Source organism: Martinezella sp. CNPSo 3964 (assembly GCF_057784375.1).
The window spans coordinates 172,507-286,126 of sequence record NZ_JBXSOW010000005.1 but is presented as its reverse complement, the minus strand read 5'-3'; the positions used below and the strand labels follow the sequence as shown (position 1 = coordinate 286,126).

Here is a 113,620-nt window from a genome sequence, read left to right as displayed (position 1 = left end):
GCGGATATGGCTATCGCAGTTTGCCGGTGCTTGGCGCTGTCGCGCTTGCATTGGCCTGCGTGGTCGCCATCCTCTCCACGGTGCGCGAAGCTCGCAGCGGCGCAGTTCCCCCGCATGCGGCTCTCACGTAGTTTCCATATGACCGATCGGGAACTGGCTCTTAGGATCAATCATATCCTCCGCAGACCTGCGGGATTTGTTTTGATCAGACGCCACTCGTGTTTTCCTCTCCCCCACCAGAACCATAAAAGGCTATAGGCCGGCGTCGTAGCTCACTCGAGCGTCCTGAATGATATCCTGATTGGAATCGGCCCAGGTTACGAGCGCCATCACCGGGGCAAGCAACGTCCGTCCGACATCGGTCAGCTCATAGTCGACGCGAGGCGGAATGGTGGGAAACAGCGATCGCTTTACTAGCCCGTCACGCTCCAGCCCGCGCAAGGTCAATGTCAGCATCCGTTGCGAGATACCGTCAATACGGCGGCGCAACTCGTTGAAACGGACAGGACCGCCCTTGAGCGTAGCGATGATGTACAAGCTCCACTTGTCGCCGACCAGATCAAGGATTTCTCGTACCATCCGGCAGTCGTAACCGTCGCCGGGGGTAGGAAAATCAGTGTGACTGAGTGCCATGAATGTGCCTTCTTGCGGGAATTTCCACGGTTACCATAATAGCGTCAGTAACTATTATTTACTACCAGACCCCGCAGGGAGCAATCATGACCAGCATTCTACTCGTAACCTCAAGCCCACGTGGGACTGAGGGCTTGTCCACTCGCTTTGCAACGGAAATCGCGGAAGGGCTCAAAGCCCGCTCCGGCGGCACGATCACCGTCCGCGATCTGGCGACAAACCCGCTGCGGCACATTGCGCCGGCCTATATCAATGGCCGTGCGATACCATCGGAAAGCCGCACGCCAGAACAAGCAGAAGCCGTCAGGCTCGCCGAAGCACTGGTCGATGAACTGCGCCATGCCGACACCGTCGTCATTGGGTCCAGCATGATCAACTTCGGCCCATCCTCTCTGCTCAAGGCCTGGTTCGATCACATCATCTGGCCGGGTGTGACCTTCGGTTATGGAGAAGATGGCCCTAAAGGATTGCTGTCCAACAAGAAGATCTATCTCGTAACGGCGACCGGCGGTGTGTTCTCTGCCGGAGACTATGCGCCGTTTGATTTCCAGACGGGATATCTGCGCCATCTGCTCGGCTTCATCGGCCTGACCGACGTTGAGCTCATCCGTGTCGAAGGCACCGTCTTCGGCCCGGATACCGCAAATGCTGCCATTGCCACCACCGAAGCCCAGGTTCGCGAAGTGCTCGAACGCGCCGCATAAGGCGCAAGGACAAACTCGCGCACTGGAAGATGGCCCGACAACGACGTCTCCAGTGCGCGAAAAATCGCCAGCGGATCGGCTTTCGCTGGCTGAATGACAGGGAAAAACCATGAAAATCTCCCTCTTCGGAGGCACAGGGCCGACCGGGAAATACATCATCCGCGAGGCGCTTAGCCGAGGATACGAGCTGTCCGTCTACACTCGCGACGCCAGCAAGCTGTCTGAATTTACCGGAAAGATCGATGTCGTCGTCGGCGACCTGCAGGATGCGGCTGCCATTGCGAAGTGCGTGGAGAACGCCGATGCCATCATCAGTGCGCTCGGACCCAACAGCCTCAAGATGAAGGGGGACAAGCCGGTCATGCACGGCTTGTCCAACATCATCGCCGCGATGAAGCAATCCGGCGTGCGCCGGCTCATCCAGATTTCCACGGCCGCCTATCACGATCCCAGGGACCGGTTCGCCTTCAAAGCGCATGCCTTCGTGCTGTTGTTCAAGGTGATCGTGCGCGGAGCCTATGAGGATATCAAGGCTACCGCCGAACTGATCGTCGGCTCGGGCCTTGATTGGACCCTGGTACGCATTCCCAATCTTAAAGATGCGCCTGCGAACGGCCACGTCGATGTGGGATGGTATGGCAAAACGAAGCTGAGCATGACGCTATCCCGAGGCAACCTGGCGAAATTCCTGGTCGACCAGGTGAAAAACCAAGCCTTTGTACGTGCCGCGCCGGGCATCGCAAACGGGAGCTGAAACCATGAGCGGCTTCACCCAGGCGGATGTTCCCGATCAATCAAACAAGACTTTCGTCGTTACCGGCGCCAATACCGGCATGGGCTTCGAAGTGGCGAATGCACTTGCGACACCACGCAATCGGAGCCTGGCTCAGACAATCAGCCCTTTCATCGGCAGGACATGATCGGAGCCCGGGAAAACGTCGCGCGCCAAGACGGCCGGTGACGCACCGAGCAGATCGACTGCAATGCCCTTGACGACGGCGCGTAGATCCGTGGTGGCGGCCAGATCGCGGCCATCGCGCAATTGCGCTTGCTTGAGACCAGGCCAATCGGCAATCACCCGGCCACCCTTGATCGCGCCGCCGGCGAGGAAGGCGGCCGTGCCAGTGCCGTGATCCGTGCCCTGCGTACCGTTGACCTGCGCCGTGCGGCCGAATTCGGTCGCAACGAGGATCGCTGTATCCTTCCAGGCCGGGCCAAGTTCCTGCTGGAACGCAGCAAAGGAATTATCGAGACCGACAAGAAGCTTGTTGAGCCGATCCACCTCGCCGGCATGGGTATCCCATCCTTCGAAGGCCAATGCTGCGACGCGGGGGCCATCGTCCTGTGCCAACAGCCGGGCTGCGCCTCTCGCCATCTGTTCCATACCCGTTGGGTCACCTGGCCCGCCCCTTGCCTTGACATCAAGGCCGGCGGCGATCTTGCCGGTCGATATGCCCTCGGCGAGGATTTTCGCAAAAAGCGGATCGGTGTGATTATAGAGATCCATCAGGCGCGGCGGCAGGTCGTCGCTGACCGGCTGCAGGTTGGATGGCGACCAGCCGAGCACCGGCGCTTTGCCGCGAATGACGAGCGGTGCGTTGGCACCGACCGACAAGCCTCGGATCTCCGACGAACCGGGCGAAACCTTGTCGCCCTTCGGCAGGCCCTCCAGCATCCGGTTCAGCCAGCCGGAATCGACGCGGCCGGGCATTTCGTAGCCAGATTCCAGCACATCCTGCCCATCGAAATGCGACCGGTCGCGATAGGGCGTCGCGCTGGCATGCACGACGGCCGCCTGACCTGCACGATAGAGCCGATTGAAATTCGGCATCGAAGGGTGCAGCGCGAAGAAACTGTCGAGCGGAAGAGCCGCCTCCGGGCCGCTCGTCGTCATGGCGATCGACTGCCGCAGCGCTTGATAATCAGGGTCGCCAACGGGTGGGACAGCCGTCAATCCATCAAGCGCGCCACGCAGAATGATCGTGATGAAACGCGGGTCGCGTCCGCCGGCGGCATGGGCAAAGCGCGGGATGAAAGCCCAGGCAAACAAGGCGCCTGAAGCACCAAGGACAGCACGACGGGTGGGTGTCATGAGTTCGCAGGTCATGGTCAGCGCCTTTGAAATTCGGGGGAAAGATAAGCGATCGTCAAACCCTGGTTTCGGGTCTCCGCGCGCGATACCGCCTGCAGCGTTTCCTGCGAGAGAAGCGGCCCAAGGCTGTCGGAAACGAAGCGGCGAGGATCGGCTTGAGGCGCCGCCGCGTTGGCAATCATATTGGCGACATCCATGCGCATGCTGAGGCTCTCGCTGGAGGCCCAGACATCGACGGTGTCTGCAAAGCCATTGGGGCCGGCCGGCGCCCAGAAGGGCTGGCCCATGGCGGTCAAGGCGCCAAGAATGACGTTCGGCTTCGGCGTCTCGCCGCTTGCCCGCAGAAGCGCGGTCATGAATTCCAGGGGCGAGCGAACCTTTGAGAGTGTCGGGTTCCACGCATCGTCGGAGCCGACGAGCGCTCGATAGACGGCCGAAAGATCGCCATCCGTCTTGCTGAAGGTCGCAGCGACGGTCTGCACAAGCTCTGGCGGCGGCGTATCGGCGACGAAATGCCGAACAAGCTTGGTGGCAATATGCTGCGCCGTCGCCGGATGGCGGGCGAGATCGCGCAGCGCTTCGCGCCCCTGCCCCACACCATTATCGGCATAGGTAAGACCGAGCAACGTCTGGTCGCCAGGCTCATGGGCGCCGACGTTGAAGACGAAGGTGCCGGGCGTCCCGAGCTTGCCCTCGGCGCGCGCCACCGTCCAGCCTGTAATAATCTTGGCAAGCGTCGTCACGTCGGCCTGCGTGTAGCCGCCATTGACGCCGAGCGTGTGGAGCTCCAGCGTTTCGCGGGCAAGGTTCTCGTTGAGACCGCGCTTCTTGTTGGCGTTGGCCTTGGAGTTCGGCCCGATCGACTGCTGGTTGTCGAGATAGCCGAGCATGGCCGGATGAGTCTCGACAGCAAGCAGCATATCGGCGAAACGTCCGAAAACATGCGGCCGGATCGCTTCGCGCTCGAAGGCGCCGGCAACGATATGAACTTCCTCGCTCTTCGAGACGGCGACCGCGAAGTGGTTTGCCCAGAACATGGCAAGCCGCTCGCCAAAGCCGATCAATGGCTGCCGGATCGTGCCGTTGAAGCGGGCATCCACCTCAGCCAACAGGATCTGCTGCGGCAGATAGGGCATTGCCGGCTTTTCCAGCTTCTCGACTGCCTTGCCGATGACCGCCGCCATGGCCTGGTTATTCGGCTGGGCCTGATTGTTGGGCTGCCCTGCCATTGCGCCGGAAGGCTGTACCGGCGGCTTCTGCGGCTGCTGAGGGCCTTGCATCTGCTTGTCCTGCGGCACCGCGGCGACAGCGGCTGCGGCCTGCTGCCTCGCCTCCTTGCGCTGTTCCTGGAATGCGTACAGAGAAACGAGAAGATCGGCCGTCGATTGCAGCTGCGGCCCGACCGGAACCGGGACGAAACGCTCGGTGATTTCTTCCAGCAACGCACCCCGCGGATCAGCCGCGATCGAGGTGGTGCCGTTGTGGTCTGCCCCTAGCCCAAAGCGGGAAAGAGCGAGCGCGGCGTAAACATCATTGGACTGCTGAGCCATGGCCTTGCCAACTCCTGCATCAAACATGCTCCTTTAACGCAGGCTTGGTTTCGATCCGTCGCTCGGCAAGTGTGATCATTTTGTGGCAGCAGCCTTCGGCATGCTACGGCGGACCAGACTTTCGGCGAGCGCTCGACGCTCGTCATAGGAGAGCCCTGCTGCAAAATCGACTGCACGCTGCTCCAGCTTCGCCCTCAAGGCGATGTCGGCATCGCGCGCCCTTGCCAGCGCCGCCGAGAGTGCCTCCTTATCCAGCGTCGGCTGCCCAAGAATGGAGGCAGCGTCGACTTTGGCCTGCTGTGCCTCGAGAATGATCTGACGTTCGTCCTTGCGTGCCTCATTGAGCGCCGCGCGCAAAGCCTTCTTCTGCGCCGAAGGCAATTGCTCGCCGGCTAGCGGCATCATTCCGGCCCGCGCCTGGGTCTTGCGTATCCAGGTCAGCCCGCCGCCGGCCAACGCTCCGATCAGGAACGTGTTCAGTACCAAAAGAGAAATGACCACTATTCGAAAGCTGCGATCCGTCATTGGCTGTCCTGCTGCGCTATACCCGCGTCCGGCCCGATATCGCCGAACATGGTCGCGGTTCCATCGGAGACGACTGAGGTGTCGGACGTCAAGCTCGGAGCCAAGACGGCAATGGCAATGCTGCCGGCAAGCGCGCCGGCTATGCCGACCCCCACGAGGCCGATGCCGGCAGAGCCGAACCGGAACCAGTTTCGTATCGTCAGGCGGCGAACGAGCTTTGCGAGAATTCGCTCCTCCAGGCCGGCGTGGCGGGGCTTCACGACGTATGTGTCGAGCAATGCATCCAGATCGGCGGCGCGGGCAAGCGTTTCTGCGGCGGCGGGGTTCTTGGCAAAATCCCGCGCAGCCGCGCGCTCCGCCTGCGGCCATCGGCCGATATCGCCGCCATAGGCCGCAGTCAGCGCCTCAAACCGTTCGGCATTCATCGGACCCGCGATATTCTCAACCATCGCCCTGTTCCTTCAACAAAAGCACCTGCAAGGAGCGCCTTCCACGCGCAAGCAGGCTTTCCAGTGCGTCGACGCTGACATCCATGACTTCAGCTGCCTCCGCATTCGACAGCGCCTGATAATAAACCAGAATGATCGCCTCGCGCTGCCTGGGCGCGATCATCTGCATGGCCCGCTCCACACGCTTGGACGGATCGTCCTCGCTCATCAAACCCGCATCCGGCGCCGGCCCTTCATACTCGATATCGGGTGGATGCTCGGCAAGAACGTCCTTGCGACGCCGCAGGCGATCGTAACAGAGGTTGGTCGCCACGCGATGCACCCAGGTGCTGAAACGGGCATTGCCCTGTCGCCAGCCGCCGGCATTGCGCCAGACGCGCAGAAACGTCTCCTGCGCCACATCCTCGGCCTCGGCCGCATCGCCAAGCATGCGGGTTGCCACGGCAACGATGCGAGGCAACTGCCGCGTTATCATCATGCGCATCGCCGGAACGTCGCCCGCAGCGATGCGACCGAGCAGATCCTCATCCGGGTCGCCACTCTTGGGCGCGCGATCCCACTTCATCGACAATCGCCACCGCTCCAGTTTCCTGCGATACCGGCATGGCACGCGGGCTCCGGCCTGTTGGCCGGCAAATCCCGCCTTGCCGTCAACTCCGGCAAGCGGCGCCACTTGGATTGCAGCATCTCGGTCAGCGTATCATCCTTCGACGTCAAACACAGGTTCACAAGGATTGAACGCCGCACTAGCCGAATTCCGTCGCTTGCAGGTCAAGGCTTTTCGAATTTTCTTTCCAAGCCCAGAGGCCATCTGCCAAACAGGAAAAGAAGGGCCGGCTCACCCGGAGACAGAAGTTTCAATCTCTTCTGCCCGGGTTTGCCGGCACTTCGCATGATCAATTGCTAAAGTTCTCGTCCGATCAGAGCGTCAGCAGATCGCTCGTCGTCGTCAAATCCTGCTCATTGGTCGAGTAGAGGCTTCCGAAATCCGGCAACTGCGATTGCTGTGCCTTCATGGCCTGTTCGAACTGGGTCTGCGTCAACGACCCGGAACCGGACGTGTCGAGGCTCTTGAACAGCGACGTTGCCTGGTCTTCGCTTACGTCGGAAGGACGGGCGGCCACGAATTCGGATTCGCTGACGCTACCGTCGCCGTTCGTATCCATGGAGGAAAACGCGGCAGAGAGGTCATCGCCGCTCATCTGGCCACCCGGTGGTGGTGGGGGTTGCTGCTGGCCTGCCTGCATGGCTTTCGCAAGCTGCGCTTCGGTGAGTGAGCCGGTATTGCCGGTGTCGAAGCTCTGGAACAGCTGCTGTGCCTGGGTTTCGCTGACGTCCGACGGGCGCGCAGCCACGAATTCCGCTTCGCTGATATTTCCGTCGCCATTGCTGTCCATGGCGCTGATCATATCGCTTTGGCTGTTGTCCTGGCTGCCAGTTGCGGAAGTCTGCTGAGTACTTGACGTCGAACTGCTGGAATTGCTGTCTGATCCCGATGTCGAGCTATCGCTGCCCATGCCGGCTTGCAGATTGAGAATCATGTTCATCAGCTGCGCGACGAGCTGTTCAGCCGAGGCAATCTGCGACTGATCGTCCGAAGAGGACGAGGAAGAGGAACTCGTGCCGGAAGAACTACCCGACGAATTGCCGGAGGAGCTGTCGGACAGCAGAGATGCAATGGAATCGTCAGTCGTCGACGCTGTCGAGCGCGAGGTCTGGTATTGATAGTAATTGCTCGATGAGATCGAGTAGATGCTCGTCATTGGGGCCTCCAGATACGAGCGTTGAGAGGAACTCAGATGGCTTATGCGTACGCGACTTGAACACAATCGATGCCAGGCCCGGCCGCGTTGAGGCGGAGGCATGGCTTCGATAATCGATATGAGCGGATGGACTTGCGAATGCTCCGATCAAACGCGTCTTGCGCCCCAACTTGACCGATGCATCTTTTCCAGAGCAAGCATACCCGGGATCACCCCACCAATATGTATGTCGCCATCATGGCTATATTGGCATCTGCACATTTTCGATTTTCACTTCCCAACGTGGGGAAATTGCACAAGGAAACTTGCGCGTGGCTTATAGACGCTTGACGAACACATCCTATTGCGATTTCCTTCCTCAATTTTTAGGGAATATATAAATTCCGCCACTCTGTTGAGCATTGCTAGTATATGGGCTCCAGCACTGAGCGGCATTGATGGATAGAGAATATCAAAAAGAGGGGCACAGCTTGAACATCAGTTTCTGTGGAGAGGTGAATGAGGCGAACTAAGGAGGAGGCGGCGGAGACGAGGAACGAGATTTTGCAGTCTGCAAAGGCTCTGTTCCTTGACAAAGGCTACGAGAATGTCAGCCTCGAAGAGATAGCCGCAGCCGCCGGTGTCACGCGGGGGGCAGTGCACTGGCATTTCAAGAACAAGCAGGGGCTGATGTTCGCGATTCGCGACGAGGCCCAGCAGCCGTTTCAGGAATTGGCGGAGCGGATGTCCAAGGAGCTGCCGCCAAATCCGCTCGATCTGATCGCCGATACGATAGCTGCGATATTCGACGACGTTCACGGCGATCCGCGCAAGCGCAGCATGTTGAAGGTGATGATGCATCTCGACATGGCATTTTGCGACGGGACGACAAGCCGGGCGAGCTCGTTCAGGCATGACATGCACGAAAATTTCGAACGCATTTTCACCCTGATGGATGAAAAGACGAAACTTCCGGCTCCCTGGACGCCAGATACGGCCGCTTCCGCCTTGACAGCGGTCATCGGCGGCCTGATCACCGAATGGACGATCGATCGGGGCAGTTTCGAACTGGTCCCGTGCGGACAGATGTTCATAAAGATGGTGCTGAAGACGTGGTTCCCGCTGGCCCAGACGCAGGAGCTGGCGATTACCGCGATCTAACGATTCCGGGAAAGGCGCATAGCGGTTTTCCCTTTGGAAATTAAGAAAACCAGCGAGAGCGGTTCTAAGCGTCTGCGAGACCGAACCGATTCCTCAAAGCTTGCAAATAAAAAAGGATCCGGAGGGAAAGCCAGATCCTTTGCTTTGATCGGAGGTCAACCGATCGATGAAAGAAGCCTGACGGATTGGAACGTCAGGCTTCTCTTACCCGGCATTGAGCCGGATAATTCAATATTAGAAGGCGCGTTCGAAGCGCAGGATACCAGCCCACTGATCCTGGTTCACAGAATCGAAGTTGGTGTAGGAGACTTCCGGCTCGATGAGCAGGTTCTTAACCGGGTTCCACTTGACGTTCGTCGTAGCGGCGAAGATCTTGGAGTCGGTGTAGGCGAGCTGCAGGTTCCACTTCAGCTTTTCGTTGATCGGAACGCCAACGCCGCCCCAAACTGCCCAGTCACCCCAGCCGCACTTCGACGGATCGTTAACAGGGCAAGCCGAACGATCGAGGTTAGTGCCGGCGTACTTGTTGAGCTTGTCGCCGTTGGTGTTCCAGCCACCCATCAAGAAGGCCGAGAACGTGCCGAAGTCGGCATCGACGCGGGCCTTGACAGCGCCTTCTTCGACGATCGAGTCGTAACCGCCGACAACCTTGAAGCCCCATGCGCCAGACTTGAAGCCAGCACCGGCAACAACGTCAGGAGCGTAGTGGTTGCCCTTGTCGTCGGACCACCAGCTTGCGCCGTAGGAAGCGCCAGAACCACTGGAGTTCGAGTCTTCAACCGAGATCACAGCCGTGAAGCCGTTGCCGGCATCGTAGTTGTAGGTCAACTGGTTGAGTTCGTACGGGCCGTCATAGATCACGTCGTCGTTGATGACGTCGCCGGCATAACCGATGTAGGAGTTATACTGCGAGTCTGCCTTGCCGACGAGGAAACCACCGAGGCTGATGTTAGCGAACAGCAGCTTCGTGGAGGTGGAGTTGCCGTCGTTCCAGTCCCAACGGATGACCGTGTTGGTCTTCAGCGGGCCGTATTCGGTGTCGGTCGCGGTGTCGACGCTCAGCTCTGCACGGGTGTGCCACAGCGTACCGTTCTTGCTGTTCGGGTTGTAGGCATCGTACCACTCGCCTTCGGTACGGACGCGGCCGCCGATCTTGAGGCAGGTTTCCGTGCCCGGAATGAAGAAGTAGCCAGCACCGTATGCGTCGCAGATACGGACGTATTCCAGCGGCTCCGGCTCAGCTGCTACGATAGCATCAGCCGCGTGAGCACCGGATACTGCTGCAAGCGCAGCAGCGGAGCCGAGAAGAAGGCTCTTGATGTTCATAATTAAACTCCTGGTTGTAATATGCACTTCTATTTTACCGCGAGCGCAGAACTTGAACACTACCCAAGCGATCGGTTTGGTCAAAACACGACCGGGCAGTCCGGCAAATACGCACCTGATGTTGGCTTGAGTCCCCTCGAACCTTCATGATTACCCCCGCGGTAAAAGGTTTTGAAATGCCTCTACCGATCCGACCGATTGCTCGACCGTAAGACAACTTATGTCCTGCATTGGATTTACAAACAGCCCGTATGTTTGTCAATTATATGAAACGTGCCGAGACGTTAGTCTTGGGCGCTGTTGCTTAAATGCAACTCGCGACAGCAGGCCAAGGCGGCACCTCGCAACGATCGCAAAGAGACACCTGTTCGTGAAAGCCCCCGCCAAGCAGGATCGTCACCATATCTGGGGCCAACGCGATGTGGGCAATCGATGGCGGCACGGCTAGGACGCCTCCGCCAGTCGGCTTGAGCAAAGATCAGCAACAAATTTCAATAATTCGGTACACACAGAAATATTGAATTTCCCTAGATTCCGCCGAGTCGCGCCATCAGAGAGGGAAAATCGCGAATGAATGAGAATCGGCTGATCTTCATAGCGACCCCTTGCTTCGGTGGCCTCGTTACCAAGGACTATATGCAGTCCATTTTTTCCCTGATGCAGACCGGAGCACAGGCAGGCATACAACTAACCCTAGCTCTGCTCGGCAATGACGCCCTGATCACCCGCAGCCGCAACACGCTTGTTTCGTCCTTCCTGAACGACACGACAGCAACCCATATGCTCTTCATCGACGCCGACATCAGCTTCGAGCCCGATCAGGTCATGAGGCTGCTGGACGCCGACAAGGATGTCGTCGCCGCCATGTATCCGATCAAGGATTATGATTGGGAGACGGCGGCCCGCATCAATTCACCAAACGGCGAAACCCTTGCGGCCGCCGCACTTCATTATGTCGGAACCCCGCTTGTCGGCCAGATTGCCGAGCGTGAAGGCGATTTCGTCAGCGCCGTCTATGCAGGGACGGGCATGCTTCTAATCAAGCGCAACGTCATCGAGAGAATGATCGCCGCCTATCCCGAACTGCGCTACAACGCAATCCACGCCTATCCCAGCACAAAACGTTCGCCGAGCACGCAATATGCCCTATTCGAATGCATGGTCGAGGAAGGAACGGGAATTTATCTCAGCGAGGATTTTGCCTTCTGTCACCGCTGGCGAGCGCTTGGCGGCAAGATCTGGCTCGATACCGCCAGCAAGCTTTCCCATACCGGCCCTCATCGCTTCGTCGGCAATACCGCACCACGCTACTAAAAAGCACGCAAAGGTTGTGATCAACTAGAGGCGGCAGCGCTCAATCTCCCGAACGATGCGACCATCGCTGTGGGGTTGACAGAGGATAACAGTAAGGCATAGCCTTTTCGACATTCACCAGGGGGGTCCCGGCAAGGGGCTGAGATACTGCTGAACAATGCGGCTTTGCCGATTGTGGGCGCAGTGACCCGTTGAACCTGATCCAGTTCATACTGGCGTAGGGACGGTGCAAGCGCTCGAAGGCTACGGATTCCTGCGTGGATTCCATGCCGGCGTCTTTCCATCATTCCGGCTGATTGACTGGGTCTCCAACTGCAACTTGGAGCCTCAAACCATGAACATTGCCGCAAAGAATCTCACCCCGACCGTCACCACAGGCCCGCTGCCGGCGTCGCGCAAGATCTATGTCCCCGGGGACATTCACACAGACATCCGCGTGCCGATGCGCGAAATCAGCGTCCATCCGACATCGGGCGAGCCGCCCGTCATTGTCTACGATTCCTCCGGTCCCTATACGATCGACGGCGCCGATATCCGCATCGAACAGGGCCTGTCGCAGCTTCGCCGTGACTGGGTGCTCGCGCGCGGTGATGTCGAGGCCTATGGGGGCCGCCATGTGCGCCCCGAAGACAACGGCTTTGTGACTGGCGATCGACTGACGCCGGAATTTCCCGCCAAGCTCCAGCCGCTGCGGGCAAAGGACGGCAAAGCGGTCACACAGCTCGCCTATGCGCGGGCCGGCATCATCACGCCCGAGATGGAATTCATCGCCATCCGCGAGAATCTCGGCCGCAAGGCGAAAGCCGAAGCGCTGATTCGCGACGGCGAGAGTTTTGGCGCTCATATTCCCGACCATGTCACGCCGGAGTTCGTTCGCCAGGAGGTTGCCGCCGGACGTGCGATCATCCCGGCCAACATCAATCACCCCGAAAGCGAGCCGATGATCATCGGCCGGAACTTCCTGGTGAAGATCAACGCCAATATCGGCAATTCCGCCGTTACCTCCTCGATGGCGGAAGAGGTCGAGAAGATGGTCTGGGCCGCCCGCTGGGGTGCCGACACCGTCATGGATCTCTCGACCGGCCGCAATATCCACAACATCCGCGAATGGATCATCCGCAATTCCCCGCTGCCGATCGGTACGGTGCCGCTCTATCAGGCGCTGGAAAAGGTCGGCGGCATTGCCGAGGAACTGACCTGGGAGGTCTATCGCGACACGCTGATCGAGCAGGCCGAACAGGGCGTCGACTATTTCACCATCCATGCCGGCGTGCGGCTGCATTACATTCCGCTCACCGTCAATCGTGTCACCGGCATCGTCTCGCGCGGCGGCTCGATCATGGCCAAGTGGTGTCTTCATCACCATCGCGAGAGCTTCCTTTACGAGCATTTCGAGGAAATCTGCGATATCTGCCGCGCCTATGACGTCTCCTTCTCGCTCGGTGACGGTCTGCGCCCCGGCTCGATCGCCGACGCCAACGACGCCGCGCAATTTGCCGAACTCGAAACGCTTGGCGAGTTGACGAAGATCGCCTGGGCAAAAGATTGCCAGGTGATGATCGAGGGCCCCGGCCATGTGCCGATGCACAAGATCAAGGAAAACATGGACAAGCAGCTCGCCGTCTGCGGCGAAGCGCCCTTCTACACGCTGGGACCGCTGACGACGGATATCGCACCGGGCTACGACCACATTACCTCCGGCATCGGTGCCGCCATGATCGGCTGGTTCGGCACGGCGATGCTCTGCTACGTCACCCCGAAGGAGCATCTCGGCCTGCCCGACCGCAACGACGTCAAGACCGGCGTCATCACCTACAAGATCGCAGCCCATGCAGCCGATCTCGCCAAGGGTCATCCGGCCGCCCAGGTGCGTGACGACGCCCTGTCGCGCGCCCGGTTCGAGTTCCGCTGGGAGGATCAGTTCAACCTGTCGCTCGACCCGGACACCGCCCGCAGCTTCCATGACGAGACCCTGCCGAAGGAAGCCCACAAGGTGGCGCATTTCTGCTCGATGTGCGGTCCGAAATTCTGCTCGATGCGGATTTCACACGACATTCGCGCCGAAGCGCAGAAGGAAGGGCTGGAAGCCATGGCAGCCAAATATCGGGAGGGCGGAGACCTCTATATGCCGGTCGACACCACCACCCACCCGGCCGAGTGACATGCGCGTTCTCGTCAAAGGGGCCGGCGTTGCCGGCCTCACGGTTGCCCACGAACTGATGCGGCACGGGGCTGAAGTCACAATTTCGGACCCAAGCCGCAACTTCGGCCGTGCCGCCTCCTGGCTCGCCGGCGGGATGCTCGCGCCATGGTGCGAGCGCGAAAGCGCCGATGCAGCCGTGCTGGAGCGCGGCCGCGATGCTGCCGAGCGATGGGAGGCGATTCTACCCGGCAAGGTCGTCCGCAACGGAACCCTCGTCGTCGCGCCGAACCGCGACCAGAACGAGCTGAAGCGATTCGCCAGCCGCACGACTGGCTATCGCTGGGTGGACGAAGGAGAAATCGCCGCCCTTGAGCCGTCGCTTGCCGGCCGTTTTCGGCACGGCCTGTTCTTTCCGCAGGAGGCGCATCTCGATCCCCGCAAGGTTCTGCAATCGCTGAAGGACGATCTGTCTGCGAAAGGCGTCATCTTTATCGACGAGCTGGCGGACGACGGCGAATTCTTTGACGTCGTTGACTGCACGGGCGGCGCCCGCCTCGGCCGCAGCCCGGATCTGCGCGGCGTGCGCGGCGAAATGCTTTACCTGCAGAGCGAGGAGGTCTCGCTTTCGCGGCCCGTCCGCCTGCTGCATCCACGCTTTCCCGTCTATATCGTGCCACGCGGCAAGGGCCTGTTCATGGTCGGCGCGACGATGATCGAGACCGACTTCAAAGGGCCGATCACCGCCCGCTCGCTGATGGAGTTGCTGAACGCAGCCTATTCAGTGCATCCGGCCTTTGCCGATGCCGCCGTTGCCGAAACCGGCGTCGGTATCCGCCCTGCCTTTCCGGACAATCTTCCCCGCGTGACACGGGAGGGAAGAACCGTATTCGTCAACGGCCTCTATCGCCACGGCTTCCTGCTCGCGCCAGCGATGGCCGAAGAAGCCGCCGATCTCATCTTTTCCGGACACAACACCAGGAGCCGCCAATGCGCCTGATCATCAATGGCGAAGCCCAGATTGTCGAAGCAACCACGCTTTCGCAGCTTCTCACCGCGCTCGAATATGAGGGTGAGTGGCTGGCAACCGCCGTCAACGGCGAGCTCGTCCATAACGACGAGCGCAACGGCCATACTCTGGCCGATAATGACCGGATCGAAATCCTCACGCCAATGCAGGGAGGCTGACCCATGCTCGAACTTTACGGAACCCAAATCGCATCGCGCCTTCTTCTCGGCACGGCACGCTACCCCTCTCCGGCGGTGCTGGCGGAAGCTGTCAAGCGTTCGCAAACCGGCATCGTGACCGTGTCGCTACGACGGGAAACGGCCGGCGGGCGCAATGGCGGGGCATTCTTCGAGATGATTCGCGGGCTCGGCGTTCGCGTCCTTCCCAATACCGCCGGCTGCCACGGCGTTTCCGAGGCAGTGCTAACGGCGAAAATGGCGCGCGAAGTCTTCCGGACCAACTGGATCAAGCTAGAGGTGATCGGCAACCACGATACGCTGCAGCCCGATGTCTTCGCGCTGGTGGAATCAGCAAAAATCCTCACCGATGAAGGATTCGAGGTCTTCCCTTACACGACGGACGATCTCGTCGTCGCCGAACGACTGCTGGAAGCCGGATGCAAGGTGCTGATGCCCTGGTGCGCGCCGATCGGAACGGCAGCGGGACCGCTCAATCTCTCAGCTCTACGCTCGATGCGGGCACATTTTCCCGAGGTGCCGCTGATTGTGGATGCCGGCATCGGCAGGCCGTCGCACGCGACCACCGTCATGGAACTAGGTTTCGATGCCGTACTCTTGAACACAGCCGTTGCCGGCGCCGGCGATCCGGCGGCGATGGCGGAAGCTTTCGCCAGGGCGATTGATGCCGGCAGGCAGGCATTTGGCGCTGGCATGCTGGAACCGCGCGACATGGCCGTGCCATCGACACCCGTCATTGGAAAGGCAGTTTTCTCATGATGTTGGACCCATTCTATCTGATCATCGATAGCGCCGCTTGGATAAGGCGGCTCGTGCCGCTCGGCGTCAAACTGGTGCAGTTGCGTATCAAAGATCGCTCAACGCCTGAGATCCGAGCGGAAATTCGCGAATCGAAGGCAATTTGCGCCGCGCATGAGTGCCAATTGATCGTCAATGACTATTGGCAGCTGGCGATCGAGGAAGGCTGCGATTTCATCCATCTCGGCCAGGAGGATCTCGCTACCGCCGACCTCACTGCTATTCGTGCAGCCGGATTGAAGCTTGGGCTGTCGACGCACGACCAGGCGGAATTGGCAACGGCGCTTGCTGCCGAACCCGATTACATAGCGCTTGGACCGATCTATCCGACCATTCTCAAGGCCATGCCCTGGGCACCACAGGGGCTGGAGCGCATCGGCCAGTGGAAGGCCCGCATCGGCAATATGCCGCTCGTGGCGATCGGCGGCCTGAGCGTCGAACGCCTTGCCGGTGTATTCGGGCACGGCGCCGACATTGCCGCCGTCGTGACCGACATCACGCGTAATCCTGACCCCGAATCGCGAACACGCGAATGGATCGAAGCGACGCGACGAGTGCCTTCAAATTGACAAGATCACCCCATCAGAGGCCATTGAGACGCGCGATTTTGCCGTCTATCGCATGATGAACGGCGCATTCATAAAATATTCAGCTGAACATAATCATGCTTAATACGTTGATTAGATGACTCGCGCATTTCGCTGAGCACAAAGGCTGCTTTGGAGGTAGTCATGATAAAGAAGACGGTTCTTACGGTTATGCTGGCCGCTGCAGTGGTAGGCGGCGCATTGGCGCCAGTCACCAACGCACAGGCGCAGTATTACGACGGCCGCGGTCCCTATCGCGGCGACTGGCGTGGCCATGACGATTGGCGTCGCCATCATCACCATGGCAATGGCGGCGCGATCGCCGGCGGTGTTGCCGCGGGTCTCCTCGGCGGCCTGATCGTTGGCGGCGCCCTTGCCAACAGGGGTCCGGTGTACGAAGTAGCGCCGCCGCCACCGAGATGCTGGTTCGAAAGCCGCCAGGTCGAGAACCAGTATGACGACGGTTGGCATTACGAGCGCGTTCGCGTTTGTAACTAACAAATCAGTCGAGCCTCGCCCTCGTGCGCTTGGCTTGATGGATGCTTTTTGCATTGCCGGCGGAGAACACCGCCGGCAATGTTTTTTTGAAAGCCGCCGATGACCGAGCTTACAGGCCGTGCGTCCTCGGATAGGCATTGCGTTCCGGGAATATTCGCCCAACAAGGCTTTCAGGCTCGGGCCGCCAGATTTCGACCAGCAACGGATAACAGGGCACCGTATCGCTCGAGTGCTCGCTGCCACAATCACCACCTGGGCAGGCTGAAAGCGCGCCGAGAAGATCGATCTCAGCAAAGAACTCAATGAAATCGCCCGGCCGCACCGGGCTTGCCTTCATGAAATATTGGTGGGTATCGCGGGTAAAGCCGGTGCACATGAAGACGTTCAGCACATCGTGAACATGGAATTCCGCCTCCTGAACGGAGATATCCATTTCCTTGGCAAGCGCGCGCGACAGGTTCGAATGGCAGCAATGATGATAATCATCGCCCTTCAGGAGTCGATTCGTGTAGGGATCGCAGCGCGTACCGATGACGTCGTGAACGCCGGCCCCATCCGCGTCCCAGCCATACCAGCCGAGCGTATCATGGGTTATCGTTGCCATTGACCGCAGATAAGGCAACGTGCTCCACAGCCGATCGCCGACACCGACATGGGTTGCGTGCAGCGCGCGCGTCTTGCCGCTGAAGAATCGCTCCGAGAGATCAGCCGCATTCCACAGATTGAGATCGCCTACCTGTGATCCCTCCACGCTGACAATGCGGAAGAAATGTCCCTTCGGCACGCGAAAACTACCGCCTTCGCGCGGGGCCACGATGATTTCGGCCGTTTTCGTCATGGTTTGCCTTGCCGCTTGCAGCACATCCATGTCGGCCGGCGGTAGCGTCCCGTTCGGATAGACGACAACGGGTGGCTTGCCGCGCCGCTCCTCGGCATCAGCGGGAACGGGCATATCGAAACTACTGCTCATGATGACTTTTCATTCCTCACCGATTTAGGGCCGAGACATTCATTATGGCAGCACTGTAAGGATATCAGGCCCCTGCGCAACGGTGATCGGGCTTGCGCTTTGGCTAAGTCTTACTTAGCCTTATGGACATGCAACATGTCCCGCTTGCCTCCCTTCGAGCCTTCGAGGCCGCCATTCGTCATGAGAGTTTCGCCAAGGCGGCTGCTGAACTCAATCTCACCGCCGCGGGCGTGAGCCAGCATGTGCGTGCGCTGGAGGAATGGCTCGGTATCAAGCTCTTTACGCGTCATGCCCGCGGTGTCACGGCGACGATAGCCGGTCGCGAATTAGGAGCGGTGGTTGCAAGCGGTCTCGGACAAATCGACATCGCCGCCCGGCAGTTGCGGCTTGCCGGCACCAACCGGCCTGTCAGCGTGGCGTGTATTGCTTCCGTCGCCACCCGTTGGCTGATACCGCGGCTGCAGGCGTTCAAGAAGCAATACCCCGAAATTCAGATCAATATCGTCTATGCACTCGATGCGAGGACGCCGGAGGCGGCAAGCGTCGATCTGTTGATCCGCCATGGACCAAGGCCGGCGGTCAATGCGGTTTCCCTATTGCCCGCCGAAACGCGGCCAACCTGCTCTGCGGAGTACGAGCGTCGTCACGGACCGATCAGAAGGCCGGCCGATCTTCTCGATCTCGACCTCCTGCATGATGAAACGACGGCCGCCTGGACACAATGGTTTGCGCTTGAGAATATCCGCCGGCCTCTGAAACCCGGTCCGATCTTTGCCGATTTCGGATTGATGATCGGATCCGTGATCGGCGGGCAGGGCATCGGGCTCTGCCCGACGGCCTTGATCTCAGACGAACTCACCAATGGCACATTGGTTACCCTGTCCGACACGTCATTGGATACCGACAAAAGCTACTGGCTGCTGTCGGCCGACCGCCTTTCCAGCGAAGCGGAGATATTTCGCGACTGGCTGATTTCCGTTAGCAAATAGGCTGCGAAGGGCGCGAAATCCGGGGCTGTGGCAAACCTGTGTCAAAGGTTTTCGGCGGTAACCGTCAGAAAACGGACTGGCTCAGGGTCGATATCGGTATCGATCAGACCCAGTCGCTTCAGCGTCAGATCGATGGCACGGCGCGCCTGAACCTCCGGAGCCTGGTCAAGAACGATGGTCATCAGGCCTTCTTTGAGATAGGCGCGCGTCACATCGGACAATTCATGTCCAACCCAGAAGACCGGCCGCCGACGATACCGGCGCAAAACGGTCGCGATCGCTGCATTGTCGCCGCCGGCGCTATAGAGGCCGGCAATGTCGGGATATCTGGCGAAGGCGCTCGTCAGCAGCTCGATCGTCTTCATTTCATCGTCCTCGTCGAACATGACTTCGACGAAACGATGCAAGGGGTTCGCATGATCGCGCAGATAGTTGGAAAAGCCGCGGATGCGTGCCTTGTGGTTCTCATAAGCGCCGCTGTGGCAGAGCGCGACGAACGTGCCTGAGATATCCGCCTGCATGCGCGCCATGTAGAAGGCAGCAGTGCGACCGGCCGCTTCATTGTCGATACCGACATAAGGCAGTTCCAGCGCTGGCCGCGTCATGATCTGGACGACAGGTGTGCCGCCGCTGGCAGCCTTGCGGACGCTGCCGACCACATCGGGGTGATCGGGCGCGACGACGATCAAGGCGGAGCGCCGTGCCTGTGGATTGGCGATGTGGCGCGAGAAGTCGGCGGGATCGTCTTCCCTGGCGAAGGTCCGCTGGATCTGGATATCTTTGTCGAGCAGGGCAGCGATACGCTCGAAAGCGCGATTGAGCCTCGAGTAGAAATAGGTCTCAGGTCGAAGCAACACGACTTCGATCCGCACCAGACCATGCCTTGCTCCGGCAATCGGCGTACGATAGCCGAGCCGCTTGGCCGCGATGAATATCTTTTCCGCCGTCTCCGGCAAAACATTGCCGCGGCCGTTGAGCGCACGCTCGACGGTGGCTGCTCCCACACCTGCCGCAGCCGCCACATCCTTCAACGTGACCTTGACCATGTTCTCCTCACCCAAGCCAATGATCAGTTTTGATCATGGATTCGCATCCGATGAAAGAGGAGAGATGTCAGCCAAAGCGAGCAACGAGAAAATCGATGGCGCTACGCAACATGGCTGTCGGGCGCCGATCCGGCGCATAGACCAGATGCATCGGTGTCGGCTTGTATGACCAGAGAGGCAATACCGCCTCAAGCCGGCCGGCATCGAGATCGGCAGCCAAAAGCAGTTCCGGCTGCAACGCGATACCTGCTCCGTGCAGGGCGGCAACGCGCAGAGCTCCCCCCTGGTTGGTGGTAAACCTGCCCTTGATGGCGACCTCGCGGGTTTCTCCTTCCGGGCCGACCAGATGCCAGCGGCCTTGCAGACGCCAATAGGAATGGCCGAGACACATGTGATTGACGAGATCCTCGGGGATCTGCGGCCTGCCACAGCGGTCCAGATAATCCGGCGATGCCGCGAGCACGCGCCGATAAGGCTTCAGCGGACGAGCCACGAGGTTGGTGTCCGTCAGATCGCCGATGTGGATACCGAGTTCGTAGCCTTCGCCGATCAGATCATGCGGATTATTGTCGAGCGCCAGGTCGACGCTCACGTCAAGATTCTGATGCAGATAGTCGACGAGCGCCGGCACGAGGCTTTGCGTCCCGAAACTGACGGGGGCGACGAGCCGCAGGCGCCCGCGCGGCGCTGATTGCAGTTCGGATGCCGATTGCTCGGCAAGCTCCACTTCCGCCAGTACCGTCTTGCAGCGCTCGTAATAAAGTTTGCCGACCTCGGTCAGTTGATGACGGCGTGTGGTGCGGTGAAGCAGGCGTGCGCCGAGCCGTTGTTCGATCGTCCTGATATGTTTGGCGACCATAGCTGACGACACCAGGCTGATGTCGGCAGCGGCGGCAAAACTGCCCTGCTCGACCACTCTGACGAACATGGCCATCCCTGCCAACTTGTCCATGATTGCATACCTATAGGTTCGGAATGAAGCAAATAGGAGCGTATTTATCGCCAGTTGGTTTTGCAAGATAGTCCGGGACGCCTGATGTCAGGCGATAGTCTCTCAAGGAGTTACCATGCCCATCCTGCGCTTGGAAATGCATCCTGGCCGTACACAGGACCAGAAGCGCGCTTTCGTTCGCGAAGCAACGAAGGCCGCTGTCGAAACACTCGCTTGCCCGCCGGAATCGGTCGAAATCATCATCACCGAGATTTCGAAGGAGTTCTGGGCAACAGCAGGAAAGCTGAAATCGGATAGCTGAAACGACCCGATTTCAAGCTCGTGACCTGGCGGTTGTCATTCGACCGCCAGGTCACGTACGGGGTGAGATTCTACCGCCTCCAGCCTCGAGACCCAATTCATCATGCGCGCCATCTCCTGCATGAGAACACGCGACGAATGATATCAGCAGCATGATTCAGATTGGGGCGTGGATTGCAGAATGCGCCGACGCCTCACTGATGGAAGTTTCGCCTGCTTTCGGGCGAAAGTCACACGTCAGACGATTCCTCCAGGAAAGCATCCAGCGGTATTGGCCCATATCGCAGCTGGACCCCTTTTGTATTGCGTACCGCGTGCATGTAGCAACCATCGTTGGCATTGTGCGTCTTGCATATGGGAAAAATGAAAACCCTTGCACCATTTGGTTCGTCTAGTGCCTCCCTTCCCGGAATCACATGCCCGCCAACAAGACTACCGTGGCAGTCACGGCGCTGGTTGCTGAACCAATTATGAGATGTGCAACGTTCGGGTCTTTCTCCCCTGTTGCATTTTTCTTTCCACAAACGGATCCACGAGGACCTCCCCACCTTTGGGTCGCGCGTACTGCCGATGACGTTGGCGAAGTTACGACGCGCTCGCCAGGTGACGACACCGACGTAGGTGGAGGATATGATGGCCTGCATCTCGGCAATCTCCGCAACCTTATCGGTGATGGCCTCCGTCGTGACCGGCCTGCCATACATGCGCTCGTAGTCGGCGAGATTGTCGAGAGTAACGATCGGGGCTGTCCCGAGTTCGGAGACGCTGTCCACACCACACTCGATAGCGGCATCGACCAACAGGTCATTGCAGCGATGGGCCGTCTCCCGCAGCATCTGATCGAGCAGTGGCGTTTTCGCGACATGATCTGCCCAGATGTTGGTGATGGGATGGTTGATGCCGACATCGTTCGGGGTCGTGTGAAACTCCGGTCGCTGTGTGCCGCTGGAGAGCTGCTTGGCGTCGCTGTGCAGAAATGTCGTGATCTGGAGCTGATCGCGCGTGCGATCATCATTTCCATGAATGGTGAGTTCATTCTCGCTGCGGTTATAGTCATAGCTAAAGCGAACTTGCGCCATCACCGGCAAACCATTGAATGTACCGATCGGTTCCGGTTCACTCACAGCGGTTTTGGGGCCGCCGCCAAGATCGAGGGTCAACGCGACGCTGCAATCCTGTAGTTGCATGCTAGTATCATGGAATGAACTCGCGAGCGGCATTCTGACGACAAGCGACAGAGGCGCATAATTCTGCTCGGCCATCTCAATAACCTCCGCAAGGATTGTCCGTTTCGCGGGAATGATTGATAGGGCTGAACCTGGTGTCTTCAGGCATCGTCATGAATATGAGCTCCCAGTGTGTTTGAGACCTTTGGCCATCGCCAACACTGGAATTCTATCGATTGTCGTCTAGGCTTGCCTTTGCGCGAATACCTGAATTCTTTGCGACCAACATTTTGTCGGGCCACTTGCGGCGTTGTCCGGTCGGGACGAGAGCTGCCACCGAAACGCTCGTCCGCCCACCGGAATCGGCGGGAATCGTCATCAACGAGATTTCGAAGAAGTCCTTGGCGACGGCCGGAAAGCTGAAATCGGATAACTGAAACGACCCGATCTCATGATCGTGGCCTGGCGGTTCTTGTTCGACCGTCAGGCCTCGCCTGGCGCTAGGCTCTGCCGCCCCCAGGCCTCGGCCCACTCCATCAGACGCGCCATCTCCTGCTTGAGAGCGTGGGAACGGATGATATCGGCAGCGTGGTTCTGGTTGGTGCGCGGATTATAGAATGCGCCGATCTCTTCGCCGCTCTCCCGCCTTGCCGCCTCCAGGCGGTTTCTGACATCCTCGACTTCGGCCTTCACCGCAAAGTACCGCTTCATGACCTCGACAAGATCGCGGTCGTTGGCATTGGTCTCCATGCGTACTCCATCTTACTTATTTTAGCGTCTCGCAATGATCCGATTCGAATGGCGAAATCTAGGTCATTGTTTAGCCGGCAAGATGAACTGGCGGACGGGAGCCTCGTCACATATGCAGCGAAGCGCATGAAAATGAATGCAAATTCACGACCAGTTTTCCTTGACTGACTGCATCACCACATTGGTCGATGTGCTGGCCACAAAGGGCAGACTGGAGATCTTTTCACCGAGAACGATGCGGTAGCGGCGAATATCAGAGGTCCGCACCTTGAGGAGATAGTCGAAGCGGCCGGCGATCATGTGGCACTCTTCGATTTCCTTGATTTTCTTGATGGCATTGTTGAAGCTGAGGAGAGCCTCTTCACGCGTATCCGTCAGCTTCACTTCGGCAAAGGCGACGTGATCGAGGCCGAGCTTGATCGGATTGAGGATTGCCTTGAAACCATCGATATAGCCGGAATCAATCAGTTTCTTCAGGCGCGCCTGGCATGGAGTCTTGGAAAGGCCGACCCGCTCGGAGAGTTCCGTGATCGACATGCGGCCGTCTTCGACCAGCGCGTCGAGGATCTTTTGATCGAACTGGTCAATTTCACTGGATTTGGTCATTTTTGCAGGCATTCCTATTTGAAAATGCGTCTATTGAAGTTCAATATGGCTGGAAAGCCGCAGTTTCAAGGCGGAACGCTTTCCTGGAATGAAGTATGTTCTCGTCGAAGCAACGGGAGGGCTGCGTGGGGCGATATCGCTGACGCCCACATGAGCCATCGGGACCCTTGCACCTTGAGGTTATCATGACTGTCTCTGCCAAGCTCGCTACCGAAGAACCAGCCCCAGACGTTGCCCCGTTTTCAAACTTCGCGCCGCCTATTCGTGAGCAGAGCCCGCTCCGGCAGGCGATCACCGCCGCTTATAGACTTCCCGAAACCGAGTGCCTGCCGGTCCTGATCGAAGCGGCCACCTTGCCGGAGGCTACCCGCGAGGCGGCAAGAAAGACCGCCAAGAAGCTGATCGAAGCGTTGCGCGCCAAGCACAAGGGCGACGGCGTCGAGGGACTTGTGCAGGAGTATTCTCTTTCCAGCCAGGAAGGCGTTGCGCTGATGTGTCTTGCCGAAGCGCTGCTGCGCATTCCCGACACGGCAACACGCGATGCGCTGATCCGCGACAAGATCGCCGGCGGCGATTGGAAGTCGCATATCGGTGGCGGCCGCTCGATGTTCGTCAATGCTGCCACCTGGGGGCTGGTGGTAACAGGCAAACTGACCTCGACCGTCAACGAAAGCGGGCTTTCCGCGGCGCTGACAAAGCTGATCGCCCGTGCCGGCGAGCCGGTCATCCGCCGTGGCGTCGATATGGCCATGCGCATGATGGGCGAGCAGTTTGTCACCGGCGAAACAATCGATGAAGCGTTGAAGCGCGCACGCACCCTCGAAGCCAAGGGGTTCCGCTATTCCTACGACATGCTTGGCGAAGCCGCGACCACCCATGCCGATGCCGAGCGCTACTACCGAGACTATGAAAACGCCATTCATGCGATCGGCAAGGCATCTGCCGGCCGCGGCATCTATGAAGGCCCCGGCATCTCCATCAAGCTTTCCGCGCTGCATCCGCGCTATTCGCGCTCGCAGGCCGACAGGGTCATGGGCGAGCTTCTGCCGAAGGTAAAGGCGCTGGCGCTGCTCTCCAAGGGCTACAATATCGGCCTGAACATCGACGCCGAAGAGGCCGATCGTCTCGAACTCTCGCTCGATCTGCTGGAAGAACTTTGCCTCGATCCGGATCTGTCCGGCTGGGACGGCATCGGCTTCGTCGTGCAGGCCTATGGCAAGCGCTGCCCCTTCGTCCTCGATTTCATCATCGATCTTGCCCGCCGTTCCAAGCACCGCCTGATGGTTCGCCTCGTCAAGGGCGCCTATTGGGATGCCGAGATCAAGCGCGCGCAGCTGGAAGGCCTGGAAGGCTTTCCCGTCTATACCCGCAAGATCTACACCGACGTTTCCTACGTCGCCTGTGCCAAGAAGCTGCTTGAAGCAACCGATGTGGTCTTCCCGCAATTTGCCACCCACAACGCACAGAGCCTCGCCACGATCTACCATATGGCGGGAAGCGAGTTTTCCGTCGGGAAGTACGAGTTCCAGTGCCTGCACGGCATGGGCGAACCGCTCTATGAAGAAGTCGTCGGCGCGCAGAATCTTAACCGACCCTGCCGCATTTACGCACCGGTCGGCACCCATGAGACGCTGCTTGCCTATCTCGTCCGGCGCCTGCTTGAGAACGGCGCCAACTCTTCCTTCGTCAACAAGATCGCCGATCCCGCCGTTCCCGTATCCGAGCTGATCGCCGATCCAGTCGAGCGCGTGCGCGCGATGACGGTTGTCGGCGCTCAGCACGACAAGATCTCGCTGCCGGCTGACCTGTTCGGCGGCGCGCGGCGCAATTCCGCTGGCGTCGACCTTTCGAACGAGACGGCACTCACTGATCTCTCCGGGCAACTGCAGGCCTCGGCGGCGAAGGACTGGATTGCAAAGCCGCTCCTTGCCGATGGCTCCGAACGCGGCATCACCCGAGCCGTTCTCAATCCCGCCGACCATGCCGACGTCGTCGGCCATGTCACCGAACTGGAGCCGGAGGATGCGCCCGACGTCATGCGGCTTGCATCAGCGGCCGCCGAGCGTTGGGCGACCGTAGTCCCCGACAAGCGCGCCACCATCCTGGAACGCGCCGCCGATCTCATGCAAAGCGAGATGCCAGCCCTCGTCGGTCTGACGATCCGCGAAGCCGGCAAATCGACCGCAAACGCCGTCGGCGAAATCCGGGAAGCGATCGATTTCCTTCGCTATTATGCCGCCCAGGCCCGCAAGGTGCTGACGCCGGAGAGCGTGCCGCTTGGCCCCGTCGTCTGCATCAGCCCGTGGAATTTCCCGCTGGCGATCTTCACCGGCCAGGTTGCCGCGGCATTGGTTGCCGGCAATCCCGTCGTCGCGAAACCAGCCGGCAATACGCCGCTGATTGCCGCCCAGGGTGTCCGCATCCTGCATGACGCCGGCATCCCGCGTGATGTCCTGCAATTTGCACCCGGCAGCGGCAGAATGGGTGCCGCCCTCGTCGGCGCCCCGGAAACCGCCGGCGTCATGTTCACTGGCTCCACGGAAGTCGCTCGCCTGATCCAGGCGCAGCTTGCAGAACGGCTCTCGAAATTCGGCAAGCCGATCCCGCTGATCGCCGAAACCGGTGGCCAGAACGGCATGATCGTCGATTCCTCGGCCCTTGCCGAACAGGTTGTCGGCGACGTCATCGCCTCGGCCTTCGACAGTGCCGGCCAGCGCTGCTCGGCACTGCGCGTTCTTTGCCTGCAGGAAGAAGTGGCGGATCGTACCCTGACCATGCTGCGCGGCGCGCTTCGCGAACTCTCGGTCGGCAAGACCGACCGGCTCGCCATCGATATCGGCCCGGTCATCGACGACAACGCCAAGCGCGGCATCGATGACCATATCGAGCGCATGCGCCAGCTCGGCTGCAATGTCGAACAGCTCGATCTTCCCTCGACCGCTGCCAAAGGCACCTTCGTTGCTCCCACCATCATCGAACTGAAGAAACTGAGCGATCTCAAGCGTGAGGTATTCGGCCCAGTCCTTCACATCATGCGCTACCAGCGCAAGGGGCTCGACAAGCTGATTGCCGATATCAATGCCTCCGGCTATGGCTTGACCTTCGGCTTGCATACCCGCCTTGACGATACGATCGCCCATGTCACTGAGCACGTTCGCGCCGGCAATCTCTATGTCAACCGCAACATCATCGGCGCAGTCGTCGGCGTCCAGCCCTTCGGTGGGCGCGGCCTTTCCGGCACAGGCCCGAAGGCAGGCGGCCCGATGTATCTGCGTCGTCTCGTCGCTTCCTCCACCGAAGCGCTACGCGATGCCTCGGTGCAAACTGATCCGGCTGCACAGCAGTTCATCGCCTGGCTCGAAGGCAAGGGTGCTGCGGACGCAGCCAAACAGGCCCGTGCTGTCGCGGCCCAATCGTCGCTCGGCTTCAATACCGAGCTGCAAGGTCCGGTCGGTGAACTGAACCTTTATGCGCTGCATCCGCGCGGCAGGATCCTGCTCGTTCCGCAAACGCCTCTCGGCCTCTATGTCCAGATCGCCGCCGGGCTTGCAACAGGCAATTCGATCGTCATCGATGCGGCCTCGGGCCTGCAGGACGAGCTTCGCAAACTGCCGGCACCGGTGGCAAACCGCATTTCCTGGACGAAGGATTGGGCAGTGGATGGACCTTTTGCCGGCGCTCTCATCGAGGGTGATGCCGAACGGATCCAGCAGGCGATCAAGGTGATTTCGGCAATTCCCGGCCCGCTGGTTCTCACGCAGGCGGCCTCGAGCGAAGAGATCGCCAAAAGTGCCAACGCCTATTGCCTCAACTGGCTGCTTGAAGAGGTGACGACGTCGATCAACACTGCCGCAGCCGGTGGCAATGCCAGCCTGATGACGATCGGCTAACACCACCGACAATCTGAAATTGACGCGGCGGCCGGACCGGCAAGGTCTCGGCCGCCGCTTTTCTATGAGAGACCCCGGGCCATCCTCGCCCTTCGAGGCTTCGCTCCTCAGGGTGAGGATGGAGCGCACATCTTCGCATAAAACCGGTTCCCGTCGCAGCAAGCCAGCTCTGTGTGCGGTATTGCGCGGAAGGTTAGCCCTCATGGTGAGGTGCGCAGGCTCCTGAGCTTGTCGAAGGTGCCGAAGCCTCGAACCACGAGGGCGGGTGATGAAAGACCACGCCCTGCTCAAGTCTCCGACCTGACATCGATCTAGTGCTCAACACGCGTTTCAACGTGGTCCATGCACCGTGCTTCCTGCGGCCTCTTTCTCTTCCGCGCAGAAATTTTTGAGAAAAGCTTTTCTCTAGTTGACTCTTCGGTTGAGAAAAGCTTTTCTCAAAGAAACTCGATTGGGAGAAGACATCTGGAAAATCAGCGTGCGAAAAGCGGACGCGCAACGATTCACGACGTTGCGGCGGCAGCAGGCGTGAGCATTTCAACGGCATCCAAGGCCTTGAACAATACCGGCCGCATGGGCGACGAGACCCGCGAAAGGGTCAAGCGTGCTGCTGCCGAGATCGGCTTCCGTCCGAATGCGCTCGCCAAGGGATTGCTCAGCAATCGCACGTTTACGATCGGTCTTCTCACCAACGATACATATGGCCGCTTTACGCTGCCGGTCATGGCCGGCATCACGGAAGCGCTCGTCGATCACGGTGTCTCGGTCTTTCTATGCACGATCGAGGACGATCCGGCACTTGGAAAGGTTCATGTGGACGCCATGTTGGACAAGCATGTGGACGGCATCATCGCCTCCGGAAAGCGGATCGATCGTCGCCTGCCGGTGGATCTGTCCAATCTGCCGGTCCCGGTCATCTATGCATTCACCGAGGGCGCGCCGGGAAGCGTCACCTTTTGCGCGGACGACTATCAGGGGGCGGCGCTTGCTGTTGAATGGCTGCAGGGCCTTGGCCGACGCCGGATTGCCCATGTGACCGGTCCCGAAAGCTTCGTTTCGGTGCGTGAGCGCGCCAGGGCCTATAGCGATCTCGCCGGGGACGAACTGCCGGTCCTGTACGGCATGTGGTCCGAGGCCTGGGGTCATGAAGCTGTGGCACGGCTATGGAGCATGGACGGAGCGAAGCCGGACGCGATCTTCTGCGGCAACGACCAGATTGCCCGCGCGATCGTCGATGCGCTTCGCGAGCGCGGCGTACGTGTGCCGGAGGATGTCTCGGTGGTCGGCTTCGACAATTGGGAGATCGTCGCCGCCCAGACCCGGCCGCCGCTGACGACGGTCGACATGAATCTCAAGGCGCTTGGCCGCGAGGCCGGGCTGACGGTTCTCGCGCTTGCTGAGGGACGCGACGTCGAACCTGGTATCAGAACTTTGCCGTGCGAGCTTATCGTCCGGCAATCATGCGGGGGAAGCCCCGATCGTTGATTAAAGGAAAAGGGGCTGATGGGAGTGGCCCCATGGGAGGAGAAGATGATGAAACGATTTCTGGCCGCAACTGGCCTCATATCCTTAATGCTTGCTTCCGGCGCCTCTGCCGAGAACATCTCCATGTGGGTTCGAAGCGGCATCGGTGATTCCTTCAAGAAAGTCGTCGAGGCCTATAATGCCGGCCATGACGACAAGGTCACGCTGACCGAGGTGCCATTCGGGGAGCTCGTGCAGAAATACGCGACCGCCATTGCCGGCGGGCAGGCGCCCGATGCGCTCTCGATGGACCTCATCTATACACCAGCCTTTGCCGCCGCCGGCCAGCTCGCGGACCTCACAGATTGGGCCAAAAGCCTGCCCTATTTCAATTCGCTGTCGCCCTCACATGTGAAGCTCGGCACCTATGACGGCCACATCTACGGCCTGCCATTGTCCGTCGAAACCTCGGTCTTTGCCTGGAACAAGGATCTCTACAAGCAGGCAGGCCTTGATCCGGAAAAGGCTCCGACGACCTGGGAAGAGATCGAGCAGAATGCCGAAAAGATCCGCGCGATCGGCGGCGATACCTATGGCTTCTATTTCTCCGGTGGCGGCTGCGGTGGCTGCATGATCTTCACCTTTACGCCACTCGTCTGGGGCGCAGGTGCCGACATTCTTTCGGCCGACGGCAAGACTGCGACCCTCGATACGCCGCAGATGCGCAAGGCCGTTGGCTTCTATCGCGATATGGTCAAGAAGGATCTGGTGCCGGCAGGAGCTGCAAGCGACACAGGCGCCAATTTCCTCAGCATCAGCAACGGCAAGATCGGCCAGCAGAGTATCGGCGCTTTTTCGATCGGCACGCTGATCACGCAATATCCCAACATCCACTTCGGCGTGACGTTGATCCCCGGCGTCGATGGCAAGCCATCATCCTTTGCCGGCGGTGACAATTTCGTCATCTCCAAGGGCACGAAGAAGCTCGATGCAGTGAAGAAGTTCCTCGAATACACCTATTCGCTCGAAGGGCAGAAGATCATGGCGAAATACGGCAGCCTGCCAACGCGCGGCGATATCGCCGACCAGGTGCTGCAAGGTCTTGATCCCCGCATGCAGATCGGGCTGAAGGCAATCTCGATCGCCAAGACGCCCTATACGCTGCAGTTCAACGACCTGATCAACAGCGCCAACGGTCCATGGGCCGGCTTCACCAACGCAGCCATCTTCGGCAGCGATGTCGATGGCGCTTTCTCCAACGCCCAATCGGAGATGCAGTCGATCATCGACAACGCCCAACAGCAGTAAACTCATCCACGCCGGGGAGCTTTTTAAACTCCCCGGTTCCTCCATCACAATATCGGGAGCATTCCATGGCTGGCCCTGGAGCTATCGTAGCCGCGCGTCCGCTAAAACGGCGAAGACGTGCCAGTTGGCACGGGTTTCTCTATATCGCGCCGGCCATGGCGCTCGTCATCGTCTTCTTCGTTCTGCCCGTAGTCTTTACATTCTGGATGAGTTTCCACAATTGGCCATTGCTCGGCAATCCCCGCTGGATCGGCTTCGGCAACTACACGCGCATGTTCTCCGATATGCGCTTCATGGCAGCGTTGCGCTTCACCGCCTACTACACCGTCGTCGTCACCATAGCGATCTTCGCCGTCGCCTTCCCGCTTGCCTTCTTCGTCGAGAAACATCGGCCGTTCGTCGGCTTCTACCGCACGATCATCTTCCTTCCGGTCGTGGTCGGACTTGCGACCGCCTCGCTGCTCTGGGTCTGGCTCGCCAATGTCGATAGCGGCTTCTTCGCTCCTGTCGCGCTGGCGCTCGGTCTCGTCGACAAGAGACCGAACCTGCTTGCCGATTTCGACATGGCATTCGCAACGATCATCGTCATGGTCGTCTGGAAGATCGCCGGCTTCACCATGATCATTCTTTTGACCGGCCTGCAGGCGATCCCCTCCGAACTGACCGAGGCCGCCCGCATCGATGGCGCCAAGCGCTGGCAGCGCTTCCGGCATTTGACCCTGCCGCTGATGCGCCGCACGATCGCACTCGCGTTGATAATTTCCATCACCGGCTCGGTGCTCGCCTTCGACCAGTTCTACATCATGACATCAGGCGGCCCGCAGAACCGGATGATTTCGGTGGTCTATTACATCTTCAACCAGTCCTTCGTGTCCTTCAACCTCGGCTATGGTGCAGCGCTCTCCATCGCGCTCCTCGTCATCCTGGTGCTGATCAGCATCGTCCAGCTCTGGCTGCTTCGTGTCGGGGAGGACAAGCCATGACCACCGCAAGAGAGCGCCGCGCTAGGCGCAAGCTCTGGGGCGGCATCGGCTATCACGGCATCGGCGTCGTCATCATCATCTTTTTCTTTGCACCGTTCGCGATCGCGCTGCTGTCGTCGTTCCGGCATGGAACCGAGGCGAGCCTTCCGCCGCTGCCGCCATGGCCGACGACCGGCTTCAGCTTCGATGCCTATCGCTCGCTTGATGGCTTTGGGGCGGGCGTCGTGCAGCATACGCTGAACTCGCTTTTCGTCTCGGTCGCGACCGTCCTTTTGACCGTCATCGTCAGCCTGCTTGCGGGCTACGGCTTTTCCCGCTATCGCTTCCCTTTCAAGGGCGCGCTCTTCATCCTGATCATCGCGACGCTGATGATCCCCTTCCAGTCGATCCTGACGCCGCTCTTCATCATCCTGGCAAGGCTCGGCCTCAACAACTCGCTGATCGGACTGACGCTCGTCTATGTGACGCTGCAGCTACCCTTCTCGGTCTTCATGATGCGCAACGCCTTCGATGCCGTGCCGAAGGAAATCGAGGAGGCGGCGCGCATCGATGGCGCCCGCGATCTGAAACTGCTGTTCCGCGTCCTCTTCCCCCTGGTGCTGCCGGGTGTCGCAACCGTAGCGATCTTCGCCTTCCTCAATGCCTGGAACGAATTCCTCGCGGCATTGGTGCTCCTGTCGAGCAACGAGAAATTCACCCTGCCGGTGCTGATGATCGCCGTCAGGACCGGCCGCCTCGGCGCCGTCAACTGGGGGGCGGTCCAGGCCGGCATCGCCGTCATGACCATCCCCTGCGTCATCGTCTTCCTGCTTCTGCAACGCTACTACATGCGCGGGCTGATGGCCGGCGCGGTGAAATAACCCTTTCAACAACGGATCAAAACCATGTCTGACAGAGAAAACCGCCAGTTTCGCCCCTTGCCCGTTCCGAATGTCGAGCTCGCTGGCCTCTTCGGCTCTCGCCAGGATGCCATCTGCAATTCGACCGCGGCGACGCTGCTCGACCGCTGTGTCGAAGCCGGCATGATCAAAGCAATCGACGTCGACCAACCAAGCCCCGGCATCGTCATTCCCTTGCAGACCTGGTCGGGCTCGACGCAGATGTTCTGGGACAGCGACCTCGGCAAGTCGATCGAGACCATCGCCTATTCGCTTTATCGCCGCCCCAATGCCGAACTGGAAGCTCGCGCGGACGCCATCATCGACATGTATGAAAAGCTGCAGCAGGAGGACGGATACCTGAACGCCTGGTTCCAGCGCGTCCAACCCGGCCGCCGCTGGACGAACCTGCGCGATCATCATGAACTGTATTGCGCCGGCCATCTGATCGAGGCAGCGGTCGCCTATTACCAGGCGACGGGCAAGCGCAAGCTGCTCGACATCATGAGCCGCTTTGCCGACTATATGATCACCGTCTTCGGGCATGGCGAAGGCCAGCTGCGCGGCTATTGCGGCCACGAGGAGGTGGAGCTTGCACTTGTCAAGCTCGCCCGCGTCACCGGCGAGAAGAAATACCTCGATCTCGCCAAATACTTCATCGACGAGCGCGGCCGGGAACCGCATTTCTTCACCGATGAGGCGCTTCGCGACGGCCGTGACCCCAAGAAATTCGTGCAGAAGACCTATGAATACAGCCAATCGCATCTGCCGGTGCGTGACCAGACGAAGGTCGTGGGCCATGCGGTGCGCGCCATGTATCTCTATTCCGGCATGGCCGATATCGCCACGGAATATAACGACGATACGCTGACCGCGGCACTCGAGACGCTCTGGGACGATCTGACGACCAAGCAGATGTATGTGACCGGCGGCATCGGGCCGGCTGCCTCCAACGAGGGCTTTACCGACTATTACGACCTGCCGAACGAAAGCGCCTATGCCGAGACCTGCGCCTCCGTCGGGCTGGTCTTCTGGGCAAACCGCATGCTCGGCCGCGGTCCGAACCGCCGCTATGCGGACATCATGGAAGTGGCTCTCTACAACGGTGCGATGGCGGGCCTGTCGCAGGACGGCAAGACCTTCTTCTACGAAAACCCGCTGGAGAGCGCCGGTAAGCATCACCGCTGGACCTGGCATCATTGCCCCTGCTGCCCGCCGAACATCGCGCGGCTGCTCGCCTCGGTCGGCTCCTATATGTATGCCGCCGCCGACAACGAGATCGCCGTCCATCTCTACGGCGAAAGCAAGGCTCGCGTACCGCTCGCCGGCGGCGTGACCGTGCAGCTTTCACAGGAAACACGATACCCTTGGGACGGCGCAATTCGCTTCAAGGTCAATCCCGATCGCAATGCCAAATTTGCGCTGTCGCTGCGCATTCCCGAATGGGCTGATGGCGCGACGCTGGCAATCAACAGCGCATCGGTCGATCTCGCAACGGTCACGGTCGATGGCTATGTCCGCATCGAGCGGGAATGGCAGGCAGGCGATCGTGTCGATCTCACCCTTCCCCTTATCCCGCGCGCGCTGTTTGCCAATCCGAAAGTCCGTCAGGATGCCGGGCGTGCTGCCCTGATGCGTGGGCCGCTCGTCTATTGCGTCGAGACAACGGACAATGGTCACGACCTCAACGGCATTTCTCTTTCCAGCAATCCGGCAATCGCGAAAACGGCGGAAATCGCCGAGCTGGAGGGAGCAGTGGCACTCGATGTGCCCGTAACGCGCGAGGCGGCCGACTGGGGCGCCGATCTCTATCGGACCGCGCCACCAAAAGGCACGCCTTCCACCGCGCGTTTCGTGCCCTATCATCTTTGGGACAATCGCGAACCCGGCGAGATGCTTGTCTGGATCCGCGCCGATCAGCTGCAGCGCGGAGCCTGACATGACGAAGAACGGCATGCGCCTGACCGGTGTCCGCAAAAGCTTCGGCGGGCTCGAGGTCATCCATGGCATTGATCTCGATATACCGGAGGGCGCGTTCGTCGTCTTCGTCGGCCCTTCCGGCTGTGGCAAGTCTACGCTGCTGCGCATGATTGCCGGACTGGAGGAAGTCACCGACGGCGAGATTGCCATCAAGGGCCGGGACGTTACCGATCTCGACCCATCGGAGCGCGGCATCGCCATGGTCTTCCAATCGTATGCGCTCTATCCCCATATGAGCGTTCGCGACAATCTCGGTTTCGGGCTGAAAATGGCCCGGACTGACGCATCCGAGATCGAAAGACGCGTGCGCTCCGCCGCCGCGATCCTCAAGATCGATCACCTATTGGACCGCCGGCCGGGACAGCTTTCCGGCGGCCAGCGCCAGCGTGTCGCCATCGGACGCGCCATCGTTCGCGAGCCGGATGTCTTTCTCTTCGACGAGCCGCTCTCCAATCTCGATGCGGAGCTGCGCGTCTCGATGCGCATCGAAATTGCTCGGCTGCATCGCGAGCTCGGCAATACGATGATCTATGTCACCCATGACCAGACCGAGGCGATGACGCTTGCCGACAAGATCGTCGTGCTGAGAGACGGCCGGATCGAACAGGTGGGCAGTCCGCGCGAGGTCTATGAAGATCCGGCCAACAGCTTTGTTGCCGGCTTCATCGGCTCGCCCAGGATGAACATGATCGAAGCCACATGGTCCGGTGATGAGACAGCGAGCGTCGGCAACGGCAGCATCAAGGTCGACCTCTCACAGACTAAGCCATCAACGGGCGAAAAGATCCTGCTTGGCATGCGCCCCGAACATCTCATCGTCACGTCTGGCGCGGACGACGCCTTGCGGGTGACGGTCGACGTCACCGAATATCTGGGCGGCACCCGCTATCTCTACTGCCAGACAGAGGACGGCCAGGCGATCATCGCCGAATATCGCGACGGACCGGAGATCGAGCGCGGCGACACGCTCCATCTGCATTGCCCACCCGAACGCCGGCGCTATTTCGACAAGCACGGAGGACGGCTGCGGTAGGCACTCTACCTGATCATCCCACATGCTCGTTGCGCGATAGCCGACGAGCTGCCTAGGAATTCGCCAATGTACGCGTCATCCAGCCAACGAGGTAACAATCCTTGGCTGGATGATTGCGTGAACATCATGCCGCCTTGCTGATGCGCACCGGAATGGACTTGTACGACGGCGTGCCGCTTTCCTTGTCCTGATAGTCGATCGGGATCAGGCAATTTGCCTCCGGGTAATAGGCGGCGACGGAGCCCTCGGAAATATCGTAGGATATAGCCGTCAGCTTCAAGAGCCGCCTGCCGCCTGATGGAAGTGCCGTCTCGATCTCGACGAGATCACCGTGCTCCAGCCCTTTCGCCTTCAGATCTTTGTCGTTCATGAACAGGACGTCGCGGCGGCCGAATACGCCGCGATAGCGGTCGTCGAGGCCATAGATCGTCGTATTGTACTGGTCATGGCTGCGAATCGTGGCGAGCTTGAGCACGGTCCCGTCCGACAATGAAATATCCTCGTTGAGGCCGGAAAACAGCTTGAACTCGGCCTTGCCTGACGGTGTCTTCCAGACGCGCTCGGTCGGCCCGATCGGCAGACGGAAGCCGCCCGGCACGCGGATGCGCTCGTTGTAGCGGGCGAAATCGGGATAGACGATTTCGATCTTGTCGCGGATCAGGTCGTAGTCGTTGATGAGCTCCATCCAGGCGACCTTGCTCGTCGGCAGGGTCGCCTGCGCCATCGCGGCAACGATCGCCGGCTCCGAACGCAGCTGATCGGAGGCCGGTTTCAGCCGACCGCGCGAGGCATGCACCATCGACATGGAATCCTCGATTGTCACCGACTGCGCGCCGGTCGCCTGAATGTCCTGCTCGGTGCGGCCGAGCACGGGAAACAGGAAGGACTCCTTGCCGATCAGGAGATTGGAGCGATTGAGCTTGGTGTTCATATGGACGGCGAGATCGAGCTTGCGCATCGCCTCGGCACAGAGTTCCGGATCGGGAAGCGCGATCGAGAAATTGCCGCCGAGGCACAGCAGCACCTTGGAGCGCCCCTCCGCCATCGCCTGCATGGCGGCAACGGCATCGTGGCCATGATGAGCTGGGGACGTGAAGCCAAAAGCTCGTTCAATGCCTTCGATGAGAGCCGGAGTCGGCTTCTCGGTGATCCCGACAGTCCGATTGCCCTGCACGTTGGAGTGTCCGCGCAGCGGGCAGATGCCGGCGCCCGGCTTGCCGAAATTGCCGCGCAACAGCAGCAGATTGGCAATCTGCTGCACATTGGCGGTGCCCCTGGCGTGCTGGGTGATGCCCATGCCATAGGCAACTATGGTCGCCTTCGATTTGGCATAGATCGCGGCAACCCGCTCCAGATCGGCGCGGGTGAGCCCCGAGACACGCTCGATATCGGCCCATTCCGTCTGGTTAAGATCGGCGACGAGATCGTCGAAGCCGGCGGTATGCTCGGCGATGAAGGCACGATCGAGGACATCGTCCGAGGTTTCTGCCAGCGCCAGAACGGCCTTCATGATGCCCTTCAGCGCTGCGGCATCGCCGCCGATCTTGACCTGGTAATAGGAAGAGGCGATCCGCGTCGAACTGAAAGTCGCCATTTCAATCGGGCTCTGCGGGTCGGCGAAACGCTCGAGTGCCCGCTCCTTCAGCGGATTGAAGACGATGATCGGCACGCCGCGGCGCGAGCATTCATGCAGCGTCCCCATCATGCGCGGATGATTGGTGCCGGGATTGTGACCCATGGAGATGATCAGATCGCATTCGTCGAAATCGTCGAGCGAGACCGTGCCCTTGCCGATGCCGATCGATTGCGGCAGGCCGACGCTGGTTGCCTCGTGGCACATGTTCGAGCAATCGGGGAAATTGTTGGTGCCGTATTCGCGGGCAAAGATCTGGAAAAGAAACGCCGCTTCGTTGGAAGCGCGGCCCGACGTATAGAATTCAACCATGTCAGGATCGGGCTGGCTTCGCATGACCTCGCCGATACGGGCAAAGGCGTCTTCCCAGGCAATTGGCTGGTAGGTATCGGATGCCGGGTCGTAGACCATCGGATGCGTCAATCGGCCGGAACTTTCCAGCTCATAATCGCTCCAGGTCAAAAGCTCGCTGACCGTGTGCTCGGCAAAGAACTCGGGCGTCACGCGCTTGTTGGTTGCTTCCCAGGTGACGGCCTTGGCGCCGTTTTCACAGAACTGGAAGGTGGAGGTATGCTCCTTGTCGGGCCAGGCGCAGCCGGGGCAATCGAAGCCAGTGGGCTTGTTGGTACGCAGGAGAAGCCCGGGCGCTTCGGTAACATCCATCTGCTCGCGCACCGCATTGGCCGTGGCCTTCAGCGCGCCCCAACCGCCGGCGGGGCTGTTGTAGGGGCGGATACCCGGGACTTCACGCTTTTGTGCCATGATACACTCCTTTGGCTACCCAAACGGCTTCCTCCCAAAGGCCGGGCTTACAAGAAATAAGCTTGTGACATCAGGGAGTAAAGCACAATCGAGCGACAGAAAGTCAAACGGCCGCCAAGCGTGATGGAGCTATGCGCAACGCTAGTTCTTGAAGACGAGGCAGGAGCCACCCTGCTGCCGGACCTGCGTGCAAACGGCATCCGCTTCCTCCCGCGTTTGTCGCGGAATGCGCGCCGCATAACGGACACGGCGGCCGAAGTCGGCATTGCGCTGACGCACGATCAACGGCTTTTCCGTATTCAACGGTGACGGCAGTTTTCTTATATTTGCGGTAAACAGACGGCGGGCGGCATCCAGCTGAAAATGCTCGGCCAGTTGCGCCCCCCAGGGCGCCCAGGGCCGCTCCTGCTCCAAGGGAATGGGTTTCAGGCGGCGGCTCTGCGCAAGGGCCACGCAGGAATCGACAAACGGCTTGCTCTTATCGAGCACGGGAGCTGCAATATCGGGGGGATCATCACGCCACTCCTCGACGCTATGGGCAGTGATCGCGCTCACATAGTTGCGCGTCTCATAGGGAAGTCCGCCGGAATTCAGGAAATTGGCAAGGCCGGCTTCGCCGGCATTATAGGCAGCCGCAGCCAATCCCAAATTGCCGAAGCGGTCGCGCAATTCATCAAGATAGGTCGCCGCCTTGCCGAGCGCCTCAAGCGCATCGTAGCTGTCGCGCACGCCACGCAGCTTCGCTGTTCCCGGCATGAACTGCGCGATACCGCGCGCGCCCTTGGGGCTGACGGCATCTGAGCGAAAAAGGCTCTCGCGCCAGACAAGCCGCGCCAGATAGTCCGGCGGTAGATGATTGGCATGCGCGAAATATTCGATCGCCGTGCAGAGATCACGATTGTAGCTGTCCTTGCGCAGGCAAAGCGTTTCGCCAGTCTCTGTGGTCAACGGGCCGGAGACGCAGACCGGCGGCGCCGCGCTCCATTCCGGCTGGGCGACTGCTGGACCGAAGGCTGAAACAGCAATGATACATGCAATCGCAGAGGCAACGATGGTGCCGACGAAGCCTGCCCTATGCTGCCTGCCTGTCATCTAAGCGATATCCGTCCGAGACCAACCGATCGCAAATTCGCGGCCTCTTCATAGCATCGATGGGCTGTGGCGCAAACCGTCGACGCAACGGCGATCTTCTGACAAGCCTCTATTCCGCGAGGCGGCCGCCACGCATCGGCGCCGGCACGCCTGTCGTGCCGGGAAAGCTGATCGGCAGGCCGCGCAGAACACGCACGGCGAGAAACGCAAAGCACTCCGCCTCCACCGCATCGCCGCGCCAGCCGAGATCTTCGGCAAAGATCGGTTCGACGCCGGCCCGGCTCCTGAGCATCGACATGATCGTCGGATTGTGCCGGCCGCCGCCGCTGACGACGACCTTACTCGGTCTGCGCGGCAGAAGGTCCAAAGCCTTGCCGACCGCACTTGCGGTAAAGGCCGAAAGGGTGGCGGCGCCATCTTCGGGACTCAAGCCATCCGCCATGGAGGCGCCGAAGTCAAATCGATCGAGTGACTTCGGATAGGGTGCGGTCAGATAAGGATGTTGCAGCAGCTTTTCGAGCCGCGCCTCATCGACTTTGCCGGCACGCCCAAGCGCACCGCCCCTATCCATCTCGCCCAACCCGTGCGACTTGATGAAGTCGTTGAGCGGCGCATTGGCCGGGCCGGTGTCAAAGGCAACGAAATTACCTTCGCCATCCCACCAGGTGACATTGGCAACGCCGCCAAGATTGAGAATGGCGGCCTCGCCCGCAGCACCCGCGCCACGCAACAACGCCGTATGGTACGCTGCGGCAAGCGGCGCGCCCTGACCGCCGGCCCGCATGTCGGCGGAGCGGAAATCATAGGCGACCTTGGTGCCGAGAATGGAGCGCATCAGCTCGCCATCCCCCAGCTGGCGCGTCTGTCCTAGCCGATCCTTCTGCGGAGCGCGATGCAGCACGGTCTGGCCATGAAAGCCGACGACGCCGATGTCGGCCATCGTCATGCCGTTCTCTTCGACCAATTCCCTGACCGCTTCCGACTGCGCGCGCGTCAGCGCTTCTTCCGCCGCCTTGAAGATCGCAGGCTCCGGGCCTTCGAAATTCCAGGCCCGAGCCTGGCGTAGCGTCTCTTCCAGCAATTCGCGAATCCAGCTGGGATAGGGCGCCAGAACATAAGGGCCGAATTCCTCAATCCGCTCGCCATCCGTCTTCAGCATCGCGACATCGATATTGCCGTCGAGGACGGTCCCGGTCATCAGACCGACTGCCCAGATTGGTTCCATGGTCAGGCTCCTAAGCTGCGTTGACGAGATCGCTCACCGTTTGACGAAGCGCCAGGATGCCGCTGTCGAAGTGGCGTGTCGGATGAATGCGGTTGGTGAGCAAGGTCCAGGCCCTGCCCTTGTCGAAATCGACCCAGAGGGCCGTGCCGGTGAAGCCTGTATGACCGATGGTGGCTGAGGAGCAGAGGCTGCCGCCATGCCAGCCGTCATGCGGCCGCTCCCAGCCATGGGTGCGTGTAGCCGAAAGCGGCGTCCGCATCAGCGCTATCGAACCTGCCGCCGCGCCGCTGCCGTCAAGCAATCCTCTGGCAAAATCAAGAATCGCGTCTGCCGTTCCGAAGAGGCCGGCATGGCCGGCTCCCTGCAGTGCGGAGCAATTGTCGTCATGGACCTCACCCGACAGGACACGGTTACGCCAGGTGCAGTCCTCCGTCGCGGCGGCCAGCTCAGGCGGCGCAGAGAAGGCAAAACCCGGGCCTGCGTCCATGGCTCGAATGGTTTGCCCGGCCAGTCGTTCCAGCACAAAACCGAGCAGAATGAAATTGATATCGGAATAGACGGGCGGTCCGGCGCGCCATTCACGCTGCAGAATGAAGGCGCGCAGAAGCTCCGGGTCACGGCCATAGGTGTAGATCGGCTCGACCGCCGGAAACGGCGTTTGATGTCCTAGGCATTGGCGAAATGTCACCTTCCGCTCCCAGGCCTCGGCACTGTATTGGCGCAGATCGGGCAGAAGCGTCGTCAAGGGTGCATCGAGATCGATGGTACCGGCCTCGGCCAAGGCGAGGATCCGCGGCGTGGTGAAAATGACTTTGGTGAGCGACGCGAGATCGAACCAGGTATCGGGAAGCATCGGCCTGACACTCGGGACCTTCTGTGCCGAGCCAATCGCGCGGATCTGCCGGCTCCCATCCAGATCGACGATGCCAAGCACGCCGCCTGGAATGCGGGCCGATGCCACCGATTGTTCGAGCGGCGCAAAAGCCCGGTCGAAACGCTCCTGAAACTCCATGCTCCCCCCTCTCGCCATCTTGGCTCTCAAGCTTCCGCCAGAGCCATGTGATCGGCTGCGAAACGGTGCCATTCAGGTGCGGCCGGTTCGAAGCCCGGCGGGCGTACCAATGATGGAACCTGGCGCGTGTCGAGCGTGAAGGTTTCCTTGCGCCGCGCAACCGTCGGAACCGCCGCGATCAGCCGTCTGGTATAGGAATGCCTGGGCTCGGACAAGACGGATGCGGCATCGCCGATCTCGACGATCTGGCCGGCATAGATCACGGCAATGCGATGGGCGATACGTTCGACAACCGCCATGTCGTGCGAGATGAAGAGATAGGCGAGCCCGTATTCGCGCTGAAGCTCGATCAGCAACTCCAAAACCTGCGCCTGAACGGAAACGTCGAGAGCGGACACCGCTTCGTCGAGTACCAGCACGGAAGGGTTCAGCATGAGCGCGCGGGCGATGCAAAGTCTCTGACGCTGGCCGCCTGAAAACTCATGCGGATAGCGCTCAAGAGCATTTTCCGGCAAGCCCACCCGCTTCAAGAGCTCGGTCATCCGTTTACGTGTGTCGACCGAAATCCGTCCACCGGCAGCAATCACCGGTTCGGCAAGAATGTTGTCGATGCGCAGTCTCGGATTGAGCGAGGCATAGGGGTTCTGGAAGACCATCTGCACCGCGCTGGTGCGATCAGCAGCCTTGCCGGCATTGGTCGTGGACGTGCCGCGGGTCGACTTGACCAACCCCAGGATCGCCCGCGCCGTGGTGGATTTACCCGACCCGCTCTCGCCGACGATTGCCAAAGTTTCGCCCGGCATGAGGTCGAAGCCGACGCCTTCGACGGCGTGAACCGCACCGGTCGAACGACGCATGAAGCTGCCCTTAACCGGAAAGCGTACCGTCAAGCCATCCACCTTCAAGGCCGGTTTGGCTTGCGTCTCGTCACGCTGAAAATCTGTGCGCGCGGCCTGCCCCGCGGCGAAATGCGGGACGGAATGCAGGAGATGCTGGGTATAGGCATGCTTGGGATGATCAAGAATCTGATCGAGCTCGCCCTGTTCCACCGCCTGCCCGGCCTGCATCACCATCACCTTGTCGGCGATTCCCGCGACAAGGCCGATATCATGCGTGATGAAGATCATCGACATGCCCGTCTCACGCTTCAGTTCGGCAAGCAACGCCATGATTTGTGCCTGGACAGTGACATCGAGCGCCGTCGTCGGCTCGTCGGCGATGAGAAGGCGCGGATTGCAGGCAAGCGCGGTCGCGATCATCACACGCTGGAGCATGCCGCCGGAAAGCTGGTTCGGGCAATAGGTCAGCCGGCGCGCAGCATCTGGAATGCGCACGCGATCCAGCGCATCCTTGGCGGCCGCCTTTGCCTGGCTTCCCGTCAGGCCGCGATGCAGCCGGAACGATTCCTCGATCTGGGTGCCGATGGTCAGAACCGGATTGAGGGAGGTCATCGGCTCCTGGAAGATCATGCCGATCTCGCCACCACGGATCTTCGTCAGCTCCGCTTCGCCCGCTCTGGTTACATCCAGAATACTATTGTCGGCGCGCTTGAGGCGAATAGACCCGCCAATGATACGGCCGCCGCCGAAATCGACGAGGCGGTTGATCGACAGCGCCGTGACGGATTTGCCCGAACCGCTTTCGCCGACGATCGCCAGCGTTTCGCCGGCATCAAGATCGAAGCTGACGCCCCGCACGATAGGATTGGCTTCGGGATCACGCCCGAAGCCGACGCGAAGATCGGAGACGGAGAGAAGCGGCGTCATACCGTCGACCTCCGCATCTTCGGATCAAGGATGTCGCGCAGTGCATCGCCGAGCAGGTTGAAGCCAAGAATGGAGATCATGATGGTCACGCCGGGGAAGATCAGCAGCCAGGGCGCCGTTTCCATAAGATTGCGACTGTCGCTCAGCATCAAGCCCAGAGAGGATGCCGGCGGCTGTGTTCCCAGGCCGAGGAAGCTCAAGCCCGCTTCCGTCAGCAGCGACCAGGCGAGCGCCAGCGTTACTTGAACGGTCAAGGGCGCCACGAGATTGAGCAGAAGATGCCGCGTCAAAATGTACGACCGGCTGCTGCCGAAGGTGCGGGCGGCATCGACGAAATCACGTCCTTTCAAGGAAAGGGCCGGGCCACGCACGACACGGGTGAAGATCGGCGTGTAGACGATCGCGATTGCGGCTACGCTGGTCCAGGTGCCGGGACCGACGATGGCGATGATCAAAAGCGCCAGCAGTATCGCCGGAAAGGCGAGCAGCACATCCATGGTGCGCATGATGACGCCATCCCAGCGCTTGCCAGACCAGGCGGCGGTCAAGCCGAGCACGGTGCCGAGCAGAGTTGCGGCAGCCACGGAAAAGAAGGCGACGGTGAAGGATTCGCCAATGCCATTCATCAGGCGGCTGGCTACATCACGCCCCAGCAGGTCGGTGCCCATCCAGTAGGCAAGATTGGGCGATTGCAGGCGAGCCAATGGATTGCGCGCGACGGGATCATGCGGCGTCAAGCCAAACACGCCAAGGATGGCAATGACGATGTAGACGAGCACAATCACGCCGCCGATCCGGCCGCTCATATGGGAAAAGATGGCCTTGGCGATCCGCATCAGCCTTCTCCCAGACGGACGCGCGGATCAAGCGCGACATAGGCGAGATCAACGAGCAGGTTCACGACCATGAAGTTGAAAGCAATGAACAGAACACAACCCTGGACCAGCGCATAATCGCGCTGCTGGATCGCATCCAGCACCAGGCGCCCCAGCCCCGGCAAAGCATAGATCTGCTCGACCAGCACCGCGCCGCCGAGCAGATAGCCGAATTCGACGCCGCTCAGCGTCACCACGGGGATCAGCGCATTCGGCAGGGCGTGCCGCCAGATGACGCCGCGCGCCGGGACACCGCGGCTGCGGGCCGTGCGCACATAATCATCACTCAAGACGTCGAGCATGGCGGAGCGTACGACACGCGTCACCGAGGCGGCGAAGGCAAAGCCGAGGGTTAGCGCGGGCAGGATCATCTGGCCGAGATTCTCGAGCGGGTTCTCCCAAAGAGGCGTGAAGGCGCCCATGGTCGGCAATACCCCGAAACCGGCAGACAGAGCATAGATCAGCAGCAGGCCGAGAACGAAATTCGGTGTGGACTGCCCGATCATGGCAACAATACGCACGGCAAGATCGGACAGCTTCTCGTTTCGCGTTGCGGCAAAGACGCCCGCCGGCAGACCGATGGCAAGCGCGATCACCATGGAGAGCAAGGCAAGCTCGAGCGTCAGTGGAAAGCGCTCCAGGATGATATCGAGGACAGGCTTGCCGTAAGTGACTGAAATGCCGAGATTGCCTTGAAATACGCCGAGCAGCCAATGCCAGTACTGGACAGGCCAGGGCTGGTCGATACCGAAATAGGCGGCAAGGGCCTGCCGCTGCTCCGGCGTTAGCAGGCCTGCATTGGTTCCGAGCATCGCCGTGATCGCATCGCCCGGCACCAGCCGGATGGCGACGAAGACGAAGATGGACACGCCCAGCATGATCAGCGGGAATGTCATCAGCCGGCGCGTCAGGTATGCCATTGCAATTCCTCTAGGGCAATTTCAGCTAAACCAAAATGTGAGCTTGCAGCCGAAATTGCGTAAAAACAAAGAGATAGAGCGCTTCCATGATATGATTCAAAAGGGAAGCGCTCTAGGTCCCGCTCATCGTTACTTGATCGAAACCTTGCTCAGACCGAACAGCGAGCCAGTCGGCGTCGGCACGAAGCCTTCCACGTTCTTCTGCTCGGCCGTATAGCCGTAGGCCGTGTAGAGCCAGATCCACGGCGAGACTTCGGCGAGATGCTTTTCGAACTCGGCGAAGATCTCCTTGCGCTTGGCCGGATCGGTCTCGGCGCGGCCCTTCTGCATCAGGCTATCGAGCGTGTCGTCGATATAGTTGGCGACCTTCTGCAGGTTGCCCGATTTCGTCCAGTAACGGTTGTACATCGAATAGGGATCGGCACTGCCGCCATTGAGCGCAACCGCCATGTCGAAATTGCCCTTGAGCCACGTGTCGACATAGACATTGAGTTCCATCACCTTGATGTCGAGCTTGATGCCGATTTCGGCGAGCTGCGACTGGATGACCTGTGCTTCGGCCGTGGCCGTCGGCGGTTCACCGGTTGCGGCGATGACGGTTGCCGAAAAGCCGTTGGCAAAACCGGCATCGGCCATCAGCTTCTTCGCCTTGGCGACATCACGCGTGTAGCAGAAGAGCTTGCTGGGATCGGTTGCATAGAGCGGCATCGTCAACGGCCCGGTCACCTTGCCCTCGCCGAGAGCCGCCGTATCCATCACATCCTTGCGGTCGATGGCGCAGGAAATCGCCTGGCGCACAGCGAGCTGATCCATCGGCTTGCGCGATGGGTTGAGCTGCAGGACGTTGTAGGAGAGGATCGGCGTGCGGGTAAGCTGCAGCTTCGGCTCCTTCGGCACCAGCGTTGCCACGAGCGGATCGTTCAGCAGCGCAAAATCGATCTGGCCGGTGCGCAGCGAAGCAAGGATCGCCGTTTCATCCGGCAGCACGCTGATGTTGATACCGTCGACGCCGGTGGCGCCGCCTGCCCAGTCCTTGTTGGCGGTCAGCACTTCCTTGGAATTCGGAACCCAGCTATCGAGCTTGAAGGGGCCGGAGCCGATCGCCTTCGTGCCGATGGTGCCGGCGGTGATTTCGCTTGCTGGAACCACCGCCGCATTGAGGCTCGTCATGGCCGTCAGAAGCGGAACGTCGGGCTGCGAGAGGTTGAAGACAACAGTATTGGCATCGGGCGTGTCGATGCTCGCGATCGACAGGAAGTTTGCTCGGGCAACGGCGGCAGTCGCTTGATCAAGAATGCGCTGGAACGAGGCCTTGACGTCGGCCGAAGTTACCGACGCGCCATTCTGGAATTTTGCCTTGGCGTTGAGCTTGAAGGTCAGTTGCTTGCCATCGGGCGCGAACTGCCAGCTTTCGGCTACACCGGGCACGATCTGCAGATTGCCATCCAGGCGAACGAGCGGTTCGTAGATCAGTTCCAGCAGGCGAATGGAAGAGAAGGCCGTTTGCTTGTGCGGGTCGAGCCCGGTCGCGTCCTGCGACCATGCCATGCGCAATGTCGCTGCCTGCGCCGGAATCGCGACGGTCGCCAGACCGATCCCCACGGCCAGTGCTACTCCCGAAATCAGCGTCTTTCCAAAATTCGCTTTCACGTTCAGTCCTCCAAATTTTTTAAATGTCCCCGGCCGATTTTAGCCTATTGATTGTCTCAAGCAGTCCGAGCGTTGATGGCCTTGCGCAGGAATCCATCAGCGTTTTGCAATGCCGCGCGGGCTTCTTCAATGCCCATCCCGGTAATTTCGATCAGAATGGCAAGCTTGACGTCGTTGCCGGTCAGATCGAGCACGCGGCGCGCTTCCTGCTGCGTGCAGCCGGTCGCCTGCATGACGATGCGCGAGGCGCGCGCCACGAGCTTCTTGTTGCTGGCGCTGACATCGACCATCAGGTTCTGGTAGCTCTTGCCGATGCGGATCATGCTTGCCGTCGTCAGCATGTTGAGAATGAGTTTTTGCGCCGTGCCCGACTTGAGCCGGGTCGAGCCGGTCAGGATTTCCGGGCCGACGACAGGCGAAATGGCAAGATCGGCAATGCCGGCGATGATGGAGTTCGGATTGCAGGAGAGCGCCACCGTAAAGGCGCCGATATCCTTGGCGTAGTTCAGGCCGCCAATGACATAAGGGGTGCGGCCGCTAACGGCGATGCCGACCACGACATCGTCCTTGCTCAGCTTAACCTCTTCCAGCGCCTGACGCCCCTGCTCCGGATCGTCCTCGGCACCTTCGATCGAGCGCCGCAGCGCATCTGGGCCGCCAGCGATCAGGCCGACGACCATGTCGGGCGGCACGCTGAAGGTCGGCGGGCATTCGGAAGCATCGAGAACGCCAAGCCGGCCGCTGGTGCCGGCGCCCATATAGATCAGCCGGCCACCCTTCTGAAAAGCAGCCACGATCTGATTGACGGCGGCGGCGATTGCCGGGATGACCTTCTCAACGGCAACCGGCACCGTCTGATCCTCATAGTTGATCTCGCGCAGGATATCGAAGGTCGGCAAGAGATCGATATGCATCGTATTCGGATTGCGCCCTTCGGAAACCAACTGCTCCAGTTCGGAAATCAACTTCTGCTCTGTCATGGGCCTGCTCGCGAATAACGCTTCGATATCAATAGGTCAGAGTGGCAAGTTCGATCAGTTCAAGATCGGGCTTGCCGCAGCAAAGATCGGTTTTCAGTCAGACGGACGACCGAAGTCTGCCGGGACTGAGGATGGCCTTTTTGGCTTCGCTCCCCGTCCATTCCCTGTTTACCTAGGTTAACATTATGTCTGTTTATTCCTTTCGTCAATCTATTAAGGAATAAAATATTCCATCTTGGGCGAACAAAAATGGCCGCTCATAGTCGTGGCAAGGCAGCATCGGAAAGAGACGGACGCCTTCGTGCGGTCTCTGCATTTCGGATGGAATTTAGGCTTCGACCAAACCGTCAATAATCATCGGTGAGGTGCAAGCACGTAAATGAACGCCTGAGAGTCACCATCGTCGGTACGGACCGTTGCGATCACACGGCAGTAGCCCTCGCCCTCGAAGGCATCGAGCCGCTCCCAATGTGCCGGAAGATCTGTGGATTCGAAGAGGAAGACGTCGATCTCATCGCCATCATCGGTAAGTTCGAGCCCCGGATAGCCTAACGCCGCGCCCCAACCGGATTCCAGCAACCTTCCGCGAACCGTCCCTTGGGTCCATGTACCAGCAAGCCCTTCAAGCTGATGGTGGTTGACGCGGCCCGGCGCAAGCGTGCCGTAGGTGGCGAGGCGATTTTCTGGCGTCATGCAACAATCCTCTTCAGAAGGCCCTTGAGCAATTCGGTGGTTTCCTGCGGCTGCTCGATTGCGGGGAGATGCCCACAGTCACGCATCAGCACGAATTGCGAAGTCCTGATGCCGATATGGATATCGAGCGAGTCCGCCGGCGGCGTCAGCACGTCTCTGTCACCGACGGCAACCAGTGTCGGCACCGAGATCAAAGGCAGCAGCAGTCGGGAATCGGGCCGGTCGAGAATGGCTTGCTGCTGTCGCAGGAATGCTTCGCCACCCACTCGAGCCGCCATGGCCTGGAGTTCCGTTGCAACCGGGCCGTCCAGATGACGCTCATGCACAAGCTCCGGCAGGAGCTTTCGCGTGACACCGGCAAATCGCCCGACTTTCAAGGAATCCATGCCTGCCCGCCTGCGGGCTGCTCGCGCCGGCGTATCAGGCGCCGCGCTTGTGTCAAAAAGCGCCAATCCCAGAACGCGTTCGGGCGCCTGCCGCATGATTTCGAAAGCCACATAGCCGCCCATGGAAATACCGGCAAGCACGAAGCGATCTGGCGCGGAACTGAGCACCCGCACCGCTATGGCATCGACACTCTCGTCCAACGTAAGATCGGCGATGAATGGATCAGCGAGATCTGCAATCTCATCTGCCTGATCCCGCCAGATGCGGGCATCGCAGAGAAGGCCTGGAAGGAAAACGATGGCTGGCTTAGGCATGCTCTCTTCTAGCGGCTGCGGCTTCGCCAGTCCAATATATGGAAGGTGCCTTCTCTATCTGTAAAACCTATGGCGCTTACTCAGCGGATCGCCTGGCCAGAATGATCGCGCCGGAGACTGCATCGCCGTCGATCGGCTTCAAGCGGCGGCGCACATCGGGCGAAAGCCAGGGCTCGAGCGGACTTGCGAGACCGCCGAGTAGACATACACGCGGCGCTCCCTTATCGAACAGCGTGCGAACCAGCGTATCGATATGGCCGGCGGCGCTCTGCACGATCCGCCGCGCGACAGCATCGCCTTGATCGGCATGACGCAGGACCATCGGCGCAAGAGCCGCGTAGTCCGTCGCCGATGCCCGGTCCATCCAGGCGACCGCCTCCATCGGATCGTTCTGGAAACGCTGCATGATTTCGGCGAGCAACGCGGTCTTCTGCTCACGTCCATCGTGGGCACGCAGTGCCAGCTGCACCGCCTTCAGCCCGAGATAGGCGCCGCTGCCCTCATCCGATATCGGAAAACCATAGCCGCCGACCCGCAATTGCTGCCCTTCGACGAGACCGAGCCCGATCGAGCCCGTCCCGGCAATCACGATGGCGCCATCACGACCGGAATGGGCACCGAGGCAAGCCCCCTCGCCGTCGCTGATGAAAGCGATGCTGGCAAATGGATGTTCTATCGCCTTCAGGGCCGCAAGCGCGCCCTTGCGGCCGATCCCGGCCAGTCCGATACCGGCATGGATGCGGCAGAGGTCAGAAGCCGCTAGCCCAGCCTCCTCGATGGCGGCGTCAGAGGCTCGTGAAATGGACGCCCATGCTTCGGCAATCCCGAGCCGGGTCGTTGCTGGCCCGGACAGTCCCTGCCCCAAGACCGTGCCTTCAGCATCCTCGATGCGCGCCCGGCAGCCGGTTCCACCGCCATCGACGCCGAGAAAATAGGAGATGTTTTCCAATGCGGCTGTCATGACGTCAACCGTTCGATATCGGCGCCGCACAGCCGCAATTTGCGATCGAGCTGCTCATAGCCGCGGTCGAGATGATAGACGCGGTTGACGATGGTTTCGCCTTCCGAAACGAGGGCTGCGAGCACCAGCGATACGGAGGCGCGCAGATCCGTCGCCATCACCTGCGCGCCTTTCAGCGGCGCGCCGCCGCGCACCAGTGCCGTCGTCCCCTGTAGTGTGATGTTGGCGCCGAGGCGCATCAGCTCCGGCACATGCATGAAGCGATTTTCGAACACCGTCTCGCGGATCAGCGACGCACCTTCGGCGCAGCAGGAAAGCGCCATGAATTGCGCCTGCAAATCCGTCGGAAAGCCCGGATAGGGCTCCGTGGTGATGTCGGCTCCCCTGAGTGGACCATCTCTGGAAACGACCAGGCCGCGATCGCTCGGCCAGACGCTGACACCCATGGCCTCAAGCGCCTGAACGACGGAGGCCAGATTTTCCAGCCGCGCGTGGATAAGCTCGAGCTGCCCGCCTGTAATCGCCGCTGCCACGGCATAAGTGCCGGCTTCGATGCGGTCGGGGATGCCGTGATGCTTGGCAGGGCGCCAGCTGGTGTCGCCATCGATGAGGATGCGATGCGTCCCCGCCCCCTCTATCCGCGCGCCCATGGCGCTCAAGCAAGCCGCAAGATCGGCCACCTCCGGTTCGCGGGCGGCGTTCAAAATCTCGGTTTCGCCCTTGGCCGTGCAGGCGGCCATCATTGCCGTTTCCGTCGCACCGACGGACGGCGAGCTCAAGACGATCCGCGCGCCCTTCAGCCCGTTTGCGGCCGAAGCGACGATCAGACCGCTTTCGATCCCGATATCGGCACCCAGCGTCGAGAGCGCCTTTATGTGCATATCGACGGGCCGCGCGCCGATGGCGCAGCCGCCGGGAAGTGAAACACGCGCATGGCCGAAACGGGCAAGCAGCGGCGCCAGCACCAGCACGGTCGCCCGCATGCGCCTGACCGTATCATAGGAAGTTTCCTTTGAGACGATGTCGCTTGCATCGATCGTCGTGCCGTGCGGCCCACGGGCGATCTTGGCGCCGTGGAGGGTAATGACACCAAGCATATTCTCAACGTCGCTGACTGATGGCAGATTGGTCAGTTCGAGCGGATGCGAGCTCAAAAGTGCTGCGGCGATCTGCGGCAATGCGGCATTTTTAGCGCCAGCGATGGTCACCGCGCCCTGCAACCTCTTGCCGCCGGAGATGCGAAGTCTGTCCATGATGAAAATCCGTCGAAGAAAGGCGAGGACGCCACGAGTCCTTCACGCGTTTCCTCGAAAGACTAATCGACCATTCCATTGTGTCAATCGGAATTGGAATTTTTTATTCCAATTTGCTGTGATAATGTCCGATTGCAAGAAGCGAGATTGCCGAGCTTGAACCGGATGCTATTTTCGGTGTGCTCGTGTCGACGGGTAAAGCAGCCTCGATGGCGCGAAGGGACAAATGTCGATTTTAAAGAAAATCAGCGCGCAGCTCGAAACCATGGCTCCCGCCGATCGCCAGATCGGACAGTTCATCATCGACAATCCCGACCAGATGCTGCGCCTGTCCTCAGCGGCACTCGCAGTCGAAACCGGCCGCAGCCAGTCGAGCGTCGTCAAGTTCAGCCAAAAGCTCGGCTATGCTGGCTATCAGGAATTGAAGCTTGCCGTCAGCGAGGCCAAGGCGCAGGAATGGCAGGCGCCGGCTGGCATGATCCATGGCACGATCGAAGTGGGCGACGGCTATCTCACGATCCTGCAGAAGCTGCTCGGCAGCAAGATGCAGGCCATGCAGCAGACCATCTCCGTCAACAACGAAGCCGACATCGAAAAGGCGCTCGAAGCGCTTCATGATGCCCGGCGCATCCATCTCACCGGTGTCGGCGCCTCGTCGCTGGTGGCGCGCGATTTTTCATACAAGCTGATGAAACTTGGCCGCAATGTGCTGCATGACAGCGACAGTCATGTGCAGATGGCCAATGCGTCGACGCTCGGGCCGGACGACCTGCTCTTTGCTCTTTCCTATTCCGGCGCCAGCATCGAAACCTTGCGGATCGCGGAGCTGGCAAGCCAGCGCCAGGCAACTGTCATTGCCGTCACCGGCCTGCAGGACAACCCGCTTGCGCGCGTCGCCGATATCTGCCTTCACACCGTCGGCGACGAGGATCGTGTTCGCTCGTCATCGATCACCGCCCGCGACGCACAGCTGATGCTGACGGACCTGCTGTTCATTCTGCTGGTGCAGCGTCAGCCCGATGCCAATGACTATGTCCATAATAGCGAAACCGCAGTTTCCGTACTGAAGGCCAAGCGTCTTTCATAGGATCGCCGGTAACCAAGCTGTGACGACGGCGCCCCTGTACGATGGCGATGTCGGGACGTAGCTTAGCGCCCCAGCAAATCACACAGGAGAGATTCCATGGACCTCGGCCTCAAGGATAAGGTCGTTCTGATCACGGGCGGCTCGAAAGGCATTGGTTATGCCTGCGCCGAACTCTTCCGGCAGGAAGGCGCCCAGGTCGCGATCTGCTCGCGTTCGCAGTCCAATATCGATGCGGCTCTTTCGAAGCTTCCCGGCGTGCATGGCCATGCCGCCGACCTGATCTCCGACGCACAAGCACTTTCAGTCGTTGATAAAGTCGAAGCAGAGATCGGGCCGATCGATATCCTCGTCAACAGCGCCGGCGCCGCGGCCCGCACACCGGCGGAGGAACTAACGCCAGCCATCTGGCGGGCCGCGATGGACGCGAAGTATTTTTCATACATCAATGTCATCGACCCCGTGATCAAGCGCATGGGCGCTCGCGGATCGGGTGCTATGATCAATATCATCGGCAACGGCGGCAAGATCGCCTCGCCCGTCCATCTGGCCGGCGGATCGGCCAATGCCGCGCTCATGCTCGCAAGCGTCGGGCTTGCCAATGCCTATGCCGGCAAGGGCGTGCGCGTCATCGGCCTCAATCCTGGTCTTACAGAAACCGATCGCGTTGCCGAAGGCCTCAAGGCGGCGGCGAAGGCTTCCGGCTCGACCGAGGAGGAAGCGCTTGCCGATGCACTGAAGCGCATCCCGATCGGCCGCATGGCGACTCCGGCCGATATCGCCAATGTGGTCGCCTTCCTGAGTTCAGCGAAGGCGGGTTACGTCACCGGCGTCGTCATCAGCATGGATGGCGCGCAGGTGCCGGTCATCGTCTGAGCCGGCAATGCACAGTCTTGCGCTGCCTGCCTCAAGCCGCCGCCTTCCAGTCCAGCCCGATGTCGAGCGTTGGCGCGCTATGCGTCAGCCAGCCGACAGAGATGAGATCGACGCCGGAGGCGGCGATCGCCGCAGCGGTTGACGGCGTGATGCGGCCGGACGCTTCGGTAATGGCCCGACCGCCGACGATATCGACCGCCTCGCGAAGTTGATCCGGCGTCATATTGTCGAGCAGCACGGCATCGACGCCTTCCTGCATGGCTTCGCGAAGCTGCACCAGCGTATCCACCTCGACTTCGATCTTGACCATATGACCTACGCCCGCCTTGGCGCGATGGATGGCCTCGGCGATGCCGCCGGCAATGGCGACGTGATTGTCTTTGATCAGCACAGCATCATAAAGCGCGAAGCGATGGTTCATGCCACCGCCGGCGCGCACGGCGTATTTTTCCAGAGCACGGAGACCCGGTGTCGTCTTGCGCGTGCAGACGATCGACGCCTTCGTGCCGGCAATCGCCTCGACGATGCCGCCGGTCACAGAAGCAATGCCAGAGAGGTGGCCGAGGAAATTGAGCGCGGTGCGCTCCGCCGTCAGCAAACCGCGGGATGCTCCCTCAATCGTTGCGATCACATCGCCCGCTTTGACTTTCGTGCCGTCGGGCACATGACGGGTCATGACAATGGCTGGGTCCACCAGTTGAAAGGCGAGTTCGGAGGCATCAAGACCTGCGACGACGCCCGGCTGGCGGGTCACCATCGCGACACGGGAGCGATGTTCCGCGGGGATGACAGCGGTGGACGTCACGTCGCCGGCAAGACCGAGATCTTCGACCAGTGCATTGCGCACCAGCGGTTCGACAATCAGGCGTGGGAGGGGAGCAAGTGTCATGTCAGGCACTCCTTGCGACAGAATAGGGAATGACGGACCTGGCGATATCCAGGGCATCGGAGAGGCTCATCATGCGGCGCTGCGCATGATGCAGCTTCAGCGGAAAGTCCGTGCGGGCATGGGCGCCGCGCGACTCCGTCCTGAGACTTGCGAAGACGGCGATCAGCAAGGCCACTAGCGCCGGGTCAGTTGCCGGGCTCTCGGTCTCGCATAGCGGCAGGAGTGTCGCGATCGCGCCATGAATAGCACCGCCATTGCGCAGCACGCCGAGATGGCGCGACACGATCGGCCGGACAAACGTCAGGTCCGGCGCGAACGTCTCGGGAAGATGGCCCGACAATTTTCTGCGGCTCGTGTCCGAGCCGGCGACATCGCGGGCCGCCCTTATGCCCATGACGGCAGCTTCCAGTAGGGAGTTGCTGGCAAGGCGGTTGGCGCCGTGCAACCCCGTCGACGCCGCTTCACCCACGACCCAGAGGCCGGGTAACGAACTGCGGCCATTCTCGTCGGTCGCCACGCCGCCCATGTGATAGTGAACAGCCGGGCGCACCGGAATGAGATCGCTCGCGGGATCGACGCCTGCCTCGTGGCAAAGAGCCTCGATGACCGGAAAGCGTGTGGCGAAGCGGTTGCCGAGGGCATTTCGCGCATCGAGGAATACCTTGCCGCCGCGGGCAATCTCCGCGCTGATAGCACGCGCGACAACATCGCGCGGCGCAAGCTCGGCGCCGTCTACCCCTGCCATGAAACGCACACCGCTTTCGTTGACCAGAAGAGCGCCCTCGCCGCGCACTGCCTCGCTGACAAGCGCCAGGGGGCGTCTGCGGCTATCGAGAGCCGTCGGATGGAATTGCACGAATTCCATATCAGCGAGCTGCGCGCCCGCGCGCGCCGCAAGCGCAATCCCCTGTCCGAAATTGCCGATCGGGTTGGTCGTGGCATCGAACAGGCCGCCAATACCACCCGTGGCGAGAACGATGCGCGACGACGGCAGAACGACGCTGCCTTTCTCGGTCAGGCACAGAAGGCCGGTGACGCGATCGCCATCCAGCAACAGACGTTGCGCCTGATAACCTTCCAGCACGGTGATCGACGGTGTGCGGGCAACCGCCTCGGCAAGCGCGCGAACAATGGCGGCACCGGAGCCATCTCCCTTGGAATGCACGATGCGCCGCAGCGAATGAGCGGCTTCCAGGCCAAGGGATAATTCGCCGGCATCATTGCGATCGAATTCGACACCTGCCTGCGCCAAGGCAGCGATGGCAGCAGGCGCTTCGGCGACGATCCTTGCCGCCACCTTCGCGTCGCAAAGCCCATCCCCGGCAGCCAGCGTATCGGCAAGATGCAAGGCGGCGCTATCGCCCTCGCCGATGCTGGCGGCGATGCCGCCTTGTGCCCAGGCGCTCGATGTCTCCGCACCGATCAGGGCACGGGTGACGATCACGGTCGGTTCGGGCGCCAATGTCAGCGCCGTCATCAGCCCGGCCAGACCGCTGCCGACGATGACGATGCGGCCGCTCAATTCTTCGAGGATCTCGCTCATATCGCCAGCATCCTTTCCACTGCGCGACGGGCGTCGGCGGCAATTGCGGGATCGACGGTCACCTCGTGCTGCCCTTCTTCCAATGCCTTACGGATATTGCCGAGGGTAATGCGCTTCATGTGCGGGCAGAGATTGCAGGGTCGGATGAACTCCACATCCGGATGATGCACGGCGACATTGTCGCTCATCGAACATTCGGTGAGCAGTACGACACGCGCCGGATGCTTCTTGCCGACATAGTCGGACATGACGGCGGTCGAGCCGGCGAAATCCGCGGCCTCGACAACGTCAGGCGGGCATTCCGGATGGGCAAGCACCGTCACGCCCGGATAATTTTCGCGCAGCTGACGGATATCCTCTGCGGTGAAGAGCTCATGGACTTCGCAGTGCCCATGCCAGGCGATAAGCTCGACATTCGTTTCCCGTGCCACGTTGCGCGCCAGATATTCGTCGGGAAGCATCAACACCTTCGGCACGCCAAGCGATTCCACCACCTGCCGGGCATTGCCCGAGGTGCAGCAGATATCGGAGGCAGCCTTCACGGCCGCCGATGTATTGACATAGGTGACGACCGGCACGCCGGGATGGGCTTGGCGCAACAAGGCGATATCCTCGGGCGTGATCGATTCCGCCAGCGAGCAGCCGGCTTCCATATCCGGGATCAGTACTTTCTTTTCCGGGTTCAGCAACTTGGCGGTCTCGGCCATGAAATGCACGCCGGCCAGCACGATGATATCGGCATCGACCTCCACGGCCTTGCGGGCAAGCGCCAGGCTGTCGCCGACGATATCGGCAACGCCATGGAAGATTTCCGGCGTCTGGTAATTATGCGCGAGAATGACGGCGTTGTGTCGTCGCTTCAGTTCGAGGATTGCCTCGACATCATCCTGGAACGACAGCCATTCGGCTTTCGGGATGACGCGACTGACACGATCGTAGAGGGAGGATGCGGATACGGGAAGATTCATGGCCGGCTCCTTATTATACTCATTTTGAGTATATCATGCGCAAATAGATATTCTCGTGTTGAGCATATGTCAATTGCGGGAGAGCGGTAATTTCGTTCCGGCGAATTCGCGTTCTTCAAGCACGGCGCGGCGGAAGCGGAAGAGCTTTGCAGGGCGACCGCCTGTTTCGCTTTCGGTGCCGCCGGTTTCCTCGACCAGTTCCTGCTGTTCGATCAGCCGGCGGAAATTCTGCTTATGCAACGTCAAGCCGGCCAGCGCCTCGACGGCTTTCTGCAATTGCAGCAGCGTGAAATTTTCCGGCATGAGTTCGAAGACGACGGGGCGATATTTGATCTTGGCCCTGAGCCGCGCCATGCCAGTCGCAAGGATGCGGCGGTGATCGGCAAACATCGACTTGCCGAAATTGTGCCTGAGGTCACAGCCCGCCTCGGCGACGAGACGTGCTTCGTAAAGCAATTCATAGCGCTGCAGGACGAGATCCTCGTTCCATGCCGCCCCATTCAGCCCGAAATCGAAATCGGCGCGACGGCGGCGCTGGCCGCTGCGCATCGTATCCTCCTCGATCCATGGCGCGAGACGAGCGGCGATATCATCGAGAATCGGTGGGCGGCCATCGCGATGATCCTCCCAAGGAAGATATTCGTACCAGCCATGCCAGCCCGGCATGCCGCCGCCGGGTGCAGCCTGCTCGCGCACGAGCCCCAGATAGCTGATGGAAATCGTGCGGCCGCCGAGGATTTCGTTGTTTCGATCGCGATCGGCAAAGGTATAGAGCTGCTCCAGATAGCCGACAGGATGGGCGGTCTGATCCTGAACCCATTCGCGCAATCCGCTTTGCAGCGTGCGGTGCCCGAGCTCGAACGGGCCGGACGGCAGGGCATCACCCGACCGCACCGTCATCACCCTTGGATCGCTGCCCGTAACAGCCGTCAGAACCGCGATCAGCTCGGCATGCGCAAGCCCGATGGTCAAGCGAACTCCATGATCTGTTTGCTTACGAAGCTTGTCGCATGAAGCGAGGCGCAAGCCAATGCAGGCAAGTACTTGCTCCACATCTCAAGACTGCGCGAAGAGCTGAAATGCCCCTGTCCAATCAAGGCCGCAGCACGACGTTACCGAAGAAATGACGCCACACTCGGGCGAAGCCTATCTGGCTTGATCAATGGAAATTGCAATCTTTTACGATGGCAGCAGCTTCCTGCCCGCTTCGGTGAGGACGACCAAGCCTTGCTCTCGCTCAACAAGACCAAGATCCACCGCATCCTCCCAGATGGGCAATCGGGGACAACTGGTCCGCCATGCATCCATGACCTCGTGATAAGGTCGAGGACCAGCTTTCAGGAAAACCAGGAGATCAACGACAAGGCTATTGGGCGCTTCCAACATCACCTCCCTGAGTAGTACAGTGAGAATATACACCCGCAGACTATCGCTGTCATGATGTGTTCGATGCGTTTTGACGCCCAGCCAGGGCGTCTCTTGCTTAACGATTGACGGCGACATCGCCCCTTCGCCGGCACCACAGCCAATCCGATCACATTCGGGTCTAGCGGCTCACATAATCCGGATATTGTTCGCAAATGAGATCGACGATCGACAAGGTGCCTGACAGGTGCCGGCGCAAGGCAGCGACGGCGGCCTCCGCGTCGGCTGAGCGCACGGCATCGACCACGGCTTGATGGTCGACAATGATCTGCTCGAGCTTGCCCGGCATGGGCAGGTTGAGCATGCGCAGCCGGTCGAGATGCACGCTCTGGCGCCGGACCGTCGACCACAGGCCGAGAATGCCCGCCCGCTCATAAAGAACGCGATGGAAATCCTTGTCGAGCACGTCGAAGAGATCGTAGGTTTCCTGCGACACCACGTGCTTCTGACGAGCCAGGATGCCTTCGAGGATTGCTGCCGTTTCTGCAGGCGACTCGGCAGCCAGCCGGCGAACGGCCTCCAGCTCGATCGACAATCGCAGGAAATGCGCCTCCGTTGCGTTGCGGATATCGATCCTCGCAACAACCGTCGCATATTGCGGATAGACCTCCACCAATCCCTCCTCCTCAAGCCGGATCAGGGCATCGCGCACGGGGGTCTGGCTGACATTGAATTCGCTCTGCAGCGAGATCCGCGACAAGACCGTCGTCGGCGGCAGGCTCATCGAAAGAATGCGCGATCGCAGTATCTCCAGGATCTGAGGCCCAACTTGGCGGGAGCGATCGAGGGCGAATTCTTTCGGGTTGAGCTTCACTGGCGGCCTTTCTGATCGAGAGCATCTGCTCATTAAGCACAATTCGGGGCTTGATGCACTGATACATTAGTGCTTTAGTTAGCGTAAGCCAACTTCATTTCTCAAGGGTTGGATCAATCGGGAGGAGCAAATGAGAGGATTTATTCGCTGTCTGACCGCGGTCGGCATGGTGATCGCAGGCACCTTTTCAGCTGGCGCGGCCGAAAAGACGGAGATTTCGATCACGCGTCAGCCGGGCATTCTTTATCTCGCCAGCCATGTGATGGAGACGCAGAAGCTGATCGAGAAGCATGCGGCGGCGGATGGCCTGCAAGGCGTCAAGGTGGAATGGCGTACCTTCAGCGGCGGTGGCGCCCAGACCGATGCCCTGCTGTCGGGCAATGTCGACATCGTCAATACCGGCACCGGCAATCTCCTGCTGCTTTGGGACCGTACCAAGGGCAAGGTCAAGGGCATCGTCACCAATTCGGCTCAGCCGGTCATCATGGTCTCGCGCGATCCGCGCATCCAGTCGCTGAAGGACATTCAGCCGGGCGACAAGATCGCCGTGCCGACCGTCGGCGTCTCGACGCAAGCCATTCTGCTGCAGATGGCCGCCGCGCAAATGTATGGCGACGACCAGGTGCACAAGTTCGACGCCAATACGGTGCAGCTCGGGCACCCCGACGCGATGGCAGCGCTTGCCAACCAGACCCATGAGGTCAAGAACCACTTCTCCGCCCCGCCCTTCCAGTATCTCGAACTGAAACAGCAGGGCGTTCACAAGGTCGTCGATTCCCGCGACATCATTGGTGGCGAGTTGACTCAGGGCACCTTCTTCACCACGACGCAATTTGCAAGCGCCAACCCGACCATCATCAAGGCTGTGCGCGAGGCGACCGCCGAAGCCATCGACTTCATCAAGAAGGATCCGAAATCGGCCGTGGAAGCCTACAAGACCGTCAGCGGCGACAAGACCAGCGTCGAGGACCTGTTGGCCATCCTCAACGAGCCGCACATGATGGAATTCCGCATGGATCCGCAGGGAACCATGAAGTTTGCGACCCATCTCTACAAGATCGGCACGTTGAAGACGATGCCCAAGGCCTGGACCGACTATTACCTGCCGGAAGCAGCCGATCTTAATGGCAACTGACGCCTGCGGGCGGCGCGAATGCCGCCTTCAAGCCATTTCTCGGAGAAGGCTCATGCTTCAGGCAAAACTCGCGGCCGATACGCCGAACACGGAAACAATGACCACAAAGCCGCTCTTGAATGTCGACAAGGTAACGCTTCGCTACAAGACGCCGAACCTGCTGATCACCGCAACGGAAAACGTCAGCTTCTCCGTTGACCAGTCGGACCGCTTCGTCCTCCTCGGCCCCTCGGGCTGCGGAAAGTCGACCCTGCTGAAGGCCATCGGCGGATATATGACGCCGGTGACGGGCCGGATCGAGATCAAGGGGCAACCGGTCAGGAAACCCGGCGCCGACCGCATGATGGTCTTCCAGGAATTCGACCAGTTGTTGCCCTGGAAGACGGTGCTGGAAAACGTCATGTTTCCGCTGACGACCGCTCGCCGTCTGCCGCGCAGCGAAGCGGAGGCCATCGCCCGCGACTATATCGAGAAGGTGAAGCTCACCCGCGCGGTCGATACCTATCCGCACATGCTGTCGGGCGGTATGAAACAGCGCGTTGCCATTGCCCGCGGCATGGCGATGCAGCCCGATATCCTCTTGATGGACGAGCCCTTTGCCGCACTCGATGCCCTCACCCGCCGGCAAATGCAGGATGAACTCCTGCAGCTCTGGGAAGATACCCGCTTTACCGTCATCTTCGTGACGCATTCGATCGCCGAGGCGATCAAAATCTCCAACCGCATCCTGCTGCTGTCGCCTCATCCCGGCCGCGTCAAGGCCGAAGTGCGCGATGTGGAAACCGTTCGCGACGATCCCGCTGCCGCCGCCAAACTGGAGCAGGAGATCCATCACATGCTGTTTGCCGAGCAGGGTCACAGGGAGTAAGCCATGAGCGCACCGCAGATCATCCTTGCACCGCAGGCCACGGACACCGCCGGCCATATCGCAGCCGTCGAGCAGAAGCTCGGCGCGATGGAACTGCTCTGGCAGTCGGGCCTGTTCCGCAAGTCATTGCTGATCGTCGTCCTTGCCGTCATCTGGGAAGCCTATGCCCGGCATCTCGACAATCCGCTGCTGTTTCCGACGCTCAGCGACACGCTGACGGCGCTTTACGACCGTTTCGCCGACGGTGTGCTGCCGGCCCGCATCTGGACCACACTGAAGATATTGGTGACCGGCTACATCTCGGGAACGGTGCTCGCCGCCGTCCTGACAGTCGTTGCGATCAACACCCGCATCGGCACCGATTTTCTCGAAACCATGACGGCAATGTTCAATCCGCTGCCGGCGATCTCGCTGCTGCCGCTCGCCCTCATCTGGTTCGGGCTGGGACCTGCAAGCCTCGTCTTCGTGCTCATACATTCCGTCCTCTGGGCTGTTGCGCTCAACACACATGCGGGCTTTCTCGGCGTCTCGCGCACCTTGCGCATGGTCGGCGCCAACTATGGGCTGACGGGGCTGTCTTATGTCTTCCGCATCCTGATCCCCGCAGCCTTCCCGTCGATCCTCACGGGCCTGAAGATCGGCTGGGCCTTCTCCTGGCGCACGCTGATCGCCGCCGAGCTCGTCTTTGGCGTCTCCTCCGGCCAGGGCGGCCTCGGCTGGTTCATCTTCGAAAACCGCAATCTTCTCGACATCCCCTCGGTCTTTGCCGGCCTGCTGACTGTGATCGTCATCGGGCTTATTGTCGAAAACCTGGTTTTCCAGACGATCGAGCGCCGCACCCTGCTAAAATGGGGCATGAAGGAATGAGCAGGCGCACGGATTTATCCCTTCGACCAATATTCGAATACAAGGCGCAAATACAATGAACAGCAGGAAGAAGCCCCAGGACTTACGCAGTGCCAGATGGTTTGCCCCCGACGACCTTAGAAGCTCGGGGCATCGCTCGCGCACCATGCAGATGGGCTACGCGCCCGAAGAATGGACAGACAAGCCAGTCATCGCCATCTTGAACACCTGGTCGGACGCCAATCCTTGCCATGCCCATTTCAAGCATCGCGTCGAGGACGTGAAGCGCGGCATCGTACAGGCGGGTGGCTTTCCCCTGGAGCTGCCTGCGCTGTCGCTGTCGGAAAGCTATGTGAAGCCGACGACCATGCTCTATCGCAACATGCTGGCGATGGAAGCGGAGGAGCTGTTGCGTTCGCACCCGGTCGACGGCGCGGTCCTGATGGGCGGCTGCGACAAGACCACACCAGGCCTCGTCATGGGCGCGCTTTCCATGGGGCTGCCGATGATCTATCTGCCCGCCGGCCCGATGCTGCGCGGTAATTATCGTGGCGAATATCTAGGCTCCGGTTCCGATGCCTGGAAGTTCTGGGACGAACGCCGCGCCGGCACCATTTCGGAGAAGGAATGGGTCGATGTCGAGGCCGGCATCGCCCGCTCTTACGGTCACTGTATGACCATGGGCACGGCGAGCACGATGACGGCGATTGCGGAAGCACTGGGGCTAACGCTGCCCGGCGCGAGCTCGATCCCGGCGCCTGATGCCAATCATATTCGCATGTCCTCGGCCGTCGGCCGCCGGATCGTCGAGATGGTCTGGGAGGATCTCGTCCCCTCGAAGATCGTCACGCAGGCCGCTGTTAAAAATGCCGTCGCCGTCGCGATGGCAACCGGCTGTTCCACCAATGCCGTCGTGCATCTGATCGCGATGGCACGACGCGCCGGCACAAATCTCTCGCTCGATGATCTTGATCAGGCCGGGCGCACGACGCCGGTGCTCGCCAATATCAGGCCCACAGGCAAGACCTATCTGATGGAGGATTTCTATTACGCTGGCGGCCTGCGCGCCCTGATGGCGAAGCTGTCTTCCAAGCTCGATCTCTCGGCGCTTACGGTCTCCGGCTTCACCCTTGGCGAAACGTTGGAAGGTGCGAAATGCTACAATGACGATGTCATCCGCTCGCTCGACAATCCGGTGTATCACGAGGGGTCGCTTGCTGTACTGAAGGGCAACCTTGCGCCGACGGGTGCTGTCATCAAGCCGGCCGCCTGCGATCCGCGCTTTCACAAGCATCAGGGACCGGCGCTCGTCTTCGACAACTATCCGGAGATGAAGGCCGCCGTCGACGATCAGGATCTCGACATCACGCCCGACCACGTCATGGTCCTGCGCGGCGCCGGCCCACAGGGTGGTCCCGGCATGCCCGAATGGGGCATGCTGCCGATCCCGAAGGCGCTGCTGAAGAAGGGGCACAGGGATATGCTGCGTCTGTCCGATGCCCGCATGAGCGGTACGAGCTATGGCGCCTGCATTCTCCACGTCTCGCCGGAATCGCATGTCGGCGGCCCGCTGGCGCTCTTGCGCAACGGCGACATCATCCGCCTCGATCTCGAGGCACGGCGCATCGACATGCTTGTCGACGAGGATGAATTGCAGCGTCGGCGCGACGCCTGGGTCAAGCCGGCGGAAAAATTCGGTCGCGGCTACGGCTGGATGTTCTCGCGCCATGTCGCCCAGGCCGATACCGGCTGCGATTTCGACTTCCTGGAAAACAACTTCGGCCCGACGCCGGGCGAACCCGACATCTATTGATCATAGAGGATATATCGCATGAGCAATTATGTGCTGAGCAGCGAGACGCGCGACAAGCTGATGGGTGTGGCAACACCGACGATCGCCACCGCACTTTTCCGGCGGGGCCTGCGCAACCAGTTCATTCAGGATGTGCGGCCGCTTTCGCCGAAGAAGGCAAGCATGGTCGGCCAGGCCTTCACGCTTCGCTATATTCCGGCGCGAGAAGACCTGAACACGCTGGAAGTCTTCCGCAACCCCGAACATCCGCAGCGCGCCGCCGTCGAGCAATGCCCGCCCGGCTTCGTGCTCGTCATGGACAGCCGCAAGGATGCGCGTGCTGCATCGGCCGGCTCCATTCTTGTCTCGCGCCTGCAGGTACGCGGCGTGGCCGGTGTCGTCACTGACGGTGGTTTCCGCGACAGCCCCGAAATCGCCGCCCTCGACATCCCCTCCTACCATCACCGCCCGTCCGCCCCGACGAACCTGACCCTGCATCAGGCGATCGAAATCAATGGCCCGATCGGCTGCGGCGATGTGGCGGTTTTCCCCGGTGACGTGCTCGTCGGCGACAATGAAGGCGTCATCGTCATCCCTGCCCATCTCGCCGATGAGATTGCCACTGAGACCGTGGAAATGACGGCCTACGAGGACTTCGTCACCGAGGAAGTCATGAACGGCGCGACCATCATCGGCCTCTATCCCGCGACCAGCGATGCGCCGAAACTTAAATTCGCGGAATGGCGGAAGCAGAAGGGCCGCTAAGGCTTGATTAAATAGACGCAGCCGGTCACGCGCGGCCGGCTGCGTTCGTTGGCGCTATTCTTCCTTGACCAGCTTCAAAACGAGCTGCTGGAGATTGCCGCCATCGCTGAATTCGACCTTGTCGAAATCGCTGTTGCGACGCCGCTCTTTATTGGAAATCTCGCCGAGCCGCTTCGTCAGCTCGATACGGATCTTGCTGCATTTCGGGTCGTCGGGCACGGAGAAGCCAACGCTCATCGCCTCTATCTCCTTGACCATGTCCTTGATGAAACCACCATGCACCCGCTCATGCGCTTCGACGCCAGCGATGAATTTCTGCCAGCTTTTGCGGGTCGACGCCGGCAATTGGGCGGAGGGCTTCGGCAATGTGTAGGTGATGATCAGTTTCGGTATATTGATCGTGATCGCGCAGGCACCATCCGGCTGTAGCGCGTATTTGCGCGTCCATGTCAGCTTGAAATCGGTATGAGCAATCGCTCTCACCTTGGGTCCGAGCAACGGGCCGCGCTCACCGATGGAATCGTAAAGCTCGCGCCCCGATGTTCCGGTGATCGCGTAAGTCTTGGTCGTCTCGACCACCTGCCGGTCGGCATGGGCGGCCATCGGCAAAGAGGCAATACACGTCGCCGCTGCGAGTAATCGAATGTCTGCTTTCACGAATATCCCCATGACCACCACTTCAGGTGCGGCGAAGCTAGCCAGAGGTCGCGACTATTTCAATGAGCAGATGGCGTCAGAATACCGAACTCGAGACCAGCATGTCCTCTGCATCTTCTCTCTCCATCTCGAAGACCCTCTTGCCGATGGCGAAGCTGAAACCATTGCGGGCGAAGGCAGATAATTCTTTTGCCTTGCGCTTCTCGTCGAGATCGCCGCGCCGAAAAGGACCGAAGCCGCGTTTCCTGGCAAAAATCACGGCAGAATGGAGATCGTCGACCTCCTCCACTGCCGCAACGACAGTCTCGCCGCTAATGCCCTTGGATGCGAGCTTGAAGGCGATGGCTTTCTTCGATTTTCCGGAACGGACCGCCGAGCGCGTGCTGATTTCAGCGAAGGCGACATCGTCGAGCACTTTCAGCTCATAGGCGAATTTAACCGCGAAATCGGCAAGCGCCTTGATCTGCACCTCGCTGATATCTTCGAACTTCTGTTTCGCCTTCTTGGCGATCGCATCGGATAATTGCCTCTCGGTCATCATGCGACGTTCGAGACGATAAATCGTGGAGTTGCGTGCCCAGGAGAGCATGCGGCTTGTCGGCGTTTCATCCATGAAGGAAGACATTTGGCGAAGGAGGAATCATCACGGAGAATTTTACGCAAGCCAGGCCGCCCAGGCAATGAATACGCTTGGTAATCATGGGATGATTAGCTATGCTCTCTTTGCGGCCAAGGCGGTAAAACGCCGAGCGTCGAATCCCATCGACGGTGGAGGCCGTCTCAAGCACCACATTGCTATGGATCACGGAGCCTGCAGCTCTCCCGAGAGCTTTGCCGATCGGGAACCAGCGCTCCGTTCAGAGGAGGCAGGAATGGATTATCGCAAGCTCGGCCCAAGCGGGGCCGTTGTCACGGCCTATTGCCTTGGCACCATGACATTCGGCGCGGAAGCGAGTGAGGCCGCGTCGCACAAGCTTCTTGACGATTACTTCGCATGGGGCGGCAACTTCATCGACACCGCCGATGTCTACAGTGCCGGCAAGTCGGAAGAGATCATCGGCCGCTGGCTGAAGGCGCGTCCGACCGAGGCTCGCCAGGCCGTCGTCGCCACCAAGGGCCGCTTCCCGATGGGCAACGGTCCAAATGACATCGGCCTTTCGCGACGGCACCTGGGGCAGGCCCTGGACGACTCGCTGCGTCGTCTCAGCATCGATCATATCGATCTCTACCAGATGCACGCCTGGGACGCCCTGACGCCGATCGAGGAGACGCTGCGCTTCCTCGATGACGCCGTGCGCGCCGGCAAGATCGGCTACTACGGCTTTTCCAACTATGTCGGCTGGCACATCGCCAAGGCGGCCGAGATCGCCAAGGCGCGGGGCTATACGCGGCCGGTGACCCTGCAGCCGCAATATAATCTGCTCGTGCGCGATATCGAGCTCGAGATCGTCGATGCCTGCCTCGATGCCGGCATGGGCCTGCTGCCCTGGTCGCCGCTCGGCGGCGGCTGGCTGACCGGCAAATACAAGCGCGACGAGACGCCAACCGGCGCCACACGGCTCGGCGAAAACCCCAATCGCGGCAGCGAAGCCTATGCCGCGCGCAACGCCCAGGAGCGGACTTGGGCGATCATCGAAACCGTGGAGGAGATCGCCAAGGCACGCGGCGTCAGCATGGCGCAGGTGGCCCTTGCCTGGACGGCGGCGCGTCCGGCCGTAACATCGGTCATTCTCGGCGCCCGCACATCCGAGCAACTTGCCGACAATCTGGGTGCCGCCAAGCTGGCGCTGTCGGAGGCAGAGATGGGTAGGCTCAACGAGATCAGCGCGCCACAGCCTGCCGCCTATCCCTATGGCGAAAGCGGACGGAACCAGCGCCACCGCAAGATCGAAGGTGGCCGCTAAGAAGCATTCGGCGGCGGAGCCAAAATTGCTCCGCCGCCGCCATATCATCCATTCGTCAAATCAGCGGCGGATTAAGCCTCGCAAAACCCTCCTGTCGCCGATAGGGGAAATAGGGATAGGGGGCCGTCACCGCGCTCACCTTGTCCAGCCTTTCGATCTGCTCCCTGGAAAGCGTCCAACCGACCGCACCGAGATTTTGGCGCAACTGCTCTTCATTGCGCGCACCGATGATGACGCTTGAAACCGTCGGCCGGCTTAGCAACCAGTTGATGGCGATCTGTGGCACGCTTTTTCCGGTTTCACCGGCGATCTCGTCCAGGACATCGACAATATCGAACAGCTTCTCGTCATCGACGGGCGGGCCGAAGGATGCGGTTTCGTGCAGCCGGCTTGTCTCCGGCAAAGGCTGGCCGCGGCGGATCTTGCCTGTCAGCCTGCCCCAGGCCAGCGGGCTCCAGACCAGCGCACCGACATTCTGATCGCTGCCAAGGGGCATCAGCTCCCATTCATAGTCACGGCCTGCAAGCGAATAATAAACCTGATGGGCGACATGGCGCACATAGGAATGCTTCTCGGACACGGCAAGCGATTTCATCAACTCCCAACCGGAGAAGTTAGAGGCGCCGACATAGCGGATCTTTCCCGCTCGCACGAGGCTATCCAGCGTGGAGAGCGTTTCCTCGATCGGGGTCGAGGCGTCGAAGGCATGCAGCTGTAACAGATCGATGTAATCGGTGCCGAGGCGACGCAAGGCAGCATCGACCGACTTGATCAACCGTGAGCGCGAGCTCCCCCAATCGGCGGGTCCTTCGCCCATCGGAAGGGCGGTCTTTGTCGAGATCAGAACGGCATCGCGCCGGCCCCGGATCGCCTCGCCGAGCACCTCTTCCGACGCACCGGCCGAATAGACATCGGCAGTGTCGAAAAGATTGACGCCCGCTTCCAGGCAGATATCGACCAGACGCCGCGCTTCGGCCGCATCCGTCGAGCCCCACGCGCTGAATAGAGGGCCACTGCCGGCAAAGGTGCCAGCGCCGAAACTGAGAACGGGAACACGCAGGCCGGAAGCGCCAAGATTTCTGTAGTCCATCATCTGTCTCCTGATGTTTTCCCAAGAGATAGATCCTTCCATCAAGATGATATAGATTGCTAGAAAGAAACTGATTTATGATTTGAATTCATCATGAGCCGTCAAGAGATCAATCGTTCCGGTGAAATGGAAGTCTTCGTGCGCGCCGTGGAGCTCGGCGGCTTCACCGCCGCCGCCATCGCCTGCCGTATGACGCCGTCTGCCGTCAGCAAGCTCGTCACCAGGCTGGAAAAGCGCCTCGGCACGCGCCTCATCCATCGCTCGACAAGGCGGCTGCAGCTCACGCCCGAAGGCTGCTCCTTCTTCGAGCGCAGCGTTGCCATCCTTGCCGATATCGCCGAAGCCGAGCGCCATGCTTCTGCGGGAGAGCAGGTTGCCGGGCATATTCGCATCAATACCAGCGGCTCCTTCGGCAACCATGTGCTCGCTCCGCTTGTTCCCGGCTTCATGGCGCTGCATTCCAATGTTTCGCTGGAGATCTTCCACACCGATCGCGTCGTCGACTTGATGGAAGAGCGCGCCGATGTCGCGATCCGAGCCGGGCCACTGAAAAGTTCCAGCCTCACGGCCCGCAAGCTCGGGGTGACGCGAAATATCATCGTCGCATCGCCAGATTATCTACGCAGACATGGGACGCCGCGCTCCGCGGCCGAGCTGACAAAACATTGCCGCATCGGCTTTAGCTATTCCAGGGCGATCGAAGGCTGGCCGTTGCTCGTTGATGGCGAGGTTGCGACGATCCCCGCTGCACGTAGTCTGCAGGTGGGCGACGGCGAAGCCATGCGTCATCTTGCGATCGAAGGCGCAGGCATTGCCCGCCTTGCCGCCTTCACCGTCAGATCGGATATCGCGGCCGGCCGGCTGCAGCCGGTTCTGGAAGACCTCAATCCTGGCGATACCGAGGAGTTTCACGCCGTCTATATAGGCCAGGGCGGCCCCCTGCCTGCCCGCGTGCGCGCCTTGCTGGATTTTTTGCGCGAGAGTGTCAGCTTGTGAAAAAGCGATGCGGCCGTCTAGGCCGCATCGCATCCGTTGGAAATTTTAATCCTGACGCCGATCAGGCTGATGGCTGCCGGGTCTTGCGCAGATAGGGCAATACCGTATCGAACGAGCCGAAGCGGGTGATGGCGTCTTCGTTGGAAACGGCAGCGGTGATGATGACATCTTCGCCCTGCTGCCAGTTGGCCGGCGTTGCCACCTGATGCTTCGATGTCAGCTGGATCGAGTCAATCGCACGCAGGATTTCGCCGAAGTTGCGGCCCGTCGTCATCGGATAGGTGAGGATCAGCTTGATCTTCTTGTCCGGGCCGATGACGAAGACCGAGCGAACCGTGGCATTGTCGGCGGGCGTGCGACCCTCGGAGCTGTCACCGGCGCCGGCCGGCAGCATGTCATAAAGCTTGGCGACCTTCAGGTCCTTGTCGCCGATCAGCGGATAATCGACATCGAAGCCGGTTGCGGTCTTGATGTCGTTCTTCCAGCGGCCGTGACTTTCGACCGGATCGACGGAGATGCCGATGATCTTGACACCACGCTTGCGGAACTCACCTTCGAGGCCAGCCATCGCGCCAAGCTCGGTCGTGCAGACGGGCGTGAAATTCTTCGGATGCGAGAAAAGAACGGCCCAGCCGTCACCGATCCAATCGTGGAACTGAACCTCGCCCTGCGTCGTCTCTGCCGTGAAGTCCGGGGCGATATCGTTGATGCGCAAACTCATTGTCTTACCTCCAAACAACCTGCCCCGACGCACGCTTGAAATGGCGCCCAAGGGACGAGAAAAAATCCGCCGCACAATGGCGTCGAATGTCCGATATGAAAAGCCTTCTTTTAAATAGGCGCCGCAATTGCTGCTGAAAACCCTTGCGGCCTGCGATGCCTGCCGCGTGTCTTCAGCATTTCGAGAAAGCCGTAGCCGCTTGCCCAGCGCCCGAAACCGCTCGCTACGTTGATATGTCCGGCAAGACCGATATTGCGAACATCCGAATTCCAGAGCCGCCCGAACATGCCGAGCCTGTCGAGGCTCATATAAATGTCGTTCAAACTCCCGACCGTCATGCTGGGGAAAGGCAAGGCTTCCGTCGGCATGGTGCCGAAAGACAGATGCCCCGAATGCAGGGCTTCAGTCACCGGAATATCGCAGGGCGCAACAAGCAGCGCACCTTTGACCCTTCGCGCAGCCTCGCGGCCAGCCAACCTCGCCGTCAGCACGCAGCCCAGACTGTGGGCGACGATATAGGCCTCACCGGCCTCTTCCAGTGCGGCTTCCAATTTTTCCATCCAGCTGCTGAGATTGGGAAAGTCCCAGTCGTCCTGCTCGACGAGCCGAACGTCGTGATGATCCTGCAGCCAATAGCGCTGCCAATGTCCCTCGCCCGAGCCGAAAAGGCCAGGCACAATCAGTACTCTGGTCATGTAAGCCTCACGAGAAAAAGCGACCGAATGCAAAGCTTGCGACAGGAAACCAAAAGCGCATCCCCTCAATACCAGGGCGCGGGGGACGTGCACCAATAGTAGATCTCGTAGTCGCGCGCTGAAAGCTCTCGCTCGGCGGACCCGGGCCGATCAACGGGCTGGATGGGTCCGTTCGCATCTCGCAACGCACGCCCGGCGAAAATCGTCTTCAGGCGGCTAATGACATTCCATTTCATGTAACCCTCCATTTGGTTGATAAATCCGAGGCGGCGGGATGCAATTTGTCCATCAGCCTATCATTCGGCCGCGGCGAGCACCCTTACCGAATGCGGGAAGAAAGCTGAGAGCTCGCCGACGACTTCATTGATCCGATTGGCGAGCGGTTCCGAAGCGACCTTGTAATCGGTAAAATCACGATCCGATGCATAGACTGCGGTTGGCAGGGTATGAGCCATGAAGAAACCGAAGAGCGGCCGCAACTGATGTTCCACCATCAGCGCATGCCTGTCTCCGCCGCCGGTCGCGGTGATGATGATCGGCTTGGCACGCAGCTCGTGCGGATCGATGAGATCGATCAGATGCTTGAACAGCCCGGGATAGGATCCCTTGAAGGTTGGCGAACCGATAATCAGCGCATCCGCAGAGACGATATCGTCGATCACGCCTTTCGCCTGGTCATCGAGATCTTTGCGCCACTGGGTAGCGCCGAGGGACGGACCAACATCATGCAGATCATAAACCTTGCTTGCGAAGCCATATCGATCGCTTGCCAGATCCGCGACGGTCTGGACCAGCGAGTAGGTCTTCGACGGCCTGTTGAAGCTGCCGGCAATGCCGACGAGTTTGGGCGCACTCATTCTCTTCCCTTCCGGAGACCGCATGCGTTTTCGATAATGCGAATATTGTCCATAAAAATAGTAGATTAAAAGAAACAGCGATCTCTGAAGGCGCCGGAATTGGAAAATCTCTTTCTACATTCCTGGCGTGCGGGCGCGCCGCAACAAATGTCACAGGCGCCAAATGGCGGCTCGAATGGGATGCAGCATTGTCCTACCGGAGCTGGAACAGGGCATTGCAAGACGCACCGCCGCAAGGAGGCTGTTCATTGCTCTCGCAGATTGGTTGTCGAGAAAGCCCGCTTCTCCCGCTACCATCGATCGGACGGCCGCCCATCTTGCATTCAGTCACGCGGCCGAGACGCGCCTTGCGATCGATATCGATCTGCCGCCGCTCCAAAGAAGTTCAATCAAAAAACACATGATCTTCTTCTGTCAGATAGGGCCTCGCCTTTTCCGCATTCAGTGTCACCCCGAGGCCAGGAGCATCCCAAACCGTTATGTGACCGTCTACGACCAAGGGCTTCGGCAATCCATCCACGATATCGTACCACCAGAGCGGATCGCCGACGGTATATTCAAAGGCGACATAATTGTGCGGAAGTGCCGCGCAGACCTGGACCAGGGCGGCAAGTCCCAGCAAACCGTTGGCCGTCCCATGCGGGGCCATCAGAATACCGTGCAGATCGGCATACTCGGCGATCCATTTGAGTTCGGCGATACCGCCGACGTCGCAAGGGTCAGGCCCGATAATATTGACCGCCTTGCTTTCGATCAGCGGCTTGAAATTCTGCCTGAGATAGATCTGCTCGCCGGTGTGGATCGGGGTTGAGGTCGACAAGGTCAGATCGCGATAGACGTCCGCATTGACGAAGGGCGAATAATCGCCAGTCAACATGTCTTCGAGCCAGACGAGATTGAACGGCTCGACCGCTCTTGCGAACCGGATCGCATCGGGTACCGTCCAGCTGGGACCGCAATCGAGCGCCAGACCGATCTCGTCACCCAGCTCCTCCTTCATTGCAGCGACGCAGGCGACCATGTGCTTTAGCCCGCGCTCGGTGAGCAGGCCGCGGTCATGGGCGCCGTGCATCCCGCCGGCTTCCGGATCGCCATAGAAGAAATCCGGCACCTCGACACGCATGCGGCTGTGAAAGCCGATCGGCTGCTTGACGATGGTGAAGCCCTCGCCTGCCGCCCTCATTGCACGGCAGCTCCAGGCATAATCTTCGGGCGCAAAGCCAGTCATCGGCTCGCGGACCGCACCATTATAGACGCGAACCCGATCGCGCACCTTACCACCCAGAAGCTTGTAGACCGGCACGCCCGCCGCCTTGCCGGCAATGTCCCAGAGTGCCATCTCGATGATGCTGACGACCGCTCCCCAGGGCTTGAAGCCGCCTCGCTGCCGGATGCGCAGCATCACCCGCTCGACATCAGTGGGATCGAGACCAATGAGCGCATCCCGGAACGCGAGAATGTAGGGTTTGAGGAACGGCTTCCAGGTTTCCGCCTGGGCATAACCGTCGATGCCGGCATCGGTGACGATGCGGATAACGGGGCTCGAGCCGATAACGGCACATTTGACGTCGACGATCTTCACCTTGCCGCCCCTACAAGCCGAGTGAGCGGATGTGGTCGATCGATCGCTTGGCAAAGCGCCGCCAATCGGAGGGATTGTCGTGCTCCGTGACGATGTGATCCGCCCGGGTCTTACGGAAGTGCGGAACCAGCGCCGCCCAATCGATGATGCCGTCACCGGTTGCGACCCAGCCGTCATCGACCGTCGTTCCGAGAGGCGCCGTGTCCTTGGTCTGAATGGCGATAATGCGATCCGCGTAGCGCTCCAATTCCTTGGCGGGATCGGCACCGGCGCGCGTGATCCAGCCGCAATCGATCTCGAACAAGACCTTGTCACCGACACCGAGAATGTGATCGATCGGCCTTGAGCCGTCTGCGAGCGGGACATATTCGAAATCGTGATTATGCCAGGCGACCTTCAGGCCATGCCGCGCCGCGCGTTCGGCGCCCTGTGCAAGCCGCTCGCCGATCCTCTTCCAAAAATTGGCGGTATCCACCCGCTCCTCCTTCGGCACAAAGGGCGGGATCATGTAGGTCGCGCCGAGCGTCTGCGCGATCTCGATGAAGCGATCCGGCTCGGCAACCAGGCCCTTCAGCGGCATGTGAAATCCGAAGCAGGCAAGGCCGGCATCGTCGATCTGGCGCCGAAACAGCCCGGGATCGCTTTCATAGGCCGGCAACCACGGCTCGATCGCGTCATAACCCAGAGATTTCAGCAGGGGAAACTGCGCGTGAAGCGGCGGGAAATTCCTGGACGAATAAAGTTGATACGCAATCGGATAAGCCATGGATCTGCTCTCGGCGGGGGGAATATCGAAGATGACCGGCCCATCGTCGGGAAGGGCCGGCAGACATCAGCCTTGCGGCTCCTTGTCCTTGTCGAACTCAAGCAGCTCGACCATGACGCCGAGGTCCTTGACGGTGTCATAATAGGCATAGCGGCCGTGACCGCCGTCGAATTCACCGCGCTGCAGGAGCCGGTGGCCTTTGTCCTCGAGAAATGCGTTGCGCTTCGTCAGATTGCGGGTGCGGAACGCGATATGATGGCAGCCCGGCCCCTTTTCCTCCAGCAGGTCGCGCCAGGCGCTTTTCTCCGGTCCCGGCTGAAGGAATTCCACATCGATATTTCCGAACTTGAACATCATGATGCGGCAGCCGACGGCGGCAGGCTTGCCGTCGTAAATCGCCTGCGCCACATCAGGCTCCGCAGCCCTGCCCTCCTTGGGCACGGGTTTGCCTGTCAGATCGGAGAACCATTGCGCTGATTTCACCACATCGTCGGTGACGAAGCAGATCTGCATCACGGCATCTTCATCGAGAAGTCTTGTATCCATGTCTATCTCACCTTCCGTTCCAGTTTCGCTGCCCGTGGCAAGAAAGCTTGCCGCCATGCCAAACGTCATGCTTCCGGTCTCTATTTGAGAATGGCCTCGTACTGGTCCTTGAGCGCAGCGACTGCCTGGTCCACCGTCATGTTCGGATTGCTCCAGTAGTTGAAAGCCACTTCCCAGATCGCCGACTGCCAGTCCGCATCGACCATCGAGTGAGGGTTCTGCACCTGGTGTGCGGGATCCTTCAGCATGTCGAGGACATTCTTCGAGCAGGCGTCCAGCGTAGACGGGTCGACATCGGTGCGCACCGGCGTCGAGCCCTTTGCCGCCGCGAAGGCGGCGTTGATCTTCGGATCGACGATGAGCTTGGCAAACTCGACTTCCGCAGCGTCCTTTTCGGGCGACTGCTTGCCGAGAATGCCCCAGGCATCGACCGTCACAGACAGCGCCTTTGAGCCGGGGATCTGCAGGCAGCCGAAATCCTTGCCGGCTTCCTTGCCGGCAGCACGCCACTCGCCCTTCATCCAGTCGCCATGGATCTGCATGAGTGCCTGTCCCTCGATCACCATATTGGTGGTCATGTTCCAATCGCGATTGACCGAACCCGGATCGGAAGCCTGCTGGAACTTGCGCAGCCACTCGAACGCGGTTCGAAGCTCCGGCGCATCGAGCGCGGCCTCATCCGGCTTCGGTCCGTAGATCCTGGTAAAGAGATCGGGGCCGCCGACACTGGCGACCAAAGTATGGGTGAGATAGCCGACCTGCCATTGCTGGGCGCCGAGCGCCAGCGGCACAATACCGGCCTTCTTGATCTTGTCGAAGTCGGCGTACATTTCATCAAGCGACGTCCATTTCGAAGGATCGACACCTGCCTTCTTCGCCGCCTCGATATTGTAATAGAGCATGCCGTCGATATGGATGCCGAGGGGGATCTTCATGATCTGGTCGTCGACGGTGATCGACTTGATGACCGAAGGCGGAAACTTGTCCAGCGCCCTATCCGCCTTGAAGATGTCGGTCAGCGGACGACCGAGTCCCATATTCGTCAGATCGCGATAAACGGCGGGATTGTTTTCGGAAAACACGTTCGGTGGCTGGCCGCCCGTTACCAGGTTCATGAGGTTGACGTTGGAGCCGGTGTCATGCGGGATAGTGATGTCGATCCACTTGATCCCCTTCGCCTCCGCCGCTTTTTTCAGGACGTTGAGAGCAGCGACCTCGGCTGGCGACGACCATTTCTGGTAGATGACCAGGTCTTCGGCGTGAACGACCATCGGACAAATGACGATCGACGCTACCAGCCATGCCTTTTTCCAGTTTCTTAGCATGCGTTCCTCCCACTAAAGCCGCCGCCCGCTCTGGGCGTCGAAAAGATTCAATTTTGTTCTGGGATAGGTCACGGTAACGAGCTCGCCGGCCTTCAGCCTGGCGGCGCGATCCGGCTCGATACGCACCGCGATCAGCGAGGAGCCAAAGCTAAGCGACAGGATCGCGTCGGACCCCGTGCGCTCGACGATCCGCACCGGCAGCTCCAGCGAGCAGGCGGCCGAAGACGAGGACGCGCCGATGACAAAATGCTCGGGCCGCATGCCAATGATGATCGGCTGGTCATGGGACGGATGCTGAGTGCAACAGTCATAACCGGAGAGATCGAAGCGCCGGCCGTCAGCCGCGATCGCGCTCAATCGCTCCGCATCATGCACGACCCTGGCTTCGACAAGGTTCATCGCCGGCGAACCGATGAAGCCGGCAACGAAGAGATTTGCCGGCTGTTCGTAGACCTCGTCGGGCGTGCCGAACTGCTGGATCGCACCGCCATTCATGACGGCAATCTTCGTTGCCATGGTCATCGCTTCGATCTGGTCATGCGTGACATAGACAACAGTCGGCTTGAGCTCCTCGTGCAACTTCTTGATCTCGAGCCGCATCTCTGTCCGCAGCTTCGCATCGAGATTGGACAGCGGCTCATCGAAAAGAAGTACGTCGGCGTGCTTGACGAGGGCTCGGCCGATGGCCACGCGCTGGCGCTGGCCGCCGGAAAGCTGCGCCGGCTTGCGGTTCATCAAGGCTTCGAGCTGCAGCAGGCTTGCCGCCCATTTGATGCGCCGGTCCGCCTCCTCGCGCGGCAGCTTCAGCGCCGACAGGCCGAAGCGCAGATTTCCCTCCACCGTCTTCGTCGGATAGAGCGCGTAGGATTGGAAGACCATTGCCAGTCCGCGATCCTTGGGATCGAGTTCGGTAACGTCGCGTTCGCCGATCATGATGCGTCCGCTGGACACATCGGCAAGGCCCGCCAGCAGGTTCAGCAATGTCGTCTTGCCACAGCCGGACGGGCCGAGCAGCACGAGAAAATCGCTGTGATCGATCGCCAGATTGAGACCGGAAAGGACTTTCACCTCACCAAATTTCTTGACGATATGTTCGAAGGAAACACTTGGCATCCGTTGCCCTAACCCTTGATCGCGCCAGCCGAGATTCCCTGCACGAAGAACTTGCCGAGGAGGAAGTAGATGAACAGAGGTGGGATGGCGGTCAGCAGCGCTGCGGCCATGTTGGCATTATAGGCAACCGTGCCCGTCGATACCGTCACCATGTTCGCGAGATTGACCGTCATAGGCGCTGCCCCGAGGCCGCCGAACGTCACGCCGATCAGATAGTCGTTCCAGATATGCGTGATCTGCATGATCAAAACGACGATCAGGATATTGCCCGACATCGGCAGGATGATCTCGACGAAGATTTGCCAGAACGAGCCGGAGTCCATCATTGCCGCCTTGGTGAGATCGGCAGGAATATCCTTGTAGTAATTCCGAAAGATCAGCGTCAGGACGGGCATCGAAAGCACGGTATGAATAAAGGCAACCGCCCAGAGCGAGCCATAGATCCCCATACCGACCGTGATGACGATCAATGGATACATGATGATCTGGAACGGCACGAAGGCGCAGAGAAACAGAAGAAACAGGAATGCGCCCGTCCATCGCACATTCCATAGCGCCAGGGCATAGCCCGTCACGGCCGACAGTGAAATCGAGGCAATCAACGACGGAAACAGGATTGCGACGGAGTTCCAGAATCCGCCCCGAAGGCCGGTACAAGTGATACCGGAACAGGCCTGGCTCCAGGCATAAACCCACGGCTCGATCGTCCATTCCCGCGGCAGCGAGAAAATGGCACCTTCACGGATCTGATCCATCGACTTGAACGAGGTAACCACAAGCACATAGAGCGGTATGCAAAAGAAGAGTGCTGCCATGGTCAGGAAGACAAGTACCGCGATCGAGCGCCCCTTGATGCGCTTCTTCGCTCTGGGGAACATGACCTCCACCGGTGCTTCCGCGGTAACGACCGAGGGTCTGATGGTTGCGATATCGCTCATGCATGACCTCCATTGCGAGCCGTGCGCTGCTGCCAGGCGGTCAGTGCGACAAGCGGCAGGAAGATCGCCAGGGTAACGACGAGCATCATCGAGGCGGCGGCCGAGGCGTAGCCGAGATTGCTCTTCTCCGTCATCGCCTTGATCGTGAAATAGGCCGGCAACCAGGTGGATTGGCCGGGGCCGCCATTGGTCATCGCAACGATGATGTCATAAGCCTTGATGACCCCCAGCGAGAGCAGGATCGCGCAGGTGAGGAAGGTGAATTTCATCATCGGGATGATGACTTCGAAATAGACGCGCCAGAGGCTGACGCCATCGACGCGCGCAGCACTCCAGATCTCCTGATTGATGCCCTTGAGACCGGCGAGCATGAGCGCCATGTAGAAGCCGGAGCTTTGCCAGACGGAGGCGAGAATGATCGCATACATCGCCGTCTGCCCGTCATTCAGCCAATTGAAGCTGACGCCGGTAAGACCGATGCCGTGCAGGAAATTCTCAAGTCCGAGCTGCGGGTTGAAGATCCAGCGCCATGCAACACCGGTGACGATCAACGAGACGGCGAGCGGATAAAGAAAGACGGTCCGGAAGACGTCCTCGCCGCGCCGTTCGCGTTCGATCATGGCGGCAAGAATGAAACCGAGCACGATCGCAAGCGCGCTGCCGATCGCAAGCACGATCAGATTGCGAAGCGATATCTCCCAGCCGGCATCGGCAAAGAGCCTGGTGTACTGGCGGAATGGATTGGACCAGTCGATCTCATAATCCGGAAGACGCCGGCTGCGGGTGAACGAAAGCACGACGGTCCAGACGATCGATCCGATGAACGCGACAACCGTGATCAGCACGGCAGGCGCGAGCGCAAGCTGCGGTGTGACCCGGCTCCATCTCAATGCCATGGATTTTCCTCCGATCAGCCTGTGCCGCCTCCTCCAGCGCTTGCACATCCTGATATTAACGTTAATACTAGCGTCTTCTCGATGGGCGTCAAGCACGTATTTGCCGACCGGGAGTCTTTTGGAGGAGACATCATGACAGCTTCAATTCCACGGCTGGGCTTTGGGACTTGGGGAAGAACGGGCGCCGATGGCGTTGCTGCAATTCTCTATGCATTGGAGACGGGCTATCGCCATCTCGACACGGCACAGTCCTATGGCACGGAGGCCAGCGTCGGCGAGGCAATGCGGCAAAGCAGACTGAAACGGGATGAGATCTTCGTTACGACGAAGATCAAGGTGGACAATCTCGACCCCGGAAAGCTGCTGCCGTCGCTGCGGAAAAGTCTGGAAACCATAGGTATCGATCAGATCGACCTGACCCTGATCCACTGGCCGCCGCCCTATGACCGCATCGAGCCGGAAGTCTATCTCGAGCAAATCGCCGAAGCTCAGGCAATGCAGCTGACGCGCATGATCGGCGTCTCGAACTTCACTATTGCCCTTCTGGAAAAGGCCGAGGCGCTTCTTGGCAGGGGCGCTATCGCGACAAACCAGATTGAACTCAACCCCTTGTTCCAGAACCAAAAAATTGCCAGCTACTGCAAGGAGCACGACATCCTCGTCACCTGCTATCAGCCGGTCGCGCAGGGCCGGATGGGCGATATCGAGCAGATGCGGGCGATTGCCGTCCGACATGAGGCAACCGTCGAACAGGTGGCGCTCGCCTACGAACTTTCCAAGGGCTATGCGGCCATCCCGACCTCCTCGAAGCCGGAACGCATTCGCTCGAACTGGCTGGCACACAAACTTAATCTGACCGCCGCCGACGTGGAAGCGATCGATGCCCTGCCGCAAAGTTCACGGGCGATCGATCCGCCCGGGGCGCCACTCTGGGATTAAGAGATATCAGGTCACGCAATATTATCGCCAAAACAACCTTTTGGAGCTGTATCATGGATCACATTACTGGCCTCGGCCACCTCGCCATCAAGGTCAAGGACCTCGGCGCCTCCCTCGATTTCTATCGCGATCGCCTTGGCCTCAAGGAAATGCACAGGCTGGTACGCGATGACGGGACGCCGTGGATCGTCTATCTGCGCATCACCGATCTCCAGTTTCTCGAGCTCTTCCCTGGCGCAGAAGGCGATCGTGCTCCCGGGCCGAACGCCAACGGCACCAACCATCTCTGCCTGACGATTGACAATCTCGATATTGCGGCGGCAAAGCTGGAGAAGGCAGGAATTGCGCTCACCTCGCCTATCAAGTCAGGGCTTGACGGGAATCGTGGCGCATGGATTGAAGATCCGGATGGCAACAGGATCGAATTGATGGAAATGGCACCGGATTGCCTGCAATACAGAGCGATTGCCGCCCTGAAACAGCAAACGGTGTGACGGGAGTCGAATTTGCATGGCAAAGCCTGCGGCGCGCTTGAAGGACATTGCCGATAAGACCGGATTTTCGGTGAATACCGTGTCGCTGGCTTTGCGGGGCAGCTCGCGTATCCCGCCTGAGACCCGTACCCTCATCGCGGATGTAGCGCGCGAGCTGAATTATCTGCCCAACTATGTCGCCACATCGCTGGTGCGGCGGGAAACCCGATCGATCGGTTTGATCCTGACGGACCTTTCCAATCCCGTGCTGACAGCCGTGGCACAGGCCGTGGAAGGCGAGCTTTCCAAACGTGGCTATACGACGCTTTTCGCGACCTCGAACAACGATATCGCAGTCGAAGAGAGGATGATTGAAACCTTTCGAGCCAGGCGCGCCGACGGCATGCTGGTCTTTCCCTGCAGCCATCGCCGCCTGGACCACATTCGCAAACTGCGCGCGCGCAATTATCCCGTCGTCCTGCTCGTCGGCGATCCGGATGCCGGCATCGATGCCGTCTGCATGGATGAACGGATGGGAGCCTATAAGGCGGTCGCGCATCTTCTTGGCAGTGGCCATCGCCGTATCGTCATCATCGATGGCGGCACGAAGCTCGGCAATTCTGAAAAGCTCGAGGGCTATATGCAGGCGTATCGGGATGCCGGCGCAGACATCGATACCGCGTTGTTCATCAAGCCGAGCGGCCACTCGGTCGCGCATGGCTATTGGGCGGCGGATGCGATCTTCAGCCAGCGGCTCGGCGCATCCGCCATCTTCGCGACCAATGATTCACTGGCGCTGGGCGTCTTACGCTATTGCGCCCGCAACGGCATTCGCGTTCCCGATGACGTCGCGCTCATGGGCTTCGACAATATCGAGTTCGGTGAATATGCGGTGACGCCGATCTCGACGGTCGACTATAATGTCGAGCGTGTGTCGGCCATGGCCGTCGAGCGCGTCGTCGATCTGATCGGCGCGGAAGCGGAATTGCCGCCGCCGCGCGTCACCCTGATCGAGCCGGATCTCCTCATCCGCCAAAGCTCGAATTCGACCCCTCGCGGCTAGGCTGTCCCTGCAAGGCCGTCAGCCGGCTGCCACCGGATAGCGGACATAGGCGAAGGCGCTGGAATCCGGCGCCCAGGAGTTCACATTGATCGTGCCTTGCCCACCATTGAACGCATCGAGATCGCGCGCGCTGCCGCCTTCCGCGGCCATGAGCCGAAGGATGACATCCTTGTCTGCGGGGTGGCCCGTCGTTCCCACCGGATAGCTCAGATAGACGAGGTCGCGGCCATTGGGTGCGGGATGCGGAAACCAGTTGACCCGCTCGTCATGCGTCAGCTGTTCCAGCCCGGAGCCATCGGGGCGCATGCGGAAAGCCTGCGCATGTCCGGGCTGCGTCGCGGCCGCTTCGGAGTTGAAATAGATCCATTTCCCATCCGGCGAGAACTCGGAACCGTCGACGGGGCATGCGCCGTCGGTCAGGAACACGTCGTCACCGCCTGCGGAAGGGATGGTGCAGACGCGCGTGAAGATGCCGCCGCCCTCGCGGCGCTCCAGTCCGATATAGGCAAGCGTCGCGCCGTCAGGCGAAATGCCGTGCAGGTAATATTTGAAGCTGCGCGAAGCCTCGTGCTCGTTGGAGACGCGGCGCGGCGCGCCGCCCTCGAACGGCACCTGATAGAGATGGCCGTCGTTGGCGCTGACGAAGAAGGAGCGCCCGTCCGGCGATACGACATGGTCGTTGTTCAGGTTCTCGACCGGTGCCGTGTTGATGCAATGCGGGCCATCCTGACCATCCGGAGAGATGCGAAAGAGACGGCCGTCGCCATTGTAAATCAGCCACTTGCCATCGGGAGACCAATTGGGCGCTTCGATGAGTTCGCCCGTTTCATAAATCACACGCGCCGTCGAGGTCGCGATATCGAAAACGACGAGTTCGCTAACTTGACGCGGCAGTAGGCGTCGGGTTTCCGGCCCCGGGCGCATGGATGGCATGGTTTCTCCTCCACTTGGATTAACGATAATACAAACAGCTTATGCGATCCCATTTTCATCAACAACCACGAAATTGCTCGGATGTTGGTGCGTGAGCCGAGAGCCCCGCGCTACGCCACGGGCAAAAGAGCGGATGTGCTGAAAGCTACGCTTGTTTCCCTGCTAGAGAAGATTGGCGATCCGCTCGGCATTCCGAAATGCGAGCGCCATGACTGTCAGGACAGGGTTGTAGCCGCCATTGGTCGGATGCAGCGAGGCATCGCAGACATAGAGATTGTCGTGACCCCAAACCCTGCCGACGCTATCGGTTACGGACGTCTCCGGCGCCTCTCCCATGCGGCAGGTGCCGGCCTGATGCTGGCCTGCCGAAAGGCGAAGCGCCTGCTTCTTGCCCCAAGTCCGCGCGGCGCCCGATGCTCGCATCCAGGCATCGGCCTTCTCAAGGATATAGTCGGCGGTTCGAACGGTTTCGGGATGCGTCGTTCCCGATAACTGAGCGACGGAACGCCCATATTTGTCGCGAACCTCCGGATCGAGGCGAACGCGACAATCTGCGCTGGGTATTTCATGCACCGGCCCCTTGATCTGGGCGATGCGGGTGAAGTTATCGCGCATGAAATGCTTTGCCGCCAGCCCATATCGCGGCAGATCGTCAGGCAGGCCGGATTTCCAGAGAATGATCGGCAGCATGACGAAATCGTCGGCCAGCATGGCGCCACCGATGACACCGTCATTGCCGTGATTATAATCGGTTGTCGCAATCGTCACGCCCGGGCCTTTGCTGTCTTGCACGGGCTCTTCGAAGAGTCCGAAGACCGTCGGATAATAGTGCCCCTGCAGATTGCGGCCGACCTGATCGTGATTGTTGCCAAGCCCGCTCGGCTCCCGGTCCGTTCGTGTCAGCAGCATGAGCCTTGCCGTTTCGATCGCGCCGGCCGACAGGATGACGATGCGCGAGCAAATGCGGCGGCGCGTGAGCTGCCCGGCTGCATCCTCCTCGAGAATATCGACGCCGATGACATTGCCCCGATCATCGGTTGCAACTTGCTCCACAACCGTCTCGGTCAGGAGATCGCAGAGCCCCGTCGCCAGCGCGCGCGGCAGCATGGTGTTCTGCGTGCCGTTCTTGCCATTGCTCGGACAGGGAAAACCGACGCATGAGCCGCATCGGATGCAGGCCCCTCGCCCGGCGCGCGGTACGGTATTGACGAGGAGCGGCGGCGTGAATGTCGATAGACCAAGTGCGGTCGCGCCGGCTCGGAGATAGGCACTCGTCGGATTATCTGTTACCGGCGGCATCGGATAGTCGCGCCCACGCGGGCCGGAATTGCGATCGCCGCTACCATCGCCCGAAACGCCTATTTCATGCTCTGCCTTCCCATACCAGGGCTCCAGATCCTCATAGGAAATCGGCCAGTCCACCAGTGAGGAGCCTTCCGGACGTCCATAGGTCGACGCCATGCGGAAATCCTTGGGATGAAAGCGCCAGGCGAGCCCGCCATAGACGAAGGTCCCACCGCCGACGACTGCTGCATTGACGTGATAATTGTCCTGGTGCGGCTTGATGATGTGCCGCCCACCCTGCTGATCGATGAAAACGCGCGGGTTGCCGTCGATCTCCGGCCCGGTATTGAAGCCATAGGCCTGCAGCCGATGATTTCGCAGATGGTCGCGATGGCCGTCTTCGGCATAGGTACGCCTTTTGCCACGCTCGATGAGCAGGATGCGCTTGCCGGCTTCGGCCAGCACACCGGCCGCGATATTGCCGGCGGCACCGGCACCCACGATGATCGCATCATAGTCGATCTTCATGCCCATAACCTCCCGCGCACGACGTCCTGTGGATTCTCGGAGGGACCGCTCGGCCCCTCCGGCAAGCCCGGGCGATAGCCGATCATTCTCCATGAAACGGCATCCGGATTGGCGCCGTTTGCCGGGTCGGCGTAAAACCCTTCCGCAGCCAGCTCGCAGAGCATACGAAACCAGGCTTCATCCTTGCGCTCCGCAAGGAGACGATCCTGTTTCTCGGGCGATAGCGTGGCAAAGCCACCCAATGTCTGCGCGTCCAGATCCACGAGGCCGCGATCAATCGGCTCGGAATCGGTGACGAGGCCGGCGTCCCACAGCGCGAGAATGAAGCCGTCTACGCCATTGTCGAGCGCGCCGGGATAATCATCCGCGGGAATGATACGATCGAGCACTGCCCGAAAGGTTTCGAGCCTGAACACGCGGTCCTTGGCATCTGACATGAAAAGCCTCTTGAGATCATATCATCGGCCGGCGAGCGAGCCGCCGATGCCACCGATACTGAAAAAGCGATTGAGCAAGGCAAAGATGATAACCGGCGGCGCCAGCATGATCACGGCGCAGGCCATGACGGGACCCCAATCGGTCTGGTTTTGCTGGAAGAATGTCTGCAGGCCGACAGGCAAAGTGAAGCGACTGTCCGTGCGCAAAAAGACGAGCGCGACCAGATAATCGTTCCAGGCGACGAGAAACCCATAGATCGCCGTCGACAGAATGCCGGGCAGCGAATTAGGAAGCACGATGCGCAGAAACGCGCCGAACATGCTGCAGCCGTCGATCCAGGCTGCCTCTTCGAGATCCGTCGGTATGCTGTCGAAATAAGCCGCCATCATCCAGCAGGCGACCGACACGCTGGAGGCGACATAGATGATCGAAACGCCGGCCAAGGTGTCGACGAGCCCGATCCGCGAGAGCATTATGAACAGCGGGATGATGAAGACGACGATCGGAAAGCTCTGGATGATGAAGATCAGCATCGAATAGAGCGAAACGGCACCGCCGCGGGCGCGCGACAACACATAGCCGGCTGGTGCCGCAACGAACAACGCCAGGCAGGAAGCGATGACGGAAACGATGAGGCTGTTCCTCAGCCACACCAGAATATCCGTGTTTCGAATGACATAGACGAATGTCTCGAGCGTCGGTCCGGTGACGTCGGAGTAAAGCCGCGGCCGCAAGGCAAGGCCGAAGATCACCAGGATCGGGCTCAGGGCAACAAGCGTCATCAATGCAAGTACGATGGTGCGCGCCCAGCCCACCGATTTGCCGATGCCGACGGTCGTGCTCGCAGCCACTGTCTTCGCCGCCATGGGAGCCTCCTAGAACTTGGCTTTGCGCACCTGCCGGAACAGCAGGAGCGAGAGGGCGACCAGAACGATCGTCATCATGAAGGAAATCGCAACGCCGTAGCCGGGCAGGAAATCCTGGAAGACGGAGCGATAGGCAAGCACGATCAGCGAGGTCGTGGCGTTGACCGGCCCGCCTCCGGTCAGCAGATAGATCGTTGCAAAGTCATTGACCGAAAACATCGTCATCAGGATCCAGCTGATATAGGTGGACCGGGCGGTCATCGGCAAAACGATGTAACGGATCTGCTGGCGCGCATTCGCACCGTCGAGCGTCGCAGCCTCATAGACGCTGTTGTCGATACTCTCGAGCGCCGCCGCTCCCATCATCATCATGAAGGGATAGCTGATCCATATCTTGAACAGGCAGACCGTGATCATCGCCATTGTCGGATCGGCAAGAAACAGGATCTGCCCGAAGCCGAGTGTTTCGGCCAGCTGTGGCAGGAGGCTAGCGGGGGTGGCGACCAGCCAGTTCCAGCTCATGGACGTGACGACGATCGGCACGATCCATGGCAGCAGCAGAAGCACCTTGAACAGGTTTCGCCCCGGAAACTGCGGCTTCAGCAGGATGGCCAGGCCAAAGCCGACGAACCAGCTGCCAAACACGCCACAAATGGTGAACAGCAGCGTGAAAGAGGCAGCCGACCAGAATGCGGGATCGGTCAGAACATTGAGATAATTCCTGAAACCGATGAATTTGCCGAGGCGCAGCAGACCGCCATTGTGAACGGACTGCACAAGGGCAAATCCCAGCGGATAGGCGTTGATCAACGCCATCAACAGGATCGACGGCATGGCAAGGCCGATCATCGTCGCCTTGCGCCCCGTCTGCGCGCCGGCGCGTGACGCCGTCGATGCCCTCGTCAACCGTCCTCCCTCCGGCATTGCATGCGCCTCGGCCATGTTACTGCACGACCTTCCGCAGCGAAGCTTCCAGGGTTTCGAGAATATCCTTGGACTTCGTCTTTCCCTGGATGATCTGCTGAACAAAGGCGGCACTGGCGGCACCACCATCAACGGCATTCAGCGCAGCAAAGGCGTGCGGCGCCTGAGCACCGATCGTCTTTCCCACAGGTTGCCATTCGTTGATCGAAAGAACCAGGTTCGGATTGCTCTGAATGATGGGCAGATCGGCGATGCTCTTTTTGACCGGCACGTCGATCGCAACCCCGCTCGTCCAATAGACATGCATGTTGTCGAGATACCAGGCGAGGAAGGCTTCGGACGATTCCTGCGAGGGTGTCGTCGTGAACATCCAAAGCGAGTTGATGTAGTAGACTGTGCCGAGATCGCCGTGGCGAGCCTTGACGGGGTGCGCGACTACTGCATCGGATTTGATCTCCTGCGGCAACGTCTTGTCGAGACCCGTCTGCCCGAAGCCCATGGCGACGCGTCCGGATTTCCAGTCGCTCGCCAGATTGTCGGAGGTGTAGCTTGCGGCATAGGGATCGATGATGCCCTTGCGCACGAGCTCGTTGATGAAATCGAGGGTTTCGATGTTGCGATCGCTCACGCAATTCAACGAACCATCTGGCGCAAAGAAGCCGCCGCCATTGTTGATCATCAGGGCCGAGACGGTGTGCTGCGCATCGGTCGTCGTGCTGCCGGCCGCAAGACCGAGGCCGATATGGCCGATCTTCTTGAGGGCTTCGCCGGCCTTGATATAGCTGTCCCAGTCGGTCGGCGGCTCTACGCCGGCCTTCTCGAGCAACGATTTGCGATACCAGATGACACGCAGATCCATCGACCAGGGAACGCCGGCATAGCCGCCATCCGCCTTCATGGCGGGTAGCAGACCCGGCAGAAAGTCGTTCTTGCCATCCTTGTCGAGCTTGCCGATCAGGTTGTCGGCCGCAACGGCCACTCCCTGCTCGAGAAAATAGAATGGCAGGAATGCCGCGCCGGAGCTGACCGCCGGCGTCGTTCCCGATGCGGCCGCCGAGGTGAAGGTCTGATACCAGTTTGCCCAAGGTATCGATTGATAGCGGACGCCGAGCGCGCCGCTGGCGGGTGTGTACTTGCCCGCCAACTCCTTGGCGGTGGCCGTATAAGTGGCTCCCGTTCCCCAGACCATGTCCCAGAACGTAAGAGTGTCATCTGCCGCAAAGACTTTGCCTGCAGCACTTGCGGCCATGGCCGTAGCCGATGCTGCGAGGAATGATCGCCGATTCATTGTCATGCTATCCGACTTGCCGTTCATCTGTGGTTCCTCCCCCCTTGTTGAACGAAATCGATCTGCACTGGTGCCAGAGCGTGATGCCGAAAAGTGCAGGCGGTTTTCGGGCGACATCACGCTCTACTTCTTTGATTCTAGAGCGGATTCAGATTTTAGGTCGAACAGACCTAAAATTATCCGGCTCTAGACGATCGGGCTACCGGATCGTCTGAAGATAGGAGAAACTTCTGGCTGCAAAGCCCGCCGGATCCTTGGGATTGTCGTGCTCAACGACCATCAGGCGGGCACCGCGGGCGCTGGCGAAGGCCCAGAGATCGGGCCAATCGAGAATGCCGGAACCGACATCGCACCAGCCGTCCTCGTCTTCGTTCTGTCCGGCCGGAGCCTGATCCTTCACATGGGTGGAGACGAGCAGCCCTGCATATTTCTCCAGCCAGACCTTCGGATCATCGCCGCCGCGCGCAAGCCATGCGATATCGGCCTGCCAGACGAGCGGGCTGCCGGCGGCGCCGTCGAAAAGACAGTCGAGCGGACGTGAGCCATCGCTGAAACGCACAAGCTCCCAATGATGGTTATGATATCCGAGCGATATGCCCCGCTCTTTCAGGCGAACAGCCATCTCGCCAAGCGCGGCGCCGACGCGGCGCCAGGCATCCGCATCGCCGCTACGCTCCTCCGGCGGAAGAGCCGGCATGAAAAGTTGCACAATACCGGTCTCGGCGGCGGCATCCGCGACCCGCCCCAGGTCACCGCGAAGTGCCGGCAAACCGATATGACCGCTGGGTGCATGGAGACCCCGGGCCGCCAGAGCCGCCTTCAGCGCCTTGGGATCGTCGAGATGACTGCCGATGGTTTCGACGTTGGTGAAGCCCGCCCGCGCAGCCGCATCAAGCTGCTGATCGAGCCCGCCCAGATGCCGAAGTGAATAGAGCTGTATCGAAAGTGTCGACGTCGTCATCCGGCCCTCCCAGCCTGCCCCGCGACATCTCCTCACATCACAGAGCATTTTTACGCAATCGATTGCGTAATACCTAACAGCGCAATCGATTGCATGCAAGGGCACGATCGAATATTTGTTGGATGTAGACGATGCGATCCGGTTACAGAGGTCCGATGGCGAAACGAAAGCCAATACCCACAAATGAGAGCCGCATACCGACCATGGCGGACGTTGCCCGTATCGCCGGCGTCTCGACTTCGACCGTCAGCCGCGCTCTGGCCGGCCTCCCTCCCATTCCCGAGGAGACTAGGCAGAGGATTGCCCAGGCCGCAAAGGAAGCCGGATATGCGATCAACCGCCATGCGCGATCCCTGCGGCTCAAACGCAGCAAGGTGATCCTGGTTCTCATTCCAAACCTCGCCAACCCGAATTTTCCCGATCTTTTGATGCATATCGATCGGGCAGCCTATGACTGCGGCTATGACATCATGATCGCTCATACCGCCATCGATCCGGGCCGCTCCGACCGCTATGTCGACGAGTTGCTGGCGGGGAGCATCGATGGCGTTCTCCTGACCGCCAGTTACTGCCCGCCGCGACTTCTCGAATGCATTGCCGCGGGCCGGCACCTGCCGATCGTGCGAACGCTGAGCCCCACTCCCGATCTCACCGGCATTACCGCTGTGCAGATCGATGAGGTGAAAGCCGCCTATGATGTCGTCGACCACCTTGCAAAACAGGGCTACAAGCGGATTGCGCATCTCGGCGGGCCGCCAAAGGAAATCATGGCGATCGCCCGCCGGAGAGGCTGGGAAAAGGCGCTCGCCGATCACGGGCTCTCCGCCTCCCCGGATTTGTATATCCAGTCCGGCTTCACGATGATTGAAGGACAAAGGGCGGCCGACGAAATCAGGAGCCGCTCGGAGCTGCCCGACGCCATTTTCTGCTCAAACGACGAATCCGCCTATGGTCTGATTGCTGCCCTCAAGGGACACGGCTTGCGCATTCCTCAGGATATCGCCGTCGCAGGCTTCGATGACCTCAGTTTTTCGGCCGTCATGGACCCGCCGCTGACGACGGTTCGCCTCCCTCGCCGCGACATGGCCGAACGCTCGATCCAGAAACTGAAGGCGCTCATCGAGGACGATGCGGACAACGACAATACGGTCCTGGCCCATGAACTGATCATTCGAGCTAGCAGCCTTCGTAGCTAAGGACTATATCGACGGCTGAAGGCTTCGACTTAGAGCGTGATGCCGAAAAGTGTAGGCGGTTTTCGGACGACATCACGCTCTACTTCTTTGATGCTAGAGCGGATTCAGATTTTAGGTCGAACAGACCTAAAATCATCCGGCTCTAGACCGGCAGGCATGCCGGGCCGATCGGCTCAAAGGACTTGTAGGTCAGGATGAACTCCTGATGGCCGAGGCTTTCCGACTTCGTCGGCCTCCCACCGGCAACCTCCCGCAGCAGCGTGACGATTTCCTGGCCGACCTCGTCAAGGCTTGCTCGTCCCTCGAGAATACGGCCAGCATCGACATCCATGTCTTCCTCCAGGCGGCGGAAGGTATCCGGATTGGCGCAGATCTTGATTACAGGCGAGATTGCCGAGCCGGAGACCGAACCGCGGCCTGTGACAAAGAAGACCATGTGACAGCCGGATGCGATCATCTCGACAATCTCGGCATTGTCGGAAATGTTCGGAAAGCCGAACCGCACCTCGCCGTCAGGCACCACGTCCATCAGGTAGAGACCGCCACGCGGCGGAATATCGCCGGGCTTGATCAGGCCGGAAATCGGCGACGCCCCAGACTTGGCATAGGCGCCCATCGACTTTTCTTCGATCGTCGTCAGCCCACCGTCGGCGTTGCCCGGCGCGAAGCTGCCGTAGCCAAGCGTGGCATAGTAGCGCGCCGCCTTGGCGACTGCCGCGCGAAGCTCGTCGGCAAGTTCGGGCGCGACCGCTCGATCCGCCATGATTTCCTCGCAGCCGATAAGCTCCCCGGTTTCCTCGAAAATGCAGGTCGCTCCAGCCGCCACCAGCCAATCGAAGGCCCGGCCCGCCGCAGGATTGCCGGTAATTCCGCTCGTTCCGTCGGAGCCGCCGCATACCGTCCCGACGATCAGCTCGCTGATATCCATCGGGACCCGCTCATCGTGGGTAAGCGCCTCGAGCTGCTCGCTCACCCAGGCACGGCCGGCCGCAATCGTGCTGCGCGTGCCGCCATCGTTCTGGATGGTCAGCGTCTTCACCGGCCTGCCGCTCTCCTCGATAATCCTGGATAGCGAGTATTTGTTGAAGCTTTCGCAGCCGAGCGACAGCAGCAGAACCGCACCGATATTCGGATGGGTACAGAGCCGCTCCATCATCCTTTGCGCGTAGGCATTGGGAAAACAGCCCGGAAAACCGATGAGATGAACCTCCTGCCCGTCAAAGGCCGAGATGATCTGGCGTCCGACGTGGTGGGCGCATTCCACCAGATAGGCGACGGCAACGATATTGCGGATGCCTTTGCGGCCGTCCGACCGAAGATAGCCTTGCAAGGTCATTTTTTGATAACCTCCTGAATGTCGAAGAAGTGGCTCGGCGTGTAGTCGCTCTTGACGTTGTGCACATGGACATGATCGCCGGGCGCGATCGGCACTGTGGCGGAGCCTATCGGTGCACCATATTTGTAGACCTTGGCGCCCGGCGCAATTTCCTGCCGGGCGATCTTGTGACCGCGCGGAATCGTCCTTGCGAGCGTCACCTCCCGTTCCCCGACGCGAATACGCTCTCCTGCCGGAATATCCTCGCGACAGACGAAGACATTGTCCTTTTCCGAAAGCAAGAGCAGCCGCGTATCATCGGCATGTGTTAACAGCGCGCCGGAGCCCATGACGTTACATCACTCCAAACGTCGCGAAGGCCTCGACCGTGCTCATGCCGTTGCGAATTGCCTCCGCCACCTTGTTCTCAGTACGCACCTTCTCCAGGGCGAGCGAGATGGCTTCCTTTTCGACGGCCTTCGGGATGACGAGAACGCCTTCGCGGTCGCCATAGAGCAGATCGCCGGGCTCGATGCGGACACCTTCGATCTCGATCGGCGTGTTGTAATCGATGACCTTGCCGCGAGGCCCCTGATCCTGCGCATAGATCCCGCGGGAAAAGGCCGGGAAGCCAAGCCGCTCGATTTCGCCGGCATCGCGTACATAACCGTCGAGGATGGCACCTGCGGCCTGCAGATGGGTGGCTCTCGTCGACATCAGGCCTCCCCATAGCGCGTAGCGAAGCGACGAACCCGTGGCGATATAGACGTCGCCCGGCTTCAGCGAGTCGAGCGCTTCGAACATGATGCCGAACGGCTTTTCCGCCAGCGGGCCGAAGGACCCCTTCCCGTCCGAGAAGATATCGGCCTCAAGCACCGGCATCGCGCGGCCGGCGATTTTCATGTCATCGTGCAGAGGCTTGATACCAGCCGGCAGGAACTGCCGACGATGACCGAGCGTATCAAGGATATCGCCAACGACAGCGGTAAAAAGCTCGGCTTTCAACACGCGGAACAGATCCGCGTCGGTTGCGTGGGTTGCTGTGGTATTCATTGGGAGCCTCCGCTGGTGGCAATTCTAAAAGCCGACGACGGCGCCGCCGTCGACGATAATGGTTTGGCCGGTGATATAGCCGGCGGCCGGGGATGCGAGGAAAGCGCATGTCCAGCCGATTTCCTCGGCAGAGCCGAGACGGTTCATCTGGATTCGGCCCATGATTTTGGCGCGGCGAGCCGGATCGTTGGCCGTGGCCTTCTGAAAGAGATCCGTATCGATCCAGCCCGGCGCCACGGCATTGACACGGATTCCCCGACCGGCAAACTCGGCCGAAAGCCCGCGCACAGCACCCGTCAGCGCCGTTTTCGCCGTCGTATAGCCCATCACCAGCGGCTGGCCGATGAAGGATGTCATGGATGCGGTGAAGAGCACGCAGCCGCGGCCTCTCGCGATCTGTCCCGGCAGAAATTGCCGGGTCAGTTCCAGCGCGCCGCGAACATGGACGTCCATGACTTCGTCGAAGTCGGCAATATTGGATTCCTCGAACGGCTTCTTGACCGTGTTCCCGGCATTGTTGACGACGATGTCGACCGGGCCGTGCGCTTCCTCCACTCCGGCGGCAAAGGCCTTGATCGAAGCAAGATCACGAAGGTCGAGCTGTGCGGCTTTAGCCAGTGGGCCGATCGAGGCGGCAGCTTCTTCAAGGAGATCCACCCTGCGGCCGGCCAGCACCACCTCTGCGCCGGAGGCTGCGAGGCAACGCGCGATCGCGAGACCCAGTCCACTACCTCCACCCGTTACAAGGGCGCGCTGCCCGTCCAGTCGGAATGCGCCATGCCAGTCAGGAAGCGCGGTTGGAGATTTCATGGCTGCTTGTGTATTCATCTTTCGACAATGACCTTTAAAACGTCGCGGTTCTTGTCCCAGAAGGGCAATGCGCCTTCGGCCTCGGCGAAGGGGATGACCTTGGAAATGAGCGAGGCTGCACGATCGCCGATCGTCTCGAGATAGGCGATCACCGCATCGAAATCGGATTTCGTGGCGTTGCGCGACCCCATGATGTCCAATTCCTTGAGGTTGAACATTTGCGTCTGATAGGTAACGGGCGCCTTGGCATAGCCGACATAGACGACACGGCCGCAGAAGCCGGCCAGATCGATCGCCTGGCGAAAGGTTTCGGGAAGACCGACCGCCTCGAAGGCCACATCGACGCCCTGATCGCTCGTCAGCTCCACGATGCGCGCTCCGACATCTTCCGTGCCGGCATTGATTGTATGGCGAGCGCCGAACTGCTTTGCCAGCGTGGTCTTTTCCGGGCTGAGATCGACGGCGATCACGTCAGCGCCGCGGGCAACGGCCCCGATCACCACGCCCATGCCGATCATGCCGCAGCCCAGCACGACGATGCGATCGCTTGACGACACGCGGCCGCGCGCCACCGCATGGAAGCCTACCGATAGCGGCTCGACCAAGGCAAGAAAGCGAGGGTCGAGCGTGTCATTCAGGATGAGCTTCTCCGCAGGAAGAACGATCTCTTCGGCAAGGCCGCCATCCTGCTGAACGCCAAGCGTCCGATTGTAGCGGCAGGCATTCACCCGCCCCTTGCGGCAGGAAGAGCACGTGCCGCAACTGGTATAGGGAAGAACGATGACGCGCCGCCCGGGCTGATAGGCGGACGAAACGCCCGACCCTGCCTCGATGATCTCGCCGCCGATCTCGTGCCCGGGAATGCGCGGCAGCTCCACGAGCGGGTTGAGACCTCGAAACGTGTTGAGATCACTCCCGCAGATGCCGACATGACGGACGGCAATGCGGACATCGCCTTCCCCGAGCTGCGGGCGAGCGACATCGGTGAAACGGCTGACGCCTTCACTTTCGATCAACAGGGCTTTCACGTGACGATACCTCTTCCGGATTGGGGGAGTGAACCGGACGCTTCCGCCCGGTTCGCTGGAAACAGATCAGTTCAGGGTGGCAATGTCGGCCGGCAGGTCGACGCCGTTGTATTTCTTGTAGATCTCGTTGAGTTTGCCGTTCGCGAGGTTCTCGTCGACGAACTTGTCGAGCCGCTGCTTCAAGGCGGCCTCGCCCTTGCGAATGCCGATGGCGTAGGGGAATACCTTGAGCACCATCTTCACCTCGAACTTCGACGCGGGATTGCGCTCGTTGGCCGCCTTCATGATTTGCGGCGACGTCGCCATCACATCAACCTGGCCGCTGACGAGTGCCGTGACCAGGGTCGCGTCGTCATCGTAACGCACGATTTCCGCGCCATCGTTGACCTTCGTGACTTCCTTGTCGTTGACGCTGCCGCGCGTGGTTCCGATGCGCTTGCCCTTCAGATCGGCCATGGTCTTGACGCTCTGGCCAGCAGGCGCCGCGATGACCGATTGGATCACGCCGTAGGGCTTGGAATAATCGATGACCCTCTTGCGCTCGTCCGTCACGCTGAGCGAAGCAATCACCATATCCGCCTTGCCCGTCTGCAGATAGGGGATGCGGTTGGGGCTGGTCACCTGGACGACGTCCAGCGGCTGGCCGAGCTGCTCAGCGAGAAGCTTGGCAACTTCGACATCGGAGCCATAGGGCTGCATGTTGGCATCGATCATGCCGAACGGCGGCGAGCCGAGATCAAGGGCGATCAGCACCTTTTTCCGCGCCTGGATATCGGCAAGGGCATCTGCCTGCGCATGACTGGCAAACGTGCCCAGGATCGCAAGTGCGGTGGCTGCTAGAATATGACGACGCTTCATGGTTCTCCTCCGGTTTATTTTGATTGCGTTTCGCGGCCCGTGGTTCTCAAAGCCCATTGCCGACGAAACTGCGCAGTTCCTCGGTCTGAGGCGCGTCGAGCAGGGCCGCCGGCCCATGCTCCCAGACCCTGCCGAGATGCATGTAAAGGATGTTGCTCGCCACCTTGCGGGCGAACGCCATTTCATGGGTGACGAGGATCATCGTCATGCCGCCGCGCGCGAGATTTTCGATGACCTTCAGCACTTCGCCGGTCAGTTGCGGATCAAGCGCAGACGTCACCTCGTCGAAGAGCATGACTTGCGGCTGCATGGCCAATGACCGGGCGATTGCAGCTCGCTGTTGCTGGCCGCCGGACAGCTGCTCCGGGTAGAAGGAGGCCTTCTCCGCAAGCCCCACCCGGCCAAGACAGTCGAGCGATATGTCCCGAGCTTCGGCCTTGCTCAGCTTCTTGACGCAGGTCAGTGCCAGCGCCGCATTCTCCAGGACGGTCAGGTGCGGGAAGAGGTTATAGCTCTGGAAGACAATGCCGACGTCGCGACGAAGCGCACGTTTATCTAAGTCCGGCGAGTGAATCTTGTGGCCGCAAACCTCGATCTCGCCGCCTTGAATGGTCTCCAGCGCATCGATGCATCGCAGAGCCGTCGACTTGCCCGAACCGGACTGGCCGATGATGGCCACCACTTCGCCGGGTTCGACCGAGAAGGACACACCATTCAGGACCTGCAGCGCGCCAAAGCTCTTGCGGACATCGGATAATCTAACGATTGGAGACATTCAGTTTCCTTTCCAGTTTCCGGCTGGCGAGCGTGAGCGGGAAGCAGATGGCGAAATAGATTGCGGCGACCACCATGAAGATGCTGAACGGCTGAAAGGTGGAATTGTTGATCAGCTTGCCGGCCTGAGCGAGCTCGACAAAACCGATCGCTGATGCGAGCGATGTGTTCTTTATCACCTGAACGAGGAAGCCGACCGTGGGTGGCGTCGCGATGCGCAGCGACTGCGGAAGAATGACCCGTGTCATGCGCTGCCAGCGCGAGAGGCCAAGACATTCCGCGGCCTCCCATTGTGTCTTGGCAATCGACCGGATAGAGCCGCGCCAGATCTCGGCAAGGAACGCCGAAGTGTAAAGGGTGATCGCGACACCGGCCGCCAGCAAGGCCGGAAGATTGTTGAAGCCGGCGATGCTGAGCCCGAAATAGACGATAAAGAGCAATACCAGCAAAGGCGTTCCCTGGATCAGCTGCACATAGGCCGTCGCGGTCCAGCGAATGATGCGGCTCGGCGAAATGCGTGCCAGAGCCACAACGAAACCGACCAAGCCGCCGCCGATGAAACCAAGCGCCGACAATGCGAGCGTCCAGACGGCCGCCTCGAGCAGGAAGATGAACTGTGTCAGGCCGAAAGTGGGCATGGGCTCCTCCTCACAAGGCCGTGCCGAGCTTGCGCTGGCGCTTGAAAACCACGAAGCCTATTCCGAGAAGCACCCATCGCATGAGAAAGGACAGCGCCAGATAAAGGGCGCCGACGACGATGTAGGTCTCGAAGGACAGGAACGTGTCGGACTGGATGCGATTGGCGACAGCCGTCAACTCCTCCGCCGAAATCTGTGACGTGATCGACGATGCGAGCATGAGCAGCACGAACTGACTGACGAGCGCCGGATAGACCCGTTCGACCGCTGGCTGAAGAATGACATGCCAGTAGGTTTGCGCAGGCGAAAGTCCAAGACATTCGGCCGCCTCGATCTGAGCCTTCGGAACGGCCTCGATGCCGGCACGCATGATCTCGCAGACATAGGCGCCGATGTTGACGACGAGCGCGACGATTGCAGCGACATTGGCCGGGATGCGCAAGCCAAGCGTGGCTATGCCAAAATAGATGATGAACAGCTGAACGAGCAGCGGCGTGTTGCGAATGACGTCGACATAGGTACCGACGACGGTCTTCAGCATCGCCGAGCCGCTGGTTCGTGCGATCGCACAGAGCGTGCCCAACACGAAGCCGGCAATGGTTGCCGCCACCGAAAGCTGGATCGTCAGCCAGACGCCTTCCGCAAACTGATCCCAATAGGGAAGCAGGCCCTCGAAATCGAAAGTGTAGCTCATGCGACGCCATCCTCCCGGCCGCGCCAATGAGCAACGAGATGTGCTGGTCTCATTCCCGAGCTATCCTCCCTAGCTTGAGACAGAATCTACACGGTTGAGGCGATCGATTTAAAGTGGTATTTTATGTTTAAAAAACCGATCGGGATTTCGTCGCCATGCGTTCAGAAAACCTCTTCAAGCGGCAGTTCAACGAGTTCCTGCGCCATGTACAATCCGTTGGTCACGGTCGCCCTCTTGGCTCGGAACGGGAGATCGGCCGAACCCTCGGTACCAGCAGAACGACGGTCCGCAAGTGCCTCGCGGCGGCTATGGAGAGCGGCCTGCTTTCCACAGACAGAGTAGTCCTGCGGCAGGCAGAACCATCCGAGCTCTATGCCGAAGCAGAGACCATCCCACCGACATTGATGGTCGAACGCGCGTTCCTGAAATGGATACTCCAATCCGACAGCGGACCGGGCCAGGCAATCAATGCGCTTCAGCTCGCGCGGCAATTCGGCGTGTCGACGACGACGATCCGCGAGTTTCTTCAGAGCTTTCGGCATTTTGGCCTGATGGAGCGCGAAGCCGGCGGCAAATGGGTCTTCCGCGGCATGACGCTGGAATTTGCCAACGAACTTTCCGATATCCGCGAAATTTTCGAAATGCGGTCCGTCATGCGCTTCGCGGAACTCGATGACGACGACCCGAGCTGGAACGAACTACGCAGACTGCGGACCGAGCATCTTGAACTGCTGGAGACGATCGAGACCGACTATCATCAGTTCTCACTTCTCGACGAGCGGCTGCATCGCTTGATCAACAGCGCGTCCAGCAATCGCTTCGTCACGGAATTCTACCATGTCATCTCGCTGATTTTCTTCTACCACTATCAATGGAACAAGAAAGACGAGCGCGTTCGTAACGAAGCAGCTGTGCACCAGCATCTGGCCTATATAGATGCGATTCTCTCAAGGGACCAATGGAAAATCAGCCAGACCTGCACGGCACATCTGAGCGAGGCGCGCCGGACATTGCTTGCAAGCCTCACCCGAGAAACTTGAAATCGGAATTCGAGCAACCCGCCGAAGCTCGGTCTGCGACATTCGATACCTCTGCGAAAACAATGGAAAGGGCAGCCATTGGATCCGTCTATATGCCCTTGCGGCTCGGAGAAAACGCCATCCATCACATGCGATGACCTGCTACTGAAGGGTCAAGCCCGATCCGAGGTCAGCTCTTGCGGCATAAGGATCGACAATGGAGAGCGCCCTGCTAAGCGCTTCGGCAAACCCATTGAGCGAAATGACGTAGCCCATATCGCGACCCGTATCGGTCGCCGCCAGCATTACGCGGAGGCTACGCCGCCGCCGCAGGCTGGCTATCATGGCTGCATCGAGCTTCAGCTCGACCGGGCAGCCACGCGAAGAGGCGGCACCGAACGGCTGAGTCAGCCCCAAAGCAGCTTCGTCACCTCGCGGCAACCGGCCGCTCCGTAGATGCAGCCCCAGCGGCAAGGCCAGCAAGCCTCTCAGACTTCCCCCCTCGGGAGTGAGCTCGATCGAGAGCACTGGCGTGTTCGTCTGCAGATCATACAGCGTGTAAGAAATCGCATAATGCGGCCGCGCATGATTGGCAGTTCCCTGATTGACGATGGTAAGCGTCCAGTCGCCGTAACGCTCTTGCAATATGCCTGAATTGGCGGCGGCAACGGTGGTCCGGCCAACCATCACAATCCTCCACCCGGTCGTTTTGCCAATATGGGCAAGCGCCCATAGGAACGCCTTATGAGCTTGAACAACCCTACCCCATTCATGTCTCCTCCTCCCGTAACAATATGCGCCCCACCTCACCGTCTCGACATTCAGGAATCCGAGCTCTCTCGAATCAATAGTGTCAACCTTATGCAAAGGAATCATACAATTGATGTAGCGCAAAGAATTATTCTTTTGCAATATTCAATTAATATGAAAGCCGCCGATTGCGAATGAAGGTATTTTTCAGATTATACACAAAATATATGATTATTAAATTTATGCCCTAACTTATATTAGTAAATGTTACTTCAATTTCACTTATATCAAAAAAAGCAATGCAGACCAATAAGTGTGCATGATATTGTAAAAGGTCGCTCATAAATGGAGCGAGCAACGCGCAAACCCGGACTATCGGATAAGCAGACGATGCAATCTCGCACTGGAAGTGGGGACTGGAGTTGGCCTGGCCAGCGGTCATTTGAATGATGCCCCCTGCAAGGCGGCGTCGACAATCTCTCTCGTCGCCCTCGTGACGGCAAGATCAGCGGCAATGGCTTTTCGGACGAAACGCTGGTCGCCGACGATCCCGGCGGCAACGTCGGTATCTCAGTTCCCGTCCATTTTGGCAGATACCATCGAGCCAATGCCGGGCAGGTTGACGATGTGATGCTTCTCAAGGGTGAGACGCCGACAGCAGTTAGGCCGGCACCGGCTATTTGCCGATGACAAGGAGAGGTAAGCTACCTTACGACCAAGCCTTTAGCGCGAGAACCTCGGCACGGATGCAATAAGTTCGCGCGTATAGGCATGGCGAGGCCGTTCGAAGACCTCCTCCACAGATCCGGCCTCGACGATCACTCCCTGCTTCATGACGACGATCCGGTGGCTGATATGCTGGATCACTCCCAAATCATGCGAGATGAAAATCATCGACAGGCCGAGTCTTGCCTGCAGATCGACCAGCAGATCCAGAACCTGGGCTTGCGTCGTCACGTCAAGCGCGGAAACGGGCTCATCGCAAATCAAAAGCTTCGGCGTGGCCGCAAGAGCCTGCGCGATCGACACGCGCTGGCGCTGGCCACCGGAAAGTGCGGTCGGCCTTCGGACAAGCAGATCCTGCGGCAACCCGACCAAATTCAGCAGATCTATGATCTTCTCGCGACGCTCCGATCTGCCGAGCCCACCACGGAGCAACAAGGGTTGCTCGATGATGCGTTCAACGGTGAAGCGCGGATTGAAAGAGCTGAGCGGGTCCTGACTGATCGTCTGTATCCCGGCTCTGAGGGGGCGGCGCATGCGTTCGGAAAGTGCGCTCCACGGCCGCCCTTCATAAAACACTTCCCCCGCATCCGGTTGCTGCAGCGCGAGCGCGACCTTGCCGAGCGTGGTCTTGCCCGAACCGGATTCGCCGACCACCCCCAGCGTTTCGCCGCTGTCGATATGAAGCGACACGTCGCGGACGGCGCGCAGGAGGCTGCCGTCCGTACGCCTGAAGCTCATCGATACGTTGCGTATCTCCAACAGACGCTCGCCCGAGCGTACAGGCTCGCGGCCCGGCAGGGGCATATCTGGTGCGCTGAGGCGATGACCGCGATTGGCGGCCGTCGGTACGGCTGCCAAAAGCTGCCGGGTGTAGTCGTGCTGCGGCTCTGACAGCACGCTGCGCGCCGGGCCGGTTTCCACGAGCCGACCCTTTTGCATCACGGCAACCCGATCGGCAAGCTGGGCAGCGACGGAAAGATCATGCGTGATCAGGAGAATGCCATGGCCGGCGCCAGCCAGCTCCCTGAAAATGGCGAGTACTTTTTTCTGGACGCTGACATCCAGCGCCGTCGTCGGCTCGTCGGCGACGAGCAAGCGCGGCTGGCCGGCGAGTGCGGAGGCAATCAATGCCCGTTGCCGTAGCCCGCCCGACAATTGATGCGCATATTGCCCCACCCGCGATTCAGGCTCGGGAACGCCGACACGTTCCAGCAACTCCACGACGTGCTGTGATACGAGCGAGCGCGGAGCCAGACGATGCGTGAGGATAGGCTCGGCGATTTCGCGACCGATAGTCCTCAAGGGGTCGAGCGATACGAGCGCGTCCTGGAGAATGAAACCGATTTCACGCCCGCGCACATGCCGCCAGGCCCTATCGGACAGGCCGAGAAGATCCAGCGGGCGCCCATCATGAGCGGTCAGCTCCATCCTGTCGGCCTTTACCACCGAACGCAATCCGGCGAGACCGACGATCGCCCGGGCAGTTACCGATTTTCCAGACCCGGATTCGCCGACCAATGCAAGGATTTCGCCGGGCGCAATCTGTAGCGACAGATCTCGAACCGCATCCACGCGACCTTGCGGGGTCCGAAAAGCCACGCTCAATCCTTTGACCGAAAGCAGCAGGGGCGGCGCGGAAACGGCGGTCTGAAAATTCTGCGGGCCGGCCTGAATATTCATCGCAGATCTCCCGTTGCAAGAAGGGTTTGCAACCGGCGCCCCAAGAGCGTGATCGAGATGACGGAAAGCGCGACGACGGTTGCCGGCAGCAGGCTGGTCCAGGGCGCGATATCGAGAAAATTGCGGCCATTGGCGAGGAGCGCGCCCCACTCCGCCGCTGGCGGCACGACACCAAGTCCGAGAAAGCTTAGGGCCGAGGCCGATAGTACCGAACTTCCCACACCAACCGTCGCGAGAATGAGAAGAGGCCGGATGGCGTTGGGCACGATATGTCGGGCAATGATCGTCCACGGATGCTCGCCGAGTGCTATGGCATGTTCGACATAACCCGACAGCCTGATCTGAAGCACCTGCGAGCGGATCAATCGAGCATAGCCAGCAATGCTGGCAAGCCCGACCGCCAATAGCGTATTGGCAGGCCCTCGTCCAAGAACAGCGATCACCAGCAGCGCAAGCAGCATTTCCGGAAAGGCAAGCAGGATATCGATGATGCGCAATAAAAGCCGGCCGATCGGCCTTGGAGCGAGCGCAGCCATCGTCCCGAGCACGATACCGCCGAGACTGGCAATCAGCGTCGCGCCGATGCCGATGGTCAGGGATTGCGAGGTTCCATAGACCACGCGCGAAAACAGATCTCGCCCCAGTTCGTCCGTTCCAAACCAGTGCTGCCCGTCGGGCGGCAACAGGATCGCATTCGGATCGACTGCCTCGGGATCACAAGCGGAAAGCCATTGTGGCGCCCATACCGCAACACCAAGAACGACCACGAAGGCGAAGGGAACAAGCAGTCCGAAAGACAGCCAGACCGGGCGAGTGCGCGTGATGCGGGGCTCCTGCATGCTTTCAGTCAGCACGACATCGCTCAAAGGGCTGTCCTCCTTAGACGTGGATCGATCAACAGGTAGAAAGCATCGACGAGCAGATTGACGATGACGAAGACAAGGGCTGACAGCATCACGAGACCGAGGATCAACGGCATGTCTCGGGTCTTGATCGCTTGCAGCGTAATCTGTCCAATTCCCGAACGGCCGAATACCGTCTCGGTCAGGATCGAGCCGCCAAGCGTGCTGGCGAGCAATGTGCCAGTAAGGGTCGAGGCCGCCAGCGCGGCGTGCCGCAATCCATGTCTGACACGCAAGACCGTTTCGCCGACGCCGCGTGTCCGGACCGTCAGCGAAAACGGCTGGGACAGTGCCTCCTCCAAGCCGTCGCGCAATACCTGGCTTAAAAGTGCCGCCAACGGCAGGCTCAGAGCTATGGCGGGCAGCACAAGCGCGAATGGTCCGTCATTGCCGGTTACCGGAAACCATTCAAGTCTGAAACTGAAGATCGACAGCAAGACGATACCGATCCAATAAACAGGCGTGCTCAGAAGGATCAGCTCTATCCCCGAGGACAGCAATGTCAGGCTTTTACGACGGCCCGCCGTCGCCAGGGCCACGCTGATCGCCAGAAGAAGAGCAAGTACGATCGCGCTCCCGGTAAGCTGCAAGGTCGGCCCGGCAGCTTCATAGATCACCTCGGAAACGGGCTGTCTGTACTGGTAGCTCTGTCCAAAATCGCCGCTCAGAGCCTTGCCGATATAATGCGCATATTGCAGCGCGAGCGGCTGGTCGAGCCCATATTGATGCACCAATGCAGCCCGTTCTGCCTCATCGACGACGTTTTCTCCGCCAGCCAGTATCGCGACGGGATCGCCGGGAATGAGCTTCACCGCAATAAAGGCAATCGTTGCCGCGCCCCAAAGTACGGCAACAATCACCCCGGTCCGCCGCACAGCGGTTTGGAAAAGCTTAGCGGTCCAGCCAAGCATCGTAGAAATTCGGCTTCGCATTGGTGGCCCAGGAAATACCGTGCAGGCTCTTTGAGGCGCCGAGCTGATAGGCGGCCACGAAGAGCGGGACGGCATAGGCCTGCTCGATCACTTCCTTCTGCACCTCGGCATAGAGCTTCTTGCGCTCGGCATCGGAAGCTCCAACCGCTTTCGTCAACTTTTCGTCGAGGCTTTTGACACGCGACGCATTCTGGCCGGCAGGCGGAATATAGGCGGAATGGAATACCGTCCGCAGGATATCGGGCTCTGCGCGCACATAGTAGAAGGACACCAGATCGTAATCATTGGCATTGGTGCGCGCGGTCCAGCCACCGGCATCGACCGGATCGAGCTGCAGATCGAAACCCGCCTGCCGAACCTGATATTGAACGGCCTGCGCCAGGGTCACTTCCGTCGCGGCAAGCGAAGTGCTGTCGTAGACATAATGCAATGTAAGCCGGCCGCCGTCCTTCTTGCGGATGCCATCGGCGTCCTTCTGCGACCAGCCCGCCTCATCAAGCAGCCGGTTGGCTTTTTCCGGATCGAAGCCCCATGACCGGGAAATATCGCGGTCATAATAGAGCGTCGAGGGGCCGAGAATATTGTCAGCCGGCTTCAGAGTTCCGAAGAAGGCGGCCTTGACCCCCGCAGGTCCGTTGACCGCATTCTGGAAAGCTTGGCGTACCTTCAAGTCCTGAAACGGCCCCTTCGAAGTGTTGAGGAAATAGGCGCTGTTGACACCCGGATTTTCCCGCGTCACCACCTGCAACTTTCCATTGCCTTGGACGGAGCGGTAGTTTGCCGGCGGCACCGCGTCGATCGCCTGCAGTTGGCCACTTGCCAGCGCACCGAGGCGTACAGAAGCCTCCGGCAGATATTTGAAGACGATCTGATCGAAATGGGCCGGCCCCTTATGTACGGCATAGCCGGGACCCCAATTGTAGTCCGCGCGGCGGCTAAGCTTGCTGCCGCTGCCCTTGGTGAAATTGTCGAGCACGTAAGGACCCGATCCGATGATGGTATTCGTCGTGCTCTGCGTTTTCTGAAGATAGGTCGATGATTGGATACCGAGATAGGGAAGGCTTAATCCCTGCAGCAGAGGCGCGAAGGACTGGCGGTAACGGATCACCACCGTACGACTATCCGGCGCCTCGATCTTGTCGACCGGCCCAAGCAGCGACTTGGCGTAGCTGGAGGTTGTCTTCGGATCGAGAATGCGATCGAAGTTGTATTTGACCGCAGCAGCATCGAACGGAGTGCCATCGCTGAATGTCACGCCCTGACGCAGATGGAAGGTATAGACGGTATTGTCGCCGTTGATGTCCCAGCTTTCTGCGAGCCACGGCGTGAACTTATTGTCTTCGGCCTGCCCGACGAGCGAGTCGACGATATTGCGGGTAATCAATGCCGTGATCGAGCTGCCTGTAATCGACGGGTCGATGATGGAGGTATCCGTTGCCAGCCCGACGTTAAGGGTGCCACCATCGACCGGCTTTGCCGAATCGGATGCAGCATTTGCGGCAGTGCCTATCATCGTCAGAAAAGAAAATGCCAGGGCAATGCTGATGTTGCTTCGCCCGATAGTCTTTGCGCTTGAATGCCTTTTTCTCATATCCCGTCCCTATTTTGGCCGCCGCGGCATCGATCATGCGGCCAAGAGGCCATACGACATCACGCGGACTGAACGGCATGATAATTGTCTATAAAAATACTAGACTAAAGGCATTGTGGTGCGTTTATTGAAAGAGAGGCGGAAATCCGTTTCAAGATCACGGGCGGAACTGATGACACGCCGATGATGACGCTGCTCTGCGTTGAATTCCAAGGCCCTTTAGATCAAACCCTCCGGCCGAGCCGTGCTTCAAACGTCTCCGCGAAACCGACGCCAGGTCTCACGGCACGAACAATGATGCAATCAGGTCCCGCTCGTTGGGTCGCGCAAAATCCGAGATTTAAGGGTGAACTTTCTTCACCGAGGACATCTGCGCTATAACGCAGGTTCAAAGAATCTGGAACAATGGGATCCCGCTCCGGCACGAACATGATGTTCCAAAGGGGCCTTTATTTTTTCAGCATGCAATTTTGAAATTGGACTCCAAGGTGCTTTTTGCTGGTAGTACGCGCGGTGATGCGAGATTTTTCATGGGTATGACAGATCGATCATTACGCACAGGCTCTGCGATGGGCACCTCGCTGCAAATTCAACCATTTGGACAAGCGTGGCACGACCAGTGAGCGATATTGGTCAATTACTCAGCTGCCCCCTTTTTGCCGATGTGGCACGCGAGAGCGTGACACTCGACGCCCGGGATTTGCGGACCAGATTCTATTCGCCGGGCCAGATCGTATTCAACCAGGACGATACTAGCGGCGAGGTCTACTTTCTGCGATCCGGATTACTGCTGGCTCTCTATCTCGATCAGGACGGTCGGGAGCTTATCTTTACCCGGCTCAACACTCATGATTATTTCGGAGAAATATCTGCCATCGATGGCGGCAAGCGTTCGCTTTCAGTCTACGCAAAAACCGCGTCTTGCCTGATCGTCATGAAACGCCAGGCATTTCTGGATTTGCTCGAAACGATACCGCTCGTGCGGCAGCGGATCATGATCGATATGGCCGAACGTATCCGCAGATTGACGAGGCATAGCTATCAACTGACCAGCCAAAGCGTGGATAAACGCCTGAAAGCCTATGTGGCGCGCATGGCGCTGGAGAGTGGCGCGTTCAAACCGAACGGGCTGCTGACCAAATTTCCGACCCATGCCGAAATCGCCGGCTCGATCGGTGCCAGCCGCGAAGAGGTCAGCCGCTCCATCTCCGCCTTGAAGCGCGCGGGAATTCTGGAAGCCGGACGACAGAAGTTGACGATCCTCCAGCCGAACGCGTTGCTGAGCGAGCACTGAGGCAGCCTCATTCTATTTCGTCTTTATCAGCCAATTGACGGCAATATTGACGGCTCGCGTTTCATTCTTGCTGACGCGCACCTCATCTGGCTGATAGATATCGCCGGTCTGGGTCGATGATTTGGTTGCGGCCACTTCGAAATTCACCGGCGGATTTTCCTGCGGCGTCACGAACTGTGCGATCATGTTCAAATCATGCACATGCTCCCGCAGCGCATCCATCTGGGTCGAGCCGACGCCTCGTGAATTGACGGCCGGACCTTGGGGCGCGTGACGGTCGTCCTTGTCCAGCGACTTCTCCAGATCGACGCCGCGCAGAAAATAACCACGGTAGTCTGGCAGCTTGAATTTGTCGTCTCCATCCGGTCCGTAAAGATCGCCGATCACGCGATAAAGCTCCGGATATTCGGTCTTCAGCAGGCTGGAGCCATCGCAGATCATCCATGGCAGGTAACGCAGATCCGTCATGGCCGACGTCAAGGTCTGCGTCTGCTGCAGGATCTCGCCGGGGAAAATGATGATGGCACCGACGGGCACGCCATCGTGAGTTCCCGGACGCGGATGCGGAAAGAACTGATGGCGCGGCTCCTGCCCGGGAAAATTCCCAGGAAAGATGGGCGGAATGAACGAAGGTGGCAGCATCCAGCGCTCCTGCAATCATGAAAATGGATTGTCGTGCGACAGCGCGACCATTGCCGTGGGAACGGTGATCGACCAACTGTCGTGAATGATCTTGGACCCCTCGTCCGGTTGCTCCAGCAGAAGATCGACGGCGCTCATGTCCACGGCCATGCAAGGGGTCAGGTCCTCGCTACAGGGCCAGATCTGCCCCGTTCGGAATGCGAGCAGCACCGTTCTCGCCGCCTCGGGCTTGACCGATAGCAGAATGTGAGCGCGCTTGGCGCGCAGCAGGTCCCGCAGATAGCGACTGGGCGAAAACAGCGAGATCAGAGCGGACTGTCCATCGCTCAGATAGGGGTCGGCCGCAGGATCCTGGATGAATTCGACTGCCATCTCGTCCCAGTCGAAGGAATGGCGAAGGAACTGAAAATAGCGTGGCTCGAAGTTGATGGCTCCGGCCTTGCCTGTCGTATCGGTCGGCTTGGCAAGCGTAGCGTCGGCAAACAACGCGATGGCCGCCTGAACGATCTGATCTTGGACGATCTGCGTCAGAAGCTTCGGGTTCTCGGCGTCCAGCGCCTTCTTCTGCTGCGCCAAAGCTGCCTGGTAGTCTGCCATGGCCGCCTGATAGGCGGCCTGGATTTTCTGATAAGTCGCGATTTGCCAATTGGCGAGCGCGGCGGCGCTACGCGCGCATTGAACCTCTATGCTTGCCACATAGTAGTTGTCGAATTCAGTTGCCCCTTCCGCAGGCGATGTATCGGGAGCCGGCGCGTCTCCCTCTCCTGACCCGGCTTGCTTACCGGAAGCGGCGCCGACGGCTGACGATGTCGTCGGAGCGCTGCACAGGATCGATACCCGAAGCCGATCGGAATATTGCGCCGACGTTGCCGTCAGGTATCCCTTGAAAGTCGAGAGCGTACCGGTTTGATCCGCCGTCAGGATCACGCCACTCATCGTCACCTGCGCTGTGGGATTGGCAACGAAGCTGCTGATGCTGACGGCGGCCGAAACCGGCGTGTAGCCTTCGGGCACGTCCAATTCCGCGTCCGACAGCGGGTTTCGGGACTTGAATCCATTGCTGATCACGCGAAGAGCCGGTGGCGGCAGACTGTCCGGGGCAATGCCATAAGCCTGGAAGGCATCGAGATAATAGACCGACGCCGGCGGCGATCCAGGCTTGATCGGATCAGGCGACAGGTTGGCGTAGGAGGTTATGCCCATGCTTGCGGGAGACGGCGGCGCGGCAAGCCTCAGCTCATGATATCGAGCAATCGCTTGGACGAGATGGCCGCCGGGATTGTCGATGAACATCTCGAAGACCAGCCTGTCCTGGCTGGCCCGGGTCTGAAGATGATATGCCCGGTTCACCCAGCGGAATACGGCCTGAAGATTGCCGTTACCGCCAGTGTTGGACAAGGTCCGCGTCTGCGTGGTTTCCAGCTCTTCGAAGACCCTGCTGCTGCGACGCAACACCGATTCACGTCGCAAAGCCTTGACCGAGCGATCGATGACGTCGCGGGCAAATTTTGAAATATCCTGCAGGTAACCGCCAGCGGGCTGTTCCTGCACCCACCAATTGCCGGTGACCTTCATGGAATTGGTGGCCGGTTGCCCGTAGTCGGTTTCGTAATTGTTGATCGTCGTGGTCGAGACACGATCCGACAACGTCTTCTGCACCTCATTGATCAGATCGGCGGTCGTCGTATCCCGCCCGAAATTGCTGGTGCTGTCGCTCGACGTCTGCTCTTCCTCGACTGTTTCCTTGCGTCGCAGATTGCGGTGCACCTCCTGGCGCGTTTCTCCCGAAATCACGGTTTCGATGCGCTCTATATCTCCGAGCGCATAGCGCCCGGGCTTGTAATGCACGGTGCGGATGGCGCCCACGGCATAGAGCTGGATAGCCGGAGGATCGGCCGGAGCTGGAGGCGGATCGATGGGAAAAATATCGGCGGGCAGGATCATCACCGCATTAAGCGCACGCGAAAGGGCCGCATCGGATGGTCTCGGCGCGGGGTCGTCGTCGAGTTTCGGATGTGAGTCCTGGAAAGCCAGCACCCAATTGATGAGATGCGTGACCTGTAGCAACCGGATCAGATCGAAAAACCAGCTATGGTCATAGCCGAGCGTGATCATCAGCGCGATTGCCGAATTCCAGATATCGGTCAGCGCCGTTTGGGCATCCGTCGACTGCAGCTCTTTGGCCAGATCATCCCAACTTTCGAACTGCTCCTCCACCCAGCTGTCGAGCGCTGCATAGCTGCAGTCCTTCCTCAAGTGATGAGGGAAATGGCGAAAACTCTGGTAAGGCGGGGCAAGCGGCTGCGTCGGCGTGACGAAAGGCTCGCTTGGCCCGCCGCCCGCTTCTGGAGAGATCGTATCATCGATGAAAGTCACGGCCGTTTCGCGCTTGGTCGCTGGATCGGCAGCTTTCAGTTTCGTATAGAAAGTGCTTGCGGCAGCAGATGCAGACACGGTCATGAACCGCTGCTCCACCAGACTGGCCGCCAGTTTCGGCCAGGGCTTGATGTAGACGAAGGGAAAGAGCTCGCCCGCTTCCAGATGCGCATCGGCGATCGCCATCCCGTCTGCGGTATTCGGGATCGGTAGCGGTCCAGGCTCAGGCGGATCATTGTCCGGCGGTGGAACGGGCGGGGTTGGCGGAACCGGGCGCGTATTGCCGAAGCAGATCATGAAACCGATATAGTTCCAATAATAGATGTCATCAGTCTCCTCGATTTCCACCCGGCCCATGATCTGCTGCGAATATTGGACGTCGAGCCCGGTGCGCCAGCGCAGCCAGCCATGAACCCTGCGACCGCCCGTGAAGGCCACGCGGAACGGCGTCTCATTATCGAAGCGTAAGCTTTCGACGACATGGATCTCGAGCGGCAGAACCGCCCGGAAAATCTCGGCCGCGACATTCAAGACGGATTGGCGACCCGCATCCTCATAGAAAATGCGGAAACGGATCACGATTTCTTCGTTCTGGTCCTTATGCGGGATGTCGCGCCATTCCTGAATCTCGGTGTGGCCGGTCATGACGACATCCTCAAACGTCGATGGTTTCGAGACCCCTGATGATCTGGGCGAACCAGTCGGTGTCGGTATCCCCGGACAAGGCCTGAATCAACGGATCATCGTCGAAGCCACCCTGAGCAATCTCTCGTATCGCCGGATCTGCCAAGTCCAACTCATCGTCCATTGGAGCCAGCGGAAATGTTCGCGCTATTTTTGCGTAGTCGCGGGTTTTCCATTCACCGCGGCGAATTTTCGTTACCGCCGCATCGCGCTGGGTAAAACATTCGGCGATGTAGTTAGCGACGACCTGGAGCTCATCATCGCCAACTTTGACATACATCGCGGCAAAGCCCTTGATACTCGCGGCTCCGCGGATGGTTACCGGCTGTCGCATCAGAAACAATCTGGCATCGATAACCTCATCGTCGTCGTCTATGCTGCCGGTCCCGATTTCGTCGTCGGGGACAATGCTGATCTCCCGTCCACATTCCTCCGTGAATTCCCTCGAGCAGTTTTCATAGACTTCATCACTGTTATTCCAATCATGACCTTCGAACTTCCCCCCAGGCAGGGCGAATTTCGCTCCGCCGTGCAGCTCTGCACCATTTGGCACAATTACTCGCCTGCCGGAGAAGAAGTACCCCCTCGCCCTCTTCTGGAAAGCGATGAACCGAACGCTGTTTTGCGCGGTGCGCGAGAATATGATGGTATAAACGAAATATTTATCGGCCATTGGACTATCCTTTTCAGAAGCGGATCAAGTCGGTTCCGCGCGATATGAGACAAAGGTGAGCGGGGTTGCCCGCGGCCCAGGAGTGCCGCCCCGAAGCTGGACTCTGAGCGCATGCAGCCCACTCAGAGCAAAAGAGGTCCCGCAGGTATCGGCGACGCGACCGCGCAGCTCGATCTTGCAATCGATCTGAAACTTCAGGCGATCCGGCAAGGACATGGCCCATGAACCCGCATGGCCCAGCGGCATTTCCGCGATCGGCCGGTTGTCCCGGCAGATGCAAAGCGACAGATCGGGGCGGGGTACGCTTTGGCTCAAGAGGAGCCCCGATCTCAGCCCATGCCCGTGCGGTCCGTCTATCCTGGTTCCGGTGTCCGGGTTATAAAAGCCTGGCTGAAGAGGGCATTCGTTGCCGTAGCTGTCCCGGATCAGGAATGCCGGCTCCCAGCCGATGCACAGTGGATGATGCCATCCGTAAAGGCAGCGCTCGATCGCCGCCCACAAGACCGGCATGGCGCCCGGCAGCATCCCGGAAACATCCCAGAAGACACCCACGCGGCTGACATGCGGATTGAGAGAGCCATTCTCGTAGGTCAACCAGGTTTGCATAGCGGTTACGGCGACGGTTCGCTCGGCTCATAATCCGTGAACTGCGTGTCCTCCGGAATATCCAGCACGAAAATATAGCCAATGTCCGAAAGCTGGATCCCGGTGTCCAAATGAAAGCGCACGCGCATCATCTTTCCGGAACTTTGCACATCGATCTTGACGTGGCCCTTCACATGGAACTTCTCCGCATCCTTCGGCTTCCCAGGGGCCGGGATCTCCGTCCACTCGGTGTTCGAGAAGAGATATCGAGGGATCGTCGAGCCAGCATTGGTATCGACATTGGTTATCGTCAGCGAAAAACTGTCCGCGCCAAGACTGACGGCCCGGGTCTTTTTGTCTCGGACGGCGGAATAGGTTGCGGTGATGGTGACCCTGTCCCTGCCCGTTCCGACAATACCGCCGGAGGTCCAGCTTTTTACGACCTCTGCGTAAGCCTTGGATGGATCTTTGACCTCGCTTGACGCAGGCGAACTTCTGTCACTAACCGAGTGCTCGGTGTCCTCGCTGGCCGGAGCAGCGCCATCCGCATCCTCGACGTTGTCCTCGCTTGTCGAAAGAACGGGCTCGGCCTGGTCTTTGCCATTATTCGGCTTGTTGGCGGCCAAAGCGGTTTTCGCCCCTGAAAGCCTTAGTTTGGTTTCCGTTTTCATGGCTGTGACTGTCCTCTTTTTCATCAAAGGGAAAACGGGATACCAGCTGACTGCTGGCCTGGTATCCCGGATCAATGATCGTCTCAGCGAGACGGCGAGCGTTTACTGGTTGATGTTTTCCAGGTGGAACTCGAAGGGAGACGAGTTTGGGCCGGGACCGCCGCCGGTCATGACGATATTGGCGCTGGTGATCCCGAAAAGGTTGATCTCGGTGTTCACCTGGCTGATGATCGCGGAATTGATGATCTGACCCTCGGTCACCTGGCTGACGACGCCGATATAGATACGCGGCTGGAACTGGAAGACCGCCTTCTGGCCAGGGGCCATGTTCGTCTTGGTCGCGAGCAGCTTGCCGTCCTTGAAGATACATGCGCTGATCGCGCCCTGCTTCAGCTGGTTGCGAACCTCGACTTCATTCGGGGAAGTAGCGCTGTTCTTCGACACAGACAGCACGTCGCCGGAATTATCGAGAGTCATGTCGAATGCCTGGCCGTCATAGGCCGTCAGTTGCGGTGTGTAGTTGCCCCAGCTGTCCTTGGCCGAAACCTGGAACTGAAGCGGGAAATTGAACGGATGCGTATCGAGCCGGCCGCAATTGCGGATCACCTTCCAGGCAACGGCAATTTCGCCGAAGGACTCGGCAACGTTCTGCTGAAAAATAAGAACGCTGGAATTGTTCGTATCGCCTGAGCGGTTAGTGAAATTCAGTTTGATGTTCTCGGTTACCATTGTCGATTCGTCCTCTCGTGTTTCGATGAAGCGCTTGGCCCTCGCCAACAATCAGACACTAGACCGCATCGCTGCGGCCCGCCTTTGAGGCCGTACCTAAATTCTTTGCGCCTGACATTTTTTTGCGAAACTCCATCGGCCCCTGGCTGTAGAGCCGACGAAATGCAGTCGAAAAATTGTTCGGATCGCCATAGCCGACCGTCAGTGCGATGTTCAGGATGCTCTCGGAACCATCTCGTAAAAGCTGCGCTGCAAGTTCACACCGTCGCTGACGCAGCCAGGTTATCGGTCCGATGCCGAATGCCTGATTGAATGCCCTGTTCAACGTGTTGCGATTGGTCCCAAGGGTCGCCGCGAGCTCATCGACGGTCACCGGATTGGCGATATTGGTTTCCAGCATTTTGCATGCCACGCGCACCATCGGATCGCCACTCGATCCCACGGAAAAGGTCGTTTCCCGGATTGCCGTCGACATCGTGAAAAGCCGCCGTTGAATTTCCAGGGTGCTGAACGGGTATGTGATGTAATCGACGAAACCGCAGGCAAGCAGCTTTTCGACATCAGGCAGATCACGGCCGACGATCGCAATAGCGGGCGATGTGGGCGGAATATAGCTGAACATATCAAGCGACAGGTCATCGCCAATATCGATAAGACTGACGGCGCAGGCGCCCGGCTTGCTGTTGTCGTTATGAACAGTCCGATTAGACTGTTCAAGCACTTCTAGAATCTTGCGTAGCTCGCGGATCTTGCTTTCCGACAAGCCAAAAAGCTGAAAACGGTGTGGAAGCGTCAATTCGATGAGGGAATCGGCGTGCTCCTGCAGCCAAGGCATGCCGAGGCCAGGCGAAGCCGGGCCGATATCGCGTGTGACGTGCTCTAACATGGTGATATCCGACGAAGTTTGGATGCCGCGCGGCATCGGTTGACTTCATCAGCAGATCGACATTAGCCACTCCACTCTGTGCGGCGCCTCACATAAGGCGGCACAGATACGCTTTTCCGCGATTTTTTGGTTTGGACGCATCAACCTGCGCCATCGGGTTGAAAAAATGCCGAGGAGACCTTTGCATTGGAGAGGATCGCAATATCGATGACGGACCTATGTGTGGATCCGAAATTCGGGGGACCACGGCATCAAACCATTGCTGATATTGCCGCTTGGTCCTCTCGGGCGTCGACCAGGCCGATTGCTCTGGAGAGCATCGTTAGCCGAAGAGCGTTCAGTTCATCATGCGGCGCGAGCCGTGAGATTGCCTTTCTCGCGCGGAGTTCCCATAACACCGCCGACTGCTTGCATGCGGTTCGAGCAGCCAGATTGTAGAGGCTGAGTGCCTTATCGATGCGGCCTGCGCGCTCGTGCACAACGCCGCTCAGTCGCTGTCGCTCCGCCCGCCACACGCCTTCGGAAGTGCCGGGCGAGCCCGCAAGCGCTTCCCTGCTGTATTCCAGCGCACGTTGATCGTCGCCATTCATCGCATAAGCAGCCGCCAATTTTGCTGACCAATAGGGAATACCGATGCCCACACCCATGAGCTTTTGGACCGCAAGCGCCTGTTCCATTCTCGACCGGCTCGAAGGATTGCCCGTGGCTTCGAACTCGGTGAGCGCCTGCCACATCCTGCCAGTCGCCGACCAAAACGCGGCGCCCTGCCTGTCTGCAAGCGCGATCCCCCTTTCCATGCGGGCCAATGCGAGATCGAAATCCCCAAGATAGCCCAATGCCACTCCACCCCAGATATCGATGAACGGCAACATGAGGGGGATGTCGAGCACAGATTGATGCGCGTCTGCCTCAATGACGAGATCGCGCGCCCGCGCGAACTGGCCGACAATGGCTGCCGAATGCGGCGAGAACGCATGCGCCGTCGCGAACAGGTCCATCCCATACTTGGCTGCAAGAGGCGCATGAAACTCGAATTCATAGTGGGTCTTGATTTTCTCCAGGGTCGCCAGCTGGGCATGAAACTGCCCGGAATAGAACTGAATTCCGTTTCTGGTTCCCAATACGGATAGCGTATGCTCCGAGAGCCTTTCTCTTTCCGGTAACCGGCGAAGCACGGCCTCCATTCTCGATACGGTCATCGCTGCGTCTTTGGTGTGACCGATCAGGACCTGATAGGTAAAGATTCCCCAGAAAATGGAAAGGCTGTCACCACCCATCCGATTGATCTTTTCCAGATGCGCTAGGCTTTTCATATAGGTTTCAAGCACTTCCAGGCCGGTAAAACCACGTGTTTGCATCAGGTTTGCGGCCAGATCGATAAGGAGGTTCGCCTGCCGATGCTCGACGTCGACGCCGTTCCGCTCGGCTCGCGCGAGCAGGTCCAGGGCATGACGAAGCTGACTTTCGCCTTCGGCGAAGGCGCCGAGAGCCGTCGTGTACCTGCCGATCCTGTGTCTATAGTCCGCAGCAAGGGTATAATCGCCGGCGGCCTCGTGATGGTAGGCAATTTCCGCCAAGGCCTTATCGCCAACATGCGGATTGCCTTGCGTATGAACCCAGGCGACGCGCCTATGAAGGCTCTCTCGCCGCTTACGCAGTAAAGTGCTGTAGGCCGCGTCTCGGATCAGATCGTGCCGGAAACTCAAGAAGGAGGCATTCTCGCGTTGGAAAATCTCTGCTTTGCAGAGGCGTTCGATATCGGC

Annotated in this window: 111 protein-coding genes and 1 riboswitch (2 of these 112 running past the window's edge); of the genes, 36 read left to right on the top strand and 75 right to left on the bottom strand. The window is 59.8% G+C overall.

Going from position 1 to position 113,620, the window contains the following annotated elements:
• On the top strand, positions 1-131 hold the final stretch of the coding sequence (locus AC13Q5_RS17855) for an MFS transporter (RefSeq protein ID WP_488502615.1). The gene continues 1,051 nt to the left of window position 1, outside the view; the window shows 131 of its 1,182 coding nt (coding positions 1,052-1,182); its start codon lies off the left edge, out of view; it ends in the stop codon at positions 129-131.
• Positions 132-252: 121 nt separating this feature from the next.
• Here the strand turns inward: AC13Q5_RS17855 and AC13Q5_RS17850 are convergent, their stop codons facing one another.
• Positions 253-633, bottom strand: a complete 381-nt coding sequence (locus tag AC13Q5_RS17850) for a winged helix-turn-helix transcriptional regulator (protein WP_488502614.1) — start codon at positions 631-633, stop codon at positions 253-255.
• Between the two features lie 86 nt (positions 634-719).
• Here AC13Q5_RS17850 and AC13Q5_RS17845 point away from each other — a divergent pair, with 86 nt between their 5' ends.
• The 3 genes from AC13Q5_RS17845 (at position 720) to AC13Q5_RS17835 (ending at position 2,257) form a co-directional block, all read left to right on the top strand.
• Positions 720-1,337: an FMN-dependent NADH-azoreductase gene (locus tag AC13Q5_RS17845; protein WP_488502613.1), complete on the top strand. Its 618-nt coding sequence runs from the start codon at positions 720-722 to the stop codon at positions 1,335-1,337.
• Positions 1,338-1,446: 109 nt separating this feature from the next.
• Complete coding sequence (locus AC13Q5_RS17840; protein WP_488502612.1) at positions 1,447-2,091, top strand: SDR family oxidoreductase; 645 nt, start codon at positions 1,447-1,449, stop codon at positions 2,089-2,091.
• 4 nt (positions 2,092-2,095) lie between these two features.
• Positions 2,096-2,257 carry a hypothetical protein gene (locus AC13Q5_RS17835; RefSeq protein WP_208621560.1) on the top strand — a complete coding sequence of 54 codons (162 nt, stop codon included), beginning with the start codon at positions 2,096-2,098 and terminating at the stop codon, positions 2,255-2,257.
• Here the strand turns inward: AC13Q5_RS17835 and AC13Q5_RS17830 are convergent.
• From AC13Q5_RS17830 to AC13Q5_RS17805, 6 genes are all read right to left on the bottom strand, one after another.
• Positions 2,224-3,444, bottom strand: coding sequence for a DUF1501 domain-containing protein (locus tag AC13Q5_RS17830; protein WP_075854073.1), 1,221 nt, complete (start codon positions 3,442-3,444; stop codon positions 2,224-2,226). The two genes, AC13Q5_RS17835 and AC13Q5_RS17830, sit on opposite strands and share 34 nt — an antisense overlap.
• A 2-nt stretch (positions 3,445-3,446) precedes the next feature.
• Positions 3,447-4,979: a DUF1800 domain-containing protein gene (locus AC13Q5_RS17825; protein ID WP_488502611.1), complete on the bottom strand. Its 1,533-nt coding sequence runs from the start codon at positions 4,977-4,979 to the stop codon at positions 3,447-3,449.
• Positions 4,980-5,054: 75 nt separating this feature from the next.
• The gene (locus AC13Q5_RS17820) at positions 5,055-5,504 is read right to left on the bottom strand and encodes a periplasmic heavy metal sensor (RefSeq protein WP_075854072.1); all 450 of its coding nucleotides are present in this window, start codon (positions 5,502-5,504) and stop codon (positions 5,055-5,057) included.
• Entirely contained in the window at positions 5,501-5,953 is a 453-nt protein-coding gene (locus tag AC13Q5_RS17815) for a hypothetical protein (protein WP_075854071.1), read from the bottom strand. Before AC13Q5_RS17815 ends, AC13Q5_RS17820 begins: the two co-directional genes overlap by 4 nt.
• Positions 5,946-6,518 (bottom strand): RNA polymerase sigma factor, encoded by a 573-nt coding sequence (locus AC13Q5_RS17810; RefSeq protein WP_174173161.1) that lies wholly within the window; start codon positions 6,516-6,518, stop codon positions 5,946-5,948. Before AC13Q5_RS17810 ends, AC13Q5_RS17815 begins: the two co-directional genes overlap by 8 nt.
• 355 nt (positions 6,519-6,873) lie before the next feature.
• Positions 6,874-7,716, bottom strand: a complete 843-nt coding sequence (locus AC13Q5_RS17805; protein WP_075854069.1) for an EF-hand domain-containing protein — start codon at positions 7,714-7,716, stop codon at positions 6,874-6,876.
• Between the two features lie 498 nt (positions 7,717-8,214).
• On the opposite strand from AC13Q5_RS17805, the gene AC13Q5_RS17800 reads away from it, so the two are divergent.
• Positions 8,215-8,856 (top strand): TetR family transcriptional regulator, encoded by a 642-nt coding sequence (locus AC13Q5_RS17800; RefSeq protein WP_075854068.1) that lies wholly within the window; start codon positions 8,215-8,217, stop codon positions 8,854-8,856.
• Positions 8,857-9,090: 234 nt separating this feature from the next.
• On the opposite strand, the gene AC13Q5_RS17795 is transcribed toward AC13Q5_RS17800, so the two are convergent.
• Positions 9,091-10,182, bottom strand: coding sequence for a porin (locus AC13Q5_RS17795; protein ID WP_488502610.1), 1,092 nt, complete (start codon positions 10,180-10,182; stop codon positions 9,091-9,093).
• 570 nt (positions 10,183-10,752) lie between these two features.
• On the opposite strand from AC13Q5_RS17795, the gene AC13Q5_RS17790 reads away from it, so the two are divergent.
• The 7 genes from AC13Q5_RS17790 to AC13Q5_RS17760 all read left to right on the top strand — a co-directional run bounded on the left by AC13Q5_RS17790 (position 10,753) and on the right by AC13Q5_RS17760 (position 16,725).
• The gene (locus AC13Q5_RS17790) at positions 10,753-11,496 is read left to right on the top strand and encodes a hypothetical protein (protein WP_075854066.1); all 744 of its coding nucleotides are present in this window, start codon (positions 10,753-10,755) and stop codon (positions 11,494-11,496) included.
• A gap of 109 nt (positions 11,497-11,605) precedes the next feature.
• Positions 11,606-11,738, top strand: a riboswitch (TPP riboswitch).
• 92 nt (positions 11,739-11,830) lie between these two features.
• Positions 11,831-13,657 carry a phosphomethylpyrimidine synthase ThiC gene (thiC, locus tag AC13Q5_RS17785; protein ID WP_488502609.1) on the top strand — a complete coding sequence of 609 codons (1,827 nt, stop codon included), beginning with the start codon at positions 11,831-11,833 and terminating at the stop codon, positions 13,655-13,657.
• A 1-nt stretch (position 13,658) separates the two neighbouring features.
• The gene (gene thiO / locus AC13Q5_RS17780; protein ID WP_488502608.1) at positions 13,659-14,636 is read left to right on the top strand and encodes a glycine oxidase ThiO; all 978 of its coding nucleotides are present in this window, start codon (positions 13,659-13,661) and stop codon (positions 14,634-14,636) included.
• Positions 14,627-14,824 (top strand): sulfur carrier protein ThiS, encoded by a 198-nt coding sequence (thiS, locus tag AC13Q5_RS17775; RefSeq protein ID WP_488502607.1) that lies wholly within the window; start codon positions 14,627-14,629, stop codon positions 14,822-14,824. Before thiO ends, thiS begins: the two co-directional genes overlap by 10 nt.
• A gap of 3 nt (positions 14,825-14,827) precedes the next feature.
• A complete protein-coding gene (locus AC13Q5_RS17770; RefSeq protein WP_488502606.1) occupies positions 14,828-15,601 on the top strand; it encodes a thiazole synthase in 774 nt (257 codons plus the stop codon).
• Positions 15,598-16,209 (top strand): thiamine phosphate synthase, encoded by a 612-nt coding sequence (locus AC13Q5_RS17765; RefSeq protein WP_488502605.1) that lies wholly within the window; start codon positions 15,598-15,600, stop codon positions 16,207-16,209. The genes AC13Q5_RS17770 and AC13Q5_RS17765 overlap by 4 nt, the downstream gene beginning before the upstream one ends.
• Before the next feature lie 162 nt (positions 16,210-16,371).
• The gene (locus AC13Q5_RS17760; protein WP_075854060.1) at positions 16,372-16,725 is read left to right on the top strand and encodes a hypothetical protein; all 354 of its coding nucleotides are present in this window, start codon (positions 16,372-16,374) and stop codon (positions 16,723-16,725) included.
• Positions 16,726-16,834: 109 nt separating this feature from the next.
• Here AC13Q5_RS17760 and AC13Q5_RS17755 read toward each other — a convergent pair whose 3' ends face one another.
• Positions 16,835-17,695, bottom strand: coding sequence for an urea carboxylase-associated family protein (locus AC13Q5_RS17755; RefSeq protein WP_457877606.1), 861 nt, complete (start codon positions 17,693-17,695; stop codon positions 16,835-16,837).
• Positions 17,696-17,823: 128 nt separating this feature from the next.
• Between AC13Q5_RS17755 and AC13Q5_RS17750 the strand changes: the two genes are divergently transcribed.
• A complete protein-coding gene (locus tag AC13Q5_RS17750) occupies positions 17,824-18,684 on the top strand; it encodes a LysR substrate-binding domain-containing protein (protein WP_488502604.1) in 861 nt (286 codons plus the stop codon).
• 41 nt (positions 18,685-18,725) lie between these two features.
• Here the strand turns inward: AC13Q5_RS17750 and AC13Q5_RS17745 are convergent, their stop codons facing one another.
• Positions 18,726-19,730, bottom strand: coding sequence for a LacI family DNA-binding transcriptional regulator (locus tag AC13Q5_RS17745; protein ID WP_488502603.1), 1,005 nt, complete (start codon positions 19,728-19,730; stop codon positions 18,726-18,728).
• A 67-nt stretch (positions 19,731-19,797) separates the two neighbouring features.
• Entirely contained in the window at positions 19,798-20,682 is an 885-nt protein-coding gene (locus AC13Q5_RS17740; RefSeq protein WP_457877609.1) for a LysR substrate-binding domain-containing protein, read from the bottom strand.
• Between the two features lie 115 nt (positions 20,683-20,797).
• On the opposite strand from AC13Q5_RS17740, the gene AC13Q5_RS17735 reads away from it, so the two are divergent.
• Entirely contained in the window at positions 20,798-20,983 is a 186-nt protein-coding gene (locus AC13Q5_RS17735; protein ID WP_075854056.1) for a 4-oxalocrotonate tautomerase, read from the top strand.
• A gap of 229 nt (positions 20,984-21,212) precedes the next feature.
• On the opposite strand, the gene AC13Q5_RS17730 is transcribed toward AC13Q5_RS17735, so the two are convergent.
• From AC13Q5_RS17730 to AC13Q5_RS17720, 3 genes are all read right to left on the bottom strand, one after another.
• Entirely contained in the window at positions 21,213-22,244 is a 1,032-nt protein-coding gene (locus tag AC13Q5_RS17730; protein WP_488502602.1) for a hypothetical protein, read from the bottom strand.
• A gap of 387 nt (positions 22,245-22,631) precedes the next feature.
• A complete protein-coding gene (locus tag AC13Q5_RS17725; RefSeq protein WP_488502601.1) occupies positions 22,632-22,898 on the bottom strand; it encodes a hypothetical protein in 267 nt (88 codons plus the stop codon).
• Between the two features lie 144 nt (positions 22,899-23,042).
• Positions 23,043-23,504 (bottom strand): Lrp/AsnC family transcriptional regulator, encoded by a 462-nt coding sequence (locus tag AC13Q5_RS17720; RefSeq protein ID WP_015342703.1) that lies wholly within the window; start codon positions 23,502-23,504, stop codon positions 23,043-23,045.
• 185 nt (positions 23,505-23,689) lie between these two features.
• Between AC13Q5_RS17720 and putA the strand changes: the two genes are divergently transcribed.
• The 7 genes from putA (at position 23,690) to AC13Q5_RS17685 (ending at position 35,040) form a co-directional block, all read left to right on the top strand.
• Positions 23,690-27,394, top strand: coding sequence for a trifunctional transcriptional regulator/proline dehydrogenase/L-glutamate gamma-semialdehyde dehydrogenase (gene putA / locus AC13Q5_RS17715; protein ID WP_488502600.1), 3,705 nt, complete (start codon positions 23,690-23,692; stop codon positions 27,392-27,394).
• 528 nt (positions 27,395-27,922) lie between these two features.
• The gene (locus AC13Q5_RS17710; RefSeq protein ID WP_488502599.1) at positions 27,923-28,879 is read left to right on the top strand and encodes a LacI family DNA-binding transcriptional regulator; all 957 of its coding nucleotides are present in this window, start codon (positions 27,923-27,925) and stop codon (positions 28,877-28,879) included.
• Positions 28,880-28,924: 45 nt separating this feature from the next.
• Positions 28,925-30,166 (top strand): ABC transporter substrate-binding protein, encoded by a 1,242-nt coding sequence (locus AC13Q5_RS17705; RefSeq protein ID WP_457879568.1) that lies wholly within the window; start codon positions 28,925-28,927, stop codon positions 30,164-30,166.
• A 65-nt stretch (positions 30,167-30,231) separates the two neighbouring features.
• Entirely contained in the window at positions 30,232-31,149 is a 918-nt protein-coding gene (locus tag AC13Q5_RS17700; RefSeq protein ID WP_075854051.1) for a carbohydrate ABC transporter permease, read from the top strand.
• Positions 31,146-32,009, top strand: a complete 864-nt coding sequence (locus AC13Q5_RS17695) for a carbohydrate ABC transporter permease (protein WP_075854050.1) — start codon at positions 31,146-31,148, stop codon at positions 32,007-32,009. Before AC13Q5_RS17700 ends, AC13Q5_RS17695 begins: the two co-directional genes overlap by 4 nt.
• Before the next feature lie 24 nt (positions 32,010-32,033).
• The gene (locus AC13Q5_RS17690; RefSeq protein WP_488502598.1) at positions 32,034-33,965 is read left to right on the top strand and encodes a glycoside hydrolase family 127 protein; all 1,932 of its coding nucleotides are present in this window, start codon (positions 32,034-32,036) and stop codon (positions 33,963-33,965) included.
• Position 33,966: 1 nt separating this feature from the next.
• Entirely contained in the window at positions 33,967-35,040 is a 1,074-nt protein-coding gene (locus AC13Q5_RS17685) for an ABC transporter ATP-binding protein (protein ID WP_488502597.1), read from the top strand.
• Between the two features lie 124 nt (positions 35,041-35,164).
• Here AC13Q5_RS17685 and AC13Q5_RS17680 read toward each other — a convergent pair whose 3' ends face one another.
• The 13 genes from AC13Q5_RS17680 to murA form a co-directional block, all read right to left on the bottom strand.
• A complete protein-coding gene (locus tag AC13Q5_RS17680) occupies positions 35,165-37,435 on the bottom strand; it encodes an FdhF/YdeP family oxidoreductase (RefSeq protein ID WP_488502596.1) in 2,271 nt (756 codons plus the stop codon).
• Between the two features lie 141 nt (positions 37,436-37,576).
• The gene (locus AC13Q5_RS17675) at positions 37,577-38,527 is read right to left on the bottom strand and encodes a lytic transglycosylase domain-containing protein (protein ID WP_457879572.1); all 951 of its coding nucleotides are present in this window, start codon (positions 38,525-38,527) and stop codon (positions 37,577-37,579) included.
• 109 nt (positions 38,528-38,636) lie between these two features.
• Positions 38,637-39,752 (bottom strand): anhydro-N-acetylmuramic acid kinase, encoded by a 1,116-nt coding sequence (locus AC13Q5_RS17670; RefSeq protein ID WP_488502595.1) that lies wholly within the window; start codon positions 39,750-39,752, stop codon positions 38,637-38,639.
• A 10-nt stretch (positions 39,753-39,762) separates the two neighbouring features.
• Positions 39,763-40,782: a serine hydrolase domain-containing protein gene (locus AC13Q5_RS17665; RefSeq protein ID WP_457879574.1), complete on the bottom strand. Its 1,020-nt coding sequence runs from the start codon at positions 40,780-40,782 to the stop codon at positions 39,763-39,765.
• An 8-nt stretch (positions 40,783-40,790) separates the two neighbouring features.
• Complete coding sequence (locus tag AC13Q5_RS17660) at positions 40,791-42,530, bottom strand: ABC transporter ATP-binding protein (protein WP_457879575.1); 1,740 nt, start codon at positions 42,528-42,530, stop codon at positions 40,791-40,793.
• On the bottom strand, positions 42,527-43,366 hold the full coding sequence (locus AC13Q5_RS17655) for an ABC transporter permease (protein ID WP_457879576.1): 840 nt from the start codon (positions 43,364-43,366) through the stop codon (positions 42,527-42,529). The genes AC13Q5_RS17660 and AC13Q5_RS17655 overlap by 4 nt, the downstream gene beginning before the upstream one ends.
• Positions 43,366-44,325 carry an ABC transporter permease gene (locus tag AC13Q5_RS17650; protein ID WP_457879577.1) on the bottom strand — a complete coding sequence of 320 codons (960 nt, stop codon included), beginning with the start codon at positions 44,323-44,325 and terminating at the stop codon, positions 43,366-43,368. The genes AC13Q5_RS17655 and AC13Q5_RS17650 overlap by 1 nt, the downstream gene beginning before the upstream one ends.
• Before the next feature lie 129 nt (positions 44,326-44,454).
• Positions 44,455-45,975, bottom strand: a complete 1,521-nt coding sequence (locus tag AC13Q5_RS17645; protein ID WP_488502594.1) for an ABC transporter substrate-binding protein — start codon at positions 45,973-45,975, stop codon at positions 44,455-44,457.
• Positions 45,976-46,031: 56 nt separating this feature from the next.
• The gene (gene murQ, locus AC13Q5_RS17640; RefSeq protein ID WP_488502593.1) at positions 46,032-46,955 is read right to left on the bottom strand and encodes an N-acetylmuramic acid 6-phosphate etherase; all 924 of its coding nucleotides are present in this window, start codon (positions 46,953-46,955) and stop codon (positions 46,032-46,034) included.
• 354 nt (positions 46,956-47,309) lie between these two features.
• Positions 47,310-47,648 (bottom strand): gamma-glutamylcyclotransferase family protein, encoded by a 339-nt coding sequence (locus tag AC13Q5_RS17635; protein ID WP_075854037.1) that lies wholly within the window; start codon positions 47,646-47,648, stop codon positions 47,310-47,312.
• Positions 47,645-48,349 (bottom strand): alpha/beta fold hydrolase, encoded by a 705-nt coding sequence (locus AC13Q5_RS17630; RefSeq protein ID WP_488502592.1) that lies wholly within the window; start codon positions 48,347-48,349, stop codon positions 47,645-47,647. Before AC13Q5_RS17630 ends, AC13Q5_RS17635 begins: the two co-directional genes overlap by 4 nt.
• Before the next feature lie 76 nt (positions 48,350-48,425).
• The gene (locus AC13Q5_RS17625) at positions 48,426-49,310 is read right to left on the bottom strand and encodes a glucosamine kinase nucleotide-binding domain-containing protein (protein WP_488502591.1); all 885 of its coding nucleotides are present in this window, start codon (positions 49,308-49,310) and stop codon (positions 48,426-48,428) included.
• Complete coding sequence (murA, locus tag AC13Q5_RS17620) at positions 49,307-50,563, bottom strand: UDP-N-acetylglucosamine 1-carboxyvinyltransferase (RefSeq protein WP_457879583.1); 1,257 nt, start codon at positions 50,561-50,563, stop codon at positions 49,307-49,309. The genes AC13Q5_RS17625 and murA overlap by 4 nt, the downstream gene beginning before the upstream one ends.
• 226 nt (positions 50,564-50,789) lie before the next feature.
• Between murA and AC13Q5_RS17615 the strand changes: the two genes are divergently transcribed.
• Entirely contained in the window at positions 50,790-51,650 is an 861-nt protein-coding gene (locus tag AC13Q5_RS17615; RefSeq protein WP_488502590.1) for a MurR/RpiR family transcriptional regulator, read from the top strand.
• Between the two features lie 96 nt (positions 51,651-51,746).
• On the top strand, positions 51,747-52,523 hold the full coding sequence (locus AC13Q5_RS17610) for an SDR family oxidoreductase (RefSeq protein WP_488502589.1): 777 nt from the start codon (positions 51,747-51,749) through the stop codon (positions 52,521-52,523).
• A gap of 31 nt (positions 52,524-52,554) precedes the next feature.
• Here the strand turns inward: AC13Q5_RS17610 and nadC are convergent, their stop codons facing one another.
• The 5 genes from nadC to AC13Q5_RS17585 form a co-directional block, all read right to left on the bottom strand.
• The gene (gene nadC, locus AC13Q5_RS17605) at positions 52,555-53,412 is read right to left on the bottom strand and encodes a carboxylating nicotinate-nucleotide diphosphorylase (RefSeq protein ID WP_488502588.1); all 858 of its coding nucleotides are present in this window, start codon (positions 53,410-53,412) and stop codon (positions 52,555-52,557) included.
• A gap of 1 nt (position 53,413) precedes the next feature.
• Positions 53,414-54,955: an L-aspartate oxidase gene (locus tag AC13Q5_RS17600; protein WP_488502587.1), complete on the bottom strand. Its 1,542-nt coding sequence runs from the start codon at positions 54,953-54,955 to the stop codon at positions 53,414-53,416.
• Positions 54,952-55,923, bottom strand: a complete 972-nt coding sequence (gene nadA, locus AC13Q5_RS17595; RefSeq protein ID WP_075854029.1) for a quinolinate synthase NadA — start codon at positions 55,921-55,923, stop codon at positions 54,952-54,954. The genes AC13Q5_RS17600 and nadA overlap by 4 nt, the downstream gene beginning before the upstream one ends.
• A gap of 69 nt (positions 55,924-55,992) precedes the next feature.
• Positions 55,993-56,895 carry an NUDIX hydrolase gene (locus AC13Q5_RS17590; protein ID WP_488502586.1) on the bottom strand — a complete coding sequence of 301 codons (903 nt, stop codon included), beginning with the start codon at positions 56,893-56,895 and terminating at the stop codon, positions 55,993-55,995.
• Between the two features lie 574 nt (positions 56,896-57,469).
• Positions 57,470-58,162: a GntR family transcriptional regulator gene (locus AC13Q5_RS17585; protein WP_488502585.1), complete on the bottom strand. Its 693-nt coding sequence runs from the start codon at positions 58,160-58,162 to the stop codon at positions 57,470-57,472.
• A 130-nt stretch (positions 58,163-58,292) separates the two neighbouring features.
• Between AC13Q5_RS17585 and AC13Q5_RS17580 the strand changes: the two genes are divergently transcribed.
• Genes AC13Q5_RS17580 through AC13Q5_RS17560 form a run of 5 tightly spaced genes read left to right on the top strand, consistent with a single transcriptional unit; the run spans position 58,293 to position 63,568 of the window.
• On the top strand, positions 58,293-59,297 hold the full coding sequence (locus tag AC13Q5_RS17580) for an ABC transporter substrate-binding protein (protein ID WP_488502584.1): 1,005 nt from the start codon (positions 58,293-58,295) through the stop codon (positions 59,295-59,297).
• A gap of 52 nt (positions 59,298-59,349) precedes the next feature.
• On the top strand, positions 59,350-60,165 hold the full coding sequence (locus tag AC13Q5_RS17575) for an ABC transporter ATP-binding protein (RefSeq protein WP_075854025.1): 816 nt from the start codon (positions 59,350-59,352) through the stop codon (positions 60,163-60,165).
• Positions 60,166-60,168: 3 nt separating this feature from the next.
• The gene (locus AC13Q5_RS17570; protein ID WP_075854024.1) at positions 60,169-61,032 is read left to right on the top strand and encodes an ABC transporter permease; all 864 of its coding nucleotides are present in this window, start codon (positions 60,169-60,171) and stop codon (positions 61,030-61,032) included.
• Between the two features lie 55 nt (positions 61,033-61,087).
• Positions 61,088-62,824 (top strand): L-arabinonate dehydratase, encoded by a 1,737-nt coding sequence (gene araD / locus AC13Q5_RS17565; protein WP_488502583.1) that lies wholly within the window; start codon positions 61,088-61,090, stop codon positions 62,822-62,824.
• 18 nt (positions 62,825-62,842) lie between these two features.
• Positions 62,843-63,568: a ribonuclease activity regulator RraA gene (locus tag AC13Q5_RS17560; protein WP_488502582.1), complete on the top strand. Its 726-nt coding sequence runs from the start codon at positions 62,843-62,845 to the stop codon at positions 63,566-63,568.
• A gap of 54 nt (positions 63,569-63,622) precedes the next feature.
• Here the strand turns inward: AC13Q5_RS17560 and AC13Q5_RS17555 are convergent, their stop codons facing one another.
• A complete protein-coding gene (locus AC13Q5_RS17555; RefSeq protein ID WP_488502581.1) occupies positions 63,623-64,237 on the bottom strand; it encodes a DUF922 domain-containing Zn-dependent protease in 615 nt (204 codons plus the stop codon).
• Between the two features lie 64 nt (positions 64,238-64,301).
• Entirely contained in the window at positions 64,302-64,838 is a 537-nt protein-coding gene (gene recX / locus AC13Q5_RS17550) for a recombination regulator RecX (RefSeq protein WP_488502580.1), read from the bottom strand.
• 259 nt (positions 64,839-65,097) lie between these two features.
• Here recX and AC13Q5_RS17545 point away from each other — a divergent pair, with 259 nt between their 5' ends.
• Positions 65,098-66,129, top strand: coding sequence for an aldo/keto reductase (locus AC13Q5_RS17545; RefSeq protein WP_488502579.1), 1,032 nt, complete (start codon positions 65,098-65,100; stop codon positions 66,127-66,129).
• 55 nt (positions 66,130-66,184) lie between these two features.
• On the opposite strand, the gene AC13Q5_RS17540 is transcribed toward AC13Q5_RS17545, so the two are convergent.
• The gene (locus AC13Q5_RS17540) at positions 66,185-67,219 is read right to left on the bottom strand and encodes an aldo/keto reductase (protein ID WP_488502578.1); all 1,035 of its coding nucleotides are present in this window, start codon (positions 67,217-67,219) and stop codon (positions 66,185-66,187) included.
• Positions 67,220-67,312: 93 nt separating this feature from the next.
• Between AC13Q5_RS17540 and AC13Q5_RS17535 the strand changes: the two genes are divergently transcribed.
• Complete coding sequence (locus AC13Q5_RS17535; RefSeq protein WP_488502577.1) at positions 67,313-68,215, top strand: LysR family transcriptional regulator; 903 nt, start codon at positions 67,313-67,315, stop codon at positions 68,213-68,215.
• Positions 68,216-68,276: 61 nt separating this feature from the next.
• Here AC13Q5_RS17535 and AC13Q5_RS17530 read toward each other — a convergent pair whose 3' ends face one another.
• The 11 genes from AC13Q5_RS17530 to AC13Q5_RS17480 form a co-directional block, all read right to left on the bottom strand.
• Positions 68,277-68,936: a peroxiredoxin gene (locus AC13Q5_RS17530; protein WP_075854017.1), complete on the bottom strand. Its 660-nt coding sequence runs from the start codon at positions 68,934-68,936 to the stop codon at positions 68,277-68,279.
• A gap of 110 nt (positions 68,937-69,046) precedes the next feature.
• Positions 69,047-69,631: an RBBP9/YdeN family alpha/beta hydrolase gene (locus AC13Q5_RS17525; protein ID WP_488502576.1), complete on the bottom strand. Its 585-nt coding sequence runs from the start codon at positions 69,629-69,631 to the stop codon at positions 69,047-69,049.
• 65 nt (positions 69,632-69,696) lie between these two features.
• Positions 69,697-69,867 (bottom strand): hypothetical protein, encoded by a 171-nt coding sequence (locus AC13Q5_RS17520; RefSeq protein WP_159444794.1) that lies wholly within the window; start codon positions 69,865-69,867, stop codon positions 69,697-69,699.
• 60 nt (positions 69,868-69,927) lie between these two features.
• Complete coding sequence (msuE, locus tag AC13Q5_RS17515) at positions 69,928-70,488, bottom strand: FMN reductase (protein WP_488502575.1); 561 nt, start codon at positions 70,486-70,488, stop codon at positions 69,928-69,930.
• 385 nt (positions 70,489-70,873) lie between these two features.
• Complete coding sequence (locus AC13Q5_RS17510) at positions 70,874-72,070, bottom strand: mandelate racemase/muconate lactonizing enzyme family protein (RefSeq protein ID WP_488502574.1); 1,197 nt, start codon at positions 72,068-72,070, stop codon at positions 70,874-70,876.
• Positions 72,071-72,080: 10 nt separating this feature from the next.
• The gene (locus tag AC13Q5_RS17505; protein WP_488502573.1) at positions 72,081-72,836 is read right to left on the bottom strand and encodes a sugar phosphate isomerase/epimerase family protein; all 756 of its coding nucleotides are present in this window, start codon (positions 72,834-72,836) and stop codon (positions 72,081-72,083) included.
• A 66-nt stretch (positions 72,837-72,902) separates the two neighbouring features.
• Positions 72,903-73,382: a VOC family protein gene (locus AC13Q5_RS17500; RefSeq protein WP_488502572.1), complete on the bottom strand. Its 480-nt coding sequence runs from the start codon at positions 73,380-73,382 to the stop codon at positions 72,903-72,905.
• An 80-nt stretch (positions 73,383-73,462) separates the two neighbouring features.
• Positions 73,463-74,707 (bottom strand): ABC transporter substrate-binding protein, encoded by a 1,245-nt coding sequence (locus AC13Q5_RS17495; protein ID WP_488502571.1) that lies wholly within the window; start codon positions 74,705-74,707, stop codon positions 73,463-73,465.
• Between the two features lie 12 nt (positions 74,708-74,719).
• Positions 74,720-75,820 (bottom strand): ABC transporter ATP-binding protein, encoded by a 1,101-nt coding sequence (locus AC13Q5_RS17490; RefSeq protein WP_488502570.1) that lies wholly within the window; start codon positions 75,818-75,820, stop codon positions 74,720-74,722.
• Between the two features lie 8 nt (positions 75,821-75,828).
• Positions 75,829-76,758 (bottom strand): carbohydrate ABC transporter permease, encoded by a 930-nt coding sequence (locus AC13Q5_RS17485; RefSeq protein WP_457879604.1) that lies wholly within the window; start codon positions 76,756-76,758, stop codon positions 75,829-75,831.
• Positions 76,755-77,654: a carbohydrate ABC transporter permease gene (locus tag AC13Q5_RS17480; protein ID WP_488502569.1), complete on the bottom strand. Its 900-nt coding sequence runs from the start codon at positions 77,652-77,654 to the stop codon at positions 76,755-76,757. The genes AC13Q5_RS17485 and AC13Q5_RS17480 overlap by 4 nt, the downstream gene beginning before the upstream one ends.
• Before the next feature lie 132 nt (positions 77,655-77,786).
• On the opposite strand from AC13Q5_RS17480, the gene AC13Q5_RS17475 reads away from it, so the two are divergent.
• The 3 genes from AC13Q5_RS17475 to AC13Q5_RS17465 are packed head-to-tail and all read left to right on the top strand — an operon-like array spanning position 77,787 to position 80,129.
• Positions 77,787-78,593: an aldo/keto reductase gene (locus AC13Q5_RS17475; protein ID WP_488502568.1), complete on the top strand. Its 807-nt coding sequence runs from the start codon at positions 77,787-77,789 to the stop codon at positions 78,591-78,593.
• 53 nt (positions 78,594-78,646) lie between these two features.
• Positions 78,647-79,087: a VOC family protein gene (locus AC13Q5_RS17470; RefSeq protein ID WP_075854006.1), complete on the top strand. Its 441-nt coding sequence runs from the start codon at positions 78,647-78,649 to the stop codon at positions 79,085-79,087.
• A gap of 16 nt (positions 79,088-79,103) precedes the next feature.
• Positions 79,104-80,129, top strand: coding sequence for a LacI family DNA-binding transcriptional regulator (locus AC13Q5_RS17465; protein WP_488502567.1), 1,026 nt, complete (start codon positions 79,104-79,106; stop codon positions 80,127-80,129).
• An 18-nt stretch (positions 80,130-80,147) separates the two neighbouring features.
• On the opposite strand, the gene AC13Q5_RS17460 is transcribed toward AC13Q5_RS17465, so the two are convergent.
• The 7 genes from AC13Q5_RS17460 to AC13Q5_RS17430 all read right to left on the bottom strand — a co-directional run bounded on the left by AC13Q5_RS17460 (position 80,148) and on the right by AC13Q5_RS17430 (position 87,351).
• Positions 80,148-81,062 carry a TolB family protein gene (locus AC13Q5_RS17460; RefSeq protein WP_488502566.1) on the bottom strand — a complete coding sequence of 305 codons (915 nt, stop codon included), beginning with the start codon at positions 81,060-81,062 and terminating at the stop codon, positions 80,148-80,150.
• 162 nt (positions 81,063-81,224) lie between these two features.
• Positions 81,225-82,874, bottom strand: coding sequence for a GMC family oxidoreductase (locus tag AC13Q5_RS17455; RefSeq protein ID WP_075854315.1), 1,650 nt, complete (start codon positions 82,872-82,874; stop codon positions 81,225-81,227).
• On the bottom strand, positions 82,871-83,311 hold the full coding sequence (locus AC13Q5_RS17450; RefSeq protein ID WP_488502565.1) for a gluconate 2-dehydrogenase subunit 3 family protein: 441 nt from the start codon (positions 83,309-83,311) through the stop codon (positions 82,871-82,873). Before AC13Q5_RS17450 ends, AC13Q5_RS17455 begins: the two co-directional genes overlap by 4 nt.
• Positions 83,312-83,332: 21 nt before the next feature.
• On the bottom strand, positions 83,333-84,178 hold the full coding sequence (locus AC13Q5_RS17445) for a carbohydrate ABC transporter permease (protein WP_488502564.1): 846 nt from the start codon (positions 84,176-84,178) through the stop codon (positions 83,333-83,335).
• A gap of 9 nt (positions 84,179-84,187) precedes the next feature.
• On the bottom strand, positions 84,188-85,084 hold the full coding sequence (locus AC13Q5_RS17440; RefSeq protein WP_488502563.1) for a carbohydrate ABC transporter permease: 897 nt from the start codon (positions 85,082-85,084) through the stop codon (positions 84,188-84,190).
• Between the two features lie 37 nt (positions 85,085-85,121).
• Positions 85,122-86,390: an ABC transporter substrate-binding protein gene (locus AC13Q5_RS17435; RefSeq protein WP_488502562.1), complete on the bottom strand. Its 1,269-nt coding sequence runs from the start codon at positions 86,388-86,390 to the stop codon at positions 85,122-85,124.
• A 199-nt stretch (positions 86,391-86,589) separates the two neighbouring features.
• Positions 86,590-87,351: a sugar phosphate isomerase/epimerase family protein gene (locus tag AC13Q5_RS17430; protein WP_488502561.1), complete on the bottom strand. Its 762-nt coding sequence runs from the start codon at positions 87,349-87,351 to the stop codon at positions 86,590-86,592.
• A gap of 203 nt (positions 87,352-87,554) precedes the next feature.
• Between AC13Q5_RS17430 and AC13Q5_RS17425 the strand changes: the two genes are divergently transcribed.
• The gene (locus AC13Q5_RS17425; protein WP_488502560.1) at positions 87,555-88,547 is read left to right on the top strand and encodes a LacI family DNA-binding transcriptional regulator; all 993 of its coding nucleotides are present in this window, start codon (positions 87,555-87,557) and stop codon (positions 88,545-88,547) included.
• A gap of 142 nt (positions 88,548-88,689) precedes the next feature.
• On the opposite strand, the gene AC13Q5_RS17420 is transcribed toward AC13Q5_RS17425, so the two are convergent.
• From AC13Q5_RS17420 to AC13Q5_RS17380, 9 genes are all read right to left on the bottom strand, one after another.
• A complete protein-coding gene (locus AC13Q5_RS17420; RefSeq protein ID WP_488502559.1) occupies positions 88,690-89,883 on the bottom strand; it encodes a UxaA family hydrolase in 1,194 nt (397 codons plus the stop codon).
• On the bottom strand, positions 89,880-90,212 hold the full coding sequence (locus tag AC13Q5_RS17415) for a UxaA family hydrolase (protein WP_488502558.1): 333 nt from the start codon (positions 90,210-90,212) through the stop codon (positions 89,880-89,882). Before AC13Q5_RS17415 ends, AC13Q5_RS17420 begins: the two co-directional genes overlap by 4 nt.
• Positions 90,213-90,216: 4 nt before the next feature.
• Positions 90,217-90,915 carry an RraA family protein gene (locus tag AC13Q5_RS17410; protein ID WP_075853998.1) on the bottom strand — a complete coding sequence of 233 codons (699 nt, stop codon included), beginning with the start codon at positions 90,913-90,915 and terminating at the stop codon, positions 90,217-90,219.
• Positions 90,916-90,939: 24 nt separating this feature from the next.
• On the bottom strand, positions 90,940-91,725 hold the full coding sequence (locus tag AC13Q5_RS17405; RefSeq protein ID WP_075854312.1) for an SDR family NAD(P)-dependent oxidoreductase: 786 nt from the start codon (positions 91,723-91,725) through the stop codon (positions 90,940-90,942).
• Positions 91,726-91,739: 14 nt separating this feature from the next.
• Complete coding sequence (locus tag AC13Q5_RS17400; RefSeq protein WP_075853997.1) at positions 91,740-92,753, bottom strand: zinc-binding alcohol dehydrogenase family protein; 1,014 nt, start codon at positions 92,751-92,753, stop codon at positions 91,740-91,742.
• Positions 92,754-92,819: 66 nt separating this feature from the next.
• The gene (locus AC13Q5_RS17395; RefSeq protein ID WP_457879556.1) at positions 92,820-93,611 is read right to left on the bottom strand and encodes a transporter substrate-binding domain-containing protein; all 792 of its coding nucleotides are present in this window, start codon (positions 93,609-93,611) and stop codon (positions 92,820-92,822) included.
• A 46-nt stretch (positions 93,612-93,657) separates the two neighbouring features.
• Positions 93,658-94,386 carry an amino acid ABC transporter ATP-binding protein gene (locus AC13Q5_RS17390; RefSeq protein ID WP_457879555.1) on the bottom strand — a complete coding sequence of 243 codons (729 nt, stop codon included), beginning with the start codon at positions 94,384-94,386 and terminating at the stop codon, positions 93,658-93,660.
• On the bottom strand, positions 94,370-95,023 hold the full coding sequence (locus AC13Q5_RS17385; protein WP_075853992.1) for an amino acid ABC transporter permease: 654 nt from the start codon (positions 95,021-95,023) through the stop codon (positions 94,370-94,372). The genes AC13Q5_RS17390 and AC13Q5_RS17385 overlap by 17 nt, the downstream gene beginning before the upstream one ends.
• Positions 95,024-95,033: 10 nt before the next feature.
• Positions 95,034-95,717, bottom strand: coding sequence for an amino acid ABC transporter permease (locus AC13Q5_RS17380; RefSeq protein WP_075853991.1), 684 nt, complete (start codon positions 95,715-95,717; stop codon positions 95,034-95,036).
• A 155-nt stretch (positions 95,718-95,872) separates the two neighbouring features.
• On the opposite strand from AC13Q5_RS17380, the gene AC13Q5_RS17375 reads away from it, so the two are divergent.
• A complete protein-coding gene (locus AC13Q5_RS17375; RefSeq protein ID WP_488502557.1) occupies positions 95,873-96,757 on the top strand; it encodes a GntR family transcriptional regulator in 885 nt (294 codons plus the stop codon).
• A 141-nt stretch (positions 96,758-96,898) separates the two neighbouring features.
• Here the strand turns inward: AC13Q5_RS17375 and AC13Q5_RS17370 are convergent, their stop codons facing one another.
• The 5 genes from AC13Q5_RS17370 to AC13Q5_RS17350 form a co-directional block, all read right to left on the bottom strand.
• A complete protein-coding gene (locus tag AC13Q5_RS17370) occupies positions 96,899-97,423 on the bottom strand; it encodes an invasion associated locus B family protein (protein ID WP_488502556.1) in 525 nt (174 codons plus the stop codon).
• Positions 97,424-98,209: 786 nt separating this feature from the next.
• Entirely contained in the window at positions 98,210-99,892 is a 1,683-nt protein-coding gene (locus AC13Q5_RS17365) for a dipeptide ABC transporter ATP-binding protein (protein ID WP_488502555.1), read from the bottom strand.
• Positions 99,889-100,758, bottom strand: coding sequence for an ABC transporter permease (locus AC13Q5_RS17360; protein ID WP_244557869.1), 870 nt, complete (start codon positions 100,756-100,758; stop codon positions 99,889-99,891). Before AC13Q5_RS17360 ends, AC13Q5_RS17365 begins: the two co-directional genes overlap by 4 nt.
• A complete protein-coding gene (locus AC13Q5_RS17355) occupies positions 100,755-101,705 on the bottom strand; it encodes an ABC transporter permease (protein WP_488502554.1) in 951 nt (316 codons plus the stop codon). The genes AC13Q5_RS17360 and AC13Q5_RS17355 overlap by 4 nt, the downstream gene beginning before the upstream one ends.
• Positions 101,686-103,317: an ABC transporter substrate-binding protein gene (locus tag AC13Q5_RS17350; protein WP_075853986.1), complete on the bottom strand. Its 1,632-nt coding sequence runs from the start codon at positions 103,315-103,317 to the stop codon at positions 101,686-101,688. The genes AC13Q5_RS17355 and AC13Q5_RS17350 overlap by 20 nt, the downstream gene beginning before the upstream one ends.
• A gap of 619 nt (positions 103,318-103,936) precedes the next feature.
• Here AC13Q5_RS17350 and AC13Q5_RS17345 point away from each other — a divergent pair.
• Positions 103,937-104,611: a Crp/Fnr family transcriptional regulator gene (locus AC13Q5_RS17345; protein WP_488502553.1), complete on the top strand. Its 675-nt coding sequence runs from the start codon at positions 103,937-103,939 to the stop codon at positions 104,609-104,611.
• Between the two features lie 12 nt (positions 104,612-104,623).
• On the opposite strand, the gene AC13Q5_RS17340 is transcribed toward AC13Q5_RS17345, so the two are convergent.
• The 8 genes from AC13Q5_RS17340 to AC13Q5_RS17305 all read right to left on the bottom strand — a co-directional run.
• Positions 104,624-105,253 (bottom strand): phage tail protein, encoded by a 630-nt coding sequence (locus AC13Q5_RS17340; protein ID WP_083961378.1) that lies wholly within the window; start codon positions 105,251-105,253, stop codon positions 104,624-104,626.
• A gap of 15 nt (positions 105,254-105,268) precedes the next feature.
• On the bottom strand, positions 105,269-108,274 hold the full coding sequence (locus AC13Q5_RS17335; protein ID WP_488502552.1) for a hypothetical protein: 3,006 nt from the start codon (positions 108,272-108,274) through the stop codon (positions 105,269-105,271).
• A gap of 10 nt (positions 108,275-108,284) precedes the next feature.
• On the bottom strand, positions 108,285-108,986 hold the full coding sequence (locus AC13Q5_RS17330) for a hypothetical protein (RefSeq protein WP_488502551.1): 702 nt from the start codon (positions 108,984-108,986) through the stop codon (positions 108,285-108,287).
• Positions 108,987-109,010: 24 nt separating this feature from the next.
• Positions 109,011-109,580 carry a hypothetical protein gene (locus AC13Q5_RS17325; RefSeq protein WP_488502550.1) on the bottom strand — a complete coding sequence of 190 codons (570 nt, stop codon included), beginning with the start codon at positions 109,578-109,580 and terminating at the stop codon, positions 109,011-109,013.
• 17 nt (positions 109,581-109,597) lie between these two features.
• Positions 109,598-110,242 (bottom strand): hypothetical protein, encoded by a 645-nt coding sequence (locus AC13Q5_RS17320; RefSeq protein WP_488502549.1) that lies wholly within the window; start codon positions 110,240-110,242, stop codon positions 109,598-109,600.
• Between the two features lie 102 nt (positions 110,243-110,344).
• Positions 110,345-110,971 carry a hypothetical protein gene (locus AC13Q5_RS17315; RefSeq protein ID WP_075854309.1) on the bottom strand — a complete coding sequence of 209 codons (627 nt, stop codon included), beginning with the start codon at positions 110,969-110,971 and terminating at the stop codon, positions 110,345-110,347.
• Positions 110,972-111,029: 58 nt separating this feature from the next.
• The gene (locus AC13Q5_RS17310) at positions 111,030-111,893 is read right to left on the bottom strand and encodes a helix-turn-helix transcriptional regulator (protein ID WP_488502548.1); all 864 of its coding nucleotides are present in this window, start codon (positions 111,891-111,893) and stop codon (positions 111,030-111,032) included.
• A gap of 215 nt (positions 111,894-112,108) precedes the next feature.
• On the bottom strand, positions 112,109-113,620 hold the 3' portion of the coding sequence (locus AC13Q5_RS17305; RefSeq protein ID WP_488502547.1) for an AAA family ATPase. The gene runs 1,494 nt beyond the window's last position; the window shows 1,512 of its 3,006 coding nt (coding positions 1,495-3,006); its start codon lies off the right edge, out of view; it ends in the stop codon at positions 112,109-112,111.

Coding starts and splice junctions, on each gene's coding strand:
- recX (WP_488502580.1), bottom strand. CDS start 64,838: ATGGATGAAACGCCGACAAGCCGCATGCTCTCCTGGGCACGCAACTCC.
- AC13Q5_RS17840 (WP_488502612.1), top strand. CDS start 1,447: ATGAAAATCTCCCTCTTCGGAGGCACAGGGCCGACCGGGAAATACATC.
- AC13Q5_RS17630 (WP_488502592.1), bottom strand. CDS start 48,349: ATGCCTAAGCCAGCCATCGTTTTCCTTCCAGGCCTTCTCTGCGATGCC.
- AC13Q5_RS17740 (WP_457877609.1), bottom strand. CDS start 20,682: ATGGACAAGTTGGCAGGGATGGCCATGTTCGTCAGAGTGGTCGAGCAG.
- AC13Q5_RS17665 (WP_457879574.1), bottom strand. CDS start 40,782: ATGGCGAGAGGGGGGAGCATGGAGTTTCAGGAGCGTTTCGACCGGGCT.
- AC13Q5_RS17390 (WP_457879555.1), bottom strand. CDS start 94,386: ATGTCTCCAATCGTTAGATTATCCGATGTCCGCAAGAGCTTTGGCGCG.
- AC13Q5_RS17435 (WP_488502562.1), bottom strand. CDS start 86,390: ATGAATCGGCGATCATTCCTCGCAGCATCGGCTACGGCCATGGCCGCA.
- nadC (WP_488502588.1), bottom strand. CDS start 53,412: ATGACACTTGCTCCCCTCCCACGCCTGATTGTCGAACCGCTGGTGCGC.
- AC13Q5_RS17430 (WP_488502561.1), bottom strand. CDS start 87,351: ATGACGACGTCGACACTTTCGATACAGCTCTATTCACTTCGGCATCTG.
- AC13Q5_RS17845 (WP_488502613.1), top strand. CDS start 720: ATGACCAGCATTCTACTCGTAACCTCAAGCCCACGTGGGACTGAGGGC.
- AC13Q5_RS17615 (WP_488502590.1), top strand. CDS start 50,790: ATGTCGATTTTAAAGAAAATCAGCGCGCAGCTCGAAACCATGGCTCCC.
- AC13Q5_RS17610 (WP_488502589.1), top strand. CDS start 51,747: ATGGACCTCGGCCTCAAGGATAAGGTCGTTCTGATCACGGGCGGCTCG.
- AC13Q5_RS17805 (WP_075854069.1), bottom strand. CDS start 7,716: ATGACGAGCATCTACTCGATCTCATCGAGCAATTACTATCAATACCAG.
- AC13Q5_RS17505 (WP_488502573.1), bottom strand. CDS start 72,836: ATGGCTTATCCGATTGCGTATCAACTTTATTCGTCCAGGAATTTCCCG.
- AC13Q5_RS17500 (WP_488502572.1), bottom strand. CDS start 73,382: ATGGATACAAGACTTCTCGATGAAGATGCCGTGATGCAGATCTGCTTC.
- AC13Q5_RS17455 (WP_075854315.1), bottom strand. CDS start 82,874: ATGAAGATCGACTATGATGCGATCATCGTGGGTGCCGGTGCCGCCGGC.
- AC13Q5_RS17450 (WP_488502565.1), bottom strand. CDS start 83,311: ATGTCAGATGCCAAGGACCGCGTGTTCAGGCTCGAAACCTTTCGGGCA.
- AC13Q5_RS17490 (WP_488502570.1), bottom strand. CDS start 75,820: ATGCCAAGTGTTTCCTTCGAACATATCGTCAAGAAATTTGGTGAGGTG.
- AC13Q5_RS17320 (WP_488502549.1), bottom strand. CDS start 110,242: ATGAAAACGGAAACCAAACTAAGGCTTTCAGGGGCGAAAACCGCTTTG.
- AC13Q5_RS17750 (WP_488502604.1), top strand. CDS start 17,824: ATGCAACATGTCCCGCTTGCCTCCCTTCGAGCCTTCGAGGCCGCCATT.
- AC13Q5_RS17705 (WP_457879568.1), top strand. CDS start 28,925: ATGATGAAACGATTTCTGGCCGCAACTGGCCTCATATCCTTAATGCTT.
- AC13Q5_RS17365 (WP_488502555.1), bottom strand. CDS start 99,892: ATGAATATTCAGGCCGGCCCGCAGAATTTTCAGACCGCCGTTTCCGCG.
- AC13Q5_RS17410 (WP_075853998.1), bottom strand. CDS start 90,915: ATGAATACCACAGCAACCCACGCAACCGACGCGGATCTGTTCCGCGTG.
- AC13Q5_RS17350 (WP_075853986.1), bottom strand. CDS start 103,317: ATGAGAAAAAGGCATTCAAGCGCAAAGACTATCGGGCGAAGCAACATC.
- AC13Q5_RS17530 (WP_075854017.1), bottom strand. CDS start 68,936: ATGAGTTTGCGCATCAACGATATCGCCCCGGACTTCACGGCAGAGACG.
- AC13Q5_RS17480 (WP_488502569.1), bottom strand. CDS start 77,654: ATGGCATTGAGATGGAGCCGGGTCACACCGCAGCTTGCGCTCGCGCCT.
- AC13Q5_RS17680 (WP_488502596.1), bottom strand. CDS start 37,435: ATGGCACAAAAGCGTGAAGTCCCGGGTATCCGCCCCTACAACAGCCCC.
- AC13Q5_RS17420 (WP_488502559.1), bottom strand. CDS start 89,883: ATGACCTTGCAAGGCTATCTTCGGTCGGACGGCCGCAAAGGCATCCGC.
- AC13Q5_RS17445 (WP_488502564.1), bottom strand. CDS start 84,178: ATGGCGGCGAAGACAGTGGCTGCGAGCACGACCGTCGGCATCGGCAAA.
- thiS (WP_488502607.1), top strand. CDS start 14,627: ATGCGCCTGATCATCAATGGCGAAGCCCAGATTGTCGAAGCAACCACG.
- AC13Q5_RS17575 (WP_075854025.1), top strand. CDS start 59,350: ATGCTTCAGGCAAAACTCGCGGCCGATACGCCGAACACGGAAACAATG.
- nadA (WP_075854029.1), bottom strand. CDS start 55,923: ATGAATCTTCCCGTATCCGCATCCTCCCTCTACGATCGTGTCAGTCGC.
- araD (WP_488502583.1), top strand. CDS start 61,088: ATGAACAGCAGGAAGAAGCCCCAGGACTTACGCAGTGCCAGATGGTTT.
- AC13Q5_RS17770 (WP_488502606.1), top strand. CDS start 14,828: ATGCTCGAACTTTACGGAACCCAAATCGCATCGCGCCTTCTTCTCGGC.
- AC13Q5_RS17600 (WP_488502587.1), bottom strand. CDS start 54,955: ATGAGCGAGATCCTCGAAGAATTGAGCGGCCGCATCGTCATCGTCGGC.
- AC13Q5_RS17560 (WP_488502582.1), top strand. CDS start 62,843: ATGAGCAATTATGTGCTGAGCAGCGAGACGCGCGACAAGCTGATGGGT.
- AC13Q5_RS17415 (WP_488502558.1), bottom strand. CDS start 90,212: ATGGGCTCCGGCGCGCTGTTAACACATGCCGATGATACGCGGCTGCTC.
- AC13Q5_RS17520 (WP_159444794.1), bottom strand. CDS start 69,867: ATGAAATGGAATGTCATTAGCCGCCTGAAGACGATTTTCGCCGGGCGT.
- thiC (WP_488502609.1), top strand. CDS start 11,831: ATGAACATTGCCGCAAAGAATCTCACCCCGACCGTCACCACAGGCCCG.
- AC13Q5_RS17760 (WP_075854060.1), top strand. CDS start 16,372: ATGATAAAGAAGACGGTTCTTACGGTTATGCTGGCCGCTGCAGTGGTA.
- AC13Q5_RS17755 (WP_457877606.1), bottom strand. CDS start 17,695: ATGAGCAGTAGTTTCGATATGCCCGTTCCCGCTGATGCCGAGGAGCGG.
- AC13Q5_RS17795 (WP_488502610.1), bottom strand. CDS start 10,182: ATGAACATCAAGAGCCTTCTTCTCGGCTCCGCTGCTGCGCTTGCAGCA.
- AC13Q5_RS17635 (WP_075854037.1), bottom strand. CDS start 47,648: ATGACGCCAGAAAATCGCCTCGCCACCTACGGCACGCTTGCGCCGGGC.
- AC13Q5_RS17695 (WP_075854050.1), top strand. CDS start 31,146: ATGACCACCGCAAGAGAGCGCCGCGCTAGGCGCAAGCTCTGGGGCGGC.
- AC13Q5_RS17830 (WP_075854073.1), bottom strand. CDS start 3,444: ATGACCTGCGAACTCATGACACCCACCCGTCGTGCTGTCCTTGGTGCT.
- AC13Q5_RS17475 (WP_488502568.1), top strand. CDS start 77,787: ATGACAGCTTCAATTCCACGGCTGGGCTTTGGGACTTGGGGAAGAACG.
- murA (WP_457879583.1), bottom strand. CDS start 50,563: ATGGACAGACTTCGCATCTCCGGCGGCAAGAGGTTGCAGGGCGCGGTG.
- AC13Q5_RS17655 (WP_457879576.1), bottom strand. CDS start 43,366: ATGCGGATCGCCAAGGCCATCTTTTCCCATATGAGCGGCCGGATCGGC.
- AC13Q5_RS17340 (WP_083961378.1), bottom strand. CDS start 105,253: ATGCTGCCACCTTCGTTCATTCCGCCCATCTTTCCTGGGAATTTTCCC.
- thiO (WP_488502608.1), top strand. CDS start 13,659: ATGCGCGTTCTCGTCAAAGGGGCCGGCGTTGCCGGCCTCACGGTTGCC.
- AC13Q5_RS17370 (WP_488502556.1), bottom strand. CDS start 97,423: ATGGTTGGCCGGACCACCGTTGCCGCCGCCAATTCAGGCATATTGCAA.
- AC13Q5_RS17580 (WP_488502584.1), top strand. CDS start 58,293: ATGAGAGGATTTATTCGCTGTCTGACCGCGGTCGGCATGGTGATCGCA.
- AC13Q5_RS17730 (WP_488502602.1), bottom strand. CDS start 22,244: ATGGCCGAGCAGAATTATGCGCCTCTGTCGCTTGTCGTCAGAATGCCG.
- AC13Q5_RS17735 (WP_075854056.1), top strand. CDS start 20,798: ATGCCCATCCTGCGCTTGGAAATGCATCCTGGCCGTACACAGGACCAG.
- AC13Q5_RS17495 (WP_488502571.1), bottom strand. CDS start 74,707: ATGCTAAGAAACTGGAAAAAGGCATGGCTGGTAGCGTCGATCGTCATT.
- AC13Q5_RS17815 (WP_075854071.1), bottom strand. CDS start 5,953: ATGGTTGAGAATATCGCGGGTCCGATGAATGCCGAACGGTTTGAGGCG.
- AC13Q5_RS17690 (WP_488502598.1), top strand. CDS start 32,034: ATGTCTGACAGAGAAAACCGCCAGTTTCGCCCCTTGCCCGTTCCGAAT.
- AC13Q5_RS17650 (WP_457879577.1), bottom strand. CDS start 44,325: ATGGCATACCTGACGCGCCGGCTGATGACATTCCCGCTGATCATGCTG.
- msuE (WP_488502575.1), bottom strand. CDS start 70,488: ATGAGTGCGCCCAAACTCGTCGGCATTGCCGGCAGCTTCAACAGGCCG.
- AC13Q5_RS17380 (WP_075853991.1), bottom strand. CDS start 95,717: ATGAGCTACACTTTCGATTTCGAGGGCCTGCTTCCCTATTGGGATCAG.
- AC13Q5_RS17425 (WP_488502560.1), top strand. CDS start 87,555: ATGGCGGACGTTGCCCGTATCGCCGGCGTCTCGACTTCGACCGTCAGC.
- AC13Q5_RS17525 (WP_488502576.1), bottom strand. CDS start 69,631: ATGACCAGAGTACTGATTGTGCCTGGCCTTTTCGGCTCGGGCGAGGGA.
- AC13Q5_RS17800 (WP_075854068.1), top strand. CDS start 8,215: ATGAGGCGAACTAAGGAGGAGGCGGCGGAGACGAGGAACGAGATTTTG.
- AC13Q5_RS17790 (WP_075854066.1), top strand. CDS start 10,753: ATGAATGAGAATCGGCTGATCTTCATAGCGACCCCTTGCTTCGGTGGC.
- AC13Q5_RS17835 (WP_208621560.1), top strand. CDS start 2,096: ATGAGCGGCTTCACCCAGGCGGATGTTCCCGATCAATCAAACAAGACT.
- AC13Q5_RS17720 (WP_015342703.1), bottom strand. CDS start 23,504: ATGACCAAATCCAGTGAAATTGACCAGTTCGATCAAAAGATCCTCGAC.
- AC13Q5_RS17570 (WP_075854024.1), top strand. CDS start 60,169: ATGAGCGCACCGCAGATCATCCTTGCACCGCAGGCCACGGACACCGCC.
- AC13Q5_RS17825 (WP_488502611.1), bottom strand. CDS start 4,979: ATGGCTCAGCAGTCCAATGATGTTTACGCCGCGCTCGCTCTTTCCCGC.
- AC13Q5_RS17375 (WP_488502557.1), top strand. CDS start 95,873: ATGCGTTCAGAAAACCTCTTCAAGCGGCAGTTCAACGAGTTCCTGCGC.
- AC13Q5_RS17725 (WP_488502601.1), bottom strand. CDS start 22,898: ATGGAGACCAATGCCAACGACCGCGATCTTGTCGAGGTCATGAAGCGG.
- AC13Q5_RS17535 (WP_488502577.1), top strand. CDS start 67,313: ATGAGCCGTCAAGAGATCAATCGTTCCGGTGAAATGGAAGTCTTCGTG.
- AC13Q5_RS17335 (WP_488502552.1), bottom strand. CDS start 108,274: ATGACCGGCCACACCGAGATTCAGGAATGGCGCGACATCCCGCATAAG.
- AC13Q5_RS17485 (WP_457879604.1), bottom strand. CDS start 76,758: ATGAGCGATATCGCAACCATCAGACCCTCGGTCGTTACCGCGGAAGCA.
- murQ (WP_488502593.1), bottom strand. CDS start 46,955: ATGACAGAGCAGAAGTTGATTTCCGAACTGGAGCAGTTGGTTTCCGAA.
- AC13Q5_RS17545 (WP_488502579.1), top strand. CDS start 65,098: ATGGATTATCGCAAGCTCGGCCCAAGCGGGGCCGTTGTCACGGCCTAT.
- AC13Q5_RS17465 (WP_488502567.1), top strand. CDS start 79,104: ATGGCAAAGCCTGCGGCGCGCTTGAAGGACATTGCCGATAAGACCGGA.
- AC13Q5_RS17460 (WP_488502566.1), bottom strand. CDS start 81,062: ATGCCATCCATGCGCCCGGGGCCGGAAACCCGACGCCTACTGCCGCGT.
- AC13Q5_RS17765 (WP_488502605.1), top strand. CDS start 15,598: ATGATGTTGGACCCATTCTATCTGATCATCGATAGCGCCGCTTGGATA.
- AC13Q5_RS17820 (WP_075854072.1), bottom strand. CDS start 5,504: ATGACGGATCGCAGCTTTCGAATAGTGGTCATTTCTCTTTTGGTACTG.
- AC13Q5_RS17660 (WP_457879575.1), bottom strand. CDS start 42,530: ATGACGCCGCTTCTCTCCGTCTCCGATCTTCGCGTCGGCTTCGGGCGT.
- AC13Q5_RS17310 (WP_488502548.1), bottom strand. CDS start 111,893: ATGCCGCGCGGCATCCAAACTTCGTCGGATATCACCATGTTAGAGCAC.
- AC13Q5_RS17395 (WP_457879556.1), bottom strand. CDS start 93,611: ATGAAGCGTCGTCATATTCTAGCAGCCACCGCACTTGCGATCCTGGGC.
- AC13Q5_RS17625 (WP_488502591.1), bottom strand. CDS start 49,310: ATGACAGCCGCATTGGAAAACATCTCCTATTTTCTCGGCGTCGATGGC.
- AC13Q5_RS17670 (WP_488502595.1), bottom strand. CDS start 39,752: ATGGAACCAATCTGGGCAGTCGGTCTGATGACCGGGACCGTCCTCGAC.
- AC13Q5_RS17540 (WP_488502578.1), bottom strand. CDS start 67,219: ATGGACTACAGAAATCTTGGCGCTTCCGGCCTGCGTGTTCCCGTTCTC.
- AC13Q5_RS17405 (WP_075854312.1), bottom strand. CDS start 91,725: ATGAAATCTCCAACCGCGCTTCCTGACTGGCATGGCGCATTCCGACTG.
- AC13Q5_RS17675 (WP_457879572.1), bottom strand. CDS start 38,527: ATGACAGGCAGGCAGCATAGGGCAGGCTTCGTCGGCACCATCGTTGCC.
- AC13Q5_RS17700 (WP_075854051.1), top strand. CDS start 30,232: ATGGCTGGCCCTGGAGCTATCGTAGCCGCGCGTCCGCTAAAACGGCGA.
- AC13Q5_RS17555 (WP_488502581.1), bottom strand. CDS start 64,237: ATGGGGATATTCGTGAAAGCAGACATTCGATTACTCGCAGCGGCGACG.
- AC13Q5_RS17850 (WP_488502614.1), bottom strand. CDS start 633: ATGGCACTCAGTCACACTGATTTTCCTACCCCCGGCGACGGTTACGAC.
- AC13Q5_RS17685 (WP_488502597.1), top strand. CDS start 33,967: ATGACGAAGAACGGCATGCGCCTGACCGGTGTCCGCAAAAGCTTCGGC.
- AC13Q5_RS17470 (WP_075854006.1), top strand. CDS start 78,647: ATGGATCACATTACTGGCCTCGGCCACCTCGCCATCAAGGTCAAGGAC.
- AC13Q5_RS17315 (WP_075854309.1), bottom strand. CDS start 110,971: ATGGTAACCGAGAACATCAAACTGAATTTCACTAACCGCTCAGGCGAT.
- AC13Q5_RS17385 (WP_075853992.1), bottom strand. CDS start 95,023: ATGCCCACTTTCGGCCTGACACAGTTCATCTTCCTGCTCGAGGCGGCC.
- AC13Q5_RS17810 (WP_174173161.1), bottom strand. CDS start 6,518: ATGAAGTGGGATCGCGCGCCCAAGAGTGGCGACCCGGATGAGGATCTG.
- AC13Q5_RS17745 (WP_488502603.1), bottom strand. CDS start 19,730: ATGGTCAAGGTCACGTTGAAGGATGTGGCGGCTGCGGCAGGTGTGGGA.
- AC13Q5_RS17330 (WP_488502551.1), bottom strand. CDS start 108,986: ATGGCCGATAAATATTTCGTTTATACCATCATATTCTCGCGCACCGCG.
- AC13Q5_RS17355 (WP_488502554.1), bottom strand. CDS start 101,705: ATGCTTGGCTGGACCGCTAAGCTTTTCCAAACCGCTGTGCGGCGGACC.
- putA (WP_488502600.1), top strand. CDS start 23,690: ATGACTGTCTCTGCCAAGCTCGCTACCGAAGAACCAGCCCCAGACGTT.